The 85,626-nt window shown below is 49.1% G+C and carries 104 protein-coding genes (1 of these 104 cut by a window edge); 57 read left to right on the forward strand and 47 right to left on the reverse strand.

Going from position 1 to position 85,626, the window contains the following annotated elements; all coding sequences use genetic code 11:
- Positions 1-657, reverse strand: partial view of a GntR family transcriptional regulator gene (locus tag KNP88_RS13545; protein ID WP_214894244.1) — the 5' portion only. Its footprint begins 54 nt before the window's first position; 657 of the gene's 711 nt are visible here — the first part of the coding sequence; the start codon lies at positions 655-657; its stop codon lies off the left edge, out of view.
- A 165-nt stretch (positions 658-822) separates the two neighbouring features.
- On the opposite strand from KNP88_RS13545, the gene KNP88_RS13550 reads away from it, so the two are divergent.
- The 4 genes from KNP88_RS13550 (at position 823) to KNP88_RS13565 (ending at position 5,156) form a co-directional block, all read left to right on the forward strand.
- A complete protein-coding gene (locus KNP88_RS13550; protein WP_214894246.1) occupies positions 823-2,721 on the forward strand; it encodes a beta-glucoside-specific PTS transporter subunit IIABC in 1,899 nt (632 codons plus the stop codon).
- A 15-nt stretch (positions 2,722-2,736) separates the two neighbouring features.
- Complete coding sequence (bglA, locus tag KNP88_RS13555) at positions 2,737-4,197, forward strand: 6-phospho-beta-glucosidase BglA (protein WP_214894248.1); 1,461 nt, start codon at positions 2,737-2,739, stop codon at positions 4,195-4,197.
- A gap of 135 nt (positions 4,198-4,332) precedes the next feature.
- The gene (locus KNP88_RS13560) at positions 4,333-4,971 is read left to right on the forward strand and encodes a 5'-methylthioadenosine/S-adenosylhomocysteine nucleosidase family protein (protein WP_214894250.1); all 639 of its coding nucleotides are present in this window, start codon (positions 4,333-4,335) and stop codon (positions 4,969-4,971) included.
- Positions 4,972-4,991: 20 nt separating this feature from the next.
- Positions 4,992-5,156 (forward strand): hypothetical protein, encoded by a 165-nt coding sequence (locus tag KNP88_RS13565; protein ID WP_214894251.1) that lies wholly within the window; start codon positions 4,992-4,994, stop codon positions 5,154-5,156.
- 181 nt (positions 5,157-5,337) lie between these two features.
- Here KNP88_RS13565 and KNP88_RS13570 read toward each other — a convergent pair whose 3' ends face one another.
- The 3 genes from KNP88_RS13570 to KNP88_RS13580 are packed head-to-tail and all read right to left on the reverse strand — an operon-like array spanning position 5,338 to position 6,440.
- Positions 5,338-5,532, reverse strand: a complete 195-nt coding sequence (locus KNP88_RS13570; RefSeq protein ID WP_214894252.1) for a hypothetical protein — start codon at positions 5,530-5,532, stop codon at positions 5,338-5,340.
- A gap of 54 nt (positions 5,533-5,586) precedes the next feature.
- Positions 5,587-6,126, reverse strand: coding sequence for a DUF2812 domain-containing protein (locus KNP88_RS13575; RefSeq protein ID WP_214894253.1), 540 nt, complete (start codon positions 6,124-6,126; stop codon positions 5,587-5,589).
- Positions 6,123-6,440, reverse strand: coding sequence for a PadR family transcriptional regulator (locus KNP88_RS13580; RefSeq protein WP_251132561.1), 318 nt, complete (start codon positions 6,438-6,440; stop codon positions 6,123-6,125). The genes KNP88_RS13575 and KNP88_RS13580 overlap by 4 nt, the downstream gene beginning before the upstream one ends.
- A 183-nt stretch (positions 6,441-6,623) precedes the next feature.
- On the opposite strand from KNP88_RS13580, the gene KNP88_RS13585 reads away from it, so the two are divergent.
- Positions 6,624-6,806: a hypothetical protein gene (locus KNP88_RS13585; RefSeq protein WP_214894254.1), complete on the forward strand. Its 183-nt coding sequence runs from the start codon at positions 6,624-6,626 to the stop codon at positions 6,804-6,806.
- A 414-nt stretch (positions 6,807-7,220) separates the two neighbouring features.
- On the opposite strand, the gene KNP88_RS13590 is transcribed toward KNP88_RS13585, so the two are convergent.
- From KNP88_RS13590 to KNP88_RS13605, 4 genes are all read right to left on the reverse strand, one after another.
- Positions 7,221-9,098, reverse strand: coding sequence for a diguanylate cyclase domain-containing protein (locus KNP88_RS13590; RefSeq protein ID WP_214894255.1), 1,878 nt, complete (start codon positions 9,096-9,098; stop codon positions 7,221-7,223).
- 168 nt (positions 9,099-9,266) lie between these two features.
- Positions 9,267-11,525 (reverse strand): putative bifunctional diguanylate cyclase/phosphodiesterase, encoded by a 2,259-nt coding sequence (locus KNP88_RS13595; protein ID WP_214894257.1) that lies wholly within the window; start codon positions 11,523-11,525, stop codon positions 9,267-9,269.
- 286 nt (positions 11,526-11,811) lie between these two features.
- Positions 11,812-11,988, reverse strand: a complete 177-nt coding sequence (locus tag KNP88_RS13600; RefSeq protein WP_214894259.1) for a hypothetical protein — start codon at positions 11,986-11,988, stop codon at positions 11,812-11,814.
- On the reverse strand, positions 11,981-12,373 hold the full coding sequence (locus tag KNP88_RS13605) for a hypothetical protein (RefSeq protein ID WP_214894261.1): 393 nt from the start codon (positions 12,371-12,373) through the stop codon (positions 11,981-11,983). Before KNP88_RS13605 ends, KNP88_RS13600 begins: the two co-directional genes overlap by 8 nt.
- Positions 12,374-12,489: 116 nt before the next feature.
- Between KNP88_RS13605 and KNP88_RS13610 the strand changes: the two genes are divergently transcribed.
- From KNP88_RS13610 to KNP88_RS13620, 3 genes are all read left to right on the forward strand, one after another.
- Complete coding sequence (locus KNP88_RS13610; RefSeq protein ID WP_214894263.1) at positions 12,490-12,789, forward strand: putative quinol monooxygenase; 300 nt, start codon at positions 12,490-12,492, stop codon at positions 12,787-12,789.
- A gap of 86 nt (positions 12,790-12,875) precedes the next feature.
- Entirely contained in the window at positions 12,876-13,346 is a 471-nt protein-coding gene (locus KNP88_RS13615; RefSeq protein ID WP_214894265.1) for a hypothetical protein, read from the forward strand.
- Between the two features lie 22 nt (positions 13,347-13,368).
- Positions 13,369-13,830 carry a hypothetical protein gene (locus KNP88_RS13620; protein WP_214894267.1) on the forward strand — a complete coding sequence of 154 codons (462 nt, stop codon included), beginning with the start codon at positions 13,369-13,371 and terminating at the stop codon, positions 13,828-13,830.
- Here KNP88_RS13620 and KNP88_RS13625 read toward each other — a convergent pair.
- Both KNP88_RS13625 and KNP88_RS13630 read right to left on the reverse strand, forming a co-directional pair.
- Complete coding sequence (locus tag KNP88_RS13625) at positions 13,827-17,108, reverse strand: ABC transporter permease (protein WP_251137239.1); 3,282 nt, start codon at positions 17,106-17,108, stop codon at positions 13,827-13,829. The two genes, KNP88_RS13620 and KNP88_RS13625, sit on opposite strands and share 4 nt — an antisense overlap.
- 101 nt (positions 17,109-17,209) lie before the next feature.
- Positions 17,210-17,821, reverse strand: a complete 612-nt coding sequence (locus KNP88_RS13630; RefSeq protein ID WP_214894269.1) for a hypothetical protein — start codon at positions 17,819-17,821, stop codon at positions 17,210-17,212.
- A 248-nt stretch (positions 17,822-18,069) separates the two neighbouring features.
- Here KNP88_RS13630 and KNP88_RS13635 point away from each other — a divergent pair, with 248 nt between their 5' ends.
- Positions 18,070-18,675 carry a GNAT family N-acetyltransferase gene (locus tag KNP88_RS13635; RefSeq protein ID WP_214894271.1) on the forward strand — a complete coding sequence of 202 codons (606 nt, stop codon included), beginning with the start codon at positions 18,070-18,072 and terminating at the stop codon, positions 18,673-18,675.
- Positions 18,676-18,720: 45 nt separating this feature from the next.
- On the opposite strand, the gene KNP88_RS13640 is transcribed toward KNP88_RS13635, so the two are convergent.
- Positions 18,721-19,380 carry a hypothetical protein gene (locus tag KNP88_RS13640; RefSeq protein WP_214769300.1) on the reverse strand — a complete coding sequence of 220 codons (660 nt, stop codon included), beginning with the start codon at positions 19,378-19,380 and terminating at the stop codon, positions 18,721-18,723.
- A 100-nt stretch (positions 19,381-19,480) separates the two neighbouring features.
- Positions 19,481-20,692 carry an MFS transporter gene (locus KNP88_RS13645; RefSeq protein WP_214894273.1) on the reverse strand — a complete coding sequence of 404 codons (1,212 nt, stop codon included), beginning with the start codon at positions 20,690-20,692 and terminating at the stop codon, positions 19,481-19,483.
- A gap of 143 nt (positions 20,693-20,835) precedes the next feature.
- Here KNP88_RS13645 and KNP88_RS13650 point away from each other — a divergent pair, with 143 nt between their 5' ends.
- Positions 20,836-21,768: an NAD(P)-dependent alcohol dehydrogenase gene (locus KNP88_RS13650; RefSeq protein WP_214894275.1), complete on the forward strand. Its 933-nt coding sequence runs from the start codon at positions 20,836-20,838 to the stop codon at positions 21,766-21,768.
- Positions 21,769-21,877: 109 nt separating this feature from the next.
- Here KNP88_RS13650 and KNP88_RS13655 read toward each other — a convergent pair whose 3' ends face one another.
- Entirely contained in the window at positions 21,878-22,399 is a 522-nt protein-coding gene (locus KNP88_RS13655; protein WP_214894277.1) for a dihydrofolate reductase family protein, read from the reverse strand.
- A gap of 85 nt (positions 22,400-22,484) precedes the next feature.
- On the opposite strand from KNP88_RS13655, the gene KNP88_RS13660 reads away from it, so the two are divergent.
- Entirely contained in the window at positions 22,485-23,372 is an 888-nt protein-coding gene (locus tag KNP88_RS13660; protein ID WP_214894279.1) for a helix-turn-helix transcriptional regulator, read from the forward strand.
- Positions 23,373-23,454: 82 nt separating this feature from the next.
- Entirely contained in the window at positions 23,455-25,467 is a 2,013-nt protein-coding gene (locus KNP88_RS13665; RefSeq protein WP_214894280.1) for a Na+/H+ antiporter, read from the forward strand.
- A gap of 47 nt (positions 25,468-25,514) precedes the next feature.
- Here KNP88_RS13665 and KNP88_RS13670 read toward each other — a convergent pair whose 3' ends face one another.
- Positions 25,515-26,930 (reverse strand): NAD-dependent succinate-semialdehyde dehydrogenase, encoded by a 1,416-nt coding sequence (locus KNP88_RS13670; protein ID WP_029329917.1) that lies wholly within the window; start codon positions 26,928-26,930, stop codon positions 25,515-25,517.
- Between the two features lie 190 nt (positions 26,931-27,120).
- Between KNP88_RS13670 and KNP88_RS13675 the strand changes: the two genes are divergently transcribed.
- On the forward strand, positions 27,121-28,383 hold the full coding sequence (locus tag KNP88_RS13675) for a polysaccharide deacetylase family protein (RefSeq protein WP_251137240.1): 1,263 nt from the start codon (positions 27,121-27,123) through the stop codon (positions 28,381-28,383).
- Between the two features lie 156 nt (positions 28,384-28,539).
- Positions 28,540-29,529 carry a hypothetical protein gene (locus KNP88_RS13680; RefSeq protein WP_214894282.1) on the forward strand — a complete coding sequence of 330 codons (990 nt, stop codon included), beginning with the start codon at positions 28,540-28,542 and terminating at the stop codon, positions 29,527-29,529.
- A gap of 275 nt (positions 29,530-29,804) precedes the next feature.
- Here the strand turns inward: KNP88_RS13680 and KNP88_RS13685 are convergent, their stop codons facing one another.
- The 3 genes from KNP88_RS13685 to KNP88_RS13695 all read right to left on the reverse strand — a co-directional run bounded on the left by KNP88_RS13685 (position 29,805) and on the right by KNP88_RS13695 (position 32,559).
- Positions 29,805-30,848, reverse strand: coding sequence for a phosphotransferase (locus tag KNP88_RS13685; RefSeq protein WP_214894283.1), 1,044 nt, complete (start codon positions 30,846-30,848; stop codon positions 29,805-29,807).
- A gap of 6 nt (positions 30,849-30,854) precedes the next feature.
- Positions 30,855-31,712, reverse strand: coding sequence for an SDR family NAD(P)-dependent oxidoreductase (locus tag KNP88_RS13690; protein WP_214894284.1), 858 nt, complete (start codon positions 31,710-31,712; stop codon positions 30,855-30,857).
- 79 nt (positions 31,713-31,791) lie between these two features.
- Positions 31,792-32,559: an SDR family NAD(P)-dependent oxidoreductase gene (locus KNP88_RS13695; protein ID WP_214894285.1), complete on the reverse strand. Its 768-nt coding sequence runs from the start codon at positions 32,557-32,559 to the stop codon at positions 31,792-31,794.
- Positions 32,560-32,727: 168 nt separating this feature from the next.
- Between KNP88_RS13695 and KNP88_RS13700 the strand changes: the two genes are divergently transcribed.
- Positions 32,728-33,165: a DUF4362 domain-containing protein gene (locus tag KNP88_RS13700; RefSeq protein ID WP_214894286.1), complete on the forward strand. Its 438-nt coding sequence runs from the start codon at positions 32,728-32,730 to the stop codon at positions 33,163-33,165.
- Position 33,166: 1 nt separating this feature from the next.
- Here the strand turns inward: KNP88_RS13700 and KNP88_RS13705 are convergent, their stop codons facing one another.
- Positions 33,167-33,535 carry a hypothetical protein gene (locus KNP88_RS13705; protein ID WP_214894287.1) on the reverse strand — a complete coding sequence of 123 codons (369 nt, stop codon included), beginning with the start codon at positions 33,533-33,535 and terminating at the stop codon, positions 33,167-33,169.
- A 104-nt stretch (positions 33,536-33,639) separates the two neighbouring features.
- On the opposite strand from KNP88_RS13705, the gene KNP88_RS13710 reads away from it, so the two are divergent.
- Genes KNP88_RS13710 through KNP88_RS13720 form a run of 3 tightly spaced genes read left to right on the forward strand, consistent with a single transcriptional unit; the run spans position 33,640 to position 35,310 of the window.
- A complete protein-coding gene (locus KNP88_RS13710) occupies positions 33,640-34,047 on the forward strand; it encodes a MarR family winged helix-turn-helix transcriptional regulator (protein WP_251137241.1) in 408 nt (135 codons plus the stop codon).
- A complete protein-coding gene (locus tag KNP88_RS13715) occupies positions 34,028-34,375 on the forward strand; it encodes a DUF3147 family protein (RefSeq protein WP_214894288.1) in 348 nt (115 codons plus the stop codon). The genes KNP88_RS13710 and KNP88_RS13715 overlap by 20 nt, the downstream gene beginning before the upstream one ends.
- Positions 34,376-34,404: 29 nt before the next feature.
- On the forward strand, positions 34,405-35,310 hold the full coding sequence (locus KNP88_RS13720; RefSeq protein ID WP_214894290.1) for a hypothetical protein: 906 nt from the start codon (positions 34,405-34,407) through the stop codon (positions 35,308-35,310).
- Positions 35,311-35,352: 42 nt separating this feature from the next.
- Here KNP88_RS13720 and KNP88_RS13725 read toward each other — a convergent pair whose 3' ends face one another.
- Together KNP88_RS13725 and KNP88_RS13730 are read right to left on the reverse strand one after the other, a co-directional pair.
- Positions 35,353-36,219, reverse strand: coding sequence for an NAD-dependent epimerase/dehydratase family protein (locus KNP88_RS13725; protein ID WP_214894292.1), 867 nt, complete (start codon positions 36,217-36,219; stop codon positions 35,353-35,355).
- Between the two features lie 22 nt (positions 36,220-36,241).
- Positions 36,242-36,538 (reverse strand): hypothetical protein, encoded by a 297-nt coding sequence (locus tag KNP88_RS13730; RefSeq protein ID WP_251137242.1) that lies wholly within the window; start codon positions 36,536-36,538, stop codon positions 36,242-36,244.
- Positions 36,539-36,628: 90 nt separating this feature from the next.
- Here KNP88_RS13730 and KNP88_RS13735 point away from each other — a divergent pair, with 90 nt between their 5' ends.
- Positions 36,629-37,276, forward strand: a complete 648-nt coding sequence (locus tag KNP88_RS13735) for a hypothetical protein (protein ID WP_214894294.1) — start codon at positions 36,629-36,631, stop codon at positions 37,274-37,276.
- A 4-nt stretch (positions 37,277-37,280) separates the two neighbouring features.
- On the opposite strand, the gene KNP88_RS13740 is transcribed toward KNP88_RS13735, so the two are convergent.
- Complete coding sequence (locus KNP88_RS13740; protein WP_214894296.1) at positions 37,281-37,766, reverse strand: NUDIX hydrolase; 486 nt, start codon at positions 37,764-37,766, stop codon at positions 37,281-37,283.
- 16 nt (positions 37,767-37,782) lie between these two features.
- Positions 37,783-38,319 carry a hypothetical protein gene (locus KNP88_RS13745; RefSeq protein ID WP_214894298.1) on the reverse strand — a complete coding sequence of 179 codons (537 nt, stop codon included), beginning with the start codon at positions 38,317-38,319 and terminating at the stop codon, positions 37,783-37,785.
- A 485-nt stretch (positions 38,320-38,804) separates the two neighbouring features.
- Between KNP88_RS13745 and KNP88_RS13750 the strand changes: the two genes are divergently transcribed.
- The 5 genes from KNP88_RS13750 (at position 38,805) to KNP88_RS13770 (ending at position 41,320) form a co-directional block, all read left to right on the forward strand.
- Positions 38,805-39,047, forward strand: a complete 243-nt coding sequence (locus tag KNP88_RS13750) for a hypothetical protein (protein ID WP_214894301.1) — start codon at positions 38,805-38,807, stop codon at positions 39,045-39,047.
- A 12-nt stretch (positions 39,048-39,059) separates the two neighbouring features.
- Entirely contained in the window at positions 39,060-39,566 is a 507-nt protein-coding gene (locus KNP88_RS13755) for a GNAT family N-acetyltransferase (RefSeq protein WP_214894303.1), read from the forward strand.
- A 188-nt stretch (positions 39,567-39,754) separates the two neighbouring features.
- Positions 39,755-40,192 (forward strand): NUDIX domain-containing protein, encoded by a 438-nt coding sequence (locus KNP88_RS13760; protein WP_214851262.1) that lies wholly within the window; start codon positions 39,755-39,757, stop codon positions 40,190-40,192.
- A 16-nt stretch (positions 40,193-40,208) separates the two neighbouring features.
- A complete protein-coding gene (locus KNP88_RS13765) occupies positions 40,209-40,676 on the forward strand; it encodes a GNAT family N-acetyltransferase (RefSeq protein WP_214894305.1) in 468 nt (155 codons plus the stop codon).
- A 272-nt stretch (positions 40,677-40,948) separates the two neighbouring features.
- Positions 40,949-41,320, forward strand: coding sequence for a YciI family protein (locus KNP88_RS13770; RefSeq protein ID WP_214894307.1), 372 nt, complete (start codon positions 40,949-40,951; stop codon positions 41,318-41,320).
- A gap of 102 nt (positions 41,321-41,422) precedes the next feature.
- Here the strand turns inward: KNP88_RS13770 and KNP88_RS13775 are convergent, their stop codons facing one another.
- A complete protein-coding gene (locus KNP88_RS13775) occupies positions 41,423-42,280 on the reverse strand; it encodes a LysR family transcriptional regulator (RefSeq protein WP_214894309.1) in 858 nt (285 codons plus the stop codon).
- Between the two features lie 147 nt (positions 42,281-42,427).
- Between KNP88_RS13775 and KNP88_RS13780 the strand changes: the two genes are divergently transcribed.
- Both KNP88_RS13780 and KNP88_RS13785 read left to right on the forward strand, forming a co-directional pair.
- Positions 42,428-42,778, forward strand: a complete 351-nt coding sequence (locus KNP88_RS13780) for an ArsR/SmtB family transcription factor (protein ID WP_214894311.1) — start codon at positions 42,428-42,430, stop codon at positions 42,776-42,778.
- A complete protein-coding gene (locus KNP88_RS13785; protein ID WP_251137243.1) occupies positions 42,771-43,286 on the forward strand; it encodes an SRPBCC family protein in 516 nt (171 codons plus the stop codon). Before KNP88_RS13780 ends, KNP88_RS13785 begins: the two co-directional genes overlap by 8 nt.
- Before the next feature lie 51 nt (positions 43,287-43,337).
- Here the strand turns inward: KNP88_RS13785 and KNP88_RS13790 are convergent, their stop codons facing one another.
- Positions 43,338-43,991 (reverse strand): homing endonuclease associated repeat-containing protein, encoded by a 654-nt coding sequence (locus KNP88_RS13790; RefSeq protein ID WP_214894315.1) that lies wholly within the window; start codon positions 43,989-43,991, stop codon positions 43,338-43,340.
- 228 nt (positions 43,992-44,219) lie between these two features.
- Between KNP88_RS13790 and KNP88_RS13795 the strand changes: the two genes are divergently transcribed.
- A complete protein-coding gene (locus KNP88_RS13795; protein ID WP_214894317.1) occupies positions 44,220-45,515 on the forward strand; it encodes a globin-coupled sensor protein in 1,296 nt (431 codons plus the stop codon).
- A gap of 142 nt (positions 45,516-45,657) precedes the next feature.
- Here KNP88_RS13795 and KNP88_RS13800 read toward each other — a convergent pair whose 3' ends face one another.
- The 5 genes from KNP88_RS13800 to KNP88_RS13820 all read right to left on the reverse strand — a co-directional run bounded on the left by KNP88_RS13800 (position 45,658) and on the right by KNP88_RS13820 (position 50,512).
- Positions 45,658-46,200, reverse strand: a complete 543-nt coding sequence (locus KNP88_RS13800) for an NADPH-dependent FMN reductase (protein WP_088837069.1) — start codon at positions 46,198-46,200, stop codon at positions 45,658-45,660.
- Between the two features lie 34 nt (positions 46,201-46,234).
- The gene (locus tag KNP88_RS13805) at positions 46,235-47,218 is read right to left on the reverse strand and encodes a ring-cleaving dioxygenase (protein WP_214894319.1); all 984 of its coding nucleotides are present in this window, start codon (positions 47,216-47,218) and stop codon (positions 46,235-46,237) included.
- Positions 47,219-47,270: 52 nt separating this feature from the next.
- Positions 47,271-47,705 carry a MarR family winged helix-turn-helix transcriptional regulator gene (locus tag KNP88_RS13810; RefSeq protein ID WP_214894321.1) on the reverse strand — a complete coding sequence of 145 codons (435 nt, stop codon included), beginning with the start codon at positions 47,703-47,705 and terminating at the stop codon, positions 47,271-47,273.
- Positions 47,706-47,879: 174 nt separating this feature from the next.
- The gene (locus KNP88_RS13815; protein ID WP_251137244.1) at positions 47,880-48,623 is read right to left on the reverse strand and encodes an alpha/beta hydrolase; all 744 of its coding nucleotides are present in this window, start codon (positions 48,621-48,623) and stop codon (positions 47,880-47,882) included.
- A 146-nt stretch (positions 48,624-48,769) separates the two neighbouring features.
- Positions 48,770-50,512, reverse strand: a complete 1,743-nt coding sequence (locus tag KNP88_RS13820; RefSeq protein WP_214894323.1) for a methyl-accepting chemotaxis protein — start codon at positions 50,510-50,512, stop codon at positions 48,770-48,772.
- 208 nt (positions 50,513-50,720) lie between these two features.
- Here KNP88_RS13820 and KNP88_RS13825 point away from each other — a divergent pair, with 208 nt between their 5' ends.
- From KNP88_RS13825 to KNP88_RS13850, 6 genes are all read left to right on the forward strand, one after another.
- Positions 50,721-51,341, forward strand: a complete 621-nt coding sequence (locus tag KNP88_RS13825; protein WP_214894325.1) for a flavodoxin family protein — start codon at positions 50,721-50,723, stop codon at positions 51,339-51,341.
- Positions 51,342-51,421: 80 nt separating this feature from the next.
- Complete coding sequence (locus KNP88_RS13830; protein WP_214894402.1) at positions 51,422-51,817, forward strand: OsmC family protein; 396 nt, start codon at positions 51,422-51,424, stop codon at positions 51,815-51,817.
- 85 nt (positions 51,818-51,902) lie between these two features.
- Positions 51,903-52,289, forward strand: a complete 387-nt coding sequence (locus KNP88_RS13835; RefSeq protein WP_214894327.1) for an ACT domain-containing protein — start codon at positions 51,903-51,905, stop codon at positions 52,287-52,289.
- A gap of 380 nt (positions 52,290-52,669) precedes the next feature.
- Positions 52,670-53,581 (forward strand): methyl-accepting chemotaxis protein, encoded by a 912-nt coding sequence (locus KNP88_RS13840; RefSeq protein ID WP_251137245.1) that lies wholly within the window; start codon positions 52,670-52,672, stop codon positions 53,579-53,581.
- A 128-nt stretch (positions 53,582-53,709) separates the two neighbouring features.
- Positions 53,710-55,101 carry a DUF1565 domain-containing protein gene (locus KNP88_RS13845; protein ID WP_214894329.1) on the forward strand — a complete coding sequence of 464 codons (1,392 nt, stop codon included), beginning with the start codon at positions 53,710-53,712 and terminating at the stop codon, positions 55,099-55,101.
- 147 nt (positions 55,102-55,248) lie between these two features.
- Positions 55,249-55,572 carry a hypothetical protein gene (locus tag KNP88_RS13850; RefSeq protein WP_088837084.1) on the forward strand — a complete coding sequence of 108 codons (324 nt, stop codon included), beginning with the start codon at positions 55,249-55,251 and terminating at the stop codon, positions 55,570-55,572.
- Between the two features lie 58 nt (positions 55,573-55,630).
- On the opposite strand, the gene KNP88_RS13855 is transcribed toward KNP88_RS13850, so the two are convergent.
- Entirely contained in the window at positions 55,631-58,267 is a 2,637-nt protein-coding gene (locus KNP88_RS13855; RefSeq protein WP_214894331.1) for an ABC transporter permease, read from the reverse strand.
- A gap of 89 nt (positions 58,268-58,356) precedes the next feature.
- Positions 58,357-59,052 carry an ABC transporter ATP-binding protein gene (locus tag KNP88_RS13860; RefSeq protein WP_214766023.1) on the reverse strand — a complete coding sequence of 232 codons (696 nt, stop codon included), beginning with the start codon at positions 59,050-59,052 and terminating at the stop codon, positions 58,357-58,359.
- A 177-nt stretch (positions 59,053-59,229) separates the two neighbouring features.
- On the opposite strand from KNP88_RS13860, the gene tnpB reads away from it, so the two are divergent.
- The 5 genes from tnpB (at position 59,230) to KNP88_RS13885 (ending at position 63,130) form a co-directional block, all read left to right on the forward strand.
- Positions 59,230-60,402: an IS200/IS605 family element RNA-guided endonuclease TnpB gene (tnpB, locus tag KNP88_RS13865; RefSeq protein ID WP_214894333.1), complete on the forward strand. Its 1,173-nt coding sequence runs from the start codon at positions 59,230-59,232 to the stop codon at positions 60,400-60,402.
- A 236-nt stretch (positions 60,403-60,638) separates the two neighbouring features.
- The gene (locus KNP88_RS13870; RefSeq protein ID WP_214769214.1) at positions 60,639-61,028 is read left to right on the forward strand and encodes a DoxX family protein; all 390 of its coding nucleotides are present in this window, start codon (positions 60,639-60,641) and stop codon (positions 61,026-61,028) included.
- A 68-nt stretch (positions 61,029-61,096) separates the two neighbouring features.
- Positions 61,097-61,273, forward strand: a complete 177-nt coding sequence (locus KNP88_RS13875) for an SDR family oxidoreductase (RefSeq protein ID WP_214894335.1) — start codon at positions 61,097-61,099, stop codon at positions 61,271-61,273.
- A 148-nt stretch (positions 61,274-61,421) separates the two neighbouring features.
- The gene (locus KNP88_RS13880) at positions 61,422-62,606 is read left to right on the forward strand and encodes a hypothetical protein (protein WP_251137246.1); all 1,185 of its coding nucleotides are present in this window, start codon (positions 61,422-61,424) and stop codon (positions 62,604-62,606) included.
- Positions 62,607-62,626: 20 nt separating this feature from the next.
- The gene (locus tag KNP88_RS13885) at positions 62,627-63,130 is read left to right on the forward strand and encodes a DUF1572 family protein (protein WP_214894339.1); all 504 of its coding nucleotides are present in this window, start codon (positions 62,627-62,629) and stop codon (positions 63,128-63,130) included.
- 46 nt (positions 63,131-63,176) lie between these two features.
- On the opposite strand, the gene KNP88_RS13890 is transcribed toward KNP88_RS13885, so the two are convergent.
- Positions 63,177-63,788 carry a hypothetical protein gene (locus KNP88_RS13890; protein WP_214894341.1) on the reverse strand — a complete coding sequence of 204 codons (612 nt, stop codon included), beginning with the start codon at positions 63,786-63,788 and terminating at the stop codon, positions 63,177-63,179.
- A 94-nt stretch (positions 63,789-63,882) separates the two neighbouring features.
- Here KNP88_RS13890 and KNP88_RS13895 point away from each other — a divergent pair, with 94 nt between their 5' ends.
- Both KNP88_RS13895 and KNP88_RS13900 read left to right on the forward strand, forming a co-directional pair.
- Entirely contained in the window at positions 63,883-65,205 is a 1,323-nt protein-coding gene (locus KNP88_RS13895) for a right-handed parallel beta-helix repeat-containing protein (RefSeq protein WP_214894343.1), read from the forward strand.
- Between the two features lie 75 nt (positions 65,206-65,280).
- Positions 65,281-65,700 (forward strand): SRPBCC domain-containing protein, encoded by a 420-nt coding sequence (locus tag KNP88_RS13900; protein ID WP_214894345.1) that lies wholly within the window; start codon positions 65,281-65,283, stop codon positions 65,698-65,700.
- A gap of 71 nt (positions 65,701-65,771) precedes the next feature.
- On the opposite strand, the gene KNP88_RS15850 is transcribed toward KNP88_RS13900, so the two are convergent.
- Positions 65,772-65,918, reverse strand: coding sequence for a DUF1272 domain-containing protein (locus tag KNP88_RS15850; RefSeq protein ID WP_214894347.1), 147 nt, complete (start codon positions 65,916-65,918; stop codon positions 65,772-65,774).
- A gap of 150 nt (positions 65,919-66,068) precedes the next feature.
- Between KNP88_RS15850 and KNP88_RS13910 the strand changes: the two genes are divergently transcribed.
- The 3 genes from KNP88_RS13910 (at position 66,069) to KNP88_RS13920 (ending at position 68,171) form a co-directional block, all read left to right on the forward strand.
- Entirely contained in the window at positions 66,069-66,512 is a 444-nt protein-coding gene (locus KNP88_RS13910) for an Lrp/AsnC family transcriptional regulator (protein WP_214894349.1), read from the forward strand.
- Entirely contained in the window at positions 66,509-67,270 is a 762-nt protein-coding gene (locus KNP88_RS13915; protein ID WP_214894351.1) for a phosphotransferase, read from the forward strand. Before KNP88_RS13910 ends, KNP88_RS13915 begins: the two co-directional genes overlap by 4 nt.
- A gap of 196 nt (positions 67,271-67,466) precedes the next feature.
- A complete protein-coding gene (locus KNP88_RS13920; RefSeq protein ID WP_214894352.1) occupies positions 67,467-68,171 on the forward strand; it encodes an alpha/beta hydrolase in 705 nt (234 codons plus the stop codon).
- 120 nt (positions 68,172-68,291) lie between these two features.
- Here the strand turns inward: KNP88_RS13920 and KNP88_RS13925 are convergent, their stop codons facing one another.
- The 4 genes from KNP88_RS13925 to KNP88_RS13940 form a co-directional block, all read right to left on the reverse strand.
- Positions 68,292-68,639: a DUF2200 domain-containing protein gene (locus tag KNP88_RS13925; RefSeq protein ID WP_214894353.1), complete on the reverse strand. Its 348-nt coding sequence runs from the start codon at positions 68,637-68,639 to the stop codon at positions 68,292-68,294.
- 51 nt (positions 68,640-68,690) lie between these two features.
- Positions 68,691-69,218 (reverse strand): P-loop NTPase family protein, encoded by a 528-nt coding sequence (locus tag KNP88_RS13930; protein ID WP_214894354.1) that lies wholly within the window; start codon positions 69,216-69,218, stop codon positions 68,691-68,693.
- 71 nt (positions 69,219-69,289) lie between these two features.
- A complete protein-coding gene (locus KNP88_RS13935; RefSeq protein ID WP_214894355.1) occupies positions 69,290-69,688 on the reverse strand; it encodes a VOC family protein in 399 nt (132 codons plus the stop codon).
- 139 nt (positions 69,689-69,827) lie between these two features.
- On the reverse strand, positions 69,828-70,985 hold the full coding sequence (locus KNP88_RS13940) for a hypothetical protein (protein ID WP_214894356.1): 1,158 nt from the start codon (positions 70,983-70,985) through the stop codon (positions 69,828-69,830).
- A 174-nt stretch (positions 70,986-71,159) separates the two neighbouring features.
- Between KNP88_RS13940 and KNP88_RS13945 the strand changes: the two genes are divergently transcribed.
- The 6 genes from KNP88_RS13945 to KNP88_RS13970 all read left to right on the forward strand — a co-directional run bounded on the left by KNP88_RS13945 (position 71,160) and on the right by KNP88_RS13970 (position 74,584).
- The gene (locus tag KNP88_RS13945) at positions 71,160-71,348 is read left to right on the forward strand and encodes a PspC domain-containing protein (RefSeq protein WP_088837104.1); all 189 of its coding nucleotides are present in this window, start codon (positions 71,160-71,162) and stop codon (positions 71,346-71,348) included.
- Positions 71,349-71,380: 32 nt separating this feature from the next.
- Positions 71,381-71,575, forward strand: coding sequence for an LPXTG cell wall anchor domain-containing protein (locus KNP88_RS13950; RefSeq protein WP_088837105.1), 195 nt, complete (start codon positions 71,381-71,383; stop codon positions 71,573-71,575).
- Between the two features lie 25 nt (positions 71,576-71,600).
- Positions 71,601-72,416 (forward strand): MBL fold metallo-hydrolase, encoded by an 816-nt coding sequence (locus KNP88_RS13955; RefSeq protein WP_214894358.1) that lies wholly within the window; start codon positions 71,601-71,603, stop codon positions 72,414-72,416.
- Positions 72,409-72,903 (forward strand): VOC family protein, encoded by a 495-nt coding sequence (locus KNP88_RS13960; protein ID WP_214894360.1) that lies wholly within the window; start codon positions 72,409-72,411, stop codon positions 72,901-72,903. Before KNP88_RS13955 ends, KNP88_RS13960 begins: the two co-directional genes overlap by 8 nt.
- Positions 72,881-73,525 (forward strand): HAD hydrolase-like protein, encoded by a 645-nt coding sequence (locus tag KNP88_RS13965; protein WP_214894362.1) that lies wholly within the window; start codon positions 72,881-72,883, stop codon positions 73,523-73,525. The genes KNP88_RS13960 and KNP88_RS13965 overlap by 23 nt, the downstream gene beginning before the upstream one ends.
- A 120-nt stretch (positions 73,526-73,645) precedes the next feature.
- The gene (locus tag KNP88_RS13970) at positions 73,646-74,584 is read left to right on the forward strand and encodes a DMT family transporter (RefSeq protein ID WP_214894364.1); all 939 of its coding nucleotides are present in this window, start codon (positions 73,646-73,648) and stop codon (positions 74,582-74,584) included.
- Between the two features lie 128 nt (positions 74,585-74,712).
- Here the strand turns inward: KNP88_RS13970 and KNP88_RS13975 are convergent, their stop codons facing one another.
- From KNP88_RS13975 to KNP88_RS14005, 8 genes are all read right to left on the reverse strand, one after another.
- The gene (locus tag KNP88_RS13975) at positions 74,713-75,540 is read right to left on the reverse strand and encodes an ABC transporter permease (RefSeq protein ID WP_214894366.1); all 828 of its coding nucleotides are present in this window, start codon (positions 75,538-75,540) and stop codon (positions 74,713-74,715) included.
- Complete coding sequence (ccmA, locus tag KNP88_RS13980; protein ID WP_214894368.1) at positions 75,537-76,427, reverse strand: heme ABC exporter ATP-binding protein CcmA; 891 nt, start codon at positions 76,425-76,427, stop codon at positions 75,537-75,539. The genes KNP88_RS13975 and ccmA overlap by 4 nt, the downstream gene beginning before the upstream one ends.
- A 65-nt stretch (positions 76,428-76,492) precedes the next feature.
- Positions 76,493-77,035, reverse strand: coding sequence for an AAA family ATPase (locus KNP88_RS13985; RefSeq protein ID WP_214894370.1), 543 nt, complete (start codon positions 77,033-77,035; stop codon positions 76,493-76,495).
- A gap of 13 nt (positions 77,036-77,048) precedes the next feature.
- Complete coding sequence (locus KNP88_RS15695) at positions 77,049-77,279, reverse strand: hypothetical protein (RefSeq protein ID WP_251137247.1); 231 nt, start codon at positions 77,277-77,279, stop codon at positions 77,049-77,051.
- Positions 77,260-77,778, reverse strand: a complete 519-nt coding sequence (locus KNP88_RS13990; RefSeq protein ID WP_251137248.1) for a creatininase family protein — start codon at positions 77,776-77,778, stop codon at positions 77,260-77,262. Before KNP88_RS13990 ends, KNP88_RS15695 begins: the two co-directional genes overlap by 20 nt.
- A gap of 180 nt (positions 77,779-77,958) precedes the next feature.
- Positions 77,959-78,360, reverse strand: coding sequence for an MFS transporter (locus KNP88_RS13995; RefSeq protein ID WP_214894372.1), 402 nt, complete (start codon positions 78,358-78,360; stop codon positions 77,959-77,961).
- A gap of 24 nt (positions 78,361-78,384) precedes the next feature.
- On the reverse strand, positions 78,385-78,795 hold the full coding sequence (locus tag KNP88_RS14000; RefSeq protein ID WP_214894373.1) for a nucleoside 2-deoxyribosyltransferase: 411 nt from the start codon (positions 78,793-78,795) through the stop codon (positions 78,385-78,387).
- Between the two features lie 45 nt (positions 78,796-78,840).
- The gene (locus tag KNP88_RS14005) at positions 78,841-79,839 is read right to left on the reverse strand and encodes an NADP-dependent oxidoreductase (protein WP_214894375.1); all 999 of its coding nucleotides are present in this window, start codon (positions 79,837-79,839) and stop codon (positions 78,841-78,843) included.
- Positions 79,840-79,958: 119 nt separating this feature from the next.
- On the opposite strand from KNP88_RS14005, the gene KNP88_RS14010 reads away from it, so the two are divergent.
- The 5 genes from KNP88_RS14010 (at position 79,959) to KNP88_RS14030 (ending at position 83,099) form a co-directional block, all read left to right on the forward strand.
- The gene (locus KNP88_RS14010; protein WP_214894377.1) at positions 79,959-80,177 is read left to right on the forward strand and encodes a hypothetical protein; all 219 of its coding nucleotides are present in this window, start codon (positions 79,959-79,961) and stop codon (positions 80,175-80,177) included.
- A 12-nt stretch (positions 80,178-80,189) separates the two neighbouring features.
- Positions 80,190-80,990 (forward strand): phosphotransferase enzyme family protein, encoded by an 801-nt coding sequence (locus tag KNP88_RS14015; protein WP_214894378.1) that lies wholly within the window; start codon positions 80,190-80,192, stop codon positions 80,988-80,990.
- Between the two features lie 18 nt (positions 80,991-81,008).
- The gene (locus KNP88_RS14020) at positions 81,009-81,587 is read left to right on the forward strand and encodes a nucleotidyltransferase family protein (RefSeq protein ID WP_214894380.1); all 579 of its coding nucleotides are present in this window, start codon (positions 81,009-81,011) and stop codon (positions 81,585-81,587) included.
- A gap of 70 nt (positions 81,588-81,657) precedes the next feature.
- On the forward strand, positions 81,658-82,185 hold the full coding sequence (locus KNP88_RS14025) for an RNA polymerase sigma factor (RefSeq protein ID WP_214894381.1): 528 nt from the start codon (positions 81,658-81,660) through the stop codon (positions 82,183-82,185).
- The gene (locus tag KNP88_RS14030) at positions 82,182-83,099 is read left to right on the forward strand and encodes a hypothetical protein (RefSeq protein WP_214894382.1); all 918 of its coding nucleotides are present in this window, start codon (positions 82,182-82,184) and stop codon (positions 83,097-83,099) included. The genes KNP88_RS14025 and KNP88_RS14030 overlap by 4 nt, the downstream gene beginning before the upstream one ends.
- Here KNP88_RS14030 and KNP88_RS14035 read toward each other — a convergent pair.
- The gene (locus KNP88_RS14035; protein WP_214894383.1) at positions 83,074-83,502 is read right to left on the reverse strand and encodes a GNAT family N-acetyltransferase; all 429 of its coding nucleotides are present in this window, start codon (positions 83,500-83,502) and stop codon (positions 83,074-83,076) included. The genes KNP88_RS14030 and KNP88_RS14035 overlap by 26 nt on opposite strands.
- Positions 83,503-83,525: 23 nt before the next feature.
- Complete coding sequence (locus tag KNP88_RS14040; protein ID WP_214894384.1) at positions 83,526-84,197, reverse strand: HAD family hydrolase; 672 nt, start codon at positions 84,195-84,197, stop codon at positions 83,526-83,528.
- Between the two features lie 103 nt (positions 84,198-84,300).
- Between KNP88_RS14040 and KNP88_RS14045 the strand changes: the two genes are divergently transcribed.
- The 3 genes from KNP88_RS14045 to KNP88_RS14055 all read left to right on the forward strand — a co-directional run.
- Positions 84,301-85,158 (forward strand): alpha/beta fold hydrolase, encoded by an 858-nt coding sequence (locus KNP88_RS14045; protein WP_214894385.1) that lies wholly within the window; start codon positions 84,301-84,303, stop codon positions 85,156-85,158.
- Positions 85,159-85,178: 20 nt separating this feature from the next.
- On the forward strand, positions 85,179-85,436 hold the full coding sequence (locus KNP88_RS14050; RefSeq protein ID WP_214894387.1) for a zinc dependent phospholipase C family protein: 258 nt from the start codon (positions 85,179-85,181) through the stop codon (positions 85,434-85,436).
- A gap of 107 nt (positions 85,437-85,543) precedes the next feature.
- Positions 85,544-85,626 (forward strand): helix-turn-helix domain-containing protein (locus KNP88_RS14055; protein WP_214894406.1); only part of this gene is annotated, 83 nt, incomplete at its 3' end.

Consider the following 85,626-nt stretch of genomic DNA (forward strand, 5'->3'; position numbering starts at 1 on the left):
GGTGATGACGGAATAATCGAACGGTCGACCGTTCGTCAAGTGGAAAATTGTCTCGACCGTCAATGCCGGATCACCGGCTTCAAGTTCCAAATGTTCCGCGATTGTCTCCGGCAATTTGCCAACGTGCATGTACATGTCGGAAAAGCCGATGTTCAGTCCGAGGGCCGTCTCAAGATACTCGAAAATCGATTGTTCGACGATTTCCCGGTTCAGATAAGGCACGATCGCTTGCCGGTAATAGGATTCTTCAAGGCACATGATGTTACCGTCGATATAGCGGATCCGTTTCACGAAATAGACCATGTCGCCTTGTGTAGTACCGAGATTTTCGGCAATCGTCTCCGGACACGGGATCAACTCAAACGACAGGACGTTCGACTGGATGTCATGTGCGACGAGATTCTGCTTAAAGCCTTGCGTCGAAAACAGCTCGATGTAGCCTTTCCGGTTCGTTTTCCGGACGAAAATCCCACTGCCGCGGACTTGAAAGATGATCCCTTTACGCTCCAGCAGTTCGAGTGCTTTCGTCATCGTCGTCTTACTGACTTCAAATTGGCGGATCAGTTGATCGAGGACTGGTAATTTATCGCCTTGCTGTAACGCATGTCGTTCGATATAAGCTTCGATTTCCGTCGCCGTCTGTTGATATTTCAGCATGGTTCACCCTCATTTACGTAAAAATTGTTATACCACAACTATATCATAATGAAAGGTTGATACTTGCGAACATGTCTTTTTAAATTAAATATGTATTGATTAATTGTACATGTACAATTACAATAAGAGTGCATGAAAGGGTTATCATAAAAAGGAGGTTCTTACATGAGTAAAGTGCGGGATTATGAAAAACTTGCCCGGTCGATCTTAGATGCGGTCGGAGGGGAAGACAATATCATCAGTGCAGCGCGTTGTGCGACGCGGTTACGGCTCGTCTTGAAGCGGTCGGACACGGCGGCAAAGGAACAAGTGGCAGCACTGCCAGGCGTCATCACGGTCGTCGAATCCGGTGGTCAGTTCCAGGTCGTCATCGGACAACATGTCGGTGATGTCTATGAAGCGTTTTCGAAACTGGTTCAGCTCGATGATACGGCTGAAGACGCACAAGCGAATAAAGGTACCATCTTGAACCGGATCATCGCGACGATGTCAGCCGTCTTCGCTCCGTTTGTCTATATCCTGGCCGCGGCGGGAATTCTGCAAGGTGCACTCATCCTGATTTCTTTACTGTTTAAGGACTTCGCAAAAACGGGAACCTATGAAGTGTTCAGCTTTATCTCATGGGCACCGTTTACGTTTTTACCGATTTTCATCGCCATCACGGCAGCGAATCATTTTAAAGTCAATCCCTTCATCGCCGTCGCCTGTAGCGCGGCACTCGTCAGTCCTTCGTGGGCTGACATGGCAGCACGTGTGGTCGCCGGTGAGTCGATTTCCTTCATCGGCATCGCGTTATCCGGTACGACCTATACGTCATCGGTCTTGCCACCGTTGTTTCTCGTCTGGATCTTATCGTATCTTGAACGGTTCCTGAACCGGACGATCAATGATGTCATCAAACCGCTGTTCGTCCCGTTCTTCAGTATGGTCATCATGGTCCCGCTGACGATTCTCGTCATTGGTCCGATTACGACACTCGGAGCAGAAGGGATTGCCAACGGGTATAACTATCTTGCCGATCACGCACCGGCACTCGCTGGACTTTTGATTGGTGGTTTCTGGCAAGTCATCGTCATCTTCGGTGTCCACTGGGGTGTCACGCCGATGGTCCTTGCGAATTTCGAACAGTATGGACGGGACTCGTTCCAAGCGTATCAGACGATCGCCGTCATCGCTCAGGTCGGTGCCGTCCTAGGCGTCATCTTAAAAACACGCAACCAGGAAACAAAGAAAGTCGGTGTCTCGGCCGGTCTGACGGGGATTTTTGGGATCACGGAGCCGGCGATTTACGGGGTGACGTTACGTTTTAAGAAACCGTTCATCTACGGCTGTATCTCGGGTGCGGTCGGAGCCGTCGTCGCCAGTTTCTTTAAACCGTATTATTTTGCCTATGCCGGTCTACCGGGACCATTAACACTCGTCAACGGCATCAGTTCCGATTATCCGTCGTCAATCATCGGTCTCTTGATTGGTGCCGCAATCGCCCTTGTCTTACCGGTCGTCTTGATCCAAGTGCTCGGGTTTGGTGAAGATACGGTTGCGACGGCAACTCCAACAGGACAAGCAGCACCAGTTGTCCATGAACAAGAAGTCAGTGCGACACTGACGAACGAAGAAACGATTGTATCGCCGTTGTCAGGTCAAGTCGTCCGCCTGACGGACGTCCCGGACGAAGTGTTTGCCTCCGGTGCGATGGGTGATGGATTTGCGATTGTACCGACCTTGCCACATGTCGATGCGCCGTTTAATGGAACGGTCGTCATGGTCGCCCCAACGAAACATGCGATCGGACTCCGGTCGACGAGTGGAGTCGAAATCTTGATCCATGTCGGACTGGATACCGTCAATTTGGGCGGAACACCGTTTAACGTCCTGGTTGCTGAAGGCGATACCGTCGAAGTCGGACAACGTTTGCTCGAGTTTGACATGACGATGATTGAAGCACGTGGACTCAAAACGATTACACCGGTCATCGTCACCAATGCGTCTGCTTATGCCAAACTTATCATCGAACAGACTGAAACGATTGCGGCGAACGAGCCGATCGTGACCGTCGTTAAATAAAAGGAGGAAATTAAGATGAAAACATTACCAAACGACTTTTTATGGGGCGGCGCACTGGCTGCCCATCAATTTGAAGGCGGCTGGAACGCCGGCGGCAAAGGACCAAGTGTCGTTGATGTCATGACAGCAGGTGCACATGGCGTCGCCCGGCGCATTACCGATACGATTGAAGAAGGGACGTTTTATCCGAATCATGAGGCGATTGATTTTTATCACCGCTATCAAGAAGACATCGCGCTGTTCGCCGAGATGGGATTGAAGTGTCTCCGGACATCGATCGGTTGGAGCCGGATTTTCCCGAACGGGGACGAAACGGAACCGAACGAAGCGGGACTGCAGTTTTATGATAATGTCTTTGACGAATTGATTAAGCACGGCATCGAGCCGATCATCACGTTATCGCACTTTGAAATGCCGCTCCACCTCGCGCGCGAATACGGCGGGTTCCGTAACCGGAAAGTCGCTGAGTTCTTCGAACGCTTTGCCGAAGTCTGCTTCACACGCTACAAAGATAAAGTCACGTACTGGATGACGTTTAATGAAATCAACAATAAGATGGATGTCGAGAATCCGCTGTTCCTCTGGACGAACTCCGGTGTCAAAGTCGAGCCGGGCGAAAACGCGATGGAAGTCATGTACCAGACCGGTCACCACGAACTGATTGCGAGCGCCCTTGCCGTCGCGAAAGGGAAAGCAATCAATCCCGACTTCCAGATCGGAGCGATGATTTCCCACGTCCCGATCTATCCGTACTCATCGCATCCGGAAGACGTCATGCTGGCGGAAAAATCGATGCGTCAACGTTACTTCTTCCCGGACGTCCAGGCACGCGGTTATTATCCGAACTACGCCTTAAAAGAGTTCGAACGCGAAGGCTATCAGATTCCGATCCTCGACGGCGATGACGAGATTCTGAAAAACGGAACGGTCGATTACATCGGCTTCAGCTATTACATGTCGACGACCGTCAAACACGATGCGACGGTCAACAATACCGGTAACATCGTCAACGGCGGCCTAGCGAACGGCGTCGAGAATCCGTACATCCAGTCGAGTGACTGGGGCTGGGCGATTGATCCGGTCGGACTCCGTTACGTGCTGAACCGGTTATATGACCGCTACCAGCTCCCGCTCTTCATCGTCGAAAACGGCTTTGGGGCCGTCGATACGATTGAGGACGGCAAGATTCACGATGCAGCCCGAATTGATTACCTGAAGACGCACATCGAAGCGTTGACGGAAGCGGTCACGGAGGACGGCGTCGAACTGATGGGCTACACACCGTGGGGCATCATCGACATCGTCTCGTTCACGACGGGTGAGATGAAAAAACGCTACGGGATGATTTACGTCGACCGCGATAATGAAGGCAACGGCTCGATGGAACGGATGAAAAAAGATTCGTTCGACTGGTATAAACAGGTCATTGCGACGAATGGACAGGAGTTGTCGTACGACAAAGCGACACAACAGTAAATCGATAAGCCTCCACCTATACCGGGTGGAGGTTGTTTGTTGTCTGTCAAATCACGCTTGCTTGAAATATGAAAACAAGCGATGATGAGAATGTATATATTATCCAAAAGTGATGAGGGACGTTTAAGGGGATGAATGATTGGTGTCAGTATTGCGACGATATGGGAGTTCGAAGCGACGCTCGCGTATTTCGATGTAGAAGAATCAGAACGTACTAAGTACCCATACGGCGAATATTTTTTCCGGACGATTGCCGGAAAACGTGTGTTGTTTTACAGCACCGGTGTCCGGAAAGTAAACGGGGTCGGGGCCAATCAGTACATGATGGCGCAGTTCCCGCTTACGAAAATCATCGTTGCCGTACTCGACATCATCGTGCCAAACCGCGCGGTCCAATATGATTGTACGGTGAAAGAAGTCGAGCCGTTGATTAAACCGTCCTTCATCGTTGAACTCGACGTCGCGGACTATCAGGCGGATTGTCACACCGGAACGATCGGTACGGCAGACCGGGCCGTCGTGATGTGGAACGATTACTTGGAGCTGAAAGCAAGTGGGATCACGGTAGCCGATACGGAAGCCGGCGCAATCGCCTATATCTGTCAGAAAAACAAAGTCGAATGTATCATCATTAAAGGCATCTCCGATTTTCCGACGGACGAGACGGACCGCGATCCAGTCCAATCGAACGAGGAACAAATCAACGTCTACATAGCGAATACGCCAAAAGTGATGCACAAAATATTCAGTGACTATCTGACACGATTCATTTAGAACATCAGGAGGGGCAACGCATGAAAACATTAGTGGTTGGTTGTCTGCTGACCGTTAACGCTAAAAGCTTAATGACAAAAAAGACGCAGTCTCGGATGAAATCCCGTAACTGCGTCTTATTTATGCTTAGTGCATCGGCTGCTAATTTTGTTCAGACTCTTGTTTTTCTGATTGAGCCGCTTTGAAGTTGCGATAAATCGTATAACCGACAGTGACAGGAAGGATGACAATTCCATACCCAAGCGGCAAGTTTAAAAAATAATACCAGAAAATCGTAAAAACAATCATGATTAGAAGGAGGCGGATACTTGATATGTGGTATGTACTCATTAAAACGTTCCTTTCTTTCAAAGTATTGTTATGTTTTTAGAAAGGCGTTTGGTTGACGACATAAAGTTGGACCAATCCGCACTTCGGACAAACGGCAGCTTTCGCTTCAGCAGATGCCTTACTGAAAAAACGACCCGGTTTTTTAATCTTTAAGCCGTACATGGCACCTTTGACGTGGACTTCACAGTCTTCGACCAGTCGGGTGTTGCATTGGGTACAGATTCGGTTCATGGAACGATTCCTCCTCTCCCGGTGTGAATCTTTTTTTGTAGAAGTTCCGACTCGTTATTGGGTCATATGTTTCAAAATGTCAATTCTTGATTTGAGTCGTAATGACATGACGCCGAATAACACTACTATCGTAGCGTTTAAAATTAAAATCGTGAACAGGATGCCGTTCATGAAGACCGACTCATCTGCGACACTTCCTAATGAGTTAACGGCGAGTCCGACGAATATAAAGAGATATAGAAAAACGAGAAAACTGAAAAGAGTCAAACGCTTTTTTAAATATGTAAGCATGGAGGGTGAATCCGTGAATAATGAAAACAGGGGAGCATTCGGTTGTTGTTCTTTTCGGTAGTATGCCCAGACCTTGTTCGTATGGACAACTTCGACGCCAGTCCCTTCTATAAATGAAAAGTAGTCCGCTAAATCGTCGTGTGAAGCAACGAACTCATTCCGATACATATAGTTCGTATTCGTCCCTTTTGTAAATGTATAGACGAATGGCGTAAACTTAACTAAGTCCCAACCTTGTTGACTCATCGAATTGACCCATGTTTCCTCTTTTTGGTCGTCAATAAAAAATCTGATTTTTTTCATCGGGATCCCTCCTCTAAGAGTTGTTTTGCATGGTGTAGTACTTCTTCGATACGTTGTTTTTCCTGGAGACAAACACGACGTCCTTCTTCTGTTAAGGCGTAGATTTTTTGCCGTCCGGTCGTGTTCTCGACTTCAATCCAGCGTTTTTCAATCAAATTTTTTAGAACGCCATACATCGTCCCCGGTCCAATCGTGACGCGTCCATTTGTTAACTGCTCGATTTGCTGCATCATCGCATAACCATGCTTCGGTGTTGTTAAGCATAATAAAATATAATAGGTGCTTTCTGTGAGTACTAATGTATCGCGGCTCAATATATCGCCTCCCGATATATAATGTATCGAAGTCCGATATAGTTGCCAATAGAATTGGATGATATTTGTAAAGTAAAAAACAAATTATGGTATATTTTAAAAAGGTTTACTAGACGGATATGGATTTTTCTTGAATCATGCGGAAGGATCTTAAATTAATTGAGTTAAATGGGAGCTGAAAAGATGAAGTTTGTTCTATTGGGGATGGGTATTATTTTATTCGGGATGACGATTGTGATCGCATATAGTTCATTGGGATTAGCGGATTCATCTGGAATAACATTCGGGTTAGCCGTTTCCTCTGTGGGTGTATTAAGCAGTATTCTTGGTGTTGTCGTTGACGGGAAAAGTGAAGGGGAGGAGTAAGCAAAAGGCAAGGACGGAAAATCGTCCTTGCCTCAGCGTGTAAACAAACGCTTATGAAGCGAAAACATGCGATATCGTGACGCAATTCGTTCGCTTTTCGCGGTTCTAAGCATTCAAGACGGATTGTGCTCTAAACCTTCTGCATGACCGGATTTCTGTCACATGGTTACCTAAAAAGCGTCACGTTTCGTTGACTCCTACGGGAAAAAGTGCGTTTTTAACGCACGTTCAGAGGCAGGCAAGACCCTGCTCGTTGTCCGTGAGGATCAAGGAGCAACGGCTTGCGCCTCGCCCGAGGAAAGCAACGAAAGAAGACGCTTGATCTTTCGATAGCACGTTGTATAGAGCAAAAGGCAAGGACAGAAAATCGTCCTTGCCTTTTGCTCTATTTAAGGGAAATTCGTACAAAAACGATTACATCGACGTTGTCGAATCGAAGAACGCATAATGTCCTTGTCTAATCGTTTTTGCTTGATACATGGCGGAATCAGCAAATTTAATCAACTCGTCACCCGTCCCTGCCTGATCGGGATAGGAGGCGATACCGATACTCGGGGGACAATGAATCAATTGGTTCGCCAGCGCGTAAGGTTCGCTTAGTGTGGAGAAGACCTGTTTCGTCAGCTGTTCTACGTCGTTTAACGACCGATTGACTAACAATAACGTGAATTCATCACCACCTAGTCGGGCGATAATCGTGAAGCGCTCTTTAAAGGCTTGAAGGCGCATGGCGACAGATACGAGGAGTTGATCACCGTTGTCATGTCCGAACGTATCATTGACGTCTTTAAAATCATTCAGATCCATGAACAAGAGTGAGGCACGTCTCGTCGAGGGTGCACGTAATGTTTGCTCCAGCATTTCTTCGAAGGACGAGCGGTTGGCTAGTCCGGTTAACGCATCATGATACGCGAGATAATGGATTCGTTTTTCCTTCTCCTTGATTTCCGTCATGTCTTTCCCGATTCCGAACACACCGACTAGTTGTTTTTGGACGATGATCGGTACATTCGTAATGTGCATGAACGATCTTGTTCCGGAACGGCTTTCGATTTCGACTTCATAATGTCGTGCTGTGCCGGTAAAAACTTGTTTGACTTCGCGTGACACGAAGGGGCGGTCGGACGGCGCGACGAATGCAAGGCTACTTTTTTGTAACAATTCCTCTTGGCTGTAACCGAGAAGCTGTGTGCAGGAGGCATTGACACTGTCGAATTGACCATGAAGATTCGTCGAATAAACCGGATCGGGATGATTTTCGAATAAACATTTGTAGCGTTCTTCACTTTGTTCTAGCTCTTGCGATTTGAGATAATATTTTTTAAAGAGGCGTTGATTTTCAAAAATGATCGTGATTTGCCGGATGAAGACAAGGATGATCGAGATGCCGGAGCCGATTGTGATGATATCGATTCCTTCCGAGTGAAGTCCCATAAAAATAAATAAAATCAAGGCACCGCCATAAGGCGTCACGATTTGAAAAATCGTCAAACGTTTGACCGATTCCGGTGACTGCTCTGCTGTCGAATCTGAATGTATCGTCAGTCGGCCTGCTATACCAATCAGTAGACCGGCAATGATGAATAGGGGGTCGATATAGCTTCCGGACGTGTAATCATTGGATGAAATTAAGTACAGATACACCGAATCGGCAACAGTTTGAATGAATAAAGCAAAAAACAAAATGAGTAAGTAAGATGTATTCGACTGTTTTGATGTACTGAATAAAATAAAGACGATGGCAATCAAGATGCCTAAATCACCGATTGGATAAGCTAAGGAAACAATCAGTGAGAGCAGCGAAACCGTATCGGACTTCAAGATGGGTGTAAGGATAAAATGCCAGGATAATGTCGTCGCGACGACCATGACGATCAGAGTATCAAAGACAAACGGAATCCGTTCTTGATTTTTTGTTTGTGACACGATCTTATATAAAAGTGCTACAAGAATCGTGAAGACTTGAATTAAGTAGAAAATATCAGAAACCCCGGGATAGCTGACACCCGTTTGTCGGATGCTCTCAAAATAAAACCAATAGATTTCAGCAATCAAGTAACTGCTATTCGCAGCTAACAGGATCCCCCAAAATATTTTTTCGTTTTTTGCGACCTGTCGGACAGTCGTAAACGTCCAACAGACAGTAATCGCCATACCTAACAAAGAAAAGAGGTTACCCCCGAATTGCTGGATATAGGCGTCTTCTCTCCAGTAATAAATCCAGCTGTAGTAGCTCAATGTAAATACAAAGAGAAACAACAACGAATAGGATGGTAACTTACGATTAACCATAGACCAAACTCCTTCATGAATGAATCAGACATTAAACTACAAGTATAAAGAGAATGGTAAACAATGTCTTCTAAAAAAACAGAATAATACAAAAAAATGAAGCGGATGGATAAAAAAATGAAAGCAGTCCGTGCATGAACTACTTTCATGTAAGATAATGAAAGCCGTTTAGAAAACGAATTCATTTTTTTGATAAAGAGCATCAAGCAATTCCGTGAAGTGTTGTGCATTGATTGGTTTAGAGAAGAGGTACCCTTGTCCGATGGAGCAGCCGTACTCTTTTAAGATCGTCGACTGATTCGGAGATTCAATGCCTTCGGCGACGACATTCAGTTGTAAATTCAAACCGAGTTCGATGATGGTTTTGACCATCGGCGATCGACTGCCTCGACTTAACCGGTCGATGAAGGATTTATCAATTTTTATCGTATCGATGGGTAATTGTTCAAGGACACTCAAGGAAGAATAGCCTGTTCCAAAATCATCAATTGAACATTTGACACCGATTTTCTTTAATTTTTTTAAGATGGAGACACTTTCCGTAATATTTTGGACGATACTTTCCGTAATTTCGAGTTCGAGATGGTTCGGTTGCAAATGGGTTTCTGATAAAATCGACGACACAACTTCACAGAAATGACGATTCTGGAATTGAAGAGCGGACACGTTGACGGAAAGTAACAGTGGTGGATAGCCACTCGCTTGCCACTGTTTACTTTGCACACAAGCTGTCCGTAAGACCCACTCTCCAATCTCATTGATTAAACCCGTCTCTTCAGCGATCGGGATGAATTCAACAGGGGAGATCATACCGAGATGCGGATGTTCCCACCTCACTAACGCTTCCATCCCGACAATCGTCTTCGTTTGTAAATGCACTTTCGGTTGGTAGTGGACGGACAATTGATTCAGTTCGATTGCTTTTTGTAATTGAACTTCGAGTTCCATTTTTCGAAGGACATCCGATTCTAGCCGTTCACTGTAGATGATGAAATCGTTTTTACCTGACGTTTTCGAATGGTGGAGGGCAGTACTTGCATTTTTGAGTAAGTCTTCCGCATTTTCGCCGTGCTTAGGATAAATACTGATACCGATATTTGTTTTTACAGCAAACTCATGGTCAGATATGACGAATGGGACATGTAATGCCTGGATGACGGTGCTCGTAAAATCTTCGCAAGCGACCGCACAGTCATTTTCTACCAAGATGACGAATTCATCGCCACCGATCCGGAACACCGGTAAACTGCCATTATGGGTCAGACTAAGCCGGGAAGCAACTTCTTTCAGGACATCGTCACCAATCCGATGACCAAGCGCATCATTGATCATTTTAAAGCGATTTAAATTGATTAAAATTAAGGCAAAGCGTGTCGTAGATTCATTTGTTAAATAGCGGTCAATGGTATTGATGAAATTCAAGCGATTGCCGAGTTGTGTCAAAGGGTCGTAATAGGCTAAATGTTGGAGTTCTGTAAAGAGCTTCTTATTTTTAATCATGACGAATGATTGGCGGGTAATGATCATCACGAAAATTAAAAACCAACCAAAACTTAACGAATTGATTCGCCAGTCGTAGCTTTCAATCATCAGGATCGTCAAAAGAATGATGCTTAAATAGGGAAATAAAAATTCGCGTTGAAGGAGTGGAAGCTTTTTATTCGGTTCATGCGACGAGATGCTTCGGCTATAGCGATAACCCGTAAATCCAATCAAGAGTAAGGCAGTTGTCCAAATATAATCGACGAACCCGCCAGCCGTATACGTCTGTTGTGTAGAAAAATAAGAGAACAAGGAATCACCGACTAGTTGGAGTAATAATCCCGTGACTAAGAAAAATAAGCTCCTGTTCTCTTTTTCAAAATGAAGCAAATAATACAGGGTGATGACTAAAAAAAGTAATGCCAGGTCAATCACTAAAAAGATAGTAGTGTAAGTGATTGATAAAGTAGTCGAATACTTTAAGGCAATCAGCGGTGACAGCAAATAATGATAACTGATTGAAATGGAAGCAATCATATAGATGACTGTATTAAAAAAATACGATTTGTTCGAAAAATCAACAACGTTCGTGCGGATTTTATAAATCAAGGCACTTAAGTAACAAACGTATGAGAGGACCCAGATAAAATTAGACAGAAGAGGGGTGTTGATCTCTTGATTAATCAAGGTTAAATAAAACCAAATGGCTGTCCCGAATGTCGAGAAAAATACACCCAGTGATAAGAGAAGCCAAAATGTTTTTAATCGAGTCGTTTTTTGTTGATAAACTTGCCACAGCCAGTAGAAACTGATGATGCCAATGCTGAATTGTACACCGTTCGACAGCAGTATCCGGGTGCTAGCTGTCGAGATGAATGTGTTGCTTATCAGATAGATAGCAGACACGACGATCGTCAATAGCACAAGAATGTTTTTGAAGACCATGGTTGATTGTCCTCCTCTAAGCGAGTTGTCTAAAGATAGTTTTTCCCTATATCTTTTTATCGGCAAGATGCTCTAAAAAATCGAGAGGTGGACATGATTTAAACTAGAAAACCTAGCAAAATCACGACAACCGGCAGTCATTTCGGACGAAAATCAAAAAAAGAGATGACATGGTGTCATCTCAGCTTGTAGCAAAACTTTTATGAAGATAAAAGATTTTGTTTGGGAATGCAAATCTACCCCCGTCTCGTCTACGAAGCGGAACAGCATATAGGAAAAAAGTATCCTACTTTTCACGTAACACGTGTCGGAGTTCGCTGACGCCAAGGATCAGCATACAAAGCGAAAGTGGTATGAAGAATACTGAAAACGATAGTGTTGTTATGGCATCCAACAAAAATAAACTGAGCAGGATGATGGTCAAAATGGTCGTCAAGCTGACGAGCGAACTGCGGTTAGACATCGTTCTCCTCCTTTGAGTGATCGTTCATCCGCAAACGGACATACCGGATGATGGCTGGTACCGCAATCGAAATCGAAAAAGCGCTTACGAGCAACAAATCGGTCTGCCCGAAAAATAAATAATCGATGCCAATCAACAGGAATAATAAAATCTGGATGATCCGAAAACGGTGCCGTGTACTGCGGTGAATGATGTCCTGTTCTTTTGTTCGACTGGCGTGGTGAGTATTCTGACTCAGTAATTCAAAATAAAAATAACTGAGGACGCCGAGTTGGACGACCGAAAAGAAGGTAGCGCCTGTCTGTTCAAAGAAGATACTAAATAGGGTCATCCCGAACAGGAGTAAGTAGAGTGATAATACGATTCGTTTCGTACGTGTAGTCAAAGTAAGTCCTCCTGGAAGTCAGTCGATGCTACTCTGTTCTACGCAACGGCAAGGAAAATGTTTCAAGCTATGAATGCATACAAAAGGAACTTAAGAAACAATGAGGAGGAATCAGGATGAGTTACGGGATTTTTGGGAAAATTACGACGACGGCGGGACGGCAAGAAAAATTGGTGGAGCTTCTGCTGGAAGCAGCAGCTTCGCTCGAAGACGAGCCGTCATGTCTCCATTATATCGTCAGCGTATCAGAAGAAGCGGACACGGTCATCGTCCACGAAATTTGGACGAATCAAGCGTCGCACAAGGCGTCACTCGAGCTTCCGGCGACGCGGCGCCTGATTGAGCAGGCACGCCCGCTCATCAAGGGAATAGAGCGTTTGTTGACATTCGATCCGCAAGGCGGAAAAGGGTTATAAAGGGTAATTTTTGATGTTTTAGTCGAAAGTTTGTAAAAAATTAGAACTTTTTTTGCCGATTGACGTAGAGTATACATGAGGTGAGTATGATAGAAAAACGACGAAGAATTCAACGTATCCGTGAAGAAAAGGAACGCATCGCGTTCTTTCGCATTATTTTTGCTGTAATGTTTGGTTTTAGTATCTTTGCACTTCTTCAATATGAAACAGCAATATGGCCGAAAATCCTTGTCGGGGTCAGCTTCCTGGCACACGGATGCCTGCACTGGATTGAAGCGAAACGGGTCGGAGCATTATCAAACAGCCAACCGGCGCGCGACCTGATTCGACTCCGTTACGCGGTTGATTTTGCGTTAATCGGTCTGATTGCATGTTTCTTCCCGTTATTAATTTGGTTAGAATTGCCGCTTGTTCCAAGTTTCATCGGTTACTTTATCGGCCTGCTGCTTTTTTATCTGATTGATGTGTACCTGGAGCGGAAGGTGCAGACCCTTGATCCGCTGCAACCGACAAAAAAAGAATTACGCAGTAAAATACCTGAACTGAAAGCCAGATGACTTTAAGTAGGGGATGAACAAAATGGAAAAACAAACAAAAATTCTAATCATGCAGCAGGAAAGCAAGCGGAATTTTTTTAAACGATTGGCATTGGTAGGAGTCGTCGCGCTAAGTCTGTATGGCTTGGTTCAAACGGGAGCTGACGAATGGATTGTCCCACTGCTCGTCATCATCGTCCTCATCCATGGACTGTTACTGCTCGGCGAGGCAAGACGAATCAGTGCCCTATCAAGTATCAAAGCAGCACGGCGGCTGATTCGTTTCCGTTACGCGGTCGAGTTCGGTTTCGTTCCCGTTCCTTTATTGATTGCGCTTCAGGCATGGATCCCTGATTATTGGAGTATATCTGTTTTAATCGTTCTTCTGCTGGCTCTGCTGTTGATTGCCTTTTTGAAGCAATACCTGGAACTGCGCATCATGCGGACCGATCCGAGTCACCCGACGGACGACGATCTACGCAAGAAACCACGGATGGCAAACTAAAACAGTACTTCCACCCGTTGATTCGTCAGCGTGTGGAAGTACTGTTTTTTAGTTGAGTTCGATTTTAACGGTAGTCGGTTTTGCAAACGCGTCACTTGACGCGAACATGACGAAGACATTTTCCGTTTCCGGTACTTCGTAGACGAGATCGACCCTTGATTGATAGGAGCAAAGTACTGGTAACTGTTTTTCCAGGCTTTCTCATTCCGGTTGACGTAGTCGACCGTTTCGTAGACATGCCCATTCCCATCCTGAAGCGTGAACCGGTCCGGTTTATATTGACTGTAGGAGCCGAGTACATCTTCTGTAATATCCGGGTCATGTAAGAACAATGGGAGCGTGATGTAGCGTTTACCGGCTTGCTGAGTCAGTTTGAGTTCAGCCGGCGGGCGGTCTAACAGTTTCCCGACACGGAAGGTGGCATCCTTTAATTTCGGGTCACCGGGATACGTTTTGAGCAGCCCCTGATTCATCAGCTTTTCGATTTTTGCCGTTTCCCGTTTCGACGGTTGTGACGCGGTCGATTTTTTGGCGGTCAAATCGGCGAGCTTCGTCCCTGTCGTCGTTTCAGTTGATTGAGTTGTCGGCTCGGCCGCCGGTTGCTCGACTTCACTCGTCGTCGCAAAGAAGAATAGTCCGGCGACACCCGCGACAAGCGCGGTCCCGACTGTTCCGAGCGCGACTTTGAAGCGGCGTTCCGTCGCCTTGGCATTGACGGCGACGCTCCCGATGGCTGCATTCGGTGTGATTTTAACCGCGCGGTAGGCGGGTAATAAGGCACCGATGATCCCTGTCGTAATCGGAATCAACAGCGTCAGACTCAGGAATCCGAGCTCGGCTGTCGGGAATTGATTGTACATCTTGTAAATCAATCCGAGTGAGACGGCAAGACCGATCAATCCGGCAAACAGACCGGTCATGACCCCTTCAAGCAAGACGAGTTGACGAATCATCCCGTCACGCCAGCCGGTTGCTTTCAGCACGGCGAGCTGTGATTTCCGTTCGTTGACGTTCTGCCACATGATTTCCGTCGTCGTCAAGATGGCGATCAGCAGGGCGACCCCCATCGCGACATAATGCATCATGCCGACTTCAAGGGCAACGAATTCGCCGAGCCAGGACGCATACAAGACCCCCTTGAGCCGGAATGTGACGAACAGGAAGAAGATGAACAAACTGGTCGGTAAGGCGATTGCGACAAGCGATAGTAATGTCCGTTGCCAATACGTCGCCAATTGGTTGATGCTCATGCCAAGGACGGACTGCGAACGGACGAAACGACGTCCCCGTGAGACTTCTCCCGCCTGGATGCTTTCGTACGGTTGAATCTTCCGGATCAATAGCATCGGGACGAACGTGCCGCCCCAGTAAATCAACAGTCCGGCGAGACCGATCAGAACGATCCGGGCAAGGGCGATCGGATGATCCGTCGTCAGCCAAAACGTCCCGAGAATCACCCAGGCAATCAAGGCGACGAGTGAACCGAGTAACGTCGCTTCGAGGAACAGCATCTTCGACAGCTGGCGCGGGCGCCAGCCGAGGGCCAGTAAAATCGCAAATTCTTTTTTCCGGGCGTAAAGCAGGATGATATTCGAGCTGAAGACATAGACGAGTGCCACCAAAATGACGCTTGCGATGACCCCACTCATCCCGACTTTTGCTTCCTGGAAGATTGCCATTGAGGAACCGAGTTTAATCCAGGGCTGCTGGATCCAGCCGAGCGCCGGCTGGTCTTTAAGTCCGGGCAGATATGTCAACGCCAGTTGCGGTGACGAACCGAGCGTGACATCCGTGATCAGTCCGGTCTTGTCTTCGATTTCCTGCGCGACGGCCTGTAATTTTTTCTCGCTTTGTTCATTCATCGTATCGATGCCTTTGACATTGACCCGGATGACGGAGATGGCCTTTTTGCCGCGAATCTTGAAAGCAGCGTCAAGCGTCGTCAACATCGAAGGTGGTTTTGTCATGAAATCGTACGGATCGTTTGTTGGTTTGACGTCACGCGGCGGGTTGACCGGTGTCTCATTTTTATCCATGACCCACTGTGCCTTCGCCGGGAAATAGGTTTCCATCGGCAGTTCCGTAAGCGGATCTTTCGATAAATTCAATTTCTTCGGATCAAACACCCCGATGTAATAGGGATTGATCCGCGGCCAGTCATCACTCGACGTCCCGAACTCGCGTGCTGCCCGGTACATGCTGCGTTTCGCAAGCAGGGAATCGGGGTTGATCAGCTTCGGTTCGACCTGATAGGTGAACGGCCACCGGGACGGATAGGGACTCTTGACGGATTGATAGCTGATTGGTGAAGGCTTGAGAATCAGCCATTCCGAGTAGCCGCTGTATTTTTCAGGTAATGAATTGTTCAAAATATCATGAATGAATTGTTTTTGGACTTGCGCCGTCGTAATTTTATACGTCTGTGCCTTTTCATCGACGGTAGGGAGCTTGTCTAAGTATGTTTTGCCGCCCTTTTTCGTGACCTCTTGAATCGTCGGTACCATCGAGTCATCAATCAGCGGTAAATCAAGTTTTTCATATTTATAGGTCCGGGACGCATCGATGTAATCTCGTTCGTTCATTAAAACCGGAATCATATCGACGTTCTCGAGCGCCGTCACGACGTCTTCATCCGTGAAATAACGGCTGTGGTCCGACTTTTTCGTCGCTTGATCAAGCCCGACGAGGCGTGCTTCCGCTTCCGGATCAATCCCGGCAATCATCGTATCACTGCCATACTCGTCGAGTGGTTGTTTTCCGAGACCGACCGGTGAGACGCCGGATTGTCTTGTATCGCCGCTCGCATCCCAGCCGGCGGCTAAATAACGGACCGTCGTCGACTTGTCGACCTGCAGGCCGGTATTTTGATAATCGGTGATCGTCAGCTTATAGAAGCCGGGGTCATCAAAGGTATGCGTCCCGACGGATGAGCGTGTCGAGTTATTTCCGATCATCGCGATCGGCGCTGCGACTTCGACGTCCGTGATGTCTTTAATCGTCTTGTATTGTTTCATCGTGATGCCGCCGTCGAGACCGCTCATATAATTCGGCTCGAGTAAATGTAAGTCTTCCGTCACGCTCCGGCTTCCCGGCGGCCGGACGACGATATCATATGACGAGTTCCAGCGTTTTTGCAGTTCGTCAACGACGGTCCCATTGTTCGCTTGAGTCGTCCCGATTAAATAGCTGAGTCCTGTACTGACAATCAGTACACCGACGAGTAACAGGATGAACCGCTCCTTGTTTCGCCACCATGAGTTCCAAATGAAGGACATCATAGGCGTCCACCTCCTTTTACGTGTAACGACATGAAAGACGGCCCATTCCGAATCGGAACCGGCCGTCGTTTTAACCGATCAGGGTAGAAAAGATCAGCATGTTAATCGATGCTGATTTTGACGGTATACGTCTTCGGGAAAGCATCGCTTGACGCAAACATAACAAACGTATTAGCATTTTTCGGGACGTGGTAGACGACATCCATCACGAGACGGTTCGGAGCGATGTATTGATGTTCGTACTTCCAGGCTTTTTTGTTATGGCTGATGTAGTCGACCGGAGCATAGTCATGTCCGTGCCCGTCATTGATCGAAAAAGCATTCGGACGATAGACGCTATAGCCGTCTGACGTGCCTTCTTTATCGTGCAGGATGAGCGGGACGGTGATGTAGCGGTATCCGTCTTTTTCTTTCAGCTTTAATTCTTTTGGGGCAGATAAGACAATCGGGTCCACGCGGAAAGTATTTTTCTTTAAGGCCGGATCTCCCGGATACGTCTGGACCATTCCGGCACTCATTAATTTTTGGATTGACGGGGTACTTGACACGCGGGAAGTGGTGACTTTCGTGACAGTAGTGTCAGTCGCCGCGACATCCGATACCGTTTCGTCCTGCGTATTGAATCCATCTGTATTCGTAAAAGCAAAGACAGCTCCTCCGGCAAGGACGGTGATTGTAGCGAGTGAAAGCAAGCGTTTTTGAGTCGTCATCATGGAAACACTCCTTCTCCTGTTTAATTTGGGAATAATTATCAGAATACTCAGTCTAAATATACTGTTTATTATTTCCAAATGCAACTCTTCTTCGTGTAAGATGGGAATGAGAAAATGGAAATAAGCATTCGACGGGCTGGATTACGTCCGGTACCTGATTATCAACATGTTGAAAAGAAGAAACAAAAAATGATGTGGAACCGAAATGTTTTTTGTATATAATGTAAAAAAGAAACGGGGGATGCTTGATGACAACTGAACAATTTTACAAGATGTTACCAACACTTGAAACGGACCGTCTGCTGTTACGGCCGATGCGCCAAGAGGACGTAGACGATTTATTCGCCTATACCCAGGACGAGGAGACGGCGCGTTACGTGACGTGGAATGCAAATCAAACGGTGGAACAGGCAGAGCAATTCCTGACTTACGTCCTGTCAAACTACGAACAGGGGAAACAGGCACCGTGGGCAATTGAATGGAAGGCGACGGGACAGATGATCGGCACGATTGATTTCATTCATCTGTTGCTTGATGAAAACAAACAGGCCGAGCTCGGGTACGCGTTATCGCGGCAATTCTGGGGCAAAGGCATCGTCACAGAAGCCGTGGAACGGGTGCTGGCCTTCGGTTTTGAGGTGTTACAACTGGAACGGATTCAGGCACGGTGCATGGAACCGAACGTCGGTTCAGCACGGGTGATGGAAAAGGTCGGGATGACGTACGAAGGCACGTTACGCCGTTTGATTTTCGTCAAAGGGACGTTTCATGATGTCAAGATGTACTCCATTTTACGGGAGGAGTACGTGACGCAACGTCAGGCAGCGGAACAGAACGAAAAACAACATCAATGAGCGAATGAAGCCCCCGACCACTTTGAGCGGTCGAGGGCTTTTTGATTATGTTCTGTTTTCAATCAACGAATCGATGACGGTAACCGTGTTCGTGACCGTATCGAGAATCCGTGTCCGTCGATCGTCTTTTGACAGGAAAATCGCTTCGCCGGTCGCGTCATACGCAAACGCCGTCGGAATCGAAAAGCCGCAGTTGCGGTAAGACCCGTCGGCATGACTCGTCCCGATCACGATGGCGGATTGCTGGCGGCTGATGCGTGCTGCTTCGCCTGACCACTCGGCATATTGTTCCGGACTGAACATTCCGACGCCGATCGGATTGAAAATTAACTCAACGGTATCGTTTTTCAGCCCGTCCAGTCCTAAGAAGATTTCGCGACAAAGCAGGTACCCGTACCGTTGTCCATCATCGTCGACGGTCGACGGTTGATAGAGCGGACCAGCTTCCGGCGTTTTTGCCCGGTCGAGGACGACTTCCCCGTGTTCGTTAATGATCAAGGCCCGGTCCAACCGATCGGCGTCCCGGTACCCGGTGACGATCATCGTCGTGTACTGTTTTGCAAGTTGACAGAGCGTCGCGAGATCGGTCTGCCGGCAGTAGCCTTCCGGATACAACACGATGTCAATGTCAGGGTAGGCGGTAATGTCTCGTCGTAACTGTTGTAAGTCTGTTTCTTGTTTCGGTTGTCCAATCAAAATGTGCATGTGGCATTCGCTCCGTTCGTATTATGTCATTGATTATGTAGATGGGTTTAAGTTTAGCATAATTTGTCAATCTCAAAAGGAGAACGTCACGCCGTCTGATTTAGGAAATGTGTTTCGCCGGCAAATCTTCATTAAAATATAGTTGTTTACCCGGCAGGAGGACAGCGATGCTTTGAAGGAGACTCAGCCCGACCAACAGACAGGCCGCCGCCAAAACGGTGAAGCGGAGCGGGAACAGGTCACCCGTAAAACCAACCAATAAAATCAACACGATGTGGAGCATGCTTTGCCCAAGTCCATAAAGGCTCGTTACCCGTCCCATCAATTCATCGGGCACATTGTTTTGATAAAACGTCATAAAGCCGGTCCCGGAAAAGGCATTAAAAAAGCCGAGCAAGATGAAACCGGTCGCGACGAGTAAAAAAGAGGTGGCCGTCGCATAGATCAAGTAACCGATTGCGACGAACAGGTATCCGCTGACGAGCAACGTTTTGAGCGACAGGCGACGCGAGAAGCGGGCGACGGTCAGTCCGCCGAGCACGGAACCGATGCCCGTCAAGCTGATCAATAGTCCATAATCGGTTACCGATAGTCCGACGACGGTCTGCAGAAAAACGACTTCCTGTGCGTCCATCGCAAGCGCGAGGCTCATCGTCAACAATCCGATGACGTAAATCACGATGATAAACCGGTTCGACCGACTAAATCGGGCGACGGTGCGCCAGTCCGCTACGACGTCGGTGAATCGTAATTTCTCGACAGTGGGTGGACGGGGAACGGAGGGCAGGAAAGCTAGTAGAACCCCGGAAACGACAAACGAGCCGGCATTGATCCAAATCGCGACATCGGTGGTCGCGACGAGTAACAGCAGACCGGCTAACGCCGGACCAATCAAAAAGGCACTCGACGTGATGAGACCCCGATAGGCATTAAACGTTTTCCGACCGGTGTCCGGCACGAGTTGTGTCAGGTAGGTCGTCGCAGCAGGTTCAAAAAATGCTTTGACAAGGGCGAGGGCGAACAGCGTCAGGTAAATCAACGGCAGTGTCGACAGGAAAGGAATCAGTGCGACGAGCAACGCCCGGATGAAGTCCGTCCCGATTAACCACCTGCGTACATCGACCCGGTCAATCAGACTGCCGGCCCAAAATTTCGTGAACAGTGCAGCAAACGGACCGATGATCCAGAGTCCGGCGACTGCGGTGGTGGAGCCGGTCAATTGATAGAGGTAGACATTGATTGCGACGAGGTAAATGAAGTCGCCGAATTGCGAAATGCCGAATGAAGCCAGGAGCGTCGTAGTACGAGACAAGGGGGATCCACCCGCTTTCTTTATACATATATTACCAATAGTATATCGGATGATTGTGGGGTTCACAATGCCTGAACCGTGCAGGTTGTTTGTACCGATTTGTCGTATTACTTAAGTAACAAATAAGCTTGAGGAGGGGTACGATGAGAGCCGTCATTTGTACTGCATATGGTCCGCCCGATGTACTGAAGCTGCGAGAAGTAAAACAGCCTGTCCCGAAAGCATCTGAGTTGCTGATAAAAGTCCATGCCTCCGCCGTGCATTCAGGTGATCGTCGTCTGCGGGCACTCGATGTACCGGCAGCAGGAAAACTTCCAATGCGTGTCGTCATCGGGTTTAAAGCACCGAGACAGCCAATTTTAGGGGTTGTCTTAGCCGGCGAAGTCGTCGCGACAGGCAATCGTGTCCAGGATTTTAAAGTCGGCGACCGTGTCTATGCCCTGACCGGGATGCGCTTTGGTGGTTACGCTGAGTATGCCTGTTTCAAGGAAACGAGCTGTGTCGGGCAGATGCCGCGCAGTGCAAGCTTCACGGAAGCAGCCAGTCTTCCGTTTGGCGGAACGACCGTCCTCCACTTTTTCCGGAAGCTGAACCTTAAGCAGGCGAAAACGATCTTGATTTACGGAGCCTCGGGCGCCGTCGGTTCGCTTGCTGTCCAAATCGCCAAACAATACGGACTTCATGTGACGGCGGTCTGCAGCGGACGGCACGTTGAGTTGGTGGAAGGTCTTGGCGCGGATGGTGTCGTCGACTATACAGCAGAAGGATATGATGCGCACCTGACGACGTATGACGCAGTATTTGACGCGTCCGGAAAAATTGACAAACGAACGGTACGTAAGCACGTCGGAGCGAAAGGGGCGTTTCGTTCAGTCGCCGGACAAGGCGTCGCGCGGGCGCTGAAAAAAGATTTGCTACTACTGAATGAGTGGTTTGAAACTGGGAAGATCAAAGCAGTCATCGATACGGTTTATTCGCTCGAAGAGATCGTCGCTGCCCATCGTTACGTCGATTCCGGGCGGAAATACGGCAATGTCATCGTGTCGGTCGTGGAGGATTCCGGTAAAACGGATTAGATGCCACATCGTCATGACGGATACCGTCGGACTGACGCAAAAAACAAAGTAGAACAAAAAACACCTTTGCCTGCAGCGTTTCAAAGGTGTTTTTTGTCTGCGTGGAACGTCATTTCAAGACGTCATACGTCGCCATGATGAACTGACCGGACGGACGATAGCCGGTCAGCCGGAACCGTGTCTCAAGCGTCCCTTCCGGAAACAGTGGAATCCCGCTGCCGAGGACGACCGGCGCGATCGCCAGTTCGAGCTGATCAATCAATTGTAACCGTAAGGCTTCTTGAATCAACTCGCCGCCGCCGACGAGCCAAATCTTGCCGTTGATGGTCGGACTAATCCGGTCAATCAACACATCGAGTGGCTCATTCGTGTAGGTCGCGTATTCGGACTGTTGATCGTTCTGCCGGGTCAACACGTAGTTCTCGAGTCCACTGTACGGGTAGTCCTCACTGAGGACCAAGACTTCGTCAAATGTTTTTCGGCCCATGATGACGGCATCGACGTCTTCCATGAACGCCGCGTACCCATTATCACCGTCCCCTTCGACAGCGAACAGCCAATCGAGCGAGTCATTTGATCGGGCAATCTTTCCATCGAGACTACAGGCGATATATAAAACGGTTTTAGTCATCAATAACTCCTCCTTTTGTTCGAGCTATCTCTAGTCTACGCTATAATTATGACAAAAGATGTCGTAATTAGAGAGGGGATTTTGTATGAAAGGTCGCCATTTGAAACTGATGCGTCTGCTTAATCGGCAACAGCTATTGACGGCGCGGGAGCTCGCTGAAGCGTGCGGCGTCTCGTTACGGACGATTCAACGGGACGTACTCGAACTTGAAGCAAACGGATATCCGATTTACAGCGAGCGGGGAGCAGAGGGCGGATACCGGGTCCTGCCGAACCGTTTGCTGCCGCCACTTGCCTTACGGGAACAGGAAGCGATCACTTTGTTTTTAATGCTCGACTGGGTCGGTCGAATTCCCGATCTGCCGTTCGGTCCGTTACGGGGGAATCTTGCTGAATGGTATCTCCATGAACTGCCGGCGGATCTTGAAGCGAAGATGGACCGCCTGAAAGGACGGGTCCGTTTTGCTCGACCCGATACGCCGCCGTCTCCGTTGACGCGAGACGTGTTGGGTTTGATGGAAGCGGAAGTCAAAGGTGAAATCACTTACCGGACGACAAGCGGTCGCCGGACGATTTTGATTGATCCAATCGGTTTGACGTTTGAACGCAATCGCTGGTATCTGCTCGCCCAGACCGAACGTGGACTGCGGCAGTACCGGATCGACCGGATGGAGCAGGTCTTACCGACGACCATTTCGTCCGAACGGCTGACATTCGAGGAAGCAGAACATCAGGGGAAATCAGGTGAACAGGTGACGATCCGACTGGAAGTGACGTCACTCGGGGAACGGTTGCTTGAAGGGATTTTACCGCTTAACGCACAACGGACATGGTCTGTTCCGGTGGCGGAGTTACCGTTTCTCGGACGGCAGTTGTTTGGACTGGGCGAAAACGTTAAGGTTCTTGAACCGTTACTACTTCGGGAAGATATTCAAAAGCAGGCGAGAGCGTTGCTCGCGTCCTATGATGCTTGAAAAAGGGGTGATTCTCCTATGCCAGTAAGAAATTATGGTACGATAAAACTAGAGAAAAGTGAAAGAATGGAAGTGGTTTTCTATGGAAACGTTATCATTGATTTTATTGTTACTGGCCTTAATTTTATTGACGAACGTCATCGGACATTATATCCGTTTCATTCCGACGGCCTTGATTCAAATCATCGTCGGGACGCTTGTTGCCTTATCGATTAAGGAACTGTCGATTGAAGTCGAATCGGAATGGTTTTTACTGTTGTTCATCGCCCCGTTGCTGTACAACGACAGCTCGCATTTTCCGCGGGAACAACTGTGGAAGATGCGCGGGGCAATCCTCGGAAACGCCATCGTGCTCGTCTTATTGACGACCGTGATTGGCGGATATTTCATCCACTGGATGCTGCCGGTCGTGCCGCTCGCTGCCGCGTTTGCGTTAGCCGCGATTTTATCCCCGACTGACCCGGTCGCGGTCAACGGGATTGCGAAACGTGTCCGGCTCCCGGAACAAATTCTCAATCTCGTCCGGGGAGAATCATTGATTAATGACGCATCGGGGCTTGTCGCGTTCAGTTACGCCGTCACCGCCGTCGTAACCGGCTATTTTTCATTACAGGAAGCTTCATTTGAATTCATTTATATGTTCGCCGTCGGTGCCGTCGTCGGTCTGGTCATCATCGTCTTGATGAACTGGCTGAAAATCCGGCTCCGCCGGGCGGGAATCGATGACGTCGTCTTTTATGCGCTCCTGCAAATCTTGACGCCGTTCATCATCTTTTTCATCGCGGAAGAACTGCTCCATGCGTCGGGCGTCATCGCCGTCGTCGCGGGTGGTTTACTTCATGCCCTGATCAAGGAGCGGACGGAGACGTTCTTTGCTCACGAACAGGTTTTGACGGATAACATTTGGACGATGATCGCCTACATCTTGAACGGGGTCATTTTCTTATTGCTCGGTTTGACGTTGCCCGGGGCGACGCAAGCCATCTTCATTGATGACGCCATCAACAATTGGCGGTTACTCGGTTACGTCAGCTTAATCGGTCTCGTCATCTTAGGCATCCGGTTGATCTGGACGCTGTTCTTCAACTGGTTTGACTATCGGTTCCTCCGAAAAGAGGACGAACGGCCGCCTTCATTCAAGCGGAACATGATTACGACGCTCGTCGGCGTACGCGGGACGATCACGATGGTCGGTGTGTTATCGCTGCCGTTTTTGACGGACGCCGGGATTGCGTTCCCGGAACGGTCGTTGATCATCTTCCTCGCGGCGGGCGTTATCATCTTTACGTTAGTGCTTGCGACGATTGCCTTACCGCTGTTGAGTCCAAAAGGCTCGGTCAGCCAAACGGATCTTGACTTGAATGCCCAAAAACAACGGATGATGTTACGGGCGATTCAGGAAGTCAAACAGGCGACGAATTCGGATAATTCCCCGGTCGCATTTGACCTGCTGAACGAATACCATGTCATGTTGCGGTTGTTACGTGCAGAAGAGAAGAGTGAACAGGAGCTCAAGGTTTACAACGAACAGTTGAAGGAACTGCGCCTTGAAGCCGTCGCGTGGGAAACGGAATTCGTCAAAGCGTTCTTTAAGAATCATGACGTGCCGGATTTACTGAAAAAAGAAACGGTTGCCTCGATCGAACACCGGCGCCGGGCGATTCATTCGGAATCGACGGTCCGGCTCTATCAGCCGTTACGGAAGCTGATGCGAAAACGCAAACGGTTCACCTTGTCGCCGGATGAGCTGATCCGTCTGACGGAGATGGAGCATGCCCTCTATGAAAATGTCATCGGCGATATCATCGACCGGCTCGAGACGTGCCGCGACAAGTATCCGACGGAAGTCGTCCAAAGCGTCAAAGGACATTACTTCCGCCTCCGCGGCAAACATACGCAGTGGGCGTCACCGGTTGGCAGTAAGGGAGACGTCGAACAGCAAAAAGAAGAACTGTGCTTACGGGCGATTGAAGTCCAGCGGCAAGAAATTGCCGAAATGTCGAAGGAAGGGGACCTTTCTTCGGAAAAAGAAAAAGAATTACGCCGCTTCATCCACTACATCGAAAGCGTCGTGCTCTATGAATATGTCGATTAATTAAAAAAGTCCCGCCTCTGATGGTTCAGAAGCGGGACTTTTGTGATTTAGCCGAGTGACAAGTATTTGACTTCGAGGTAATCCTCGATGCCGTAGACGCCGCCTTCACGGCCGAGTCCACTTTCTTTGTAGCCGCCGAATGGTGCTTGGGCAGCAGACGGTGCGCCGTCGTTCAAGCCGACGATGCCGTACTCGAGTTTTTTACCGAGCAGGAGCGCTTCGTCGATTCGTTCAGAAAACGCATACGCCGCAAGACCATAAGGTGTGTTGTTCGCCCGTTCGATGACTTCGTCAAGTGTCTCGAAGACCGAGATCGGTGCGAGCGGACCAAACGTTTCTTCCTGCATACAAATCATGTCTTCCGTGACGTTCGCGAGAACTGTCGGTGTGACGAAGTAACCGACCGAGTCGTCGATTGTACCGCCTGTTAAGATCGTTGCGCCTTTCGCAACCGCGTCGTCGATGTGTGCTTTGACTTTCTCGACGGCTTTTGCGTTAATCAAGGGTCCGATTGTTGAATCAGCGTCAAGACCGTTCCCGACTTTTAGTTTGTTCACTTCCGCGACGAACTTCTCCGTGAACGCGTCGAGCACAGAGGCTTGGACGTAAAAACGGTTCGTTGCGACGCAGGCCTGACCGCCGTTGCGGAATTTCGAGCGGATTGCTTGTGTCACGGCTTTGTCGATATCCGCGTTTTCCGTGACGATGAACGGTGCATGACCCCCGAGTTCAAGTGATAGTTTTTTCATCGTATCGGCTGCCTGACGCATGATCAATTTACCGACGGCAGTAGAGCCGGTGAACGTGATTTTGCGAACACGGCGTTCGGCTTGCCAGACACCGCTGATTGTTGCGGCGTCACCTGTCAAGACGTTGATGACACCTGCCGGGATGCCTGCTTCTTCAGCAAGTTCGACGAGGCGAAGGGCTGTGAAAGGTGTTTCTTCCGACGGTTTTAAGACGACCGTACAACCGGCTGCAAGAGCCGGGGCGAGTTTTCGTGTGATCATCGCAGCTGGGAAGTTCCACGGTGTGATCGCGGCGACGACGCCGACCGGTTCTTTTTCGACGAACAGGCGTTTCCCCGGAACCGATGCCGGAATCGTTTCTCCGTAAATCCGGCGTGCTTCTTCTGCATACCAGCGGACATATTGATTGCCGTAATCGACTTCACCGAGTGCTTCGACAAACGGTTTTCCTTGTTCGCGTGTCATGATGTCAGCGACTTCGTCCCGGTGTTCATTGATCAAGCGGTACCAGGCATCGATTTTATCGGCACGCGCATCCGCCGTTAGGCTAGACCAGGTGACGAAGGCATCGCTCGCTGCGTCGACTGCCCGCAACGCGTCATCTGCCGAACTGCTTGGGACGTGCCCGAGTAATTCTTTTGTTGCCGGGTTAAAGACCGGAATCGTTTGTTCTGTTTCGTACCATTGTCCGTTCACTACATTTTTTTCAATCATGTGTTGCACCTCCATGTGTTTTCATTACGTCCCTAATTAAACACCCGGAAAGTGCATTTGTGTACTTCCGCTTTGGAGGGGGGACATAACGGAATGGAATGACCGGTCAAACTAGTTAATCGACTGAATAATTAGGGAAGGATATGATTAAGATGGGGGATCAGAATTTCAAAAAAGGAGTGGGATTCACATGAATGGAAAATGGATCGGAATCAGTCTTGCCGGGATGGTGCTCGTCAGTGGTTGTGGTCAGCACGCGCTTAAACCGACGATAAACGGTCAGCAGTCGGACACGGAACAGACCCAAAAGCGTCAAGCGACGGATGCAGCTTACATAGAACAGGAACTGAAACGGGCGGACCGGATTGCCGCACAGTATGATTACGGGCGGGCCATCCGGATCGTCAATCGGTTGAAGACGGCGGAAGCGAAACGAAAGCAGGGCGAATATGTCGCAAAACAAGCGGATTTACGGACGATTAAAGCCGGAACTGCTGTGCCGCACCTGTTTTTCCATTCCTTGATTGCGGAGCCGAAGCATGCCTTTGACGGAGACCGGAAACAACAGGGCTATGACGACTATATGGTGACGCTTGGTGAATTCAAGCGGATTCTGAGCGCATTGTATGAGCGGAACTACGTCCTCGTCCGGCCGACGGATCTTGCGACGTGGAAAGACGGCCGGATGACAGAAACGGCACTTGCTTTTCCGAAAGGGAAGAAGCCGCTTGTCTTATCGCAGGATGATGTCAATTACTATGAATACATGACGGGAGACGGTTTTGCGACGACGTTAAAAGTCAAAAATGGACAAATTACGAACACGATGACCGGAAAACAAGACGGTGCCTATGACCTCGTTCCGATCGTCGACCGGTTTGTCGCGCAACATCCCGATTTTTCGTATCGGGGCGCGAAAGGTGTCCTCGGCATCACCGGATACAACGGCGTCCTCGGTTACCGGTCGTCGTATGCCCAGTACGGCACGTCAACTAAAGTCGACCGGGCACGTCAGCAGGCGAAAGCGACGGCAACCGCGCTCAAACAAGACGGCTGGCAATTTGCGAGTCACACGTACGGCCACATCGCCGTCGGCAAGGTCAGTCTGGCGACGATTCAAGCCGATACCGCCCGCTATAAACGGGATGTCGCGCCTCTAATCGGGTCGACCCGTCAGTTAATCTATCCGTTCGGCAGTGACATTCAGAATTGGCACGGCTACAGCGGCGCCAAATACCGCTATTTGACGCAACAAGGGTTCCGTTATTTCTATAACGTCGATGCCTCGCAGCATGCCTGGAAACAGGCGGGAAAAGACTATTACCGCCAGGCGCGGATCAATGTCGACGGAATCCGGCTCCGCCAAGCGCTTGCCGGGAAGACGAACGTTTTGGATTCATTTTTTGATGCGAAAACCGTTTTTGACCCGATGCGGCCGGTCGTTAAAAAATAACGTGAATTTCAAAAAACAGATTGACCCATTGGATGAGTCAGAGCTTTCTGTGTCCCATTTATTGGGTATTATTTGTAGGGAGGGGACACGGCATGTCTGGAATGTTGGACTGTCGATGGAACCCCAATACAGTTCGTCTGGAGAGGGATAGAAAATATGCACACAGGCTACAAGCTGTTGCTCGCAGCAACGATTGTCAGTTCATCGATTGGATGGAGTCATCAAGTATCAGCACAAAATGATACATATCGAATCGTTTCCACGAGTTATCAACAGCCGCTTACGACAATTGAGACGTATGTCGGAAGCAAACGAGTCGAGACAGTGCGTTATGCAATCGGCAGTGTCGATCATTTGAACGATGACTTAATGTACAGTGCTGAGACGAATCAGGTCGTCGATTTTAAAAATAGTAAAAGGACAGTCAAATCGGTCGTGCCGGCCCCGATGCGGATTAAAAAATACAAAAATGCGTTTTACGCGATGAGTATCTCGGGCTTCAATCAATATTCACTGACAAAATATTCGCTGGATTTCAAGAAAATCGGAACAACCAAGCGGTATACCGGATTCGGGAAAGAGTTAATCGTGACGGGTGGAAAATTGTATGTCTTAGCGGATGATATGAAGGGAAACGATTATGCCATCACACTACATACCTTTGATACCACATCATTCAAGTCTCTCCATCAGGAGACTATCAAACAGTTACTGCATGTTGACAAAATCCGTCAGGACGGCTCACAGCTGAAAATTTACGGCATCTCTGCCGAAAACGATGAAAAATTGACGATTTTGTCTTATGATGTCAAGAAACAACACGTTACGAAAACGATGACGACGAACCAGTACGTCAAGGGCGGGGTCGAGAAAGCACGAACCCTCTCACGAGAAACCGAACTGATCTTCAATCAGGATCGAATCTATGAAATCAATCATAAGACGAAACAAGTCCGTGTTTTATATGACAGTAAACATGATTTGGTCGACTATGCGTATGATGCGAAGACAAAAACGTATCATGTCCTCGAAGAAGTCACGAAAACAGCCGAATTCCGGGTGAAGACGCTGAACCGTCACTTTAAGCCGATTGCGGAATACCGCTTGAAAAAATCCGATAGTGTCAGACCGTTCCGTGTGTTGTGAAGACAAAGTGCGATCGGGAAATCAAAGCGTCTGTTTTCGTTGCTTTCCTCGGGCTTGCCTGCCTCTGAAAAGTGCGCTAAACACGCACTTTTTCCCGCAGGAGTCAACGAAACGTGACGCTTTTTAGGGCATGCAGGCGGTTTAGAGCGCAATCTGTCTTGAATCGCTTTAAAGACGAGGCGAGATAGGGAAGCGCGAACGGAGTGCCTCTCGATATCGCATGTTCAAAGTTTGTCTACACACTGAAGAAACAAGTCCTGTGACTTGTTTCTTTTTTAGCTTAGCAGACCGGTCAGTCGCTCACCCCGAAGACGATATGTCTCCAAGTGAAGCTGCAAGGAACTATATTGTTCTGAATCTTGTCCGGCTTCTTGCAAAAAATGTTTCGTCCGTTCGACGAAATGTAAATTGAAGCAGCCCGAGAGCCAAAGCAACGAAGCCAGTCGCGGATCATCTTTCGGCACAAGCACGGTCGGGGCGTTGTAGTGGGCAAGTAAACTTTTCGCTAAATGCCCGGATACATCATGCGACGCGATGCTTTCCGTCCGGGCATACCATTTAATCAGCCAAGCCAAATCTTGCACGCGGTCCGTTGCGCCGATATGTTCATGGTCGACAATTCCGACGATTTGTTGATCCGGATTCCATAAGATGTTGAGCGAATTCAAGTCAGTCGAGATGACCGATTGAGAAGAATGATTGGTAGGTCTCGCGGTATCGATCTTTTGTTGGACAAGACTCAGATAATCTTGAAACGAATCCCGGACCGATTCTGGCATCGATGAAAACGAAAGCTCTTGCAAATCATGGAACCAACGCTGATAGGCTATCGTATGGTCGACGTAAGGAAAGTGAAACGCCTGATAGTTGTGTGACAAATCATGGACTTGACGGGCTAATGTTCCGATTTGAGCAGCGGAATGCATCGTATTGGCAGTCACGTGATGACCGTCAAGCCAGTGAAACAGGCAACACGTCCACTCCTGTCCGGTTGAATCGCGGATTGTCGTGAAAAGTCCCTCATGTATTGGTTGCACGCGCTCCATGAACGGAATATCATGTGCTCGCAGATAATCGGTATATCGCAACTGTTCCGTAAGTAGATCTGGTGTAGAGTGGGATAAGGCAGATTCGGCATAACGCTGTTCTGGTAACAGACGAATTGAATAGAGAAGTCCATCAATCGAGATTTTGTAATGTTTATCGCCATGTTTGCCATGTGTCGTTAATGTGTTAGGGGCGACTTTCAATGAGTGAAACACGAGACCGAAACTTTTGACTGCCTGTTCGATCAAGGGGTAATCGTTTCTTGGATACATACATGCTTAGTCCTTTCTGCGGACAGTTAGTGCAGATGTGGAATGTTCACCTGAAAGCTGAAACGATGCCGGTTGCGTTCCATCCCGATCCGTAAAGCCGTAGTCACGGGCGAGATCCGACACGAACAAGGCTTGACCGGTCCGGTGCATCACGGTCGAATCACTCATGAGTGCGGCGACGGCCCGGCCGACGTACGCGGTTGTTTCGGTCGCATCATTGCCGAATCCTGCGTCCACGACCCGTTCCGTCCGCATGAAACCGGGACACAGGGCGACGGCAGCGATTCGAGACGCTTGAAGTTCCTGCCCCATGACACACGTCATCCGGTTGATCGACTGCATCGCTAAATCGTAATACAAGTTGCCGGCGGCTTGATTCGGACTGAACGACGTCAAGTTGACAATCAATGCAGCCGGACTTTGCTGAAGCAACGGAACAGCGGCACGCGTCGTCAGCAAATAGGCTTTTGGTCCAGCGACCATCATCGCGTCCCAGTGTTCCGGCGGACGTTCCCAAAACCGTTTGCCCTGTCCGGGAGGAAGCGAAGCTTCCGAACCACCGAACACACTGTTGACGAGCAGATCAATCCGACCGTGTCGCGCTTGAATCTGTTGAAACAATCGGGCAACATCATCCGGATCCGTATGGTCACAGCGGACCGCAAGTCCGTGGCCACCGCGAGCCGTGACACCGGCTGCCGTCTCTTCAATCGTTTCCGGACGATTGTCGGTCGTCCCGTTCTGTGTACTGCGCCCGGTCACATAAACCGTTGCCCCGGCTTGTCCGAGTTCGTAAGCAATCCCGCGTCCGGCGCCGCGTGACGCACCTGTGACGACTGCGATTTTTCCAATCCATGCTGTCATGAAGTCCTCCGATCGAATATGTAATACATCAAACAGGGACTCTCCATGACGCGTGGAAGTCCCTGTTGCTTCGTTGTCCTTAAAACCCTTTAATCGTCATCCCGCCGTCGACGAACAGTGTCTGACCCGTGATGTACGATCCGGCATCCGACGCGAGGAAGACCGTCGGACCGACGAGTTCCGTCAGTTCACCGACCCGTCCGAGCGGTGTCACGTCGACGATGTCTTTTAAGTATGCCGGATCCGCCAGTAACGGTTCCGTCAGCGGCGTCTTGAAATACCACGGACCAATCGCATTGACGCGGATATTTTTCGGACCCCATTCGAGGGCGAGGACTTTCGTCATCTGAATCAAGGCCGCCTTCGTCGTCGCATAGACGACACCGGTCCGTAAGGCGACGTGACCTGCGACCGAGGCGATGTTGATGATGTTGCCACCCGTGTCCTGCATCCGGCGTCCGACTTCCTGCGAAAACAGGAAGGCCGACTTCAGGTTCGTCTGTTGAATCGTCTCCCATTCGTCTTCCGTGACGTCGAGTGCTTTCGAGCGGATGTTCATCCCGGCATTGTTGACGAGCGTATCGATCCGGTCGACGAACGTATAGGCTTTTTCGACCGTCGCGACGACTTGCGTCCGGTCGGTCACGTCACACGTCAGGACGAACGCCTGTCGTCCGAGTGCTTCAATCTGGCTTGCCGTCTCTTGTAAATCCGCTTCCGTCCGGGCGACGAGGATGACGTCAGCACCAGCTTCTGCCATCCCGATGGCAAGTGCCCGTCCGATGCCGCGTCCGGCTCCGGTCACGAGGGCTGTTGTTTGATCAAGTCGAAACGTCGGTAAGTACATCTAGCCACATCCTATCTTAAAAAGTCTGTCTTTACTGTACGTCTAAATTGACTGAAAAGAAAGAATAATGATTGAGGAGTCGCCCAAATTTTAGGAGGGGAAGCAGGGGAACGGGCGGGTCGGTCCGAATAAAAGTATTTATGACCAGTTCAATGAGGAGGAAACATCTTGAAAAAATCTTGGTTCTGTCTTGCCGGGAGTTTGCTCGTGCTCAGTGGCTGCGGAAACGAAAATTATACGAGTGAAAAAGCACTTAAGAATGGGGATATCGTCCGGCACATGACGGAGCTTGAAAACGGCGAACGGTTTCAAGAGTTTATCGATCACGTCGCGCGACAGGAAACTGATGACATCCGGATCACTTCCTACACGACAGAAGGTGACCCGGTTTTTCAGGACGTCACGTATGACGGAAAACAGTTCAGTTATTCACTCGATTCGTCGCAGGATGAGTTCGGAAATCAAGTGGACGACCGGGACGGGGAAAGCTGTCAGGCGTTGAAAAAAGACCAAACAGACGAAACGCACGTCTATCTGTTGACGGATTGTGCCGAAGGAGAAGATCATCCGTTACTCGAAGCGACGGCAGCAGAACTCGGAAAGTAAATCAGCCTTCCGGAATCGCTTCATACAAGTACGCTTGATTCTTTTCAAAAATGTAGAGAACACCCGTCATGTCGCCGCGGTACAGTTTCGTTCCTGCCGGCCGGTCTGTCGCCATCCCTTCCGCTAAGGGCTCGTCTGCGGCCGCTTGTTTCGTGACGGTCGCAAACGATTTGACGTCTGCCTGTGTAAGCGTCACGGGTGCAGCGGATAGCCGGTAAACCCGATCGTTGATTCGGATTAAATCGGCATCTTTGTGTTGACGGGCTTCCGCGGCGATTGTATCTGTCGTCGAAACACGTGTCGTGTCGCCGGAACAGCCGTTTAACGGGATGAGACTGACTGCGAGGGCAAGTGAGAGAATACGTTTCATAGCGCGATACCTCGTTTCTTCAGGGGAATGATTGATCAAACACTTTATGTATGTCGTGAATTACGATATAATCGGTTTATACGATATATATAAGGGGGATAACGATGACGATTCATGAAGATTTTGCTGGACTCTATTACCATCTTCATCCGCAATGGAAAGAAAATTTGTCACATCAAAGCGTGCGTATTTTGCAGATGATCCAGATGACGGCACCGATTACGGTTAAACAGGTCGCTGAAAAATTTGCCCTTTCACCGAATACGGCGTCGGAACATATTAAAAAGCTGGAACAACTCGGTTACATCGAAAAAAATCGTGCTTCAGACGATCAACGGGTGGTTCATGTGAGTCTAACGAATGAAGGGTTACGCGCAGTTCGGTCACATACAGAACTCGACGTCGATCGTGTCGCGCACGTACTCCGTCAGTTATCGGCTGACGAACAACAGTCGATTCAGCAGGCATTTCGGTTACTTCGGGAGACGGCAGATGACTGCTTTTCTGATTAAGGTGCTTTCAAGCGCAGTCGTCATCGGGATCGTGACAGAAGTGGCACGCCGTTCGGTGACATATGGTGGTGTGATCGCAGCACTTCCACTCGTCAGCCTGCTCAGTCTGATTTGGTTGGTTCAACAAGGACAGTCTAAAACGGAAGTGACGATGTTCGTTAAAAGTGTACTCTATGGATTACCGGCAACATTTTTTCTGGTGCTGATCTTATACATATTACTCAATCAAGGGGTGTCCGTATTCATCAGCGTGTTACTGGCTGGTGGATGCTGGTGGATTTTTTGGACGATTCAGCAGCAAGTCGGACTTTTTATTGGCCGACTCTAAAATAAACGTAGCAGAACAGGAGCAGAACGATGTCTCAAAAAGAAGATGCTTTTTTTATCCCGCGCTATAAATTCAGTCACATCCGTATGCAAGAATTGCCGTTAAAACGCGTCACGTTTGAAAATCTGACTGCCCGGCAACTGGAGCGGATTCTTCGGACGCAACTGTTTACCCGCTTTAGCGGTTCCGTGTTCATGACCGATTACACGACGTTTGAACAGGAAATTACGCCGGATACGTTGCCTGACTTACATACGCTTCATCAGTCGATGTTGCCACTCGGCTGTTACACGGAAGACGGACTGCAATTTCTCTACAATCCTTACATGCGTTCGTATTGGACGACGGAGCCGGCGGGCGAACTGCTTGAAGAAGCGATGGGAAATAACAAGACTGTGACCGAGGACTTTTATTTCGATCAAGGTGCAGAATTCCTGAGTCCCGATGCGATTGATTTACAAGTGGAAGAAACATACGGAATCGATCCGGAGGCAAACTGGGTGACGATTGATTTGCCATATTCCGTCGATGGTGTCCCGTCCGCTTTACCGCAATTGGTGAAGGAACTGGCGATGCAGGAATTCGTCATCTCGTGCAGCAAAGCGAATCAGCGTCAGTATGAACAGTTCGTCCAAAGTTACGGCGTGTCCTATACACTCATTCCGCGTCCGACCAAACGTTGGTTTCGAAAAGGATACAAGCTGAAGCATCACGATATGGAAATCAATCTTCGTGACGCGTCAGAGCAGATGATTTCTGATTTTCTTCATTTGATTGAGTCGCCGTTTTTTCAGGAGCTGTGTCATTTCAAGAAAACGGTCGCGGGTCGGCGTGTTTTTCTGTTCTTCAACAACGTGCGCGTCGAGTTCGAGCAGGCGTTACTGTGTGCAGATACAAGCAAAGCGCGGAACTCAAGCGCCGTCACGCCTGATTAATTCGCGTTATGGCGTCTTTCGGTATTGCTGTCAAAGATACGTTCAAAACAACTCAATCAATCGCTGCATCGTCTCCGAAAACGAACGGACAGGTGTGTAGCCGAGTGCCGTGATTTTATCCGTTGTGTAGAGAGGGCGTTCAACCGGTCGGTCCGGCATCTGATAGGGTGTACCGGACGCCTTTATCAGTTGCATCCGAAATTCGGTCTCCGGGATGTTGGCGTCGACTGCATGAAAGATTTCTCCAGGTGTTGCGCGCCGGACGGCAAGGTGAACCATCTCCGCCAAATTATCGGCGTGGACCCAGTTGACCACATCGTCCGGATGGACCCATGTGACGACTTTTGTTTCCTGCATCCGTTTGACTTGCCGGTCGCCCCAGTAAGAGTTTTCTTCGGCACAGATCGCACCGGGACGGAGGATGATGACGTCAAGCCCGTCAGTCGCATACTGTTGTAAAATCCGTTCGGACCGTACCTTCGTCAAGATGTACGGTGCCGGATGATCGTCGCTCAGTGGCGTCGCTTCCGTTATGAGACCGCCCGCCGGTTCGCCGTAAACGGAAGTCGTCGAGATATGGAGGAATAAGGCGCGCGCGTCAAGCGCGGCAGCCGCGAGATATTCGACTCCGGTGACGTTCGCTGCTACGGCAAGCTCGATGTCGTCCCCGAGGTAAGCGGCACAGTGGACGACGATGTCGATGTCCTGCATCGCTGTTTCAAGCGCTGCGGCGTCCGTCAAGTCACCGAACGCGGGCGTAATCCCAAGTTGTTTGCAACGGTCGGCTTGTCCTTCACTCCGCACGAGTCCGCGGACTTCGGTTGCTTCTTCTATAAAACGGCGGGCGACCCGTGGGCCAAGTGTCCCGCTGATTCCGGTGACGAGAATCCGTTTTCCTGTAATCTCCACAAGGATGACCTTCTTTCTGTCGTTAATTGCCGTGCTCAATCGTTTCGACAAGCGGCTCCTGATCCGTCCGATAGTCGAACTTGATGACGTCATGTTTCTTTAAAGCGGATTGGTTGTCCCGCTTGCCATAAATCCGTGTTTTCTGGTCAACCGTGACTTCTGTCAACGCATAGGAGGCGTCCGGGTCCTGTTCGTCCGGTCCTAAAAAGATCTGGTCTCCTTGTATGTCGACGATGACGTAGGCGTCGTCTGCCGAACAGGCACATAAAACGAATGACGTCAGGCAACTAACCAACAAGAACTGGATTTTGTATTTCAAGGATTCCACCTACACTTTCTTTAGCTAAGAAATGGCATCACGTTAAATTTTGCTCCGTATGCATAGGACGCTCACTATAGGAGGAGACAGATGAGTCGATTCGTAAAAGGTATGTTATTCGGTTTTGGATTAATTCTCGGAACTACTATAATACTCGGAGTCCTCTTCATCCGGTCGATGCAACCAGACGCGGAGCAAGAAAAAATCGTCAAACGCCAAGCAGAAGCTTATCTGGAACAACATTATAAAGAGGCCGAAGTTGTAGATGTCTACTTTGACAACATGGGGAATCATGTAGCATTTGATTACGCGGCGCAAGTCATCGATCGCAAAACAGGCATTGAGTTTTTAGTCTATCTCGACCAGTCGACAAACAAAGTTGTGGATACCTATTACGTCGAACAGTGGACAGCCGATGTAGTCGTGGTCATCCAGCCGTCTGTTGGAGCGGTGTTCGGGAACGATGCGGATTATCTTGTCCATTTTGCTGAAGAAAGCGTGATGGCGTTAAAGCTTCAGCCGGGTGCCGAGGTGGATTATCGTGATACGAAAATTCCACCGACAATCAGTATCACCCTTCACCGCAAGCAACAAACGACTGACAAAAAGCGTTTAAACAACTTGAGTACAACACTGCAGTCAAACAACTACCTTTCGCATGGCAAAATTCAAGTCGAATATGTGGATGAAGATGGTGAATTATTCGAAGGCGGGGAAGAATTGAAAGCAGTTTTTTAAAACATTACTTCAAAACAGTCCAGGCATCATACGTTTCTGCCTCGATTCCTAACTGCGCCGACCGGATCCAGTCAAAGGCTTTGAGGACGAGCGGTGATGCATTGTCAGGCGTCACGTCCTGTTCCGAGACCCAGACAGCCCCGAGCGAATCCTGTCCGTCGAATTGCTCCGGAACAGTAATGGCACCGCCGATTGCCTTGACGGTGTAGTAGACGGCGATGTGGTGGACGTCGGTGAAATTTCGCCAAAGCCACGGCAGTTTAAAGTCAATCACGCCGATGTTTTGGAGGATTTCGATTTCGAGCCCCGTCTCCTCGCAGAACTCGCGACGCATCGCATCGGCTAACACTTCGCCCGCTTCGAGGCTGCCTCCCGGGAGGTCATAGCGATTAATGTACGGACCGCCATTTTTGTTGATGACTAATAATTGATGGTCTTTTACGAGTAAGCCATAGACGCCAAATGCGCGATGGCAGGTAGTTACTGACATATGTAACGACTCCTTTTCAATTGATAGTATGCTGCAAGAGGGTGATTAGGGATTGGAACAGACCTATAAGATAGTCGGTTCCCGAGAACAAGATCCAAACGGCAAGCGGTATTTCAAGGCTCATCAATGCCTGCGTCCATCGGTACGTCGCTTGTCTTCTTCGTAAATAACAATCGACCGTAAAGAACAGGACGGCAGCAATCACGCTGAGGAAAGCAATAAGGGGGTTGAGGACAAGAAAAACGAGACCGAACGATACATGGAGTATGCCGGAAAGAACGACTTCTTTTGCATTCTTTGTTTGGTTTCGGTAGATGAATCGACTGAATGTCTCACTCAAAATCGATGTCGTCCCACCATAAAGGAAGAGGACCGGAAAGCTGTACATCAAATAGGCAGGAATACTGATGATCACGGTCGAGAGATATCGCAGGATTGAATAACTGATATCAGTACTCGGATCCGGCACGAACAGTCCGAGTACGATCGCAAACAGTGAACCTGCAAGTGAGGCGGCGATGATTTTGCGGTAAAAGACTAGAATCACGTCCATTGCTTTAGGCTGCGTGTATTCAAATGAATGAATGTCCGAGTATACTAGCGATATAGAAGGTTGATGCAAATTGAAGAAAAATTATACAGTCATGTTTTTCCTGCTGTATGCTGCCGCCATCATGGGGGGGCTTGGACTGAGTAACCTGTTTGACTCCGCGATGCTCGTCGGTACTGGTTTAGGGACTCTTTTCCTATTGTGTGCGATAGTATTTGTCGGAAAAAAGCAAAAGTCATCGAAGACACAGTAATTTTTAGTGCTGTGTCTTTTTTGTTAGCAGACGGGATCTCACAACAGCGACGGACTAAATCAATTGCTTTTCGTTTGATAAACATGAAGGTTCCTGACTTGAGCGATGATGAGGAACGGCATTCTATATGATTATAATTAGAAAATATCGGAATAGGAAGGAATAATTGGATTTTATTAACAAGGAATAATGTACTTAAGGAAAAAGCGAGATGATGCAGAACGGAGGACACTAGATGTTTACAAGAATCGAAAACCGACAAAAAAACGGCCTGGCGACAAACGTAACGATTACCGGAATGCTCCTTTTTATAGTCACGCAGTGGTTTTCTGTCCTGTACGTAACAATGTTCGTCCTGTATGTGTTCAGTTTCCGGAACACGTCGAAAGATCCGTTGTCTAAAACCATTGCCGTCAATACAACGGGGCTTCTGTTATTATGGCTGCTCGTGTTTTTGTTGCAACAATTCTTGAGATGAAGAAGGGATAACATGAACATCCAACTGATGAGCTGTACCGCGAAAGACATAGAAGCACTATATGCCTTTGAAACCGAAAACCGTCTCTACTTCGAACAATCGATTCCTTCACGGGGCGACGCCTATTACTTGCCGGAGACGTTCAAGGAACGGCACGCGGCGCTCCTGCAGGAACAGCAAGACGGCAGTTCGTTCTTTTACCTGATCAAGGACGAAGTCGGAACAATTCTCGGTCGGATCAATCTGGTCGACCGGAACCAAATCGAAAAAACTGCTCAACTCGGCTACCGGATCGGACAAATACATGCGGGAAAAGGAATCGCCAAAGAAGCCGTCCGCTTGCTACTCGAACAATGTCGGGAACACGACATTGATGAAGTCGAGGCCAAAACGACGGATGCAAACATCGCTTCGCAAAAAATCTTGACGCACAACGGATTTAAGCGCGTAGACAAGAAAGAAGAAGTGGCGTTCAACGGTCAACGGATACAGTTGATGCATTACAGCTGGAGACGGTAAGGTGTTTTTAGCGAATTTCCCCATTGAGCGGAGTCATTTTTTAGGGGGAGTAAGCGGTCGCTTAAGGTTAAATTCGTTTTACCTATTCGAATAATACCATTTAAATAAGGTGAATATCTTGTTCGAAATGGAATATGTTTTAGTAAGTAAGTTAAAAAATACCATCTGTTCATTTGGGGGAGTAAGGAATGACTGTACGGAAAAATATCGTTTATAACGTCTTATTCAATGAGACGCGGGATCAGCTGTTGATGGTCAAAAACATCGGACCGTCGTATTCGTATTACACGTTACCGGGCGGGACGGTCGAGGCAGGTGAGACTTTACCGGAAGCAGCGATTCGCGAAGCGAAGGAAGAGACCGGTTTTGACGTCGAAGTCGGAGACCTGTTACACGTCAGTGAAGCGTTTTTCCCGCAAGTCGACGAACACTGCCTGTTCTTTTTTTTCACGGCGGAAATCGTCGGTGGTGTCATCGGGACCGTCTTCCCGGATGAAATCGAAGACATCACATGGGTTTCGATTCCGGACGCCGTCCGCTACATGCAGCTCGAGCCGGAGTATGAACACATCTTGACGAAACAACAAACGGTGCCGTATATCTTCAATGGGCAAATCACACATTAAGACGGGAGTGTACTCGATGCGAATCATCGAAACAACGGACGTCGACGTCCTGGCACGACTCAACCGGTACGTCCATGAGCCGCATGTGCGTCAGCAACCGCATCATTTTAAGCCGTACGACGTTGATGCCGTCCGTGCTTTTTTTACAAAAATCGCCGGGGAAGCGCTGTATCAGTTCCTGGTCCTCGAAGTGGAGGATGAAGCAATCGGTTACGCGTGGATTGAGTACGTCAGACGTGCTGAGAGTGCATTTAAGTTTGCTGACGCAAAAGTCCGCGTCCATCACCTCTGTATCATGGATACGAAACAGCAGAACGGCTACGGTCGCCTGTTGCTCGAAGACATTGAACGGCGGGCACGTGAGCAGGGAATACATAAGGTTGAACTCGATTACTGGATGAGCAACGACGGGGTCGATGTCTTTTACGAGCGAATCGGTTTTGAAAAAACGCGGCAGGTCGTCGCGAAGTCGCTTGATTACTAATAGGAAGAAGGATCTAGGCACGGATAGTATAGAATTGAATTTCATTTATGGACTGTTGCGTATCGTGGTGCTCGTCATGGCGATTCCGTCAATGGTGTACGCGCTGTATCTGTTACGCAAGATTACCATTAAATAAGAAACCCTTTGTTTTTGTCAGGGAGACAAGGGGTTTTTCTGTTAAATAGGGGATTTAAGCGAGTAAGTCAACTCAAATCAGGGTATTTTTTTAAAGAGCGACGTGTCAGGAAAGCCTTAGAACTAGGAGGGATTGGATGTACTTTCTATTCATCGGCTATTACGATGCAGAAAAGATGAATCAGTCCTCGCAAGAAGAGCTCGATGCCGTCATGGAACGGTGTAATCCACCACTTGAAGATTTTTTTGAAAAGACGAAGGTCTTGTATGAATGGCGTCCGGGGGAAGAGACGAAACAAGCCCGGCTCCTTGATGGTCAGATTGAACGGCAGGATGGACCGGATACGCGTAAACCGGAGCAAATCGGCAGCCTGATCCTTTTTGAAGCGGATGATTTGGAGCAGGCCGTCGACTTGGCGCTGCTTCATCCGACGACGCAACTTGCGGAAGCGGAACAGTACGGCTGGCGGATGGAAGTGCGGCCGCTGCTTGATGTCAAGGAGGCTTAAGGTCAAATTGGCCACTTGCCGGGTTATATGTAAAAACAAAGCGCGACTTCCCGAAGCACAACGGGAACTCGAGCTTTGTTTTCGTATAGTGGATCATCCGTTTTAGTCATGACCAATCAAACCGAGCAATGTCTTGTGATGCGTCGCGTCACGCGTCAGAAGCGATAATTCACGTTTGACATCGAACCCTGTAATCGGCAATGTCCGGATTTCCGGGGGAAGTCCGTCCTGGAAAATCTCCGGTAAGATGGCAATCCCGAGCTTAGCACGGATGAAACCGAGCACGCTTGACCCGAACTCCATTTCGGAAGCAGCCGTATAAGTGGCACCGCGCTCTTGGAACGCTGCCTTTAAGATGTTCGTCGAGTCGCAGTCGGTCGGTAACGACAGAAACGAAGCAGCCTCGATCTGGTCGAACCGGACGTCGTCGCACCCCGTAAACCGTTCATCTTCACGGTGAAAATAGAGTAAAAACTGTTCCGTATAAAGATGCGTCGACGGATACGGATGGTCGATTTGCCGGTCGTCGAGCAGGACACCGTCGTAATGGTGTTGCTCGAGTCCTGCCATCAATTCGACATACGTATGGGCCGTCTTGATTTTGAGTTCCGGACCGTTTGCCGACGGATGGAGCGCCAAGTGTTGCGGCAAGTAGGACATCGCGACACTCGGCCATGACCCGAGTGTGAACGTAACCTGCCCCTGCAATTGGTCAATTTGCCGTTGCATGTCGCTCAGTTGCGACAAAATCTGTAAGGCTTGTGCATAAACGATTTCGCCGGCCGGCGTCAAAGCGACCCCCGTCGCCGAGCGGTGAAAGACGTTTGTACCGAGATCGTGTTCTAAATTCTTAATCTGTTTACTGAGTGCCGGTTGTGTCAGATGTAACAACTCACTCGCTTTCGTCAAACTTTTTGTTTCAGCCGTCATCTGAAATGCTTCCAACCATTCTGTTTTCATTGAAATCCCACGCTTTCTTCGTCATTCACTGTGATTGACGATACAGTAGAACCGCTCGTGGCGACAATCAATTCGCTCAAATTTATATATTCCTCGTTTGGAATATTCCTTTTCGGGTATATATAAGGTATAGAAGAGGTGACAGCCATGACAGAACCGATGTTACAGATCATCGTCGCCTTAGCAGACGCAAACCGTCTTGCGATCGTCGACTTGTTGAAACGGGGACCGTTGACGGTCGGAGAGATTGCGGAGCGATTGAGTTTAAATCAACCGCAAGTCTCGAAACACTTGCGGACGCTACATGATGCTGAGATCGTCCAGGTAAAACCGCTCGGTAATCGGCGGATCTATCATTTGCGCCTGGAAACTTTTTTTAAGCTGACAGCGTGGAGCCGATCATTCGAACAACAAGTCGAGGAACGGATGTTACGCCTTGAATCGTATCTTTTAGAGCTGCAGGAAAAACCAACTGAAGGAGTGACGGATGATGACTGAAAAGTTGAAAACGACGCTTGACGGATCAACCTTAATCATGGAGTGGACGTTTGATGCACCGCGTGACCTGGTCTTTTCTGCATTCACAGAAAAAGATCACCTCGAGGCATGGTGGGGACCAGCCGGCTGGGAGACGGAAATCAAACAGTTCGAGTTTGTCCCGAACGGCGTTTGGCATTACTGCATGCGGTGTCTGGATCCGGCACAAGGAGACTTTTACGGGATGGAGTCATGGGGGAAAGCAATCTTCCGGAGTATCGACGCCCCAGTCCGTTATGCCCATGCCGACTATTTTTCGGACGAGGCAGGAACGATTTCTGAAACCTTACCAGGAAGCGAAAATGAGACGACATTCGAAGCGCTTGACGGAAAGACGCGGGTCATCTTCCGGTCTGACTTCGGGTCAGCGGAAGCCGTCCGTCAAGTTCTTGAGATGGGAATGAAAGAAGGGTTCACGTCACAATTAGAACGGCTTGACCACTGGTTAGCTGTCAACGTAAACACATGATAAGTCGAAGAAGGACGATCCTCGAGCGGGATGGTCCTTTTTTTACGGTCGTCACGCTTCGAAATCATGAGCTTCATAATACCGGACGGCTTCCCGCCAACTCGAAAACCGTTCAATCAATAATGTTAATGAAGGCGCCTGGTGTTCGCGCGCCCACCGTGCATACGTCTGACTCGTCAAACGATCACCTAATTCGTCCGCGGCTTGCCGTAATCCATTGAGACAGTCTTCGTTCGTAAAACAGCCGTTTGAGGACAAGGCAAACTGTTCCAACGCATTTTTCCACGTCCCGTAATGGCGGATGATCGTATTGCTGCTGACCATACGACGCTCGGTCTCGCGTAAGTCGGAATAGCGTTTAATCGTCACGCGCGTCCCGTATGTCTCGACGTAATGAGCGATGCTTTGTTCCACCGTCCAGCGCTTTTTTGGTCCTGTTCCTGGTTTTGGTCGGTTCAATGTCGACAGTTCTGCCGGTGTCAGTTGTCCTTCCGTGATGACACCCGCTTCCTGCAATAAATTCGTCCAGGAGTCAAAACGCTGTTCGAGTTCTTCGAGTGGCGGGTAGGGAAGATAGGCAGCGAGCTTTTGATAATGTGCTGCTCTCATCGGCTCTGGGTGAATATGATGGAGTCCTTGAATCAAGCGGATAATTTTTTGATAATCCGTCAAATCGGGTTGAAGTGCGTGAGTGGTCTTTCGCATAGCGGAGTCTCCCTTAAAGTGGTGAAAAACTTAAATCTAGTGTAGCAGTTCGTCACGGGTTCGTTAACTAACAAAACCGTAAGATAAGGAAATAATTAATCAACGACTACGATAAGCCGATCATCCATATGATTTTGTTCTAGAAAAGAAAAAAGTGTGTTGAAAGCGTTTAATATCTGGAAAATGAACCGATACTAGGGAGGGAACGAATGATTGGGGGAATGGATGATGAAATGGTGGTCAGCGAACCGACAAGGAAACGACTTTGAGAAAGCACGTGCATCGGTCGCAAGCGAAGTCGAGCTCGAACTCGGGACAGACTTGGTGAAACAACTCCGATTGATTGATTTAACGGTCGAGGATTTACAAAACGTCCGGGTCATCCGTGATGACGTCAAAGACTGGATGCCACAGATGGTCGATGCCTTTTATGCAGAACTCGTCCGTGTGCCGGAACTCAAGCAACTGATTGAACGGCACTCAACACTTGAGCGGTTAAAAGGGACGCTCGCGACGCACATTTTACAAATGTTCGAAGGTAAAGTGACGACAGATTATATTGCGGTGCGGCAACGGATTGCCATGCGTCATGTTCAGATCGGCCTACATAATAAGTGGTACATCGCCGCTTTTCAGAATGTATTAAACGTCTTTAGCGGACAGGTCGAACGAAGTACTTGGCCGGAGCTCGAAAAGATGAAAATGTTGCGTTCTGTCGGGAAGTTATTCAATCTCGAACAACAAATCGTTTTGACGATGTATGAAGCGACTGTCGACCGGGAACGGCAGGACGTGATGGACGCGAAACAACGGATCGGTGTCGCTGTCCAAAAATCGACCGAGGAACTGGCGGCGATGAGTGAAGAATCGTCAGCGAGTTTCCAGGAGATGGAGCGGCATGCGAACAACGTTTCGATGACGACGGAGAAAATCTCTAGTCAGTTGGCAGAGGCCGTCAAAGAAGCGGAAGACGGCGTCAAACTGGTCGAAGCGGAAACACAACGCTTCGAAGCCGTGGTCACGGACATGAAGGCAACGACGGAACAAGTTGCCCAGCTCGCGTTCCTGTCGCAAGAAATCGAGCGGATCGCTGCGATGGTCACAGCAATTTCCGATCAGACGAATTTATTGAGTCTGAATGCTTCGATCGAAGCAGCACGCGCCGGTGAGATGGGGCGCGGTTTTACCGTCGTCGCCCAGGAAATCCGCAAGTTAGCGGAAGAAAGCAAACGGTCAGCCGCGGAAGCGTCCGATATCGCGCAGGAAATCACGTCGAAAATGATGACGGTCTCGGGGCAGATGGCGGGAACGGAACAGTCAGTCACGCAGACGACAAGCGAACTCGCCCGTGTCGTCGCGGCCTTCACAGTGATTTCGAATCAGACGATCCATGTCTCAAAACAACTCGTCGACTTGTCGAGCGATACGCAGGATGTCGCCGGCACAATCGAAGGAATGCGGACCGTCGCAGAATCGATTGCCGAGACGGCGGATGACCTGCAGGAAGTCGCAACGACGTTATGACGTGCTGCTAACAAAAAAGCGTAGCTCCTGCTTCGGAACTACGCCTTACGTTTATAAAAGAGTGGCAATCAGGTGACTTCGGTATCGTGCCGGAGTCGCTTTTTTAGTGCGCTTGCATAGGTATTTCACCACGATGCGGTGCTCAGCGAATCGTTTTTAAGGCGGTCGCCCACGGGATGACCTGGTCAAGCATCTGGTTCACGGAAGTTTCCTGGACGGATGCCGCCTTTAACACAGCTCCATTTTCAAAATCCGTGAACAACGATAAAGCGGGGTGGACCCGGACGTCGGCAACCATCAATTCACCTAAGATGCCGCGCAAATGTTCTGCCGCACGCGCACCGCCGACTGAGCCGTAGGAGACGATCCCTGCCGCTTTGTTATGCCACTCGACCCGGAGGTAATCAAGGGCATTTTTTAAGGAAGCGGAGATTGAGTGGTTGTACTCCTGGGTGATGAAGACAAACCCATCTTGCGCCGCAATTGCTTCAGACCAGGCGGCTGCTCCTGTTGCGTCGCCGTCCTTTTCACCAAGCAGCGGTAATTTGTACTCGGCGATGTCGATGATCGTATAGTTGGCGTCGCCGCGTTGGTCGGCCAGTTGTTTGACCCAGCTGCCTACCTGCGGACTTAAACGGCCTTCCCGTGTTGAGCCTAAGATGATGCCGATGTTTAATTTTGTCATGATTGTTTCCTCCTCTTAAAGTAGTGTTTCCTTCTTAAAGATATTCTTTTTCAATCGTCCGTGTGCTTCGGACGGTATCGATCGGACGGACCATTTGTTCAATCTGTTGCCGTTGGGATTCGAGGAATGGTGGCAAGGATAACTTTTCTCCGACCGTTTCGTACGGCTCATCACCTAGGAAACCAGGACCGTCTGTCGCCCATTCGAACAAGACACCGCGGGCGACCCGGGCATACAGGGATTCAAAGAAGAATCGGTCGACGTAGCCAGATGTGTTGAATTGTAACTGGTGCATCCGCTCGATCCATTCATTTAACGCAGCCGTGTCTTCGACGCGGAACGCGACGTGGTGGACGGTGCCGAACCCTTGACGTCCACTCGGCAGGAGCAGGTTATGCTCGACGATGACCTGGGCGCCGTTTCCGCCTTGACCCATTTCAAACAAATGCAGGGAACCGGCCTGATCGATTTCCCGCATCAGCATCGCTTTTTCCAAGACGTCTTTTAACCGGTCGAATTCCGCGATCCGGATGTGAATCGGACCTAAGCCCGTAATCGCGAATTCTAATGGAACGGGACCGTTTTGCCACGGGGTTCCGGAGGCGATACCTTCGTTCAACTCGTCTGAAATCAGCATATACTGCTGGTCGTCGAAATCGACGAACGAGAGCGTCTGTTTCCCGAACTGTTCCTTGATGCCACGATGTTTGACGTCGTATTTATCAAACCGTTTGATCCAGTACTGAAGTGCTGCATCCGTCGGCACGCGGAAAGCAGTTTTAAAGATTTCATTTGTACCGTGTGTTCCTTTTGGGATGCCCGGAAAATCAAAGAATGTCATATCGGTCCCGGCTGACCCTTTGTCGTCGGCAAAAAATAGATGATAGGTCTGGATGTCATCCTGGTTGACGGTCTTCTTGACGAGACGCATCCCTAAGACATTTGTGAAGAACGCATAGTTTTTCTCGGCACTGCTTGTAATTGCCGTGACGTGGTGGATTCCTTTTAATTCATTCATGAAAAATCGCTCCTTTGATTATTATCTCGAATTCGAGATATCTATTAAAAAATTAATGGTTTTGTGCCTGATAGCCGACTTTTTTAGCAGTGTTAATCAACGCTTCGATGTCAGACGGGTCAATTCCTTCGAACACCTGATTGATTGTTTTCTCATGTTCCGGAAAAATCGTGTCCATTAATTCTCGGCCTTCTGTGGTCAGTTCGGCAAATGTCACGCGCCGATCAGTCGGACACGCCTGTCGGACGACGTAGTTCTTTTTTTCAAGCTTATTGATGACATAGGTGATGCTGCTACTCGTAATCAAGACTTTTTTACCAATTAGTTGAATCGGTTGCCTTCCTTTATGGTACAGCAACTCGAGGACGGAAAAATCAGTCGGATTTAGTCCGGACTTGGCAACATCCTGTTTGATGACTTCATGAAGGGCATCGACGGCCCGAACCATGACGGTCAACGCTTTTAAGTTCGGATTCGGCTGTTCCATGTCGTTCACCTCTATTGTCTTTAATTCAAATATCTTTAATTCGAGATAAATATATCATCTATTATTTACTTCGTCAATTAGTTTGATTCTCTACAGGCTGACGATATGAAAAGAGGCATCCCGTAGCGAACAGGATGCCTTAAAATAATTTGAACTTTTTTCAATGCACGTCTTCTACCACGTCAGCTCGTTTAAGAAGGTAAGAATCTCTTCATTGATGTCGTTTCTGTCCTTACCTAACGTCATCAAATGTTTTGATTGGGCAAATCCTTTGACTGATTTCTGGTCTGACGCCACGCGGTTAAAAATCTCCTCGGCACTTTCTTTGTACAGGGGCGCGTCTAATTCTCCGTACAGGATGCGAATCGGCGAATCGATTTGCGCCAAGTTGTCCCGTGTTTGGTTGACGAGCTGTTCAAAATCGACCAATGAATCAACGGGGAGATGTCGGAGCGCTTCCATTTCCGACTGGATTTGCTTGTCTTCTTTTCCTTCGATTTGTTTATAACGATTGGCATAATATAACAGCCGTTTTTGCAAGGAACCGGCTTTCTTGTACATCGGCACAGACAGTGTTACGACACCGTTGATCTGCATTTCCTGTCCCAGTTTTAACGCAAGGACACCGCCAAGCGAAATCCCGACGACGGCGATTTTTTCAAATCCTTTGTCCTGCAACAGTTGATAAGCGTCGAGCGCATCCTGCCACCAGTCGGCTGGTCCATAGGTCAGAAGGTCTTCTGCCGGCAGACTATGACCACTAAGTATCGGGGTGTAACACGAATACTGATTTTGTTGCAAATAACGTCCGAGCGGTTTCATGTCGTTCGGATTACTCGTAAACGAGTGTAAGAGGAGAACGGCGCGTTCACCGCCTTCATAATAGACGGGTTTGAGCGGTGATAGTTTGATGACCATAAGGTGCCTCACTTTCTAGGTGTCGATTTGATTTTACGGTAGTCCAATCATGATTACACGGTACCGGCGAGTGACGTCTAACAATAGAAAAACCCAAACGGTTCACTTTTTCAAGTGTATCCCATTTGGGCACTGCGCGGTTTTCATTATAACGAGAATTTGTTCGTTTGATCTTCCAGGTGACGAGAAGTTGTGTTGAGGGTCGCGACAAGCGTATGCAGGCCCGTAATCGTCGCAATCATTTGTTCAGAAGCGGCTGCGACTTCCTCATTGTTTGCCGTATGTCCCTCTGCGACCGTCGCGATTTCGTGCAAAGCACTGCGGATGGTTTGTTCCGATTGCGTGACTTGCGTCATCTGATCGGTCATTTGTGCCATCGACGAGGCGACGCTTGTGACATGTTCAGCGAGGTGGCGGAACGAAGCATCCGTCTCTTTAATATCCGTTTGTCCGGACACTGTTTCTTGCAGCGTCAAAGCAAAACTGCTTTCCATCTGCTGCGTGTTTTCCTGGACGCTTTGGACGATCGCCGCGATTTCATTGACGCTGCTTGCGACATGGTTCGACAGTTTTTTGACTTCGGACGCGACGACAGCAAAGCCTTTTCCTTGTTCTCCGGCACGTGCTGCCTCAATCGCGGCGTTCAGTGCAAGTAGATTCGTCTGCGCCGCAATGTCACGGATGATTGTGACGAGCGCTTGGACTTCCGTCGATTGTTGTTTCAGTTGCTGGATTTGGTTTGTTGAAGCGTGAACTTGTTGATGGATCGTTTCCATCCGACCGACCGACCGTTCCATTTGGGAACGTCCGGCGTGAGTCATGTCACGCATCTCAGCTACCGTCATCTGGACCTGTTCACCTTCCGTCGAAGTCGCCCCGATTAATTTCGAGAACGCATCCATTTCATCCGTCAATGATAACGTGACGTGGGTCTGACTTTCGGTCCCGGTCGCGATTTCCGTCATCGTCTGTGCGATTTGTGTTGAACCGTCGAGAACTTCCGTTGTACTGTCGTCGATCGATTGACTCGTCTCGTGGACGAGAAGTGACGTCTGCGAGATGTCGGTGATCATCGTCCGTAACATGTCATTCATCTGTTTAATCGAGTGGGCGAGCGAATAAATCTCATCCTGCGATTTGATTTCGAGCTGGGTCAGTTGTGTATCCGCCTGCCGAAGTTGCCCGGCCGCGATGTTTTCCGAGACGGCTTGGAGCGTCTCGAGCGGTTTCAGCTTCCGTCCGAGCATATAGTACAAGGCAGCTAAGGTGAGTGCAAGTAAAATCAGTAATAAACCGATGAAGAGCGGTAGGTTTTGTTTGAGTAAAGCGGTCGTCAGCGCATCGACGTCTTTTGCTGCGATGTCGACACCTAATATGCCGATGACCGTGTTCGAAGCATCTTTTAGCGGCACATAAACGCTGACGTATTGTCCGTATTCCGGATCATCAATCACGTCCGTCGTATGGGTCTCACCGTTCAGGACGTGTTTCATATCCTTTGCGACGGCACCGGTCGCAGGATCGTTGATGGCTGCCGCTTCTGCTTTCGGTAGACCGTCAATCAACAAGTTGACTTTATTTTGGTCGACCGTTGCCGTATAGGCATACAGTAAACCGTTTTGCTGCCGTAACGTATCGAGCGATTCACGAAGCGTTTCATAATTCTCGGAAGCGGTCGGATTGTTTAAAAATTCAGCGTAGGCAGCCGTATCGAATGTTTTAGCGATCCGGAGTGCGTCTTGTTCCGCTGTTTTTTTAAGCGTCGAAACCGCTGTTTGGTTCGTGTTGTAATAAAGGGCGGCACTACTAAAGAGGAAAAAGATGATGAGGATGGAGCTGACGATCAGTAACAAACGTGTGCGAATGGAATGGGTTCTTGCTTCAGTCATAGATGGACCTCCTGGTGGATTTCTAGTTAGTGATATATATACTATCGGTCTGAAAATTATTTTTTCGAGGTTTTAAAATAAAAGTTCAATTTTTTTGAATGGAGAAGTTGTGACGGTTTCAAATGCAGGACGGTCAGGTTTGACGAATCAAAAACAAAGGAATTATAAAAAAGTACGTGGATGCTAGACGATAAGGGAGTTGGGACGGATGACAAGAGCTCTATTTTTGAATTGTTCATTAAAATCGTCAGACGAATTATCGAATACGGAAGCCTTAATCAACGAAGTGATGGCTTATTATCAAGACTTTGACATCGCGTCGGAAATTGTCCGTGTCGTCGATTATAACGTCGCCTATGGTGTGACGACTGACGAGGGAGACGGGGACGAGTGGCCGGCAATCTTTGAAAAAGTCAAACAGGCGGATATCGTCGTCATCGGGACGCCACTGTGGCTCGGTGAGAAGAGCAGCATCGCGACGCAAGTCATCGAACGGTTGTATGGCGGCAGCGGGTTAACAAATGAGAAAGGGCAATACATCTATTACAACAAAGTCGGGGGAGTCATCGTCACGGGGAACGAGGACGGGGCGAAGCATGCATCGGCGTCCATCCTTTACGGATTATCACATATCGGCTTTACGATTCCGCCGAACGTCGATACGTACTGGGTCGGTGAAGCGGGACCCGGTCCGTCCTTCATTGAAGCAAACGGAAAAAACAACGCGTTCACGCAAGGGCACGCGAAAGTCATGGCCTACAACTTGATGCACTTCGCGAAGCTGCTGCATGCTCACCCGATTCCGGCTGAAGGCAACGTCGTTGAATAATCTACTTTCATATTGAAAAACTAAACGATTAAAAGGAGCGGTTGATTGTGATCGAAAAAGTAACAGCAGTCTCAAAAGGAATGTACACGGAAGGTCAGGCAGGGAGTCATACGATTCGGATTGATGAACCGGAAAGCATGGGTGGTGGAGATCAAGGAGCGAATCCGCTTGCGACATTACTCGTCGCGCTCGTCGGTTGTGAAAATGCGGTCGCGAACTTCGTCGCAAAAGAGATTGAGTTTGATTTACAAGGAATCGACTTTGAAGTCGAAGGTTCGATTGACCCACGCGGCATGATGGGTGACCCGTCTGTCCGGACACAATTCAAGCGGGTCACGGTCCATGCGAAGGTCACAACATCGGAAACGGAAGAACGGGTCCAGGAATTGCAAAAAATCGTCGATGCCCGTTGTCCGATTTCGACGACACTCGTCGCAGCGGATGTCACCCTTGTCGCAAACTGGACGAAGGCGTAAAAAAACACCTCCGAAATCTGGACCTGTACAAGGCTAAGATTCGGAGGTATTCTTATGGCATCTCAGGTAAGAGGGGGATAAACAATTGAACTTAACAGTCTTACCAGAAAAATTATCGGTTGTCCGCTATGCGGTTGAAGCCATAGTACCGAAATGGATTTTTCAGAGTGGATCATTTTGGAACATCATGAAAACACGTGATGAGCTATCGGTCGTCTGCGAGACATCCAAAATTCCGACAGCCGAGACATACGTAAAAATCGAGTCCGGATTTCGGGCAATCAAGGTCGAAGGTCCACTTGATTTTGCATTGACGGGTATTTTATCTGAACTGATTCGTCCTCTTGCAGCACATGCAATCAGTATCTTTGCTTTATCCACATATGATACGGACTATATTCTCGTCAAAGATGTCACGCTCGCGCGAACGGTTGAACTGCTCAAGGCAGACGGTCATCTCATTTTTGAGTAAATTCCCAGCGTTTGTTTTGCATGACGACAATCGAACAATGCTTCAACGTCCTTTTCGTAAACGTCGACGGGGGCGTTTTTGTGATTTCGAGTCAATGTTTTAAAGCGAGTGAGCAAAAAAATGTTATCACATCATAAGACTTGCTATTCTAATAATACTCAATCTGAACTTTTCTTCGGAATATATGTTTTAAGGGCTCTTTAAAGGGTTATATAGAGATAACGAACTAGTAAGTTATACCTATTTTGCTAATAAACTTGATTTTTAAGGTCACAATGATTCAAAAAATAAACCAAACTGCACCTTTCGATACCCTCAGATCCATATTTTATGAACATCTAGCGCAATCGGTTAAGGTACACCTGAAGGAGACCACCCACTTGACTACACCCCTTTCAAACGAAAAAACACTCTCATCTACACATGTCCTGGAAGCCTTAAAAACAAATGTCGCCATGATCCGGTTTGACGTACAACGCCGTGTCGTCGACGTTAATGATCTGTTCGCGAAGACGATGAAATACCGACGCGACGAAATGATCGGTATGCACCATCATCTGTTTTGTTCAACGGAATTCGTCAACAGTCCTGCTTACCAGGAACTTTGGAAGAAATTACTGAGCGGTTTTAGTGCCGCTGACAAAATCAAGCGGATTGATTCGCAAGGCAATGCGATTTGGCTCGAAGCGACGTATATGCCGATTTACGAAAATGACCAGGTCGTAGGCGTCGTCAAGATTGCGTCAGACATTACGGCGCGTCAGGAAACGATTGCAGAATATGCAACATCCTTCGAACAAATCGCGACACATCTCGATGAGCGTTCGCTTCAAGGAAAGCAGGAAAGTGAAGAATTGAAGCGGAAGATTGAAAAAATGGCGACGGACGCCAAAAACAATTTGCAGACGTTGGCGAACTTACAGGCACAATCGTCGGAAATCACAAAAATCGCGGGGACGATTAAAGAGATTGCCGCCCAAACGAACTTGTTGTCTTTGAACGCCTCGATTGAAGCAGCGCGCGCGGGTGAACACGGGAGTGGATTTAACGTCGTTGCGATGGAAGTCAGAAACCTTTCGAAACTCGTCGAACTCGCCGTCGTCAACGTCCGAACGACGACCGATGACATGAACAAGGAATTAAGCCGGATTGAAACCGGGATTACCCGGGCGAACGAAGATGCCTCGTCAAGCGTCCGCGTCATGGAAGAGACGTTAAGCCGGTTTGATACAGTCAGTCATGCGGCCGAGACCTTGAATCAAACTTCGAAAAAATTCACGACCATTATCTAAACGATTCGTCAGGAGCGAGGAAGCGGCTTCTGACTTTTTAATAGGAGACCGTTCTGAAAATCAAGTATAATGAAAAGAAGGGACGAAACGATTGCACGTCAGGTCGTTTTTTAAAGGACGTGAAACTTGTGAAAAATCAATACATCCTCCTCTTGTTTCTCCTTCTAGCAGGAGTTTTTCTCTACATCGTCTGGATCAACCCGAGTCTCAGGGCGAATGAAATTCATGTCGCACTGGACGGTGACGATGTACAAGACGGATCCCGGAAAAACCCGGTCCGGACGCTAAAACAGGCAGCGGCGTTAGCGAAACCTGGGACGACCGTATATGTCCATGCCGGCGTCTACACGGAACCGCTCGTCGTCAAAAACAGCGGGACGAAGGCGAAACCGGTCGTCTTTCGACCGTACCGGAATGATGAAGTCATCTTAAGCGGGAAAAAACTCAAGTCGCAAGATGGAACAACGGCGCTCATCACGATGGACGGGAAGGCCTATGTGACGATTCGCGGCTTCATCATCGAGGACATCAAAACGAAGCGTGCCGATGAAACGATCATCGGTATTTACCTGACGGGACCGAGCCACGACGTGACGCTCGAGCAAAACAACGTCCGCCGGATCGAAACGTCGTCGAAGGACGGAAACGGACACGGGATTGCCGTCTACGGGACGGAACCGATGCATGACATCACGCTTACGAAAAATCGTGTCGAAGATTGCCGGCTCGGTTCGAGTGAATCAATTGTCTTAAACGGGGACATCCGACGCTTCACCGTCAAAGAGAACCGGGTCAGCCGAAATGATAACATCGGAATCGATTTGATCGGGCACGAGGGCGTCGCGACGAGCGGAACAGATTACGTTCGGGACGGAATCGTCACCGGCAATATCGTCCACGACATCTCGTCCTACGGGAACCCAGCTTACGGGAACGCGTATGCTGCCGGCGGGATATACGTCGACGGCGGGAAAAATATCGACATCATCAACAATACCGTCTATCGAAGTGATATCGGAATCGAAGTGACATCCGAGCATCGCGGAAAATATGCTGAACAGATTAACGTCGTCGGGAATACAGTGTATGAAAACAACTACACGGGCATCGCGATTGGCGGCTACGACAGCAAGCGGGGCGGGACACGACAGACGGTGATTCAACAAAATGTCCTTTACCGGAACGATACGAAGGGCGAAGACGGCGGACAACTGTTGGTCCAGCACTATGTGGAAACGACACGCTTCGAGGAAAATACTGTGACGGCGGGTCCGTCCCGCATCATGATTGCCAATTACGTGTCGAGCGGTTCGACGAATCAGTTCGCACGCAACGTCTATGAAAAAGAGTCCGGCAAGACGAGTGACTGGATTTGGGAAGAGGACGCCTTGTCGTTTGCTGCATTTAAGAAACAAGTCAGTGATGCGACGTCACTGTATACAGATCCGTTATATGTCAATGGCGCGGATTATGACTTCCGGTTAAAAGAAAATTCACCCGTCTTGAAACTCCGTAAATGATCGCATCCATCATTTAATCACTTAAATCGATGCGGAAGAAGGAAACGAAGCGATTGTGTATAAATAGAAAGAAGTGAACGGTCAACTATTTGCGATAAGAAGTACGTTTCACAGGAAAGACGAATCGCTTGGCCGAGGAGGAACATTGTGAAAAAGTCCATCTTAGCATTCTTTTTACTGACACTGATTGGTTGCGTCGGCTATGTCGTCCTCAACCGGGGACCGGACGTCGCCTATGAAAAAATGGTTCAAGCAAAAGTGACGCAATATGTCCAAAAACAATATGGAAAAGCACAAATCGTCGAGGTCCGTCCGGCATATGCTGATACGGACGAAAGTAAGGAGCGGCGCCACCAAATCGCCGTCAAGCTGAAGGCATACAAGCAGGATCAATACATGTTGTACCGCTTAAAGAAAAATAAAGTGATTGAACTCGGACTGACAGAGACGTTGCCGATTCCAAAGCAATGAATCACGAAACAGGCATGATGGCCGCGAGCCATCATGCCTGTTTTGTATTTAGATGCGATTAACCTGCGTCTTTCAACTCTTGATACGGATTGACCCGTGCCGCGATTTGCGCCGGCAGCAGTGAAGCGATTGTCCCGAACAGGATTGGTAAAGCAAGCGAGACACCGATCAAGAGCGGTTCGTCCCACGGGACTAAATCATAGAGGACGTAAATCGTCAGATAGGAAATGCTGAGACCGACCAGCCCTGCGACTAATCCGATCAGCATCCCTTCAAGCAGAATCAATTGGCGGATCGAACGATTTGTCCAACCGACAGCTTTGAGGATGGCGAGGGAGGCGCGGCGGTCGGTGACGTTTTGCCACATGATTTCTCCGGTCGTCAAGATGGCAATCGTGATCGCGACACCCATCGTCACGTAATGCATCGGACCGACTTGAAGCGCGACGAACTGGCCGAGCCAGGACGTATAGAGGACGCCTTGCAAGTGGAACGTCACGAACAGGAAGAACGTCAACAGCGCTGTCGGTAACGCAATCGACAGAATCGACAACGCATTACGTTTCCATTTACCGAAGATTTCCTTTAACGCCAGTGTAAAGGTCGAACGCAGACCCAGTTTGATGTGTGAGGATGCGGCGTATTCACCGGTCTTGATCGCTTCGTACGGCGAAATCTGACGAATCGTCCAGGCGGACCAGGCAGCACCAGTCAGGTAGATGAGTAAGCTGAACCCGGCGATCAAGACGAGACTCAGTACGTTCATCGTTTCATTGCGGACATACGAGAAAATACTTTCGACGAGCAGGGCGACGAGCGAGACGAAGCCTGCGAGCAGTATGGCTTCAATCATGACGATCCGGTAAAGATCTTTCGTCCGCCAGCCGAGTGCGAGCAAGACAGCGAACTCTTTCCGGCGGGCAAGCATCGAGACGTAGCTCGTCGCGAGGACATACACGATGGCGACGGCAAGCATCGCGAAGATGACACCGGAGAAGCCGACGCTCGTCTCACGGAAAATCGTCATCGCGGCACCGATGTGGATCCACGGTTGTTCAATCCAGCCGAGTGTCTTCCCGTCATCGACGACTTTCGTCACGACCGGTTGCGGGGAGGAGCCTTTCGTGATCGTCGCGATGAGACCGGTCTCTTGTTCAATTTGTTTCTTCACGTCTTGTAGCAGTTGTTCAGACTGTTCGCTGACGGTCGCTGCTCCTTTGACTTTTAAACGAATGGATGAAATCGCTTGTTTCCCGTTAACTGCTAAGGCGCTGTCAAGCGTCGTCAGGATATTCGGTGAACTGGTCAATAGACCAACCGGGTTTCCTGACGTATCAATCGGTTTAGCCGGATTGATTGGTTTTCCTTCGGCGTCAAGGACGAGATCAGCTGACGACGGACGATATGTTTCCATCGGTAATTCGTTGAGCGGATCTTTTGAGACGTTGATTTTATTCGGGTCGTATAAACCGACAACCTTGAAAGTTAAATATGGATGTACAATTGGAATCATATCAGGTTCTGAATTAGGATTTTTCTTACCAGTCGAAGTTAGCGAACGATATCCAACTGCGGGGTACGAAGACTTTGAATAATACCAGTTCTTAAGCTTAATCGTAGACGAATGAATTTCGTAGGCATTCGTCCATCGGCTTGGATACGGACTTTTCGTCTCCTCGAATTGTAATGGACCTGATTGATACAGCAATTGAGCACCCTCATTTCCAGCAGGATCTGAAGAAGGAATCATTCCTATTTTATCAATCAATGTCTGTAAATAGGTTTCCTCAACTTTAGAGGTTGGAATGTCCAACTGCTTGACAACTTTTGCAGGATAGGTCGAGAGAATTGAACGGACAATATCACCGTCTGGTTGTTTTTTGATTAAGGTTTCGATTAGCTTTTTTTGATCTTGTTCCGTGTCATAAGGGACATCTAACTTTTCAATTGTATATTCATAATTTCCTTGATTATAGGAATTCGGATTGATGAGCACAGGAATGACGTCCCCGCGATTTTTATCGTTCTCGAAGTGATCGAGGCTTGAAAAATATCGCGATTGGTTTTTTTTGCTGACACTTTGATCGAGCCCAACGAGTCGTGCTTCCTCCGACGGATCGATGGCAACGATAAGAGCGGGGTTACTCGCATTGGCATTACGAAAATCTTTAGTTGAACGGGTTGAAAACGATATATTTTCAGGGACTTTGACTTTACTGCCTTGAGCAATGTGAATAGATTCTTGAAACTGCCGTTCTCTGCCAAATCCTGTTTCGATATAGCTAGTTGATGTTAGACGATAAATACCGGAATCTTTCGGAAAAGTAAGTGCATTCTTAAAACTTACGGTTGTATTGGCATATCCGATCACAGCAATCGGTGCGGCAATATCAACTTCCTTCATCTGCTTGATGTCCTCATACTGTTGAAAGGAAATCCCACCGTTGATGCCGTTCAAATAGTTCGGCTCAAGCAGGTCACTCGCTTCGGTCGCCATCTGGCTGCCTTTCGGTCGGACGACGATGTCGTAAGCGGACGACCATTTTTTCTGTAATGTCTGTTCGACCGTACCTTGACTTGAATCGGTCAGGTTGAACATCAAACTGAGTCCGGCACTGATAATCAGGGCACCGACAAGCGTCAAAATGAATTTAAAGCGTTGCCGGCGCCAGTGGTTCAAAACGAAACGTAGCATCTGGATCCTCCTTGATGTTGTAATGAGTAGTGAGGTGAGCCGTGGAGCATTTGGTAAAGCTGCCGATAAGAAGAGCTGTGATGTCTCGTTTACCCGCTTTGGATGGTCTTCTTACGACGATCTTCGATGATTTGCCCGTCCTGCATGAACAGAATCCGGTCCGCCCGTTCAGCAAGTGCCACGTCATGGGTGACGAACAAAATGCCGCACTGCTCTTCCCTGTGCAGGTCAAGCAACAATTGAAAAATTGTCTCGCCGGTGACGGAATCAAGATTTCCGGTCGGTTCATCGGCAAGGATCCAGCGCGGGCGACTGATCAGCGCCCGTGCGATTGCGACCCGTTGCTGTTGACCCCCGGACAGTTGGGCCGGTAACGCGTGTTGTTTTTCAAGCAAGCCGACTTTCTCGAGGATCTGGGCAATCCGTTCTTCTTTGTTGAAGTCCGTTTTTTGTTTTAAGAGCGGGACGAGCACGTTTTCTTTGACCGTCAACGCAGGCAGAAGGTGAAACTGTTGAAAGACGAAGCCGATTTCCTGTGCCCGGAAGGCGGAGAGGCGGCGATTTTTCCAACGGCTGATGTCTTGGCCGTCGTATTCGATTTGTCCGGATGTCGGACGGTCGAGTGAACCGATCATACTGAGAAAGGTCGACTTGCCGGAACCCGAGGCACCGACGATTGCCGTCACTTCGGTGGCTGAGAACTGGCACGTGAGGTCGTTTAAGACGAGTGATGGACTCCCATCTAATTGAAACGCATGGGAGAGGTGATTAACGGAAATATCCATTCGAACGCTCCTTTTACAAAATAAGGTAATTCAACTATAAAATTATTTAAAAATTTTGTCTATTGTTCTTTTTATCAAAATTAGGCGAGAATACGCCTACTTCTAAACGAAGTGAAAGTGGGAGATGAATCGCCAGCTTGCTTTTCGGGTATATTCCCTTTGAAGGAGGTGAACATCATGTTGACTCACAAGGCCTACAAATTCAGAATCTATCCGACAAAAGAACAGGAAATCCTGATCGCGAAGACGATCGGTTGTTCACGCTTCGTCTTCAACCACTTCTTGGCGAAGTGGGATGAGACGTATAAAGCGACAGGGAAAGGACTATCCTACGGGTCTTGTTCGAAAGAACTCCCGTCGTTGAAGCAGGCGTTCGACTGGCTGAAGGAAGTCGATAGCACGTCTGTGCAGACGAGCGTCAAACATCTTGCTGATGCCTTTGACCGCTTCTTTAAGAAGCAGAACGAACGACCCCGCTTCAAGTCGAAACGGAACCCCGTTCAATCGTACAAGACGAACATTCAAGGCAAGTCTCAGCTTCCAGAAGTCTCGATCGTCGGCAACACGATCAAAATTCCAAAGCTGAAGTGGGTTCGTTTCGCCAACTCGAGGCAGGTCGTCGGACGCATCTTGAACGCGACCATCCGGCGTAACGCTTCAGGAAAATACTTCGTCTCCCTGCTCGTCGAGCAGGAGAGCAACGAACTGCCGAAGACGGGCTCATCCGTCGGCGTCGATGTCGGATTGAAGCACTTCGCCGTCCTGTCGGACGGCACGGTATACAAGAACGACCGTTACTTCCGTTCGCTTGAGAAAAAGCTGGCGCGCGAGCAACGCAAACTCTCTCGTCGTCAACGGTTGGCCTTGGACAAGAAAGTAACACTTTCCGAGGCGAAGAACTATCAGAAGCAGAAGCGGAAGGTCGCCCGCATCCACGAGAAGATCGCTAACAAGCGAACCGATTTCCTGCACAAGGTATCGACCGAGATCGTCAAAAACCACGACGTCATCGGCATCGAGACCTTGCAGGTGAAGAACATGCAGAAGAATCGCAAGTTGAGCAAGTCCATCTCTGAGGTCAGTTGGTCGGAGTTCTTCCGCATGCTCGAATACAAGGCGGCATGGTACGGGAAGACCGTCGTGAAAGTCGGCAAGACCTTCGCCTCTAGTCAACTGTGCTCCCGTTGCGGACATCAACACAAAGACGTGAAGCATCTTGGCTTGCGTGAATGGACATGCCCGAGTTGCGGGATCCATCACGACCGTGATGTGAACGCAGGACTGAACATCAAACAAGAAGCTGAACGCATCCTAGCTTCTTCAACCGTCGGGACGACGGGGTTAGCCTGATCAATTTTCGACCGTTAGGTCGGATAACTCAGGAATCCTCTACCTCTAAGCGAAGCGTAGGTGGAGGTAGTTCAATATCGGGTTAAAAACTGAGACAGCCTTGTCTCGTCAGTGCCTGCTGTTTATGCGTAGTATCCTTTTTGATACTTAACCACATTAATGTGCCTACTTCTCAGTTCACAAACAGGACTTTATGATAAGAGAGTAAGAGACAGAAAAAACAGGAGGTTGTAAAAATGAAGTGGAGTGTACGAATTATTCAAGGTGTGTTAGTAGTTGGCTTTTTATTATTTGGATTTATGAAACTGAGTGCAGATCCGACAATGGTCGACTCGTTTGAAAACGTGTACGGCTATGGAACAGGGTTCATGTATTTTGTTGGAACAATTGAAGTGGTAGCAGCCATCGGCTTATTGATTGGTTACTGGAAAAAGAAACTTATTCCAGTCTTCAGCGGGCTACTTGTACTCGTCATGGCAGGCGCCGTTTTGACACACTTAAATGCAGGACAAGGCATGGCAGTCGCAATGACACCGTTGATTTTGCTCGTCTTGGCAGCATTTGTATTCGTCGGTCAAAAGAAAGTCAATAACGGAGCGAATCAATCGGCTGAACAAATTTCATAAAGTACAGGAGAGTGACACGGCTAGCACCGTGCACTCTCTATTTGTTTAGTGAGAAATAACAAGAAACTATGTTGACGTTCAATAACGTCAACAGTGTGTTTCGCGGGATGCAACAGGTGGTTCCGCCTGGTCATGTCGGGAATGCGGAAGAGATCGCGCATGCTGTCCTGTTCCTCGCGACGGATGAAGCGAGCCATATCTCAGGCGTCGGTCTTCCGGTCGACAGTGGCGTCACGGCAAGATAACTGAGGATACATCAAGGCACTGTTAATGCGACAGTGTCTTTTCTTAATGAAATATTTGGTCAATAAGTAACAGAGGTTGTGATCAAAAGAATTTATTTACAAAAAAAGCGTTAAAATGGAAGGGGGAAATGACAAACGAAATGAGTGGATGATTTTGCTTCAATCATGGAAAAAACGATTGATTTACGGAACGGCTGGACTAGCAGCAGCTGGATGTGCGAGTGCATTCTATATCGGCGCGCATCCAGAAGAACCAAAAGCCAGTTCTTACCCGATCATATCAAAAGATGTCACGACGATGACGTTTAAGCCGAACGACGGTCAGGTCATCTTGCTGTCCGGAAGCGACATCAACCGTTATAAAGAAACACAGGATGATCCGCAAGAGCCGGCACTGATGACGACATTATCAAAAACGGGAACAGAATTAAAGACGGAAGCGATTGCTGATCCAGATTTGTATCGGATGGCATTTTCACAAAAAGGAACGGACCTGCGGCATATTTATATCCATCACCCGGACGGTATCGAAGCGGACCACTTTTTTACGTATGACTTAAAACGAGGGACGTTCAAGAAACACGAGGTGCCGAATACAGCGATCACATCCGTTGCCCATTACGGGAAAGATGCCTGGGTCACATCAAACGCTACAAAGCCGTCGGAAAAGATTCAATTAATCAACGTCCGGACGGACAAACGGTATCCGATTGAAGACCGGTTGATGCCAGTCGTTGATTCACCGATCCTTGAACTGAATCAGACGATTGCTTACGCCAACAACGGTACCGAGGATGATCAAGAAGGGGCGGCCGGAATGGTCCTGCTCGACCAGACGACCGGAAAATCACGCGTCATTCGAAAAGATGTCGAACCATATGCCTATACTGCTTTATACGGCGCTAAGGACACAGCGTATTTTGCAACGACCGACGGCATGATGATCAAGCTGAAGACGGACGGAACGATGCAGCAAAAGTCATTTTCAGTATTAGACGGTGCTAGTTACTCGTCGACGACACCGATGCGGATGATCAACAAACAGACTGGTTATCAAATCATCAATACCGGTGAGAACGATACCGATCAACGGCTCGTCAAGTGGACGTTCGGACAAGCGTTCCGGGTTGAACAGGTCCGACCTGATTTTTGGAAGCCGGGTAACTATTACCGTTACTTGTACCGGAATCCGTATAAGAAGACTTCCTACTTCACGGAAACGGACATGTCCTCTTCTGGTGAATACCGGTTGATTGTCACGGACGACCAGTTAAAAATGTTACGGACGATACCGATTGATGGAGAAAAAGGTGTGGACTTTGTGATTGATTAACAGGAGAAGGAGTGAGGGAAATGGCTTTTGAAGAGGTGTACTTGACAGCAATTCAAGCGAGGTTCCGGGCCGTCCGCGAACCAGCGGAGCAGGCACTTGGTTGGCTGAACGAGGAACAGTTTCATCAGACACTCGCACCGGACACGAACAGTGTCGCGTTACTGATTCAGCACATGACGAACAATATGACGTCACGCTGGACCGATTTTTTGACGACGGACGGCGAAAAGCCGGACCGCAATCGGGACGCCGAGTTCGTTGACCAGGGGCATGATAAAGAGACGTTACTGAAACTGTGGCATGACGGCTGGCAGCTCGTCGAATCGACTCTCGCGTCGTTGACACCGGACGATTTGGAGCGGATCGTCCTGATTCGCGGTGAACCGCATCTCGTCGTCGACGCGATTGAACGGCAACTCGCACATTATGCCTATCACACCGGACAGCTGATTTTTTTAATGAAGATCCTGCTCGGACCGGACTTCAAGCCGTTGACGATTCCCTTGCCGCATCAACGTACATGAATAAAACAGACCTGCCTCTTTTACACAGGGGGCAGGTCTGTTTTATTCATGTATCGTCACTCGAACTGCCGACAGGAGTTGTCGATAAAGAAATCGTAAAAGCGCGCTCGCCTTTTTTGAGTTGGATATCTTCAGGAGAATGGATGGCGTCGATTGAGTCTGTTCCCATCGACTCCTGAACGGTTGATTTCTCAAACATCAACACCTCGTATTCAGATGGGCGAAATGACGTATCACGAAACTCGACGCCACTCATCATGACTTTCTTTAAATCATCTGACTCCTCGGATTTTTCCTGCATGAGACCATCTAAATCAAACATGTATGAACGGTAGCCTTTTGTCGTATCGAACACTTGCCCGAGTGTCAGTTTTTCCCCATCATAGTGACCGGGTTTGATGGTTTCGGTAAACCAATTTTTTTGTTCGCCGGATGCAAAATACTCAATTCCGGTCAGGTAAAGGAGGTTGTCGGTTTTCCCAGTCATGATATAAACAGCCTCATTTTTATCCGAATCTGATGGAGTTTTAGTCGTATCGAGTGTGAGTGTCAACGGCAACTCCATCGGTTTGACGACTTTTTTTGGCACAGCCTCTTCCGAACTACAACCGGCAAGTAAAAGTGCCGATAATGAACAGACGAGCATTTGTTTCAACATCCACTTCACGTCCTTCGTATGTAAATAAAGTAAGTATAAAAGGATTGGATGTTATTTACAATCAGAAAAGTGTTCACGGAAAGGGGGGATTTGCGTGAAAAAACGATTTATTCTTTTCCTGTCGCTCGGACTGTTCGGTTGTTTAGCGACATGGAACCAGGAACAGGCAGAGGCGACCGCTTCCAAAAAAGTCCTGTATGTCGCGCCAGCCGGCAAAGATACGAATTCCGGTTCGTTGAAACGACCGCTCAAAACACTGAAACGGGCGAGTCAGCTTGCGAGAGCCGGGATGACGGTCTATCTCCGTCAAGGAACGTACACGGAAGCGTTGACAGTCCGGTACAGCGGAACGAAACAGGCACCGGTCGTCTTCCGGAATTACCAAACGGAAAAAGTCGTCTTAAGTGGGAAGGCATTGAAGAAACAGGACGGGGAGACGACGCTCATCCGAATCGAAGACCGGCAGTACGTGACGATCCAAGGACTGGTTGTCGCAGACATCAAGACGACACGAAACGATGAGACACCGATCGGTATTTTTGTCACCGGGACAGGACGGAACATTCAACTGATCGATAATCAGGTCCGCCGCATCCAAACGAATGCGAAAGGCGGCAATGCCCATGGGATTGCGATTTACGGAACCGGTCGCTTGAAGCAAATCACCGTCCGTGGGAATCGTGTCGAAGACAACCGGCTCGGGGCGAGCGAAGCACTTGTCTTAAACGGCAACATCGACGGGTTTTCCGTCACGGATAACATCGTCCGCCGTAACGATAATATCGGCATCGACTTGATCGGCTATGAGGGAGTCGCGACGAACAACTCGGAGGATTATGTCCGGAATGGAGTCATCTCCGGGAATCACGTCTCCGACAGTTCGAGTTACGGCAATCCGGTCTACGGCAAGGATTACAATGCGCCCGGCATTTATGTTGACGGCGGGAAACAGCTGACGATTGAACACAATACGGTCGAACGAAATGATATCGGGATTGAAGTGACGAGTGAACATGCGAAAAAGTATGCAGAAGACATTACGGTCCGCGGCAATCTCGTCCAACAAAACCGGTTTACCGGCATTTCGATCGGCGGATACGATAAAAAGCGCGGTGGCACGAAACGGGTCCGGATTACGGACAATCAAGTCACCGGCAATGACACGAAGGGACTTGAAGGCGGTCAACTCCTCGTCCAACATGATGTCCGCGATAATCGGATTGATCATAATGCATTTACGACAGGGCCGGATAACCTGTTTGTCGCGAACTTCTTCAAAACGAGTTCCGGCAATCAGTTTGACCACAATACTTATCAATTAAAAAAAGGAACAGCGAAACGGTGGATTTGGTTGGATCACGAGTACCGGACACAGACATCATTTGAGCGGGCAGTTAAAGGAGGACTTAATAAGTGAAGCGAGCAGGGATTGTGCAGCACATGGAGAAATAAAATGGGGTAAGCGAACGAATTTGGAAAAGGAGCGATTGATATGAGTCAGGTGCAAGTGTTACAAATCGAGACCGTCATCCAACGACCCGTCGCCGAAGTCTGGATGTACTGGACGGAACCGGAACACATCAAGGCATGGAATGCGGCATCGGACGATTGGCATACGACGGAAGCGACGAATGATGTCCAAGCAGGCGGTCATTTTTCCAGTCACATGGCGGCAAAAGACGGCAGTATGGGGTTTGATTTTTCCGGTGTTTATGACGATGTCGTCGTGAACGAAAAATTAGCCTATACACTGGACGACGGTCGCCACGTGACGGTCTTGTTCGAAGCGAATGGGGACGAAACGAACGTCGTCGAAACATTTGAAGCGGAGTCGGCGAATCCGCCCGAGATGCAACAAGCGGGCTGGCAGGCGATCCTTGACCGCTTCAAAGAATATGCGGAACAACAGTGAAGCAGACAAAAAAGCCCGTTCCTAAGCAGGAGGGCTTTTTCTGTAAAGAAAAAATCGATTTACTGCCGTACTTAAACCAATGTTTCCCCGCAATTTTGACAAATGGAATCGAGTGTCTTAGTACAATCTGCGCAATATGTACAGTTGTGCGAACAATGATACGTCACTTGGTTGTCTTTGAACGCCTCTGCGCAGCGGGTACACGTCGTTGCCTGCATCGGTCTCACCTCACTTTTCTTCTTTACCTATCTTTATTTTACAAAATGGAGTCACGGTCCGACAGATGGTTTTCCTTGTTTTCAAGTAGCTTCGCCTAAGAATCAATGGTAATTTAAAGATATGTCTTCATAATATTAGGAGAGTGAAAAATGGACGAAATTGATTACGCCATCATCCATGCGTTGCAGGCGGACGGACGGATGTCCTGGACGGAACTCGGCAAAACGGTTGGCCTTTCAACCCCCGCCGTCAACGAACGGGTCAAGAAGTTGGAAGATCGGGGAGTGATTGAAGGATACCGCGCCGTCATCAATCCCGTCGCGATCGAAAAAACAATCATGGCGATTTTGATGTTCGAGCAGACACGCTGTGCGGTGTTCATCACGTTTTGTAAAGACCATCCGGATGTCGTCGAGTGCCACCGGCTCGCCGGGACGTTTAATTTCATGGTCAAACTGTACACGCCGACAGTCGAGACACTGGAAGCGTTCATCGATGCCTCGATGGAATATGGAAAACCGTCGACCTGGATCCGTTTGTCGTCGCCGGTCGCCTTTAAGGCGTTTACGGTCGGGGAAGGGATTTTGATATGAACGTTTCTATCCAAGAACGAATCGAACAACAAGTCGGTGTGATCGATTCGGTCCATCCCGTTCCCGAGCAGGGGGGAACAGCCATCGTCTACTATGTGAAAACGTTAGGCGGTACCTATATCCTCAAGCAGGCAAGCTTATCCCGATACCGCGAATGGTTGGCGCAGGAAGCGACAGTGATGCAGACGTTCAAGTCGCAACACATCATTATCCCGACTTATATTGATTATATGGAAGACGCGCAACAGGATTATTTACTGATGTCCTACATAGCCGGTGAGACGTTGACAGCGGCACTGGCGGATGCTTCCGAACTGCAGCGTCTTGAGCTGATCCGTGCATTTGGAAAGTTTCTCAGACAGCTTCATACGGGCGGGATTAGCTCTACCCAATCTTCAAAAGACTGGCTGGACAAACAGCTGCTTCAAGCCAATCGCTACATTGAACAGGGCTGGACAAATGGATCACGCGAGTTGCTTAACGCATTATCCACCAAGCAGCCGGAACCTGTTCCAGCGACGTGGATACACGGGGATTGTACGACAGACAATCTATTGGTCCGAGACAACGAAATCGTTGCGTTTATTGATGTAGCCGGAATGACGGTCGGCGATCCCCGCTACGATGAAGCCTTGGCGACACGATCTTTTCGGAAGGATATCAAGATGTTCGATGCGTTCTATTCGGGATATGGATTTTCACCAATCTCAGAAGAAACATTCCGCTATTTCGATGAAGGAGTGTATGAATTTTATTGAAGAATAAAGCATAGGATCAGGTCAGGATAAATAAATGTCAGATATAGATTACATATGCAGTCTATATCTGACATGCTGAAAAAGGAAAGTATTTGAAGTGGGTGAGTAACATGAGGCCAAGTATGAGTCCGATGAAATCGAAACGAATAAAACATTGTAATCGATTTACATCTAAATCGAAACGGGGGACAGACCGATGCACACATTAAATGATTCCGTTCTGTCGATCCGGACATATCCGGCCGAACATCAAAAACACCGTAAAACGATCTGTTTGTATCATGGCTGGGGATCCAGTGTTAGCAAATATGATGAATTTGCGCGGATGCTTTCCGGTAAAGGATTTACCGTCATTGTGCCGGAGCTGATTCTGCATGACAGCCGCAATGCGCTAAGTGCGTATTTTGATCAAGGCATCGTCGAACAGCACTTTTGGGAAGTGGTGTTTCAAAGCATTGAAGAATCGGGCACGCTCGCAAAACAGCTGAACATTCCAAGAGGGGACATCATCTGGCTCGGCGTCTCGATGGGAGGATTCATCGCGAGCGGTGCAGCGGCTAAACAACAGGGAAGCGCAGGATTGATTAACATCAACGGGTCTGGTTCCTTCCTCTTTTCGGAACAGCTTTTACGAAGCCGCGACAAAAGCACGACGTTGTCGACTTCAGAAGAACAACGCCTGAGAAAGTATGATCCCTTGTCGCAAGAGCAGGTGACGCCGACCTTATTGTTACATGGAGAGGACGATGAGGTCATTCCGATTGCGACACAGCAGCATTATGTGGAACAATCTGCTTCAACTAACAGTGATGTCACGTTCCTCAAATATCCATTGATCAACCATACTGTCTCAGATGACATGATTGCCGACATCTTAAACTGGTTGGATGAGCGTTTTTAACAGTTCAGAAAAACCGGACTCCTCTTCAGGGGCCCGGTTTTTCTTTAGAAGCGGTTGGTTATAAGGGCTGTTGCACCGAAGATGGAAGCGAGAGTCGCCAACATGAGGCATTCCCCACGGTTACCGTAAAATCTTTTCGAGCGCTTTTCCTTTTGCCAGTTCGTCAATCAGTTTGTCGAGATAGCGGATTTCGCGCATTAAGTCGTCCTCCACGTCCTCGACCCGGACGCCGCAGACGACACCTTTGATGAGTGATCGCCGTTCCTGCATGTCTGGTGCTTCCGCAAAAAAGGTTTCGAAGGTCGTCGTATCTTGCGATAGTTGCGCGAGCTGTTGTTCCGAGTACCCGGTCAACCAGCGGATGATGGTATCGACTTCCTGTTTCGTCCGACCTTTCCGTTCCACTTTTTTGACGTAAAGCGGATAGACGCTTGAGAACGCTGTCGTGTACAGCCGGTGTTGCCCCATTTTTCTCACTCCTTATGATTCGTATATTTTATATCAAAAAAAAGCGCGGCACTACGTTGTCGGACACAGCTCGTGATACAGCTGTTTGATTTGTTGATACATCTGGTCCGTCGATTGTGCGGCATCGATCCGGATGACAGGTGACCTTGAAAGGATCATCTGGAGCTGATGTTCTGCCAATGTCCCAATCTTGGCAGGGTCCGTCTCCGTCAAATACGTCCTGCACCAATCGAGGAAATCGTTTGACCCTGAAAAATCGGGATAGCGTGCCTGTTCCCGTTTGATTAACCGGTTCATCCGTGTTTCTTCGTCCAACGTTAAAAATACGAGCAGCTCGCGGTCCGGGAAGCCGTATGGATTCCATGAAAAGACGGAACCGGAGACAATGTACTGTTGATGGCGTTCGATGTCCTGTGTATATAAGGTATACCGTTCGTCGACCGACCGTTTTTTGGTGAACGTTTGATCTGTCCATAAGTAGCGATCGCTATCAATCCAAGGTATCCCTTCTTGTTGCCCGATCCACTCGCCGAGCGTGCTTTTGCCGGTGCCGGATCCACCGATGATTTGAATGCGCATGTTAGAAGTCCTCCAAAAAAATATAAATCTTGTTTTAAATTAAAACAGAGAGGCTGTCAATGATTGAGCGGTCAGGAAATGACAAATGTATCGCGAAGCTCGACAATCGTCCCTTCCGGTGCTTTTAATTTACTGAGGTGCCCGTCGACGACGAAATAGATGTTCCCGCCGTTTTTCGGCAGGAAGGTGACACCGCGTTGTTCGAGCCGTGCGACTTCCGCCGCTAAATCGTCGACGTATAAAGCGAAATGAACGGGACCAGACGTATGTTTCGTATAAGGCGTCAAAGTCTCGTCGACTTTGTTCGTCTGGAGTTCGATATAAAATTCGCCGAGCTTGAGCCAACTGTTGAACGCACGGGTGTGAAAGTCCGGGGATTCCTGGACGAGTTCGAACCCGAGTGCTTCATAAAAGGATTTAGAGGCCGCGTAATCAGCCGTTTGGATACAGAGGTGATGGATTTGTTTCAACTTATGGACGTCCTTTCGAAAACGGACCGCAACCGGCGCTCCGTTGTTTAGTCTATATGTCAGTTTAGCATATTTTAAACCGTTTCAATGCAGACGAAAAACTCCACCCATTCAAGAAAAGAACAAGGTGGAGTAGCGATTACGGCGTGACGTCGATGACATGAAACGTCACGTCCTGACCGTCCGAAACGGAATAGGCAATCGTCCCGTTGACGTAAATCGGTTTAGACGTCGTGTCTTTCATTTTGGTCAACGGGGCGACGGTTCCGCGCGTTAAGTCGGCATAAAGGAGCTGCGACGTGTTTTCACGGAAGATTACCCGATCGCGGGACAAGAAACGAAACGCATCGACGGTCGAATGCTGATCGGATAATTCATAAGTGAAGTCGGGTTGTTTTGAATCAAGCGGTAAAAAAGCAGCGTGTCCTTCTTCACCGGTTGCGACGTAATCGGCACCGTACTCGAAATCAAACAACCCATCAATCGGTCGTTGGAACCTGCCGTCATCACTCGCAAGGCGCGAGGTTTTAGTCCCGTCCTTGAACGTGCGGGTATGAATCAAGCGTCCGGCGTCGCCCGACCGGAAATCAAACGGTAAGATGCCGTCCTGTTTTCTTTTGTTTAGGTCGTACTGTTCGTGGACGATGATTGTATCGGCGGCTACATCAAAGGACTTCATCAGCGTTGTCGTCTTCTTCGCAGTCGCGTCATGGATCAGCCAGGAGAGGCGAGTCGTTGAAGCATCAAGCACCGGGATGGAGGCGTCGAAGCGGCTGACCCCTCGGTCGAGCAGATCCTGTTTCCCGTTTTTGAGATTGAAGCTATGAATCGTCCAGGCAATCCCGTCTTCTGCCGGCGCTGACGCGACCCAGAACAGGTAATGGGACACACCGGTCAATGAGCCGATCGTCTGATCGACCGTCTGGATGACTTCGTTCGTGTTCGACCCCGGGGTATAGCGGTAGATCGTACTGCTGACCTTGTTTTCGTTCGTCTGGATGAAGTGCGTGTAGTAGATCTTGTGTTCATACAGATACTCCGGGGCAACCTGGACCGTCTGCCCGACAAAAAAAGGCGACAGGTTGTATGAATGCGTCGTACCGACCGAGACCAGTGCCTCCTTTTTTGATAATGCCACCGGCTTATTTTCACTTGAAATCGGCGTCGCGACAACCTGTGAAGCAGCTTCCGTTTTAACGGCGGATGAGTTTTGCGTAACCGATGCGGTGTCATTCGTGCATCCGCTTATGACGGCGAGTGCAAGTGCGGCGACGGCGAAAGCAGTTTTGGTGTACATGTGGGATTCTCCTTTTTTAAGTAGATTGAAAAATCGTCAATCAGATGAAAAACGATACCAAAACGTGTAGACTGGTGGAGTACCTAATTATTGTAACAGATGGACGGTTTATCCAATTTTTTTCTGGAGGTTCAGGTAAATCGAATATTTACATTTAGCAAGGAGTGCATCGAAATGGCAAGAACATTACGGAAATCAGCGACGGACAAATCAATCCAGGGTGTCTGCGGCGGACTCGCGGAACAGCTTGGCTTGTCGTCATTCGCCGTCCGCTTGATATTTATCTTTATTCCACTGCCCGTCAACGTCATCATCTACATGATTCTTGCGAATGCGATGGCGAGTCCACCACGGACGTTATGACACGAGTTTTAACCAGAAGGGAGGCAACCAAGATGAACAAACAGAACCGCGCGTCATCCTTAGCAGCGCGACTGATCGCGATCACAATCGGCGCCTTGATTGGAGTAACAATCATGTACAGCGTACAAGGAGAGTTCAACTGGAGTGTTTTTCTCGGATTCGTCGGCGGAGCACTCCTGTTAGGGGGCATCAGTGCCGTAGTGGCCCGTAAGAAGCGGCACGCGTAACTGGTTAAAATAAGGGGGAAAAGAAATGAGTTATTGGATTTGTACGACCTGCGGGGTGCAGACGGATGCGGTTGAAGTTCAACCAACGACCTGCCGGATTTGCAGTGATGAACGGCAATACGTCAATCCGGACGGACAATCGTGGACGACGCGTGAGGCGATGGTCGCGTCCAAGAACTACCGGACGACGGTAATACCGGAGCAACCGGGTTTGATGAGCCTCGTGACATCACCACAATTCGGAATCGGGCAAACGGCGTATCTGGTCACCGGGTCAAAACGGCTGTTGTGGGACTGCATTACTTATCTCGATCAGACCGTGATCGATGAAATCAACCAACAGGGGGGACTCGACGCAATCGCCTTATCACATCCGCACTACTATGCGACACAAGTCGACTGGGCAGAAGCGTTTGATGTTCCGATTTATATCCACGAGGCGGACGAACAGTGGGTGACGCGACCGAGCGACCGGATTATTTTTTGGTCCGGCGACCGGTTGGAACTGGCAGATGACCTCGTCCTGCACCGGATCGGTGGTCATTTTGAAGGAGCGACGGTCCTTGAGTGGACGCAGGGAGACGCGGGACGGGGTGTCCTGTTGACGGGCGATATCGTCCGTGTCGTCGCTGACCGGGCATGGGTCAGCTTCATGTACAGTTACCCGAACCTGATTCCGCTGCCGGCAACGACAGTAGCGCAGATGGCAAGACAACTCAGCCCGCTGTCATTTAACCAGTTGTATGATGCCTTTCACCGCATCGTCGAGACCGACGCGGCAGGTGCGGTCGCGCGGTCGGCCGCGCGCTACATCAATGCATTAGGCGGCACGGATGATTAACGGCCTGTACGAAGCTCATCTCCCGGTCCGGAATTTAAAACAATCGATTGCCTTTTACGAAGGGCTCGGGCTGACGCTCGATCATATCGTCGACGACCGGTTGGCGTTCCTCTGGATTGTCAAAGAAGAAAGTTGGCTCGGGCTCTGGGTCGCGGATCAAGTCGAACTCGACTATCACCCGTCGATCCGGCATATCGCCTTCCAGGTCGAACTGGAGGCATTGACGGATGCCGTCGATTGGCTGACGGCGCGCGGTTACACACCACGAAAAGCGTTCGGGTTCGAACCGACGGAACCGTTCGTCATGGCACTGGCGCACCACGCGCACGCGAAGATTCATTTCAATGATCCGGACGGGAACAGTCTTGAATTCATCTGCCCGGTCGACAACCCGCACCGGATCACAGGTACGATGTACTGGAGCGGCTGGTTACATATGAACGCTCAAGCAGAGGAGGAGACCGATGAAACAAGCAATCATCTTTGATATGGACGGAACGTTATTTCAGACGCACCGGATTTTAGGACCGGCTTTAAACGTGGCGTTCACCCGGTTACGGCAAGCCGGAAAATGGCATGACGCAACACCGCTCGATACATACGAAGCGATCATGGGTGTCCCGTTACCGCAAGTCTGGGCGACCCTCTTGCCGGCACATCCGGAAACCGACCGCAAGCAGATGGACGACTGGTTTCAACAAGCCTTGATCGAGCGAATTCAGACAGGGCAAGGCGCCTTGTATCCGGATGCTGTGACGATACTGGAAACACTTCACGCGGGCGGACACGAGTTATATGTCGCGAGTAACGGACTTTCAGCGTATTTAGCGGCAATCGTCGAGCAGTTTGCGTTAGACCGTTACCTGACCGGCATCTATAGCATCGAAGACGTTGATTCGCTCGACAAATCCGAACTCGTCCGGATGATTCGGACGAAACACGGATTACAGTCGGGTGTCGTCGTCGGCGACCGGCAATCGGACTTTACGGCAGCGAAAGAAAACGGCTGGCCGGCGATCGGCTGCCGGTTTGATTTTGCACAGGAAGCGGAGCTCGCGACGGCCGAGTATATTGTCGATGACCTGATGGCGATCACGCAGCTCGTTTAAGGAACAGAGAGGTGCCTCTCATCATGAGTTCGTCTGAACATATAGGCAGAGGAATCGCCTTTTCGCAAACAGTTGCCGTATGATGAGACGGAATCTGTTTGTAGTTAGAGGAGGCACGTCATGTTAGCAATTATCATTGGTTTAGCGATCGGCATCATCGTTCCGGTGCAGACGAGCGTCAATACGCGGCTGCGTGGAGTTGTCGGATCACCGTTTACGGCATCCTTCATCTCGTTTAGTATCGGGACGGTCTTTTTAGTCCTCTTGACCCTGATCGTCGAAGGGGACTTCACATTGAACGAAGCCCTCTGGACGACGGAACCCCGCTGGATTTGGTTCGGTGGTGTTCTCGGGGTCATCTTCTTGACGGGAAACATCTTACTCTTTCCAAAACTAGGCGGGGTCCAGACGGTCATCATGCCCATCTTCGGACAAGTCATCATGGGGCTGTTGATTGACCATTTCGGATGGTTTGATTCAGCGGTCAACCGGTTGTCGCCGACCCGCGTAATCGGGGCCGTGCTCGTCCTGCTTGGTGTTGTCGGTACTGTCGCCTTAGGCGATTGGTTAGCGAAACGCCGGCATCGCGGACAACAGGAAACGAAGAACTCTGCGGAAGTCAACTTGACCGGTTGGCGTTTACTCGGCATCGTAACGGGGATGATGAGTGCGATGCAAGCAGCGATTAACGGGCATCTCGGAAGTGTCCTGGATTCGGCGATTAAAGGGGCATTGATTTCCTTCGTCATCGGGACGCTGACGCTTTTGCTCGTGTTGTTGCTCGTGCGACCGAAGCTCCAACTGGACCGGACGGCGCCAAAACCGTGGTGGATGTTCATCGGCGGTCTGATTGGTGCGACGTTCATTGCCGGGAATGCGTTCATCGTCCCGCTCGTCGGCACCGGCGTCGCCATCATCATCGTGACGATCGGTCTGTTGACGGGGGGTCTCTTGATTGACCGGTTCGGTTGGTTCGGGGCAGCCCGGACGCCGGTTACCGGTGTTCAAATTCTCAGTTTGCTCGTGATGATCGGCGGAATTGTCCTGATCCGGCTATAAAGTAAACGCCTTTCGAGATTCTTTTTGAATCCTGAAAGGCGTTTTTTGTTACTTCCTTACACAGACAGCTGTATTAAAACCGTGGCGCAAAACTTCAACAGGGCCGATTTTTTCATAAGTTACCTGATTCATGACATTTGGGAGTTAAACAGCTGGTCGCGTGTTCCGAAGCGCAACGCGAGTTTTAACAGGAAAACGTTTAGAATCAGTAAACCGATCGATAACAGAATCAGGAACAGCGTATTGATGAAGAATAATCCGCTGATTTGACCGATGATTAATCCGATGAACGGTAAGATGATGATACCGCTCAAGTTTTGTGCTTCCTGATACGTACTGACCCGTGTCGAGATCAATAAATTAATTAACGCCGTCGTCAATAAAAGAATCGGTAACAGCAGAAAGAGTAACACCCACCACTGGGTCGAAGGAAAGCTGACTGAAAAGCCGTTGACGGAAATCAAAGTGTTGATGACGAGCAGATTTATCAAAAAGCAGACGGCGGAAATCAGGTAGGATGAGGCAATCGAGATCAGCAGTTTGCCGTAAAACAAATCACGGATGGTGATTGGTGAAAACAATAGGCTTTCTAATGTGTGCTGTTCCTTTTCACTGACGAAACTATTGGCAGCGATGACGGAACATGTAATGACCGGAACTAACAAAAATAACGTCACGAGCGGATAGTTTAGGAACAAATAAAGCAATTGTTCATTAAACGTCAGTGTCAGGACATCTGGACTGGCCGTAGTCGCCAAAAAACGATTCAGTAAATCGAGCACTTCCGGGTCGGTTAACGTGGACGAATCAAGCTCGATGATGAACCAGGCGAATCCGATCGGAAGGACGAGCCCCATCAAGACCGGGATGATAATCAACGTGAACAGCAAGATCTTTTTTCGGAAGAGTTGGATGCTGTCTTTTTTAATCACGGCAAGCACGAGTGGTAAATTCATTTCGTTTCACCCCTTAACTTAAAATAGACACCTTCTAAATCACGGTCGATTACTTGACACTCATACACCGCGTAGCCCTGATCAATGATTTGTTTCAAAAAAGGGCTGATGCACGTTTCGTCTTTAAACGATACTTCAATCACGTCAGGAGCAACAGGTGCAACAGCCGTTTCGAACATCGTGCGGACGGAACCTGGCGGAAGGTTTGTCCGGATTCTGACGCGAATCGCAGTTTGGTGACGCTTCAGTAAATCCGCGAGTGTCCCTTGATCGATGAAACGCCCCTGTTCGATGAAGATGTAGGCGTCACAGACACTCTCCAATTGGTAGAGGAGATGCGACGTGATGATGACGGTCGTTCCCTTCGTTTGATTTACGGACCGAATCATATCCAGCACCTGGCGAATGCCATCGGGGTCCAGTCCATTCGTCGGTTCATCCAAAAATAAAATTTCCGGGTCATGCAGCATTGCTTTAGCGAGCGCGAGTCGCTTTTTCATACCGGTACTAAACGTATGGACATAGACATCGCGGACATGGGCCAAGTCGAACTGGTTCAACAGTTCAAGCAAATGATTTTTATTTCTGACACCGTATAAAGACGCGTAAAAAGTTAAATTTTCAAGGGCGGTCATGTCAGGGTACAATCCCGCACTTTCGGTGACGATGCCAGCTTTCGTGCGAAGGACTTCAATCGGCTGATCATCATAACGGACCGTACCATGCGTCGGGGAGATCACACCGTTCATGATTCGAATCAGCGTTGTTTTCCCGGCACCGTTCGGACCGATCAAGCCGACTACTTTTCCCCGTGGAATCGTGAACGACATATCTGATAAGACAAGCCGATCATCAAACGTTTTCGAAATGTTTTGTAATGTTAGCATCTGTTGTATCCTCTCATGTTCTGAATACCAAGCTGAACGAGCCGGGCTGATGACGATTCTTCAATTTATTCGACGGATTGATGTTGTTTAATTTGTTGAATGACAGATGCGACATCATTCGGTTCCCGTATGACATAGAGTTGATCGGCTTCGTCCGCTTCGGGAGGTTCGACTGCCTGCTTCTGTATAAGTGCTTCATATGTAATCTCCCCGCGGATCACGACGGAACTCCGGTCAGAATGTTTAATCCGAGTTAAGGCGGTGGCGTCGCTTACATCAAAAAAGACAATGATCCGGTGAAACACAGTCGGTGGATATTGTTCGTTCAGTAAGCAAAGGCGATTCACCCACGATAAGTTCGCATTACAGACGATGAGATGTGCATCGGTTCGTTCGGTCGCGATCGAAGAGATGAACTGAGTCAAAGCATGTTTTACGTCGTTCGTTCCGCGCGAAGGAACAAGTTCGGGATAATGGGTGTTCAAGAAAGCGGCATGGTGATCTTGATCGATGATGAGGCTGTTTGGGAGTTGCTCCGCTAACGTACGTGCAAAGGTTGACTTTCCGGTATGGGTTTTACCGACCGTTAAAATCAGTAGACGCCGCATAGATGATTCTCCTTTAAATTCCTAATTTTAATTTACGTGTTGCCGCTAACGTCTCTTTTAAGTGTTCGCTCCGTTTTGAGATGAAGCTTGTCCAAAAGGTCTCGCCGATCGCTGTCAGTTCTTCCCGGGTATAGTCCGCCGGATCAAACTTTCCCCAGCACCCGTCTGTCGTTAACTGACTCCAAAAGACAGTATCGGAATATGGAATGTTCGACGTCGGCACATCACTTCCCATCGGTTTCAATTGAACGAGTTCCGGACACAACCACATCGCGGCAGAGACGGATAACAGCCCGGCATGGCGTTACTTCCTGAAGAGCCTCTTCCCAGGCGAGGTGACGATCGGCCGTAATTAACACGATGTCTTGATGTTTGTAATTCATCTGTTTGACGAAGGCTGCTTCCCAGTAAGCTCCCCCGTGACCGTTGCATAACACAAATTGAGTAAAACCTTGCCGCCGCAGGTTGACGATGATTTCTTCGAGCATCGCCATCAGAACGGTCGGGCTGACGGTGACGGTACCGATTTGGTCGGCATGTTCTTCCGACGTATTAAAAGGCAGGGTCGGGAGCACATAGGCATCTAACGTTTCGCCAAACGCCTCGGCATATTTTTCAGCAATCAACGTATCGAGGTGCATCGGCAGGTAAGGACCAAACTGTTCCGTCGCACCAACCGAAAGAATCGCAATCGTTGTTTCACTGGCGGCCACTTCCCGCGTACTATTTCTATAACTGATCATGGAAAAACTCCTTTATTCATTTTAATTCATGCACTATGACTACTATTTCTAATTTTATCCAATTAGAGCAGAATTACCAACTGAAATCATCAAAGATTCCATTTTTTCGATTGGGAAGATTGCCGTTTTAAAGTCAAGTAGCGAGAGAACGGCAGAGGTAGGTAAGATTCACCTTCAGCGTTAACGATTATTCCTTGAACGCATGAAGAAAAAACAGGAAGTAATCACGATCATGATGCCGCAACACAGGAGAATCCATGCAATCGTGAAATGAAAGTAGAGCGAAAGTGAGATTAACGCATACGACAGCGGGACTAATCCGTTCGACGCCGCATTCACTAAACTCATGACACGCCCCATCATCGGCTGTTGACTCGTCGCTTGAATGGTCGTCAAGAGTAAGACATTGATGACAGCGGACATCAACCCCATGACAAGCAACAGGGCGACACCCTGAAAGACCGTTGTGATTTGACCCAGTGCGGCTAACCCGCCAATCAGTAGAAGCAGTAAGCGGATCGACTGACTTAAATAGCTAGTGCAACTTAAAAAAAATCCAGGTTCGGTTAGTTGACGATACAAAAAAAGATTGCAGAGGAGAAACCTCTACAATCTACGAGCAGACATCTGTTGGTGATGATGGACGATCAATTCGGTCAATTCTTCAAGCGTCCCGCTGCAGGGGATGATTTCCGGCAAATGATAGAACGTACTCGTCGTCTCGAACCGGTCGTATGTCTGATCAACGCAATGGAGAAAAATCGGCTTGTCTTGTCCTAAGGCGATCCCGAGTTCGATATGGCTTCCTTTACCTGCCGGCAGTAAAATGATGACGCAGTCCGAGAGCATGATGGCCTGTTTTTCAGCATGACCAATCGTTTGCAGTGCCGCTTTACTCGTCGCCCGTTCATTTTGGGTCCAATCATACGTCAGCGTAAATCCGCGATCGATCAGTTTGTGTTGTAATATCCGGACGTTCGTGATATTTGCAAAGCTTGATCCAATATAAAACTGCATCCGTCTGCTCCTTTCAGCATGGGTTGTCAAAAAAACTTAATTCGCTTACTTCACCTTCAAGATGACTTTCCCTTTCGCATGACCGGATTCTGAATAGGCGAGCGCCTCCTGTGCCGCTTCAAACGGATAGACGCGATCGATGACCGGTTTGATTTGCCCCGTCTCAATCCATTCCGTGATGTGCTGCAGTTGTCGTCCGCTCGGTTTCATGAACAAAAACGTGTATGTGACGCGGTATTTTCGCTCGAGAAATGCCTCACGGACCGTCAAGAGACGAAATAACATCGTTTTTAAAAATCCGGAACCGTACGCTTTACCGAACCGACCATTCGGCAATCCGGAAATCGAGACGATTTGTCCACCGGGCCGGACGATTTTAAAGGACCGTCTGAGCGTGTCGTCGCCAATCGTATCGTAGACGCCGTCGAAGTCATGTAAGACCTCATCAAACGCGACGGTCCGGTAATCGATGATTTCGTCGGCACCGAGTGCTTTGACCAAATCATGACCGGCAGGACTGGCGGTCGTCGCGACATACAGTCCCATCGCCTTCGCCAGTTGGATGGCGAACGTCCCGACACCGCCTGCACCGGCCTGGATTAAGATTTTTTGACCCGGTGTCGCTTGTAAGACGTCGTGGAGTGCCTGATAGGACGTCAAACCGACGAGCGGGATCGACGCCGCCTCTTCGAACGATAACGCATCCGGTTTTCGTGCGACGAGGTCTTCATGAATCGCAATGAATTCCGCGAATGTCCCGATCCGCTGTTTTTCGGCGCGTCCGTAGACGGCGTCGCCGACTTGAAACTGTGTTACCGCGGGACCGACCCTCGTGACGATGCCGGCAAAATCGTTGCCGAGAATCAACGGGAACTGGTAGGGAATCAACAGTTTGACCTTGCCGTCCCGAATCTTAAAGTCAACCGGATTGATGCTCGCGGCATGAATTTCGACTAGGACATCATGCGCCGAGACAACGGGAAGGGGCTGTTCCGTTAGTTCGAGTGGTACGTTTCCATATTTTTCAATCGTCATTGCTTTCACCGAACATCCACCCTCTCTGACAAGTCTTTTTAACCAGTGTATCACGCCTTCCGATAATGCTATACTGAAATTGGATAGGGAAAATATGGGATTAACCAATCGTGAAAGCAGGTGACGTGTTGAAGAAATGGGGAGCACGGTTATTACGGGAATGGATTCGCATACCCCGCTGGTTGAAACGGACCGTTCCTTTAGCGATCACGCTCGTGCTCGTCTGGCAGCTTATCAAGACGATGCTTGATTTTGATGTAGCGTCGGTTACGTTCAGTGATGTCATCATGTGTTTGATTGGTGCAGGTATCATCGTCTTCTTACCCAAGTTTGATTCGAAACGATAGGGAGGTTACATCTTGTCAAAGAAAAGCGACCAGGAACAACCGTTAACAGGGGGAAACGTTTCTGCCGTCAGTCGTGTCGGCGACACGGTCCGGCGGGAACAAAAGCCGGACAGTCCGCGGATTCACCGGCTGCTCGTGCACCTCGAGAAAAAAGAGTATCCAGCAAGTCCACGGTTTCTCGGAATCGATCCGCAAAATCGGGAAATCCTGTCGTATCTTGACGGGGAGGCGGGAAACTATCCCCTCAAGGCCTACATGTGGTCGGAGGCCGTATTAGAAGAAACGGCCCGGTTACTCCGTCAGTTTCATGATGCCACGGCAGACTTCGAAGTACCCGCGTCATGGGAGCCGCTCGACAATACGCCGTTGCCGTATACAGTCATCTGTCACAATGATTTTGCCGTCTATAATGTCATTTTTAAGGACGAAAAACCGATCGGCGTCATCGACTTTGATTTAGCGGCACCCGGCCCACGGATTTGGGACATCGCCTACACGTTGTATACGTTCGTACCGATCAGCCGGCTTCATCATGATGAACACGGGCGACAAGTCGACTATGACCCCGTTACGGGACCAGACCGGATCAAACGCCGCATCGACATCTTTTTAACGGCTTACGGGATGCCGGAATTAAAAGAGCAATTGTTTGATACGTTACTGTTACGGATTGAAGCCCTCCTGTTGACGATCCATCGTAAAGCAGCCGACGGGGAGGAGGCGTTTCAGCGGATGATTGAGGAGGGGCATGCGACGCATTACGCGCAAGAACTTGCCTTTATCAAGCAGCATGGTGTGACGTGGTTCGATTAAAAAGGAGCGATGGTGCAAATGAAGACGGAAACAGATATCGTCCAGATGTTTGAACGGGACCGGGAGACAAGAATACTTCTTGAGACGGTCGCGAGACTCGACTTACCGGACTGGTGGATTTGTGCCGGGTATGTCCGGGCGAAGGTTTGGGATGTGTTAGAGCAAAAGGAAGCGACAGCGGTCGCGGATATCGATGTCATCTATTTTGACACCTCCGATACGACGGAAGCGACTGACCGGATGTTAGAAAAACGATTGAATGCACAATTGCCGGATTATCCTTGGTCCGTTAAAAATCAGGCACGGATGCATACCAAAAATGACTTACCGCCATACCGGTCGTCGCGCGACGCGATGGCACAATTCCCGGAGACGGTGACGGCAATCGGTCTGACGCTGCATGCCGACCGGGTTGTATTTTTTTCAGCGTACGGCGTCAGTGATCTGTTGCAGCAACGGCTGCGGCCAACGCCGCTGTTCCAGGCGACGGCGCGGCAAGTGATTTACCAGCAGCGGCTGGCGGAAAAACAGTGGGTGAAGAACTGGCCAGGTGTCCATGAAGCGGAGAATGAAACAACTGGATTTAAAAATTTTTAAATTGCTGAAACGAAATCCGTCGGTTACGCAGTCTAACAGGTAGTGACAGACAGAAAGGGGAGAACGGGCGATGATCGGTCGGCGAAACAAGCGGCAACCCGCGTTTGATGATGACGCGTTTCTGACGTTTTTGACGCGTCATGATACGTATCTTTACAAAATGTCCTACCTTTACTTAAAAAATGACCAGGATGCACTCGAAAATGTGCAGGAAATTGCCTATCGCGCCTGGAAACACCGCCATACGTTATTGGACGCGACGATCGCCAAAACCTGGTTGACGCGGATCGCGATCAATTGTGCGCTCGACATGCTAAAGAAAACCCAAGGAATCCGGGTCGACTACACGGCAGTGGCAACGGATGTCGCCGAACCGGTTATTTTCGAGGAGCGACTCGTCGATGATCTTTACCTGCAGGACTTGCTCGAAGTGCTCACGGTAGCGGAACGGACCATCGTGTTCTTACGGTATTACGAGGATTATACGTTGCAAAACGTCGCCGATCTGCTGCAAATACCGGTCAGCACGGTCAAAAGTACACTCTACCGGGCCATACAAAAGGTTCAGACACGACAGACGGGAGGCGGGGCGGGATGAACGAGCAGGTTAAACAGGAAGTCGATAAGATCGACATATCGCGGGGACAGGTCCGCAGTCAATTGCTCGCCGGTGTGGAGCGGGCACGCCGACCACGCTTCACCGGACGTAAGGTCGCGACAGGACTGGTTGCAGCGGCACTCCTGTTGGCGGTCGGTGGCGGCATGCTACTGGAAGAGACACCGCCTGCGGCAGAAATCGTTCGGACGGACGGTGCCGTCGTCGTTCCGAATTGGGCGCAGGACGAACAAGAGGAGGGCAGTTCGACCGCAGGCAGCATGCTCCCCGGGCTCGTCTACAAGCAGGAGCTGTATCTGGCGATGGAGACACCTCTGACGGATGACGTCCGTATCCTGAAAGGGAAGAGACTGGGGCACGTGACGGCAACACTTGAGGAAACGGGTGACGACGTCATCGAAAATGCCTCGAACCTCGGACCGGTCACTTTGTATCGGGTCGACGGTTACAAGCCGTCCGTACGCCTGTTTGCCGTAGGGGAGGAAGAAGGCAGAAAAAAAGTCTGGCTACTCGAACGCCAGACGGGTTTTACGGTGACTACGGGAAACGATTTTTTTAAGGATTTACATCTTGATCAACCGGTTAAACACTTCGCCTATCAGACATTTGACGAGTGGAATGACGCCGAAACGGCACGACCGGTGACTGTCGACCGTCCGTACTGGGCCTTCCTGAATGCCTTGTATCAAAGTGATGCGATGATCCGCGAAGAAGTCCCAAAAGAAGCCGCGGACTACATGCATTCCGACAGAATGAAGGTCTTACGCGTGACGCAAGCCGACGGGATCACGGTGTCGCTGCGGCTGATTGCAGGCGGCTACGTCGTCTATCCGCAACTGGACGTCTTCTTTAAGGTCGATCCGGTCGCTTTTAAGGTGATGTGGGAGGCGTTGTGACCGCTGCATCAATCGTCTTCCGGAAACCGTAAAACGGACGATAACCGAGTTGTTCGTAAAACGAGTGGGACGAGGCGCTCGCGAGAATCTCGAGCCGTGTCGCCGGATAGAGGGCGTGGACGTGTCCGAGCAAGGCTTGTCCGAGTCCCTGTCCGCGGGCACTGTCCGCGATCAACAGCTCACAAATGTAAAGCGTGATCGCCGTATCCGTCATGCCGCGGATGTAGCCGGAAACGGTTCCGTCGATGACGACGACGTAGGCAACGTTCGACGACGCAAAGGCGCGTTTCGTTTCGTCAGCACGGGCGACGAGATTACTCCAGCCTTCAGCCTGATTCAACCGTTGAATCGCTTCGAAATCGTGGTCCGCGTAAGGGCGGATTTGGTATTGTCGTTCTGACATGGTAAACACTCCTGTTCTATGAGTTAATTTTGAAGCACTGTGCCTAATTCGTCCCAGTCGTCGATCCAGTCCGTACAAGGAGGGAGTAGCGCCGAACCGTTTCTTTTCCAAATCACGTTCATCCCGACTTGCTGCGCACCGAAGACGTCGTTTACGGGATGGTCGCCAATGTAGACGGTCGCATGTGCGTCAAGGGCACACTCTTCTAAAAAGTAGTTGAAAATGAACGGGTCTGGCTTTTTGATTCCGATGTCTTCCGAAATGAGGATGTGATCGAAATAATGCGTCAGCCCGGATGCCTCGAGCGTGGTGCGCTGAAAATCAGACAGACCATTTGAAATCAGTCCGATCAGATAACCTTGTTTTCTTAACGCCTTTAACATATCCGCCGTACCCGGATAGGCGAGGCAATGGTTCGGAAAGGAAACAAAGTAATCGTCGAGTAATTGACGCCACGTCACCGTCGTAATCTCGAACTTCTGCAGCAACTGTTGATACACGATATCTTTTGAAACATACCCATCGTTGTCCAGTGTGATGAAGCGACGCGTATAGTCCGGCAGTGAAACGGGTTGGAAGTCGTTAAAGAAACGCTGATACTGTCCAATGATGAAATTTTTTAAGGACAGCTGACGATTTAAAAGCGTTCCGTCTAAATCAAACACAACTGCTGTTATATTTTTAATTTCAATCACCGCCAATTAGATGAATAAACCGTATATCCATTTCCATATTAATGGAATAATTGAACAAGAGAAAGTTATTTCGACAATTCATCTAAGTAGGAGAGGAAAAATCATGGCTCATTTCGATACAAAAACGCCGGGACGACCGCTCGTCATTCTGCCCGGTCTTGGCTGCAGCTATCACGAATGGTATCCGATCATCGAAGTATTAAAACAAACGTTTCGTGTCATCTCGTTTCACCGACATGAATTGGAGAACACGACTGAACACGGCACGGCGGGGGTTGCCGTGCAACTCAAACAGTTACTTCAAACAATAGGCGTCACGGAACCGGTCCTGCTTGTCGGACATTCTTACGGAGGGCTGTGTGCGCAACAGATGGCACACGATTACCCGGAGCATGTACGCGGACTCGTGCTCGTCGACTCGACGTCCGTCCGCTTGCGACAACTGGATGCCTTGACGTTACCGTTCCTCGATGCTTTGTCGACCGATCAGGTCTGGCTTGACAAGTGCCGAAGTTATGCGGAAATGACACGTCACGCCTTATGCGAGACCATCCAGCCGGAACTGACGCAGGAGCAACAACAGTTACCCGCAAACGTCCAACAAGAGCTGCTCGACTTCGAAACCGATCCGTTGCTGTACAGTGAAATGGCCACAGCCATCGAACAGTGGCAGGACGACGCCCTTACGTTGGAACGGCGCGGTCGTCTCGCGGATCTTCCGCTCGCCGTGCTCGGACGCGATAAGGAACTGGCCGTGAACAGCGGAATCGAAGAGGGGTTGCCGGAAGCGGAGTTACGGTTGCTTGAGGACACATGGGAACGATTGATTTGCGAACAGGCCGACCTGTCGACTCAAAGCAAACTACTTTTTGCTGAGCAGGCGAGTCACGCGATTCATCTTGATCGGCCGGGCCCAATCCTTGACACCATCCGCCAAATCGATGAGCGCGCGAACGATTAAACGAAAAGGAGCGAAGACATATGGGGCTTGCCGACAAGCTGAAACCGGAGCCCCGGAGTGATTTTCTGTTGGGTGGGATTGCGCCGGACATTCACGGTCTGATGGGCGTACCGAAAGGGAAAACGCATTTCAAGGACGTGGATGAGACAGGGAAGAACCGGATTAACCTGGACCGCTTTTTGCGTACATATGAAACACGATTAGCGGAACCGTTTTACCTCGGCTACTTTTGTCATTTGATATCTGATCAAGTCTGGTTGGATTTTTATCAAAAATAGGCGAGAATACGCCCACTTCTAAACGGTCAGGGTGAAGCCAGAGTGAAAGTGGGAGATGAATCACTACCCTCTCTTTCGGGTATATCCTTTGTAAGGAGGTGAACATCATGTTGACTCACAAGGCCTACAAATTCAGAATCTACCCGACAAAAGAACAGGAAATCCTGATCGCGAAGACGATCGGTTGTTC

Origin of the sequence: Exiguobacterium sp. H66 (assembly GCF_018618705.1) — a bacterium.
GTDB classification, from domain to species: domain Bacteria; phylum Bacillota; class Bacilli; order Exiguobacteriales; family Exiguobacteriaceae; genus Exiguobacterium_A; species Exiguobacterium_A oxidotolerans.

Excerpts from the sequence above, each read along its gene's own strand:
- KNP88_RS13550 (WP_214894246.1), top strand. The coding sequence starts at position 823 with ATGAGTAAAGTGCGGGATTATGAAAAACTTGCCCGGTCGATCTTAGAT.
- bglA (WP_214894248.1), top strand. The coding sequence starts at position 2,737 with ATGAAAACATTACCAAACGACTTTTTATGGGGCGGCGCACTGGCTGCC.
- KNP88_RS13560 (WP_214894250.1), top strand. The coding sequence starts at position 4,333 with ATGATTGGTGTCAGTATTGCGACGATATGGGAGTTCGAAGCGACGCTC.
- KNP88_RS13565 (WP_214894251.1), top strand. The coding sequence starts at position 4,992 with ATGAAAACATTAGTGGTTGGTTGTCTGCTGACCGTTAACGCTAAAAGC.
- KNP88_RS13570 (WP_214894252.1), bottom strand. The coding sequence starts at position 5,532 with ATGAACCGAATCTGTACCCAATGCAACACCCGACTGGTCGAAGACTGT.
- KNP88_RS13575 (WP_214894253.1), bottom strand. The coding sequence starts at position 6,126 with ATGAAAAAAATCAGATTTTTTATTGACGACCAAAAAGAGGAAACATGG.
- KNP88_RS13585 (WP_214894254.1), top strand. The coding sequence starts at position 6,624 with ATGAAGTTTGTTCTATTGGGGATGGGTATTATTTTATTCGGGATGACG.
- KNP88_RS13590 (WP_214894255.1), bottom strand. The coding sequence starts at position 9,098 with ATGGTTAATCGTAAGTTACCATCCTATTCGTTGTTGTTTCTCTTTGTA.
- KNP88_RS13595 (WP_214894257.1), bottom strand. The coding sequence starts at position 11,525 with ATGGTCTTCAAAAACATTCTTGTGCTATTGACGATCGTCGTGTCTGCT.
- KNP88_RS13600 (WP_214894259.1), bottom strand. The coding sequence starts at position 11,988 with ATGTCTAACCGCAGTTCGCTCGTCAGCTTGACGACCATTTTGACCATC.
- KNP88_RS13610 (WP_214894263.1), top strand. The coding sequence starts at position 12,490 with ATGAGTTACGGGATTTTTGGGAAAATTACGACGACGGCGGGACGGCAA.
- KNP88_RS13615 (WP_214894265.1), top strand. The coding sequence starts at position 12,876 with ATGATAGAAAAACGACGAAGAATTCAACGTATCCGTGAAGAAAAGGAA.
- KNP88_RS13620 (WP_214894267.1), top strand. The coding sequence starts at position 13,369 with ATGGAAAAACAAACAAAAATTCTAATCATGCAGCAGGAAAGCAAGCGG.
- KNP88_RS13625 (WP_251137239.1), bottom strand. The coding sequence starts at position 17,108 with ATGATGTCCTTCATTTGGAACTCATGGTGGCGAAACAAGGAGCGGTTC.
- KNP88_RS13630 (WP_214894269.1), bottom strand. The coding sequence starts at position 17,821 with ATGATGACGACTCAAAAACGCTTGCTTTCACTCGCTACAATCACCGTC.
- KNP88_RS13635 (WP_214894271.1), top strand. The coding sequence starts at position 18,070 with ATGACAACTGAACAATTTTACAAGATGTTACCAACACTTGAAACGGAC.
- KNP88_RS13640 (WP_214769300.1), bottom strand. The coding sequence starts at position 19,380 with ATGCACATTTTGATTGGACAACCGAAACAAGAAACAGACTTACAACAG.
- KNP88_RS13650 (WP_214894275.1), top strand. The coding sequence starts at position 20,836 with ATGAGAGCCGTCATTTGTACTGCATATGGTCCGCCCGATGTACTGAAG.
- KNP88_RS13655 (WP_214894277.1), bottom strand. The coding sequence starts at position 22,399 with ATGACTAAAACCGTTTTATATATCGCCTGTAGTCTCGATGGAAAGATT.
- KNP88_RS13660 (WP_214894279.1), top strand. The coding sequence starts at position 22,485 with ATGAAAGGTCGCCATTTGAAACTGATGCGTCTGCTTAATCGGCAACAG.
- KNP88_RS13665 (WP_214894280.1), top strand. The coding sequence starts at position 23,455 with ATGGAAACGTTATCATTGATTTTATTGTTACTGGCCTTAATTTTATTG.
- KNP88_RS13670 (WP_029329917.1), bottom strand. The coding sequence starts at position 26,930 with ATGATTGAAAAAAATGTAGTGAACGGACAATGGTACGAAACAGAACAA.
- KNP88_RS13675 (WP_251137240.1), top strand. The coding sequence starts at position 27,121 with ATGAATGGAAAATGGATCGGAATCAGTCTTGCCGGGATGGTGCTCGTC.
- KNP88_RS13680 (WP_214894282.1), top strand. The coding sequence starts at position 28,540 with ATGCACACAGGCTACAAGCTGTTGCTCGCAGCAACGATTGTCAGTTCA.
- KNP88_RS13685 (WP_214894283.1), bottom strand. The coding sequence starts at position 30,848 with ATGTATCCAAGAAACGATTACCCCTTGATCGAACAGGCAGTCAAAAGT.
- KNP88_RS13690 (WP_214894284.1), bottom strand. The coding sequence starts at position 31,712 with ATGACAGCATGGATTGGAAAAATCGCAGTCGTCACAGGTGCGTCACGC.
- KNP88_RS13695 (WP_214894285.1), bottom strand. The coding sequence starts at position 32,559 with ATGTACTTACCGACGTTTCGACTTGATCAAACAACAGCCCTCGTGACC.
- KNP88_RS13705 (WP_214894287.1), bottom strand. The coding sequence starts at position 33,535 with ATGAAACGTATTCTCTCACTTGCCCTCGCAGTCAGTCTCATCCCGTTA.
- KNP88_RS13710 (WP_251137241.1), top strand. The coding sequence starts at position 33,640 with ATGACGATTCATGAAGATTTTGCTGGACTCTATTACCATCTTCATCCG.
- KNP88_RS13715 (WP_214894288.1), top strand. The coding sequence starts at position 34,028 with ATGACTGCTTTTCTGATTAAGGTGCTTTCAAGCGCAGTCGTCATCGGG.
- KNP88_RS13720 (WP_214894290.1), top strand. The coding sequence starts at position 34,405 with ATGTCTCAAAAAGAAGATGCTTTTTTTATCCCGCGCTATAAATTCAGT.
- KNP88_RS13735 (WP_214894294.1), top strand. The coding sequence starts at position 36,629 with ATGAGTCGATTCGTAAAAGGTATGTTATTCGGTTTTGGATTAATTCTC.
- KNP88_RS13740 (WP_214894296.1), bottom strand. The coding sequence starts at position 37,766 with ATGTCAGTAACTACCTGCCATCGCGCATTTGGCGTCTATGGCTTACTC.
- KNP88_RS13745 (WP_214894298.1), bottom strand. The coding sequence starts at position 38,319 with ATGGACGTGATTCTAGTCTTTTACCGCAAAATCATCGCCGCCTCACTT.
- KNP88_RS13750 (WP_214894301.1), top strand. The coding sequence starts at position 38,805 with ATGTTTACAAGAATCGAAAACCGACAAAAAAACGGCCTGGCGACAAAC.
- KNP88_RS13755 (WP_214894303.1), top strand. The coding sequence starts at position 39,060 with ATGAACATCCAACTGATGAGCTGTACCGCGAAAGACATAGAAGCACTA.
- KNP88_RS13760 (WP_214851262.1), top strand. The coding sequence starts at position 39,755 with ATGACTGTACGGAAAAATATCGTTTATAACGTCTTATTCAATGAGACG.
- KNP88_RS13765 (WP_214894305.1), top strand. The coding sequence starts at position 40,209 with ATGCGAATCATCGAAACAACGGACGTCGACGTCCTGGCACGACTCAAC.
- KNP88_RS13770 (WP_214894307.1), top strand. The coding sequence starts at position 40,949 with ATGTACTTTCTATTCATCGGCTATTACGATGCAGAAAAGATGAATCAG.
- KNP88_RS13775 (WP_214894309.1), bottom strand. The coding sequence starts at position 42,280 with ATGAAAACAGAATGGTTGGAAGCATTTCAGATGACGGCTGAAACAAAA.
- KNP88_RS13780 (WP_214894311.1), top strand. The coding sequence starts at position 42,428 with ATGACAGAACCGATGTTACAGATCATCGTCGCCTTAGCAGACGCAAAC.
- KNP88_RS13785 (WP_251137243.1), top strand. The coding sequence starts at position 42,771 with ATGACTGAAAAGTTGAAAACGACGCTTGACGGATCAACCTTAATCATG.
- KNP88_RS13790 (WP_214894315.1), bottom strand. The coding sequence starts at position 43,991 with ATGCGAAAGACCACTCACGCACTTCAACCCGATTTGACGGATTATCAA.
- KNP88_RS13795 (WP_214894317.1), top strand. The coding sequence starts at position 44,220 with ATGAAATGGTGGTCAGCGAACCGACAAGGAAACGACTTTGAGAAAGCA.
- KNP88_RS13800 (WP_088837069.1), bottom strand. The coding sequence starts at position 46,200 with ATGACAAAATTAAACATCGGCATCATCTTAGGCTCAACACGGGAAGGC.
- KNP88_RS13805 (WP_214894319.1), bottom strand. The coding sequence starts at position 47,218 with ATGAATGAATTAAAAGGAATCCACCACGTCACGGCAATTACAAGCAGT.
- KNP88_RS13810 (WP_214894321.1), bottom strand. The coding sequence starts at position 47,705 with ATGGAACAGCCGAATCCGAACTTAAAAGCGTTGACCGTCATGGTTCGG.
- KNP88_RS13815 (WP_251137244.1), bottom strand. The coding sequence starts at position 48,623 with ATGGTCATCAAACTATCACCGCTCAAACCCGTCTATTATGAAGGCGGT.
- KNP88_RS13820 (WP_214894323.1), bottom strand. The coding sequence starts at position 50,512 with ATGACTGAAGCAAGAACCCATTCCATTCGCACACGTTTGTTACTGATC.
- KNP88_RS13825 (WP_214894325.1), top strand. The coding sequence starts at position 50,721 with ATGACAAGAGCTCTATTTTTGAATTGTTCATTAAAATCGTCAGACGAA.
- KNP88_RS13830 (WP_214894402.1), top strand. The coding sequence starts at position 51,422 with ATGTACACGGAAGGTCAGGCAGGGAGTCATACGATTCGGATTGATGAA.
- KNP88_RS13855 (WP_214894331.1), bottom strand. The coding sequence starts at position 58,267 with ATGCTACGTTTCGTTTTGAACCACTGGCGCCGGCAACGCTTTAAATTC.
- KNP88_RS13860 (WP_214766023.1), bottom strand. The coding sequence starts at position 59,052 with ATGGATATTTCCGTTAATCACCTCTCCCATGCGTTTCAATTAGATGGG.
- tnpB (WP_214894333.1), top strand. The coding sequence starts at position 59,230 with ATGTTGACTCACAAGGCCTACAAATTCAGAATCTATCCGACAAAAGAA.
- KNP88_RS13870 (WP_214769214.1), top strand. The coding sequence starts at position 60,639 with ATGAAGTGGAGTGTACGAATTATTCAAGGTGTGTTAGTAGTTGGCTTT.
- KNP88_RS13875 (WP_214894335.1), top strand. The coding sequence starts at position 61,097 with ATGTTGACGTTCAATAACGTCAACAGTGTGTTTCGCGGGATGCAACAG.
- KNP88_RS13880 (WP_251137246.1), top strand. The coding sequence starts at position 61,422 with ATGATTTTGCTTCAATCATGGAAAAAACGATTGATTTACGGAACGGCT.
- KNP88_RS13885 (WP_214894339.1), top strand. The coding sequence starts at position 62,627 with ATGGCTTTTGAAGAGGTGTACTTGACAGCAATTCAAGCGAGGTTCCGG.
- KNP88_RS13890 (WP_214894341.1), bottom strand. The coding sequence starts at position 63,788 with ATGTTGAAACAAATGCTCGTCTGTTCATTATCGGCACTTTTACTTGCC.
- KNP88_RS13900 (WP_214894345.1), top strand. The coding sequence starts at position 65,281 with ATGAGTCAGGTGCAAGTGTTACAAATCGAGACCGTCATCCAACGACCC.
- KNP88_RS15850 (WP_214894347.1), bottom strand. The coding sequence starts at position 65,918 with ATGCAGGCAACGACGTGTACCCGCTGCGCAGAGGCGTTCAAAGACAAC.
- KNP88_RS13910 (WP_214894349.1), top strand. The coding sequence starts at position 66,069 with ATGGACGAAATTGATTACGCCATCATCCATGCGTTGCAGGCGGACGGA.
- KNP88_RS13915 (WP_214894351.1), top strand. The coding sequence starts at position 66,509 with ATGAACGTTTCTATCCAAGAACGAATCGAACAACAAGTCGGTGTGATC.
- KNP88_RS13920 (WP_214894352.1), top strand. The coding sequence starts at position 67,467 with ATGCACACATTAAATGATTCCGTTCTGTCGATCCGGACATATCCGGCC.
- KNP88_RS13925 (WP_214894353.1), bottom strand. The coding sequence starts at position 68,639 with ATGGGGCAACACCGGCTGTACACGACAGCGTTCTCAAGCGTCTATCCG.
- KNP88_RS13930 (WP_214894354.1), bottom strand. The coding sequence starts at position 69,218 with ATGCGCATTCAAATCATCGGTGGATCCGGCACCGGCAAAAGCACGCTC.
- KNP88_RS13940 (WP_214894356.1), bottom strand. The coding sequence starts at position 70,985 with ATGTACACCAAAACTGCTTTCGCCGTCGCCGCACTTGCACTCGCCGTC.
- KNP88_RS13945 (WP_088837104.1), top strand. The coding sequence starts at position 71,160 with ATGGCAAGAACATTACGGAAATCAGCGACGGACAAATCAATCCAGGGT.
- KNP88_RS13950 (WP_088837105.1), top strand. The coding sequence starts at position 71,381 with ATGAACAAACAGAACCGCGCGTCATCCTTAGCAGCGCGACTGATCGCG.
- KNP88_RS13955 (WP_214894358.1), top strand. The coding sequence starts at position 71,601 with ATGAGTTATTGGATTTGTACGACCTGCGGGGTGCAGACGGATGCGGTT.
- KNP88_RS13960 (WP_214894360.1), top strand. The coding sequence starts at position 72,409 with ATGATTAACGGCCTGTACGAAGCTCATCTCCCGGTCCGGAATTTAAAA.
- KNP88_RS13965 (WP_214894362.1), top strand. The coding sequence starts at position 72,881 with ATGAAACAAGCAATCATCTTTGATATGGACGGAACGTTATTTCAGACG.
- KNP88_RS13970 (WP_214894364.1), top strand. The coding sequence starts at position 73,646 with ATGTTAGCAATTATCATTGGTTTAGCGATCGGCATCATCGTTCCGGTG.
- KNP88_RS13975 (WP_214894366.1), bottom strand. The coding sequence starts at position 75,540 with ATGAATTTACCACTCGTGCTTGCCGTGATTAAAAAAGACAGCATCCAA.
- ccmA (WP_214894368.1), bottom strand. The coding sequence starts at position 76,427 with ATGCTAACATTACAAAACATTTCGAAAACGTTTGATGATCGGCTTGTC.
- KNP88_RS13985 (WP_214894370.1), bottom strand. The coding sequence starts at position 77,035 with ATGCGGCGTCTACTGATTTTAACGGTCGGTAAAACCCATACCGGAAAG.
- KNP88_RS13990 (WP_251137248.1), bottom strand. The coding sequence starts at position 77,778 with ATGATCAGTTATAGAAATAGTACGCGGGAAGTGGCCGCCAGTGAAACA.
- KNP88_RS14000 (WP_214894373.1), bottom strand. The coding sequence starts at position 78,795 with ATGCAGTTTTATATTGGATCAAGCTTTGCAAATATCACGAACGTCCGG.
- KNP88_RS14020 (WP_214894380.1), top strand. The coding sequence starts at position 81,009 with ATGAAGACGGAAACAGATATCGTCCAGATGTTTGAACGGGACCGGGAG.
- KNP88_RS14025 (WP_214894381.1), top strand. The coding sequence starts at position 81,658 with ATGATCGGTCGGCGAAACAAGCGGCAACCCGCGTTTGATGATGACGCG.
- KNP88_RS14030 (WP_214894382.1), top strand. The coding sequence starts at position 82,182 with ATGAACGAGCAGGTTAAACAGGAAGTCGATAAGATCGACATATCGCGG.
- KNP88_RS14035 (WP_214894383.1), bottom strand. The coding sequence starts at position 83,502 with ATGTCAGAACGACAATACCAAATCCGCCCTTACGCGGACCACGATTTC.
- KNP88_RS14045 (WP_214894385.1), top strand. The coding sequence starts at position 84,301 with ATGGCTCATTTCGATACAAAAACGCCGGGACGACCGCTCGTCATTCTG.
- KNP88_RS14050 (WP_214894387.1), top strand. The coding sequence starts at position 85,179 with ATGGGGCTTGCCGACAAGCTGAAACCGGAGCCCCGGAGTGATTTTCTG.